The sequence below is a fragment of the Chloroflexota bacterium genome (assembly GCA_016887485.1).
In the GTDB taxonomy this organism is placed as follows: domain Bacteria; phylum Chloroflexota; class Anaerolineae; order Anaerolineales; family Anaerolineaceae; genus Brevifilum.
In genome coordinates this window covers 1,211,101-1,326,443 of the sequence record CP069394.1, presented here as the reverse complement: position 1 = coordinate 1,326,443, position 115,343 = coordinate 1,211,101, and the positions used below count along the sequence as shown (strand labels likewise).

Sequence of the window (115,343 nt, the reverse complement as noted above, 5' to 3'; positions counted from 1 at the left end):
TCGTTTGGAGATCAGCGATAAATTGTTTGGCATCCGGCTGTTCAACGATCTTTGGCCAGTAAACCGCAGCGGTATCAATGACCTGCCCAATGACCGTTTCGGATTCAGGGGTGCCATCCCGCAGGCGGCGCATGATGGTTTCAACTTCAGGCAATTCAGGCATTTTGAACTTTCTTTTGATGTCCTAATTGGTTAACCTTATCCATTCGCTAGGACGATGTCAACAGGCAGTCCCCAATTCATGAATTTCTGTACGCTTATAAGGTCGAAGCCTGCTTCCAGTAATATGAACTCGGTTGGGATGGGCCGGCAGTCTAGCGCCACGGGAAAGAGACGGTGACCAAGTTCATAGAGCCGGGTCATCAGGTTATGCGGTTCCCGAGAGAGGGAGACGACCACTATCCTTCCCTTATGCACCAGGGCCCGTCTGATTTCATTTAAAGTAGCGAGCATATCCTGGTGGGAGAATAATTCCAGGGTAAAAGCGCAGTAAGCGGCATCTATAGAGCTGGAGGGCAGGGGGATCTGATCTGCGTCACTTTCCACCAGAAGGCAGCGCCTTTGAGCGGTGGTCATTCGATCCTTTGATTTCTTGAGCATCTTAAAGGATAGGTCCAGGCCGATAACCTGCCCCCTGGCTTGCATCTGCCTGTCAATTTCAATCAAACCTGTCCCGGTTCCGCAGCCAACCTCCAGAACCGTTTCTCCGGGGTGGGGTGCCAGGGTTTCAATCCCTTTAAGGATCAGGGTTTGTTCGCTGGCAGTCAGCCAATCATAGAAGCGGCTCAGGCGATCATAATAACGCCGTGCCTGGGCTTTGGGTCGGTTAATGGGAAGCATATCACCTTCAGGCCATCCGAACGGTGATCTGTTCACCGAGGGTGGGGCCGATCACAACTTCTTCCCCTGTTTCGGCGATCAGCAGCCGCATGGTTTGGTCGTATGGTGTGCGGGAGACCAGTTTGATGACCACACCGGGCCGTAACCCACATTTCCCGAGATAGCGCAACACTTGAGGATCCTCATGCGGCACCCGTAGGATCTGGCCGCCCTGACCTATCTCAAGGCTGTTTAGGGACATCTGCTTGATACTGGGGATATCCAGGTTGGAATCCGGGATTGGGTCGCCGTGAGGATCAAACTCGGGATGTCCCAGCACGGCATCCATCCTTTCTTCCAGGAGAGGCGACATGGCATGTTCGAGGACTTCCGCTTCTGGATGGACCTCATCCCAGCTGTAGCCCAGTTTGGCCACTAGGAATTCTTCGAGCAGGCGGTGGCGGCGTAAGATCTTGAGGGCTGTTCGTTTGCCTTCATCGGTCAGACGGACGCCCTGATGTTTGATGTAGGTCAGATAGGGTGGGTCGGTGACCGACAGCTTTTGGAGCATGTTTGTGACGGAAGCAGGGGAGATTAACATCAGGTCGGCCAGCTCGCTGGTTGTCGCCATCCCGCCGTCACAGGTCAATTCATAAATCCGTTTTAAGTAATCCTGGATGTTAGGGCTTAATTCCTTCGGCATTGGTATCCTTTAAGTGTTGGGTAAACCAAGTTTTAGTTATACCTAAAATTAGTCTAGCACAACAGCATCCATTCGTCAACGTGGGATGTTAATGGAAAATTTCGGAAATTAAAAAATCCCATTTCAATTGAAATGGGATGGAATTTGTGGATTGTGTTGTTGGAGATAGTTATGCTGTTACGGGATCTTTGGCTGGTTCAGGCTGGGCCTCGTCAGGTACTTCACCCAGCTTGCGGATTGTGGGGAAAAACAGTGACCCTAGTCCAGCAGCAATTGTTAAGATGCCGCCTATTACGAACCAGAACTGATTGTTGGTTGCATCAGCAACGGGGCCGGCAATTGCCATGCCGAGGGGGCTGGCTAGAGCTGCGCCTGCCGTCAGGAGTGAGAAAACACGTCCCTGAATTTCCGGTTCTACCTGGGATTGCATGACGGCAAAGATGGGGCCATTGATCATGGGGTTGAGGAATGCAAAAACACCCATACCAACCATTGCCAGCCAATACATATCAGGTCCGGCGAGGCCGATGGCTGTGATGGCAAATCCGCTGATGATTAACCCGACCAAAGAGGTGATCAGCCGGTTCTTGAACCCACCCCAGGAGCTTAGAACAAGGCCTCCGAGAATCACTCCGACCCCCCAAACGGAATTGATGAGGCCGAGTTCAACCGCGCCTTTGTTAAAATGTTCCGTGACAACCAGGGGTAGCAAGGTGAAAGCAGGATTGATCAGGAAATTGATCAACATCGCCAGAAAGATGATTGCCATGAGGCTGGGCCAACTGACGACATATTGCCAGCCTTCTTTCAGGTCCTGCCAAAAGGAGGGCTTTTCGGCGGTCTTGCCGTTAGCATTTGACCCATTCCGAACCGGCTGAGGAATGGCGAAAAATAGCAAAGGGATGACAGCAATCGCTGCTGTGCTGACATCAACCATCAGGATCCCTTGGGTTGACATGACTTGGATCAGGAAGGCGCCCAGAGCGGGGCCCAGGATGTTTATCAAACCGTTCAGGGTTTCGTTTGCACCGGCAACCCGGGAAAGGTGCTTCTTGGGCACCATCAGGGAAGTGGAGGCTTTCATCGCAGCCCATTGGAATTGCCCGCAGGAGCTCCGGATGAACATTATCACATAAATATGCCAGATCTCAGCGATATCGAAGAAAAAGAGGGCAGCCAGGCCAAAAGTGAACAGGGCCGTAATGGAGTCAAAAATTATCATGACCCATTTCCGATTCCAGCGGTCAACAAAAGTGCCGGCCAGAGGACCAACAATGATATTGGGCAGCATGCTCATCAGGCTGGCGATGGCGAGGACGGTGGCTGAACCGGTTTGTTTAGTGAGATACCAGACGAAGGCAAAGCCAACAAGCTGTGATCCCAGCATTGAAAATGCCTGTCCGAACCAGATTGTAAAAAAACGAGTTTGCCATTTCTTAAGGCTTGATTGAGATTGGTTTTCGTTCATTGTTTTCCTTTATTTTAATCTTTATTATTATAGTCGTCATTTTTGTTCAATTATAGGCTAAGGGTTGTATTCCTGAAAGCTTATTAAGGATGAATAATATTTATTCCGTGGATGATTCTGTTGGCAGGGATTGGTTTTCGGTTTTACCCTGGGACTTGGGCAGCTTGAATTTGAGCCAGGCTGGAATGACTGCCAAGAGGCTGACCCAGGCTGTGATCCGGAAGGGCAGCAGGGGCGAGATATTCTGGTAGAGGTATCCGCCGAGGTAGGGGGCGGGCAGAGAGAATATGCCCAGGCTGGATTGGATCAGCCCAAAACCCGTCCCGCGAAGCTTTTTGGGGATTGCCTTACTGAGCAGGGATTGATAGGCTGGCTGCATGATCCCGCTTCCCAGACCAAAGACAACGAAAACAGCGACATAACCCCAGAAGGTTTCTGCCCGGATGAAGATCATCAAAGCGATGAAATGCATCACGAATCCCATAATGATGTTGAGGCGTTCACCTTTTTTGTCGGCCAACCATCCCGCGGGGATATTGACGATCATGCTGGCGATGCCGGTCAGTGAGGTCAGCAGGCCGATCTGGGTTGTGGTCAGGCCGCCCACTTCTTCAATGTAAATGGGGAAATAGGTGCCGGTCAGGCTGAAGGCGATATCGCGCACGCCGTCCGTGATAAGCAGCCAGGTGATCAGCCCGCCCGAGAGCAGGAGGGTTACCATCGAGCCGAGGTTATCCTTGAGTGAATCCAGTGATAATTTGCCCGGTGTGGTCTCTCGTTCCTTTTTAGAGGCTTTTCTTGCCATAACGATCCGCAGTACTGTGGCGCAGGTGTAGATCAGGCTGGCGATCAGCAGCATAAACTTGAAACTGAAGCGGTCGACCAGCCAGCCGCCGATCGGTGGACCAATTACGAGCACACTGAGGAAAATCGTTTGAGTGATGCCGTAGACTCTGGCACGGTTTTCTTCCGAGGATTCTTCAGCGATAAATGCGCCAAAGCTGGGACTAACGAGGGATGTGGTGATTGCATTCAGACTTTGACCGAGGAAAACCCACTGCCAGGTGGGCGCCCAGAGCAGGCCAAAATAGGAAATAATTCCAATAGAACTGCCAATGGCGATTGACCGCAAACGGCCCAGGGAATCAGATATCCAGCCGCCGAGGATTTGCAGGACGAGTGGGATGATCTGGAACAGGGTGAAGAACAGGCCGATCTGGGCAACAGACGCACCCAGTGATTTGAGATAGAGCGGAATGAAACTGCTGTACATCTGGGCGGCCACGTTCGCCAGAACCATGGCGATCAGGAATAGCCAGAGTAGGCTGCTTAATAAGGGTTGTTTTTTAGGACTTGATTCAGCGGTTGTCATAATGGATCTCTTTAGGAAATAACTAAAGTGTGCGTTATGGTGAAACTGGGCGCACTGAATAAACCCGGGGGATCAGGATTAATTAATTATTGAAATTGTTCGGTACTAAGAAGGGTTTTAGACTATTCCAGGAAAACCTCGATATGCTCGCCGTCATCTTCATCGAAGATATCCACAATTTGGCCGATCTCACCGGAATTCATCCAGGCGTTCAGGTCTTCCATATTTAGGCCTTCGATTTCAGGCGCAAATCTGGCGCCCATGCGCATGCCTGAATTGATTAGCGAGACTGGGAGGCTGACATTGACCCGCGCTTTACCCGAATCGGTATCTGTGATCAGAACACGCAGGTAGCGGGGCTTTTTGCCGCCTGTGCTTCCAGTTGGCGAAGGAGGACTGGACGGGGCAGAAGGTTCGCTGATTTCTTCCAGCGCTTCAATCAGACGGGCGCCTTCGGCAGCAGAAATTTTGCCTTCCTGAATCATCATTAAAATACGCATTCTTTCTTCTGATGAGGCCATGTCTATTCTCCTTTTTTGGATTCCACTTCGAGGCCGGAGAGCAATTGCTGGGCCTGGAGGGGAGATATTTTGCCTTGTTCGAGTTCGTCCAGGATTTTACGGCGGTCCTCAGGCGAGAGGGTGGGTTCTTCGTCCTTGCCAGGTTCGAAGCCCAACGTCCGGATTACTTCATACAAGCGGTTGCGCAGTGTGGGATAGGAGAGGTTAAGTTCCTCTTCCATTCGATTAAATCGTCCTTCACAGCGGACAAAGGTTAGAACGAAATTGATCTGTTCCTCATTAAGCGCTGAAAAGGGGCCTGAATTGGGTTGAAAATGGCCTTCGATAACGGAATCACACCTGGGGCAAAAGAAACGAGTGACCAGGATGTCCGAATTACAGATTGGGCATTTTTCAGGTAATTGCTGCACAGCGACCTCCTTACTTTCAGTTAAACTGGCGGCGAAATGATTTGGATGCTATAATGGATATTGAAAATAGTGAAGTGATCCTAAAGAAAATGGATCGCCGCTTTCATATTGTAACATATTCATAAATATTGTCAATATTGATATTGATAATATTTATTTTTTTACCCCTAATTATTTGAAAAATTAATATTTCGATTAGTAAAAGTCAATTTCTTTCCAGGTAACGACCTGGAAAATGGAGGATTTGCGAGTCCCTTTGTGATTTTTATGTGATATTGGCGTGACATATCTGTGACAATTTGTAAGGTTTTCAGTGACGAATCTCACGAATCGCGCCTGTATAATTATGAAGGTTTTTTTGAAGGTTAATTGCCCACTACAGTACATTATAGGAATGGAGATTGAACATGGTTAAGACAGTGAAAGTTGATTCAACCTGGAAGGGTGGCATGCGAATTGATGTGGCAGCCGGCGCACATACTTTGGTTGTTGACCAGCCAGCAGGCATGGGTGGCAAGGACGAAGGCGCCAATCCTCTGCAATATCAGCTGGTTTCTTTGGGCGGCTGCATCGGCACCATCGCTTTGATCGTTGCCAAACAGGAACGCATTGCCCTCAAGGCCTTGTCCGTTGCTGTTGAGGCTGATCTTGATACCGATTTCCTCATGGGCAAGACCACCGAAGGTCGTGCCGGTTTCACCGAAATTCGTGTCAATGCTACAATTGATGCTGATATGACTGATGAAGAGAAAAAAGCCTTCCTCGAACGAGTTGATGCTCGCTGCCCGATTTCCGACATTCTGGCCAACGAATCAAACGTTGTCATCAATGTTGCCTAGTCTGTCAAAAAAATGAACGATTAAAGCCACCTTTATGGTGGCTTTTTTGTTACCCAGAAACAGCTTTTAGTGATAACTGGAAGGTTTAGAGAATATGGGTATAATGAACAAAACTCACCAGGAGAAAATATGCCTCAATCCATCGTTGAATGTATACCTAATTTTTCTGAAGCTCGACGGCCGGAAGTTGTGGCTGCAATAATGGCTGCCATTAGCCAGGAATCTGGCGTCCGGGTGTTGGATCAGCATTCGGATATTGATCACAATCGGACTGTTATCACCTTTGTGGGCGGTCCGCAGGCTGTGGAGGAAGCCGCTTTCAAGGCGATTTCCAAAGCGGCTGAATTGATCAATTTAGACCACCATAAAGGGGAACACCCTCGCATCGGGGCAACGGACGTGGTGCCTTTTGTTCCGATTTCTGGTGTTTCCATGGTGGATTGTATTGAAATGGCGCGCCGGCTTGGTAAACGGGTCGGCGAGGAACTGGATATCCCGGTTTACCTTTATGAGGAAGCCGCTACCAGCCCTGAACGTACCAACCTTGAAAATATCCGTCGGGGGCAATATGAAGGATTAAAGGAAGATATCGGGGTTAACCCTGCCCGAAAACCTGATTTTGGACCGGAGAAATTATCCGGTGCAGGCGCGACCGTCATTGGTGCCCGGCAGCCTCTGATCGCTTTTAATGTCTATCTGACGACAGACGATGTTTCCATTGCCAATAAAATTGCGCGTGTCATCCGTAATTCTTCGGGTGGGCTGCGCTTTGTAAAATCCATGGGCGTCCTTGTAGAGGGCAGGGCTCAGGTGTCAATGAACCTGACGAACTTCCATAAGACTTCTATGGCGCGGGTGGTTGAGATGATCCGGCGTGAGGCGCAGCGCTATGGCGTTCAGGTGCATCACTCCGAGTTGGTCGGCCTGGTACCCAGCGAAGCGCTGGTGGATGCTGCCATTTGGTATATGCAGATGGACCAGTTTGAACCTGATCAGATCCTTGAATCCAAACTGTTTGAAAAGGGCGCACCCAGCCAGGATGAATCGCTGCCTGCGGACGCGGAACAGTTCCTGGATGCCTTGGCATCGGACGAACCAACCCCGGGTGGCGGTTCTGCCTCCGCTTATGGCGGGGCAATGGCGGCTTCACTGGTTGCTATGGTCGGCAGGCTGACCGTTGGTAAGAAGAAATATGCCGATGTTGAGAATGAGATTTGGCCGGTGATTGATGAGGCCAACAGCCTGAAAACGAAACTCCATGCAGCGGTGAAGGAAGATGGCGAAGCCTTTGATGACTATATGGCTGCCAGGCGCTTACCCAGGGACACTGAAGAACAAAAATCGGACCGGATCAAGGCGATCCAGGCCGCTTCCATTCATGCCGCCCAGGTACCGTTGCAGGTGACTCGGGATACCTTCGCCGTTCTCAAGCTGGCTGTCAAAGCGGCTTCGATTGGGAATGTCAATGCAATCTCCGATGCCGGCACAGCAGCTGCCTTTTGCCGGGCTGCCATCAAGGGTGCGGGACTGAACGTTCGGATTAATTTGCTGGGGCTCGAAAAAGAGACTCAGGCTGCCCGAATGCTTACCGAGTTGGAGAACATCGAGAAACAGGCGGAAAAATTTAGCGAGGAAATGGACACCATTTTAAATAACCGTGGTGGATTAGGGCTTTCCTGATAATGAAAATTAAATACCTGACGATCTTCTTGCTGATTCCAGTGTTGGCCGCGGCTTGTCAGTCGGGCACAATGCCGACAGTTGACCCAACTGCGACCATTGTACCTGAGGCGACGGCCACGGTTGGATTGGTGCCGACCATGACGCCGACTGCAACTCTGGAACCGACGCCAGCCTTCCCACCGGACCTGGCTTGCGGCGAGATCTTCTGTCAGGCTGCCTGGGCTGGGCTGCTCGAAAAGCCGATTGGACTGGAATACAATCAATTCATTGATTTGACCTATCCTTATGCCAGCACGGCAAATGGCCTTCTGGACCCGCATCATGGGGTGGAATTTGTGAATGAATTCGGAACCCCGGTTTTGGCGGCTCAGGATGGTGAAGTCGTGTTTGCAGGGTCGGATTACCCGGATGCGTTGGGACCGTATGCCGGTTTTTATGGCAATGTGGTCGTGATCAAGCACCCCGGCTTGTTTGAAGGCCGGGACCTGTTCACCTTGTATGGTCATATGTCTGAGATCATGGTGGAAGCAGGGCAGCTCGTCACCGTGGGCCAGCAGGTCGGCGCGGTAGGGATGACGGGGATCGCCACCGGCACTCACCTGCATTTTGAGGTCAGGCTGGATGAGAATGATTACTTCAAGACCACCAACCCCTCTCTGTGGTTTTCACCGGTTGACCGCGTCAATGGTGGTGAAGGCGCTGCTTTGGCGGGATTGGCTGTAAATACTTTAGATCAGCCGATTGACCAGCTCGTTATTACCCTGGAATTGTTGGATGCGGAAGGAAATCCTGTTCGGTGGTTTTACCCGGTGACGTATTACACCTATGGTGCCAACGCCAATCCGGTGACCGGGGAGAACTTTGGCATCTCGGATCTGCCATCTGGCAACTATAAATTGACTTATATTACCGGTGCATTGCATACTCAGTATTTCACCCTTGAACCGGGTTCGCTGGGGTTAGTTTTGCTGCCCTGGAATTAGCCAGACATTACCATAAGATCTTATTGCTTTAAAGGAGAAGTGCACATGAGTATCAAATCCGACCGTTGGATCCGTCGAATGGTGATGGAACAGAAAATGATTGAGCCGTTTGAAGAGGGGCAGGTCCGGGAGGGTGTGATCTCATATGGGACATCCTCTTATGGATATGATATTCGTGTTGCGAATGAATTTAAGATCTTTACCAATGTCTTTTCCGCTGTGGTGGACCCGAAGCACTTTGATCCACACTCCATGGTTGATTTTACCGGAGATGTCTGCATCATCCCGCCGAACTCCTTCGCTCTGGCTCGCACAGTGGAATATTTCCGCATCCCGCGCAGCGTCCTGACGATTTGTGTGGGGAAAAGCACTTATGCCCGCTGCGGGATCATCGTCAACGTAACCCCGTTTGAACCCGAATGGGAAGGCTACGTGACTCTGGAGATCTCAAACACCACGCCGCTGCCCGCGAAGATCTATTCCTTTGAGGGCATCGCGCAGGTCTTGTTCTTTGAATCGGACGAGGAATGCGAGATATCCTACGCGGATAAGAAGGGTAAATACCAGTTCCAGAAGACTATTGAACTGCCGAAGCTATAGGATCTGACTGTGAAAACAATCACCGTTGCATCACTCAACCCTGTAAAAGCCGCGGCTGTCCTGAGCGCTTTCCAACGCCTCTTCCCGGAGGAGACTTTCCAAGTTAACGCGGTGTCTGTGCCATCGGACGTATCGGATCAACCGATGTCTGATGTGGAAACCCGCCAGGGCGCAATAAACCGCGCCAGGCATGCCCGAGAGCTTACACCTAAGGCGGATTATTGGACGGGCGTGGAAGGGGGTTGCGAAATCCAGGAGGGTGATTTGGTGGCTTTTGCCTGGGTGGAGATCCTCAGCGATGAACGGGAAAGTAATGCCCGGACGGCATCTTTTCGATTACCGGACCGAGTACGCAAGTTGGTTGAAGATGGGATGGAACTGGGGGATGCTGATGACCTGGTCTTTGGCGAATCCAACTCCAAGCAGCAGAACGGTGCAGTGGGTCTGTTGACGGGTAATGTGGAGACCCGCACCTCACTTTATGAGCAGGCAGTGGTTTTAGCGTTGATTCCTTTTAAAAATTCAGAACTGTATTGATAATATTCTTTTTCTAAAGATCAAAACGATGTAAATAAACACCCCCGCACAGCGGGGGTGTAATTTCTCAGGTTAGGGTAAAACTGTAAATGGTTTAGTCCGAGCCGCGCCGGAGCAGGAGGATGATGAGCCCGAGGATGAAGCCGCCGGCGATCATCAGGAAAGCGTCCTGGCGTTCATTGCGGTCCTCAAGGAACACGAAGGCTTCAGTATTGCCCACCTTGGTGAAGGGCTTGTCACTGGAAATGTGATCGTAGGGCTCTACTAGGCTGGGTTCAATTTTCTTTGGTGCGGCGGGGACTTTAAGGTAATCCGAAAGGACCTCCAGCTTTTTCTCACTGATCCCGTTAACCGCCAACAGGTCTTTAAGTTTGGCGTAAGGGCGTCCAGCAACAATCTTTTCGGCCAGACTTTCGCCAACGCCATTGATCGCGACCAGCTCCGCCAATGATGCGGAATTGACATCCATTTTCTTTACACTTTTTCCAGCCATGTGTGTCTCCCGTTCTGATTGATCCTCTTATTTAGTATAACTTCATTGTGAAAGAATGACAAACGTTGTGAATTATGGACAAGGAATCAGACCCGTGCTATAAAAAAGAAAACATTACCGCTGAAATGAATGAGGAACCTTGGCTGAAAAGAACCGCTTTTGGGAAGAAAAAACGCTCTCAGAACTCACATTGGAAGAATGGGAAGCCTTATGCGACGGCTGTGGGAAATGCTGCCTGCATAAGATCGAGGATATTGACACCGGCGAGGTTTATTACACCAATGTAGCCTGCCGCCTGTTGGACCTGAAGACCTGCCGCTGCCAGGATTACGGCAATCGGTCCAGACTGGTGCCGGACTGCCTTCAACTCACAGCCGACCTGGCCCATGAGCTGAGTTGGCTGCCAGAAAGCTGCGCTTACCGACGATTGGCGGAAGGGCGGTCTTTGGCCTGGTGGCATCCGCTGAACTCTGGTGACCCGGACACGGTCCGCCAGGTCGGTGTTTCGGTCTGCGGCAAGGCCGTGGCCGAAGCGGAAGTGGATCTGGATGACCTGGAAGATATGGTCGTGGATTGGTTCGATTGACCCCCGCGGGAAGATCAAAAACACGTAGAAAAGGCTCTCGGAAAAGGGATTAAGGTATACTTAGACCATCCCTGATATTATTACAGTGGGTTGAAAAAAGGAAAGGTATGACACCAGAAACTGAAATGGATCAATCACAACATGATCTCATGATCGTTGTCGTTCAGGGTCAGGATGCCGATATGGCAATCCAATCTCTGACCGATGAGGGCATCAGCGTGACCCGCCTGCCCAGCGTTGGGGGATTTCTTGGCCGAAAGAATGCGACCCTGATGATCGATATCGAAACCGAACAATATGAAAAGGCCATTGATTTATTGAATAAGACCTGTCGTCAGCGGGTGGCTTTCATTGCTGTGCCGATGGAAAGTGCACCATTGCCGATGCCGGCTCCCACGCCGATCACGATTGGCGGCGCGAATGTATTTTCACTTGAAGTTGAACATTATGAGGAATTCTAGCGATGAAATTGATCATTGCCATTATTAAAGACGAAGATAACGATAGCGTTTCCCGCTCCCTGACGAAGGAAAACTTCAGGGTAACCTTTATTGCGTCCACCGGTGGTTTCCTGCGCAGCGGTCGTAGCACGCTCCTGATTGGCGTAGATGATGACAAGGTGGCGACAGCTTTGGATGTGATCCGCAAAAGCTGCAAGAAGCCCAACCAGACGGATGAAAAGCGGGCGACCATTTTCGTACTCAATGTGGATAAGTTCACCCAGCTCTAGGGCCAGGGTGGGGCGTTCTTCTTACACCTAAAAGTTCCTTTTATTAATTCAAAAGTTTGGATCAATTTGGATTATTCGATAAATCATAGATAATTAGAATAGGAGAAATGATGGATTTCGGTCTTGCTTTTAGTTATGTTTTCAAGGACCCGGACTGGTTTAAAAAGGTAGCCATTCCTGCCGTATGCAGCCTGATTCCTGTGGTTGGCCCCTTTGTCCTGATAGGTTGGGCAATGAAAGCCGCCAAGAATGTGATGGACGGAAATCTGGAAAATGCATTGCCTGAACTGGATTTCGGTGCTGATCTGGGCAAAGGTTTCATGGTGACGATCATTGGCCTCATTTATAGCTTGCCCATTGCGATTTTCGCTGGCATTTCCTCTGGTTTATTCTCTGCCGCTCCCAATTCGGAACAGGCAATGAGTGTGATTTTCTATATTCTCGGTGGTTGTTTTGGCCTGTTCGGCTTGCTCTTGGCTCTACTGATCATGTTCCTGAGTGCTGTTGGTATTGCCAATTACATTGCCAAGGGTGAATTCGGGGCTGCTTTCAAGTTCAAAGAGCTATTTGCCCTGCTGAAGAAATCTTTCGTCTCATGGTTATTGGTTGCCGTTGGTTACCTCCTTGCGATGGGCATCATTGCCCCATTGGGCGGTATCGTATGTGGTATCGGCGCAGTATTGACGGCCGCTTATGCAAACCTGATCGTGATGCACATGGTTGGTCAGGCATATAACGCCTCCAGGCCAGAGGTTTTTGAAGCGGTTTAACCTGATCTGGTTTTAATTACTCAAGTTGTAAAATAGAAAGAGCCACATAATCATGTGGCTCTTTTTTGATCTCTATTGATGGATTACTCTTGAAATTCCTGCACCTGATAGGTGAAAACCGTCAGGTGTTTTCGTTGCCAGAGGTTGGAACTTGCTCCCATCTTTTGGCAGAGGTGGGCCAGGAATTGCTCCGGCTGGGGAAGCTGATCCCAAACCTGGGGGAGGAAGGTGGCTTTGCGGAAGCCATCCTGCAGAACCACGCCATCCACGCCTGGCCGCAATTTCCTAAGCAGGTCATCTGCATCATCATAATCCAGCAGAACTTTGGGTGTCAGGATGGAGACTTCGATCTCGATCACCGGAAGCTCATCCGGCCGAACCTGGGGGAAGCGATAATCTTGCAACGCCGCTGCCATAGCATGTTCCTGCACGTCCTGTGCGAGGGGCTGATAGGCCTCCAGTGCACCTATGCACCCCCGCAGTTGTCCGGATTCGGTCAACGTGACGAATGATGCACCATCTGCTTGAAGCGCTTGGGGTAGGTCCTGTAAATTGAGTTCCGGCAGCGCTTTTCCCTGCACAGAAAGGGTCAGAGATTCTCTGGCGATTTCCAGAAGGCGTTTTTGTTCAGCTGAATCAAGGTGATCTGTCATAGCTTCTCCAATTTCCGCCATTGACGGTTGAAATAGAGCAATGGGTCTTTTCCATTCCCGGGGATAACTTTGGAGGCAACGACTTCGCCGATGAAAACCGTGGTATCGCCGATGTCAAAATCCTTGACGACCTTGCAATCAAGAAAAGCCGTGGCATTTTGGATCATCGGTGCACCGGTGGTCATTTCAAAGGTTTCCACGCCCTCAAAACGAGGTTTGCCGGTTTCTGTTTGTCCCGCAAAACGCCTGGCAAGGCCGATTTGGTGGATATCCAGAATACTGATGGCATATATCCCGCTTGCACGGACCATTTGTTGCGTCCGAGTATGGTGTCGCAGAGCGACCAATACTGTTGGTGGATCAAGGGCAAGGGAGTTGAAGCTATTGGCTGTCATACCATGAACTGCTTCACCATATTTGCTTGTCACAATTGCCACCCCGGTCAGCCATGAACGCATGGCTTCTTTTAAGTCTTCAGGTTTTATCATTTGAATTATTTTTTCATCTTTCATATAAATTTGTTATACTTTCTCGACCAGCAATCGTCAAGATACTTACGAGACTCTCATCTGATACAATAGCACTAGTATTGGTAAAAATTGTTTCCAATCTGTCAAAATTCGGAGAATTAAGGTAACATTTAATCCAATGAACATGTCCGATGACTTTGATCCCATTGAGCAGCAACAACCGGTGAATGATGAGCCGGAAAACGGGGAAGAACTGACGCAGGAACCCCCGAAGGAACGTCCGCGTCAGAAAAAACAAGCCGCAATCAAGCCCTTTACCTTTTGGCGGGGGATGCAGACGGCTTTGGCAGCCGCTTTTGTGGTGGCTACTTTATTCACCATCTGGACGCCGGGCAGCCTTGTGGAAGGCAGCCTGGAATCCCGAATGGCCCAGGCGCTGCAATCAGCTTCCGGGAATTATGAGAATCTGGCTGAAGCAACGGCGGAATCAGCCGTTGACAATGGGCCAAAAAACATCGGGATCGTGGCAGGGCACTATGGCTTTGATTCCGGCGCTGTCTGTTCCAATGGCACAACAGAAGCAGCCTCAAACCTGGAGATCGCCACATTGGTCCAGAAGAAACTGACCGATATGGGTTATACAGTCGATCTGTTGGAAGAGTTCGATGACAGGCTGGAAGGTTACCAGGCAGGCGTCCTCATCTCAATTCACCTGGACTCTTGTGAATATATCAACGATTTAGCGACTGGTTATAAAGTAGCTTCAGCTTTATCGGATCAGAATATGGCCACAAGCCAGAAACTCACCACATGCCTCTCGGAGCAATATGGTGAAGTGACCGCATTGGCCTATCATGCTGGTTCGGTGACGGATGACATGACGTATTATCATGCATTTACTGAGATTAACCCACAAACCCCCGCAGCGATTATCGAAGCTGGGTTTTTGAACATGGATTACCAGATGATTACAGAGAACCCGGAATTGATCGCCGATGGCATTGTTGCCGGCCTTCTTTGTTTTTTGAATAATTAATCGTTTTAGCTGGTTCGAGGTCGTTTATTATGACAAGCAGGCACGATCTCATATTATTGGAACAAGCCAAGTCGGCGCTGCGACGCGGGGACAGGATGCTCTCGCGGCGAATTGCCCAAAAATTAGTCAGGGAACACCCTGAGGATATTGAAGGCTGGCTGTTACTCGGTGGCTTATCCAGTCCAAAGGCCAGCCTGGCATATTTACGAAAAGCAGAAGAGATTGACCCATACGATCCCCGTGTGCGACAAGCACTGGCCTGGGCCAAAGGGCGCGTTATGGCTGAGGAAACTCAGCATGTTGACCTGGACCGGACGCGTGAGATCCGCTTATTCCAACCTTCCCCGACGCCCTCGTTCAAGGTGCCACCCCCAATCACCGTTCAGAAGCAAAGCCCGGTTTGGGTGGGCACGTTCGCCATAGTGTTGATGATTACCTTATTCTTCTTTGGCATGGATTTCCTGCCCAGCCGGATTGTTAAAGCTGCTGAGAATGCCGGACCGATCCGCCAGGAAGAATTTAACAAACCCAGCCTGACACCAACCGTCACGAATACCCCGACGCCAACCAGCACCCCGACTGCCACACCGACAGCCACACCGACGTCTACGCCAACCGCTACGCCTACACCAACCCTGGTGCCGACCCAGGCTCCTTATACCTATGCCATCCCTGATGTGGGGGATGATGAAAAATGGATTGATGTTGACCTCTCATCGCAGATGCTCTATGCCTATGAAGGCGATACCATTGTTCGCTCTTTCCTGGTATCGACCGGAACGTATCTGCATCCGACGCCTGCAGGTCAATATGCTGTCTGGATCAAGCTGCTTTATACAGATATGTCCGGGCCGGGCTATTACCTGCCGGATGTGCCTTACACAATGTATTTTTATCAGGGTTACGGTATTCATGGCACCTATTGGCACGATAATTTCGGCACGCCAATGAGTCATGGCTGCGTCAATATGCGCACTTCGGAAGCCGGCTGGCTTTATAACTGGGCGTATGTTGGAATCCTGGTGAATATTCATGACTAAATCCTCAAAATCACCTCTTAGTAAATCCATCAATCGTCGAGAGTTCCTGCAGTTTTGCGGGTTTGGTCTTGCTGGTTTGGCGCTGCCAGAGCCGGCGGTGCGGATGGTTGATAAAGCCACAGATGTCACCCAGCAACAATTGGGCCGGATCACCATCAACGGCCTCAAACTCTTTTCAGAGCCAAACTTTGGCGCGGAAGTCCTGGATGAAATGTATAAAGATATGCTCTGGAAGATCACCGGGACGACGATCGGCGGTGATGAGACCAATCCGAACCGGATCTGGTATGAGCTGGATGGCAAGGGCTATGCCTATTCCGGAAGGGTCCAGCCTGTGATGAATCAGTTCAACCCTGTCAGAACCTATGTCCCGGAGGGTGGCCGGTTAGGTGAAGTGACTGTGCCCTTTGTGGATGCCTATAACAGCATGGAAATTGGCCGCCAGATCAAATATCGCTTTTATTACGCTTCGACCTTCTGGGTGACGGATAGGATCGTGGATGAGGATGGTAAGGTCTGGTATCAACTCCTCGATGATAAGTTTTACCAGTCCTATTATGTCCCTGCCAGGACCATCCGCCTGGTCCCTGATGTGGAATTGACCGCTATCTCACCGGATTTAAGAGCGGATGAAAAATCGATTTTGGTGGATCTCAATAGCCAAATGCTGACGGCTTATGAGAAAGACCGGATCGTTTTTCAATCCCGGATTTCCAGTGGTGTGCGGTTATCCGAAGGTGGGTTTGCCACTCCTCGGGGGCTGTTCCATACCATGCGAAAGCGTCCCTGCCGGCACATGTCCAACCCGGCTAATGAATACGGCACAGGCTTTGACCTGCCCGGGGTCCCCTGGGTCAGCTATTTCACGGGGGATGGGATTGCCTTTCATGGCGCATATTGGCATAATAATTATGGGATCCCTTCCAGCCACGGCTGCATCAATATGGCGCCCCAGGCTGCGAAATGGATCTATCGCTGGACGCTGCCCACCGTGCCGCCGGATGAGTATGTTTATTCCGACGCTTTTGGCACGCGAGTAGTGATTCAGTAAGAATAGTCCCTTCAAATATTTATCAGCAATAGTGAATTAAAGTTAATCCGAATCTTATATCCAGGGCTTATACTCAACAATCAAAAAGTATGGTTTATTGTAGGAGGATGGATTGTTAAAGAAAGCCGTCTTTGAAGGACTGGTTTTTGATGAATGGGATCGCCCTGTCACGACCGCCCGGGTCGGGGATGAGCCCTGCTATATCGTGGATGATGATGGCTTCAAACGGCATATCCCTGCGGATGAGGTTGATCGCCAGGTTTGGCATTTCATGACATCTCAGATTGAAGGGAATGAGGGGACGATCTCGGAAAAAGCAGCGGAAATGATGGGTGAGGCGGATATCTTCACCAAGGCCGCCATCGAAAATCAATTGAAGAATATGGATGAACAATTTGATCAGATGGCGGAAATCGGGATTCCCGAAGAAAGCCGGGCCTATTTGGGGATGATGGGTTTCCGGATCATCATTTCAATTCATGGCGAGGTGTTGGAAGTCGTGCAGCCCGGCATGGTGGATGAATCCGGGGATGAATGATCCCGTTTGCGATAATTTTTCAAGTACAATGAAGCCATAACAGGAGAAAAAATGGTTTCAGATTTCATCGTCCACGTGGACGAATCGGATTTTGAATATGAAGTATTACAATATTCCACCCGAACTCCGGTTGTTGTGGATTTCTGGGCGGATTGGTGTATCCCTTGCCGCGTGCTGAGCCCCCGGCTGGAGCAACTGGCCCTGGAAGGGGAGGGGAGCTTCCGGCTGGCTAAAGTCAACGTGGAAGAAAGTGCTAATCTGGCCCGCCATTATAAGGTGCGCAACCTCCCGATGGTGAAGGCCTTTGTGGATGGGCATGTTGTGGCGGAATTTTCCGGCGTGGTGGCAGAAGACGGCCTGCGGGACTTCATCCGGCGGCTTGTCCCGGCCCCGGAAGACCTGATGTTCGCCAAGGGCAAGAACCTTCTGCTGTTGGCCGATTACGGCGAGGCGGAGGATGCCTTCCGCGAGTTCCTGGCCGTTCATCCGGATCACCCCGAGGCGAATTTGGGACTGATTCGCTCGCTTCTGTTCCAGGGGAAGGGCGTGGAAGCGGTGCACTTGCTGCGGCATTTTCCTGCCAGCCCGGTTTATGGCGCTGCGCAGCTGCTGAAACCGGTTGCGGAAGCTTACCAGAATGAGGACCTGAACCCTGCTGACGCCGATTCGCCGCTTGAGGCTGCCTTCCGGAATGGCATTCGGCTGGCAAAGAATGGCAAGATCCTGGCCGCGATGGATGGTTTCTTGGATATCCTGCGCAAGGATAAAACCTACCGCGATGGTCTGGTCAAGGACATTTTCGTGGGCTGGCTGACACTGATCGGGGAAGAACATCCCGAATCCCGCCAATATCGGCAGGACCTGTCGGCGGTGCTGTTCTAACATAAGCTGAGCCCGAAAACAGATCATTTAGAATCAAAAAGCTGACATGTTAATCCATGTCAGCTTTATTTATTTCCTCAGATAGAACCAAGCGCTCTTGAGCTAATAATCAATCACTTCTTTGATGAAGCTGCCATTGCGATATTCCATGAAGGCCGTTTCCAGCTCTTCCCGGGTGTTCATCACAATTGGTCCGCCCCAGGCAATTGGCTCATCCAGTTTATCTGAGCTGATGAACAGGAGGATGATATCCTCATTCAGGGATTCGACCGTAAGGCTATCACCGGGGGTCAGCTTGACCGCAGTCTTTTCGCTAACCAATTCACCTGCGATTTTCGCTTCACCCAGCAGGGTGAAGACCATGACGGATTTGTCCTCGTCGGTGTCGATCACCAATTTCTGGTGCAGTTCGAGACGGATATCGTAATAATTCAGGGGGAGATACTTTCCCGTATGCCCCTGGTGACCTTGATAATGGCCAGAGACCAGTCGCAGAATGCCGCCTTCGATTGGAATAGCCTCGATTTCATCGGCATGGATGCTGCGATATTCCGGGGGTGCCATTTTATGCTCCCTGGGCATGTTCAGCCAAAGCTGCACACCCAGCATCCTTTCCGAGGCGGGGAGCCGTTCTTCGTGCAGGATGCCGGAGCCTGCCGTCATCCACTGCACCTCACCATCCGAGATGGCATCTGAATTGCCGAGGCTGTCCTTGTGAACCATGTTGCCCCAAACGATCAGGCTGATCGTTTCGATGCCCCGGTGAGGATGAAGGGGGAAACCTGCGATGTATTCCTCAGGGTTGGTGCTATCAAAGGAGTCCAGCAGCAGGATGGGGTCAAATGCCAGGGCGGTCTGGTTCCCCAGGACACGCACCAGGCTGACGCCCGCGCCGTCCTGAGTCCGATAGCCGGTGATCCGTTCTTTGATTTTTCTTTCCATAGCGACCTTCCTTTTTCAACCGAATAAGAGGTGTTTTGTTCTACCAATAATTTGAAGTATCGAAAGCATGGCGTTTTCGATGATCTAATTATGCGCTAAATTAAGGGGAAAAGTAATGAAGAATGGGCCAAGGTAACGGATCGGACAATAATAACGCTATCCGAAAATCATTAATGCGGTAATAATGACTCTTAACAGGTTTGAAAACAGAAACAACTTTATTCTTCGATTATTACCCTCATCAGTGACCACGAAAAAGAATGTGATGGTCTCAATAGAAGCCAGGATAATCAATCCCCGTATTGTCATGAACAAAAACTCGTAAAAGTCTTCTATCATTGGATTACCTTGGAGGTAATTGAAAAGGGTCTGAGAGATTAAGGTTAACCCCAATATTATGACCCAATTCCTCTTTTGTTTAAAACCAATTATCCAAAGCAAAATCGCTTCAAGGGCCATGAAAATGCCCACCCGGATGGCAACCAGGATAACGGTCCGATATGGGTAATACCCTTCATAGACTTGTTGATTGGATAAATCTATTGTGTAAAGAGTCTCACCGAGTTGGCTCGGTTTTTCAAGTGTAAATTCGAAGGATGATTTTTCCGAGCTAACACTGAAGGTTAACTCAGCATCTTCTGAGAGTTCATCGAAGTAAAAGGTATTGTATCCCTCACAGAAGTATCTTGAAAAATATCCGCCTCGCTTCTCAGGCGTATTTGTTGTCATCCTCACTTTCGAAGGGGGAAAGGGTATGACGAAGGTCATAGTATAGTCGACAAAGTGTTTCATGTTATCGGCGACACCAAATGTCATTACCAGAATGCATGGCAATGAACAGAGAAACAGGATTGTGAAGATATAGGGCCATTTCTTCATTTCGTTCCTCCCATAGTTCAGGTTGTTGTCTGATCTTCATTCATGGATTTATTATCAATACTTCATCTTGCTTATCCTGCTCTTTTTTAAGAAAGAGAGGTATGACGATCAAATCAAATATGATCAAAATATAAATTGATAGGATTGTTACAAGAAACGCACCCTCTGCAGAAATACGGGCATTGGAATCGATAAAGAAGTTTAAGATAATCTGGGATATCGCAGTGATCCAGAGTAGTATTTTCCAACCTCTTGTGTGCTCTAAATCAACGGACCAGAGTATGAGAGCTTCTAGTAAGGAAATAAAGCCCACTCGGAAAGCTGCTATCAGAATTGACCGTATAGGCTCTCTTCCTTCTTTGATTTCACGTGTCTTAAGATTCAATGTGTAGAAGAAGTTCCCTGGCTTGCTTGGCGGTTCAATTGAAAATGTGAGGGCAGTTCCTCCACCCACGACCTGAATTTTTATTTCGTCATCGTTTGATAAATCTGAAAATCTATAAATTAAGTATCCTTCTAATACTCTCGTTGAATAAGATCCTTCACCTTCATTTCCTGAGCGCAGGCTATAGTACATATTCCGAGGATGATTATATACAATGATCTTCACTGTATAAGGTGATTCAAATAATGTGGCGTCGTGTTTCACCGTTACCACTATAAATAGTAGGAATCCTATGAGGATAGCTGCGATCACGAAAGGAATTTTCTTCAATTTATTCTCCCCGTCGTTCAGGGTGTTGTTTAAACTCCATTATATCAAAGGGGGAGTAGCGTAAACCGCCAATTCATTTTTTGGATCCAATTGAGTAAATAATGTCTTTTTACCCTTGCTTAATTCCTAATTATTACTTATAATAGCTTCCATTGAGTAATAATAAGTAATAATAAGGAGTAATATGGTTGAGAAATACTACACGGTGGAGCAGATTGCTGAGATCATCAACCTCCATCCAAAGACGATCCAGCGGTATATCCGCGAGGGGCGGCTGAATGCCCAAAAAGTCGGGAAAGCCTGGCGGGTGTCAGGCCATGACCTGAGTGTGTTCCTCGAAGAAGATCAGAACGGCACTTCGGTGACAGAAGCTACGCCAGGGCTGCAAGCGATTGTTGGGGCGGCCAGGAACGAGATCACTGTCTCGGCGGTGATTGATATCCCCGTCAAGAATTCCGCCGAAGCCGTTCAGGTTGTCAATTGGATGTCGGCATCTCTGAATTCCCAGTCGCCGGAATATGGATACAAATCTTTTTCATCCCAGTATATTGATCCGGAGAAGAAGATCCGCATCATGCTTTGGGGAAGTCCGGCTTTAGTTGAGCGCATATTACATTTTATTTCTGACATTGATTTGAATTAAGGGAGAAGACATGGCGAAGAATAGAAAGTCCACCCAAACACCGATTCCGATTTTTAAATCCGATGAGGGCCGTCAATTGATTCTGAGTTTCTACGATCAGTTGTTGGCACACTTCAATTTTGAATATCGAGAGCAATATATCGACACGCCTTTTGGCTCAACCTATATTCTGGAATCCGGTGCGGAAGGTCTACCGCCGCTCTTCCTCTTTCATGGGTCTTCCAGTAACAGCGCGGCCTGGTTTGCCGATATCGAGAAACTGGCTAAGGATTTCCATATCTATGCCGTGGACCTGATCGGGGATGCCGGCCACAGTGCGGAGACCCGTCTGGATATGAAGACGGAGGCCTATGCTGAGTGGGTCAGGGCGATATTTGACAGCCTGGGGATTGAGAATGCCTCAATCATGGGCAATTCACTGGGTGGCTGGATGGGCTTGAAATTCGCGTCGGTCTACCCTGAAAAGGTTGAAAAGCTGGTTCTATTGGCCCCCTCCGGCATAGCCCCTGTCCGGCTAGCTTTTATCCTTCAATTGATATTGTTCAGCTTGCGTGGGAGAAAAGGCGGGGAGGCAATTACCCGCATGGTGTATGGCGAGGACGAAATCCCCCAGGCCGTCCTAGACTATATTCAAGTTATCTCAGCTAACTATAGTCCTTACACCGGTGAAGTACCTGTTTTGAGTGATTCTGAGATGGCCAGGATAAATATGCCCCTGCTCTATATTGCGGGCGAGGATGACCAGCTGACGAATGTACCGAAGTGCGTAAAGCGGCTCAACCACTTATTGCCTCAATCCAAGGTTGTGGTGGTCGAAAACACCGGACATGTGATTTACAATGTCCTTGATTATGTAATCCCATTTTTGCAGGGATAGGCGAAAAACTTCGGAATGGATTATTCTGGGGTACCGGCCAGCACCAGGATTGAGACGCTCTCGATATGCCCGGTCTGGGGGAACTGATCGAAAGGTGTGATGGAGATCAGCTCGTAACCTTTTTGCAGGATCTTCTTGAGGTCACGGGCCAGAGTGGCGGGGTCACAGGAGATATAGGCGATCTGGCGGGGGAGGAGCTTGCCGAGGGCATCATGTACTTCGGGGGCCAGCCCTGACCGGGGTGGATCCATCACCAGGATATCCACGGGCCCTTCCAGGGCGGGGATGACTTCTTCCGCTTCGGCTTCGTAGAGCGCCACATTGTCAAATTCATCCAGATTCACAGCGAAGTCATGACAGGAGGAACCAGCGCTTTCCACGGCAGTTAATTGCCCCACACGGGGAGCCAAGAAGGCGCTGAACAAACCTGCGCCGGCATAAAGTTCCACGGCGTTAGGCTCGCTGGAGAAGTCCAGGTTATCCAGGACGTGCTGGATCATTTTCTCGGCAATGGGGGTGTTGACCTGGAAGAAGGAACGGGCTGAGACCTGGAAATTGCGGTCCAGCAGCGTGAACACCAGGTGATCTTCACCTGCCAGGACGGTCAGCCGGGAATCGGGTGGGGTGTAAACGGCCGAGACGGGGATATCTTCGCTGAACTCGGGCGGCTTGGGGTCTTCACCTTCCATAATCAGCATGATCTCTTCATAGGAATCCTGACGCATGCCCAGCCGGAAAACGCCCGATTCTTCACCGAGTTCGAGCTGCGGCCAGAGGGTTCCAATCCCATCCAGGGGGAGGTGGCATTCTGAGATCGGCAGCAGGTGTTCGCCATCTGCGGCGATGTACCCCAGTTCACCTTTCTGGCCAAGGTGGAACTGCACGTAATTGCGATAATTCCAGGGCGAAGGGGAGGGCACAATCGGCTGGAGGGGTGGATTCTCGATTTTAGCGATGCGCTGAAGCTGGTCAAGCATGACCGCCTGTTTGGCCTCCAGCTGCTTCGTATAGTCAAGATATTGATATTGGCAGCCGCCGCAGATCCCAAAATGTGGGCAGCGGGGGTCGATCCGGTCAGGAGAAGGTGTGACAATGCTCACCGCCCGCCCTTTGGCGAAGCGCTTCTTATCCTCCACGATCTCCACTGAGACCAGTTCACCTGGCAGGACAAAAGGCACGAAGACTGCGCGCCCATCGGGCAGGTGGCCCATACAATCGCCGCCATAGACCAGTTTTTCCATTGTCACTTGATAGGTCTCTGCCATGTTCATCAATCCTTACTGAAATTAGAATGCCCGGTCAACACGATTGGGCTGGCCGGGCATGGTTTCAACTGTGGTGGTCAGGCTACATTTCTTTTAGATAGGTCTCAAAGGCATCCAGCAGTTCGTCAATGTGGTGCATTTGGGTCTGGCCCATGTGAGCGATGCGGAAGGTCTTGTTCTTCAGATCGCCGTAACCATTGGCCATGCGCATATCCTTGGTCATCAGGTAGGCGTTGAAGTCGGCAAAATCGATCCCAGGCAGATTCTGGATGCAGGACACGGTCTTGGAGCGGTAGGCTTTGTCGGCCAGCGGCGGCATGCCGTGCTCTTCGGCCCATTTCTGCACCCGTTCGGCCATGGCGATGTGCCGGGCGTAGCGATTTTCCAAACCTTCTGCCATCATTTTGTTCAATTCGGCGTCCAAAGCCCAAATCAGTGAAATTGAAGGGGTCATGGGCGTGGAATTCTTAACGCGGTGTTTTTCCAACAGCAGCAGGTCGAAATACCAGCCGCGGTTGTCAACAGTTTCGGCTTTCTTGAGCGCACGGTCCGAAACGGCGGCAAAAGACATCCCTGGCGGCATGGCGAAGCATTTCTGGGAGGAGGTTAGCACGAAATCCAGTCCCCAGGCATCGGTTTCGACCTTGACGCCGCCCATGGAGGAAACGGCATCCACCAGGATCAGCGTGTCGGGGCTGATCTCATGGATAACCTGGGCGAGTTCTTTCAAGGGATTCTCGACACCGGTTGAGGTTTCATTGTGAACGATGGTGACCGCTTCGTAGTGTTTCTTCTTGAGGGCATCCGCCATTTGGTCGGGGAGGATCGCCTGGCCCCAGGTGGCTTCCAGGCGGTCGGCCTGTTTGCCATTGCTGACGGCAACTTTATACCAGCGTTCGGAAAAAGCGCCGTTGACGCATGAGAGGACATCTTTTTGGACCAGGTTGCGGATCCCGGCTTCCTGCATCCCAGAGCCGGTGGCTGGGGGTTGGAAGACACGTGTTTCTGTCAGAAAGACTTTTTTCAGTTTAGCTTCTGTCCCACGAAAGAATTCATCAAATTCCTTTGATCGGTGAGGGATCATAGGCTTGGCCTGGGCTTCGAGGACATCAGGATCGACATCAACTGGACCCGGAACAAACATACGAGACATAGATAGCTCCTTATGCTATGGGTGAGGTGGTTTCCAAAACTAGTTTAATCGTAACATGGGGCGTGTTGTCTGACAAGGATAATTATGCAACCCATTGGGGGTTTTTAAGTGAATGATCACATTTGTGTTGAATAAATTTCATCTCCATATTTCAAATCTGGATTGAAATTCAATAATGTATTTCCGAAATCTGCAATATCAATATAAATTTGTCCATATTTGACTTTTTTTACCCCTCATCATAAAGTTGTTTCCCATAGGTTTATAATTTTGTTAATGAGTGCTGGATTAATGCATTATTATCCTTCGATATCTGTAATACTCCAATCCCTTTTAGATTTTGAAGATAACTTATTTTTTATCAGCCTTTTCCCTTGATTTTTCTTTCTTCACACTGTATAATGCAGTGACTTGCGGGTGGTTAGCTCAGTTGGTTAGAGCGTCGCGTTGACATCGCGGAGGTCGTAGGTTCGAGCCCTATACCACCCACTGAATAAAAAAATGCAAAGACCGGGACGATTAACCGGTGCCCAACCAAAAGAGAGGGAAGGTCAGAGGCTGAAAGCCTTCCCAGGATTGAGCCGGTGAAAACCCCCCGGTGGCATGATCCGGAAAAGCGAAAGCTGAGTATGGTGATCGGTTCGCCCCGTTAGCAGCGCCAAGAGATGGCCCTGACCGTAAGGTCCAGGCTAATCTGGGTGGAACCGCGTGAGAATGCTCTCGCCCCAGTGGGCGAGGGTTTTTTGTTTAAAATCTGCTCAACACACTTCCGGCCGTCATTCGGAATGGCTGCCGCTCAAAAGAAATTATCCGAAGGAGGATAAGATGGCTGAAAATGAAAAGTACGAAGAATCAAAATTATATAAAGTTCGACACTCCGCAGCGCATGTTATGGCCCAGGCCGTTTTGGAAAAATTCCCCAAGGGCAAGGTCGCCATTGGCCCACCGATTGAGGATGGGTTCTATTATGACTTTGACCTGCCCCGGCCACTGACCCCCGAAGACCTCGAAGAGATCGAGGAGCGGATGCGTGAGATCATCAAAAATGACAGCCCCTTCGTCCGCGAAGAGGTGTCCGCTGACCAGGCTCGTGAGATCTTTGCCGACCAGCCCTATAAGCTGGAGCTGATTGAAGGGCTGGAAAAGGGCGGCGAGGATGAACACGGCAACCCGAGCGACGAACCTCAGATCATTTCGATCTATAAGGACGATACATTTGTTGATCTCTGCCGCGGCCCCCATTTGGAGAGCACCGGTAAAATCAACCCGAAGTCCATCAAATTGATGAATGTGGCCGGCGCTTATTGGCGCGGTGATGAGAAAAATCCCATGCTTCAGCGCATCTATGGCACGGCCTGGCTTTCACCGAAAGACTTGAAGCAATATCTCTGGCGGCTGGAAGAGGCCAAGAAACGTGACCACCGGAAGCTGGGGCGTGAGCTGGACCTCTATAGCGTCAGCGATGAAGTTGGTGCAGGGCTGATCCTCTGGCATCCGAAAGGGGCCATGATCCGCCATCTTGCCGAACGGTTCTGGGAAGATGAGCACCTGAGCCACGGTTATGACTTTGTCTACACGCCACATATCGGTAAGGCGCAGCTTTGGGAAACGAGCGGGCACCTGGGCTTCTATGCTGAGAATATGTATTCACCGATTGAGATTGAAAACCAGAAGTACTTCCTCAAGCCGATGAACTGCCCGTTCCACATCGAAATTTATAAATCCGGCATTCGCTCCTACCGTGACCTGCCATTGCGCTATGCGGAAAAGGGGACGGTTTATCGCTATGAACGCAGCGGCGTGATGCACGGCCTGATGCGGGTGCGCGGCTTTACACAGGATGACGCCCATCACTTCGTGGCACCAAGCCAGATGCCCGAGGAAATCGATTTCGTGCTTTCCTTCAGCTTGCACATTCTGCGTTCCTTTGGCTTTAATGACATCAAGGCTTATCTGAGCACCCGCCCCGAGAAATCGGTTGGTGATGTCAAGATGTGGGAAGATGCCCAGGAAGCTCTGGAAGCCTCGTTGAAACGCTCCGGCCTGCCTTATGACGTGGATGAGGGCGGCGGCGCATTCTATGGGCCCAAGATTGACCTCAAGATCAATGACGCACTGGGACGTGAATGGCAGCTCTCAACGATCCAGTTCGATTTCAACGAACCGGAACGTTTCGATATGTCCTATATTGACGAAGACGGTCAACCCCACCGACCCTACATGATCCACCGGGCCCTGATGGGCAGCGTTGAACGCTTCTTCGGTATCCTTATCGAGCATTACGGCGGCGCATTCCCGGTCTGGTTGTCACCTATTCAAGTGGAACTCATTCCGATCGCCGACCGGCATAATGACTTTGCCTATGAAGTCGCTACTGATCTTAAAAAGGCCGGATTGCGGGTTCATGTGGATGACCGCAGTGACCGGATGAACGCTAAGATCCGGGACGCCGAGAAGGAAAAAGTGCCCTTCATGCTCATCGTGGGCGACCGCGAGATGGAAGAAGGAAAGGTGGATGTCCGCCGCCGAAGCCGGGAACGGCTGGGCGCGATGGATGTCGCCGCTTTCAAAGCCCTGGCACTGGAAGATGTCGCCAATAAGGTGGAAGGCTAATTTTTAACGATTTTTACCACCAGGGAGATGCCTGTTGGGGCATCTCTCCGCTTGGATGACTTGTAAGAGAATCTAGGTGAAAAAGGCCTGGATTTGAGGGTGAATGGGCTGCTTTTCGGTGTTCACCGGTTGACGATTCACCCGCTGGTATGGTAAGATATAACTCGTTCCCAATTCGGGAATGCTATTTGTGTTAAGTAGACTGATCGTGTCAGAAGGAGAGAGTTCGCTATAAGTAACAAAGACGAATATCGAATCAATAAACAGATCCGTGCCACAAAAGTTCGCTTGATCGATGAGAATGGTGACAATGTTGGTGTTGTGAGTTTACGGGATGCCCTGACCAAGGCGGAAGCTGCAGAGCTTGACCTGGTTGAGGTGGCCCCAAACGCCGACCCACCTGTCGCAAGGATCATGAACTTTGGTAAGTTCCTTTATGAGAAAGAAAAGAAGGAACGTGAAGCACGGAAAGCGCAGACCAAGATTGAGATTAAAGAGATTCAACTGCGCCCAAAGACAACCGACCACCATAAGGGCTTTAAAGTACGAGATGCCCGCGGGTGGCTTCAACATGGGATGAAGGTTCGTGTCACGATCCGCTTCCGTGGCCGGGAGATCACTTACCCGGAACTTGCCCTGGAAGATCTGAGAGAGATTGCAGAGCAGTTGGCGGATGTATCGGACGTCGAACAGGCCCCCAAATTGGAAGGCCGAACCATGTTCATGATGCTCGCACCGAAAAAGTAACTGAACGATATTCTGACCGGAAGAACGATCAAATATTCAGTCAATCAAAAGCCCTACGGCCTTGCAAGCCTGTGCCGTAGGATTTTCTTGAGAGGAGTTTTATAAGATGCCACGCAAGCAAAAAGATGGCAAGTTCAAGATGAAGACCCATAAGGCGACTTCGAAACGATTCAAGATGACCGGTTCAGGCGTGATTATGCGCACCAAGATCGGTAAAGGACACCTTCGTCGTCGGACATCTGATCGAACTAAGATGATGTTTGAGAAGATGCTGCCGGTCAAGACCCGCAGTCTGAAGAAGAACGTCCGTCGTCTCGCACCTTATATGGGCAAAAAAGACTAAGTATTGTTGAACTAATTTTTATGGTTGCGGCTGTTGGGTGTACGCAACGGGTGGCTGGAAAGTCGCCGCCGACGCCCAGGGGTTCGCAAAGGAGTGATGAAAAATGGCACGTGTGAAAGGTGGCCCGTCTGGGTACAGGCGGCACAAAAAAATCTTAAAGCTCAACAAGGGCTATTACGGCACCAAGAGCAAGCTCTTCCGCCGGGCAAATGAGCAATACCTCAAGAGTCAATGGTATGCTTATCGCGACCGCCGGAATCGCAAACGGGACCTGCGCAAACTGTGGATTGCCCGTATCAATGCGGCAGCTCGTCTGAATGGCACAACCTACAGCAAGCTGATCCACGGCATGAGGGAAGCCAATATCAACCTCAATCGCAAGATGCTGGCTGACCTAGCTGTCCGGGAACCGGAAGCATTCTCTGCAGTCGTTGAAAAAGCGATTAAATAGAGACTTGACTGTTTGACTGAATATGAAAACTGCCTCTCATTGAGAGGCAGTTTTTTGTTAGTTCATTCTTGGGATGATGAATGCCGGTCAATTGGTCGGTTCGACATCCACCTGGGTTTCTTCTTCAACCTGGGTTTCTTCTCCAAAGGGATTGTCGAGATTTTGGCCTTCCTCAGTCTCGGTGTCCACATTGGTTTCATCCACAATGGGTAATTCCGGCAGGGTGAAGATCATCAGGCGGCTGTTGAGTGAATCTGCCACCCACACCCGGCCCTCAGGGTCCACAGCCAGGCCGCCAGCCACGCCGATCTCGGAGGCTGCAATGCCATAGGTGCCCCAGGTCCGCAGGAAGGTGCCGTCCCCGGTGAATTCGAGGACACGTCCCAGGATGGGATCGGAGACGTAGACGTTGTAGTCCTTATCCACCGTCAGGAAGGGTTTGTTATCCAACGAATCCCCGTACCAGCCTTCAATCTCCCATTCGATATTAGTTGAATAGGTGAGTGAATCGCCATCCGGGATCATCACCTGTATGCGGTCATTCCATGTATCGGCGATATAGACCCGTCCCTGATCGTCAACATCAATACCGACCGGTTCATCAAACTGGCCGACTTCCAGCCCGGCGCCGCCGAAGGAGGTCAGGGCGTTTCCATTACTATCGAAAATCACGACCCGCTTATTGCCGGTATCCGTGATGAAAACACGTCCTTCATCGTCCACAGCCACGCCGCGGGGGCCCCAGAAGGAATAGAGGGTTTCAGCTGCGCCGAAATCTCCCCACATGGTGATAAATTCGCCGTCAGCGGTGAATTTCTGGATTCGGTGGTTCCAGGTATCTGCTACATAAACAGAACCATCGGGGCCAACTGCAATGCCCCAGGGCTCACTAAAGGTCCCAGCGGGGGCTGCAATATTCAGGTTGAAATCGCTGGCGCCGAAGCTCCCCCAGGAATCGATCAGGTTGCCTTCCTGGTCAAGATGGAGGATCTGGTTGTTAGCGGAATCGGTCACATAGAAGGTGCCGTCTTCTGCAAAGGCGATGTCACGAGGGGTATCAAGGGCATAATCCGCATTGCCAGTGATGATCATGCCGGCATCCAGGGTGATCGTGCCCGCTTCATAGGGATCCACGGAGGGCTCCAGGGTGACCGGTGCTGCACCGTATTCCCAGATTTCCGAGACAACGTCCTTGCGGATATACATTCGGAAACCAGCGGAGGGCTGCCAGGTTTCGGGGGTCAGGGATGTACTGCCCTTTAGGGCGGCATATTCCGTATAATCCCTGTTCAGCCAGATCTGCCACAGTGCAGAACGCATTTGTGGGTCGGTGAAGGCATTCCAGACCCTTTTGACGGTCAGGTTGTAATAATCCTGCATCGGCCACCAAAGGCGGAAGTAATCATATTGAACGTAATTATCCTGGACAACGGCTTCAATCTTGCCGTAGTTATCCGAGCCGACCAGGATGATCGGGGCGTTACGCAAATCCTTGGTTGGCGTCTCGGCGTAATAGCGTTTATTGGGCCAGTCGCGGAAATACCACCAATAGGGATAGAGCAGGTCATTGTCATAGGCCACTTCGAGGTTCTTGCCGCCTGTCAGCCGGTTGCTGATCTCATCAATTTGGGCAAGGGCCTCCTTCGGGTCGGCTGTGGAATGGGCATAGACCAGATATTCCTCAGCGGTATTGTAGAGGATGAAGTTGGCCCGATAGGCAGTGCGGATGGTTATTATGGAAAGGATCCCGACGAATATGATCAGCCCCAGTTTAGCAAGCTGGTTGAACTTCCAGTCTTTCAGAAGGAAGCCCAAGCCTACAGCAGAGGCGATCATGCCAACGCTTGCCATCAGGAAGGTGCTGGTTGCCTGGAGTTCGGTCAGGGTGTTGCCCTGGAAGGGTGGCGTGGCGCCCAGCAGGCTGCCGAAGGTCTGGAAAAGGGTCAGGAGGAAGACCGTTCCTGCCAGCAGGACCAGCCAGCCGCGATAGCGTTTGAACTTGTCCCACTCGAAGGACTCCAGCAAGTGGCTGAAGCTCCAGCCTGAAGCCAGGATCATCGGCATGGTGATATGGGTAGTCAGCCAGGGCATTCTTTCGCCGGCAAAGCTGAAAGCGAGCAGGCTCATCACCGACCAATAGAGCAATAAAGCCAAAACGGGTGGTTTGCGTTCCTCACCCTCATTATCCACCAGGCGGGACTGTCTCTTTTCTTCTTTGGTTGGGAAAGGCTCTTCCGAAATGACCGGTTCTTCAACCTCGGTCTCAAATTCCAATGGCTCACTATCCGCCTCTTGGTCCTTTTTACCCTTCAACAGGGATTTGATGCTCAGAGAAGCGCCCATGATAGCGGCCATGATCGTTCCAAAGGCTGGCAGGAATTCATAGATTGGAATTTGAATCAGGGCGTAATAGTATTTAGGTTGTCCGCCTCTGGTGACGCCTTGTTGGGCCAGCCAGTAGCCCAGCGCGCCCATCAAGCCCTTGGCGAAGCCGACACCCTGGGTGAACAGGGTGGTATAGAACAAAATGAAAATAGCCCAGAAGATACCGGTGTTGATCAGCCAGATTTTCCCGTTCCACCAAATGCCGATTAACACAGAAATGATGAAGAGCGGCACCAGGAACATAAGGGCGTTGAGGATGCCGGGATTGGAATAGTCCAGCGGGTTGAGACCGATGATCGCCATCGGGAGGGCGGCCAGCAGCGGCAGTACGAAGGTCCCCTGCAGGATGAGCAGGTCAAATGTGCGCTCATCCCGGATACCCTTCCAACCGAGGCCTTTGACCAGGAAGATCCCCGCGCCAACCAGACTGACGATTGCCAGTACCCCAAACACGCCGATCTCAATTCGGGTTGTTAATGAGATCGCATTGAGCAAGACGCCAATGTCGCTGTCAGTGTCAGTGGTGTTGGAGAGGGCTGTGTATCCGAACCCAAAGGCTAGCAGGCCGAACACTATGGTGAGCCCAACTGCGATGATAAATAACAGCTTGAAGAGGTCCTTCTTCCAGGCTTTTGAGAGGAGCCTGATGACGAAAACCAGCGCCAGGAAGATCAGCAGTTCAGCGGTGAAGATGTAAGATGTCGCTTTATCGGTAAAATGCAGGGCGGTGATGATCGTGATGAAGATCAGCGTCCGCTTTTTCCCCAGTTCAAGGTATCGCAGGATGCCCCAAAGCAGCGCCATGCCCCAAAAGACGATATAAATCTCATTGCGGGTATAGCGGCTATAATATGAAATGTAGGGTGAAATAGTGAAGAGAAAACCGGCAATTAGACCACCCAGCCGGCCAATATAGCGCTTGAAGGCAAATATTGCAAACACCACCACCGCGATGCCAAAAACGGCATCCGGCACCCGCGCTGAAAAGTCACTGTCGCTAAAGAGCGTGTAGGATAGCGCGAGTAGATGGAATTGCAGCGGACCATGCGTCACTGGGTCATAAAGGTATCCGTTGCCCTGATAGAAGTCATAAGCGGGGACCACATGGTTCGTCTCGTCGTGGCTCATGGTCCTGTCACCCAGCATGATGAAGCGGCTGAGGACGGTGGTGATCAGGATCAGGGCAACGATCAGGTGGTAAATTGTGAAACGCGGCCAAAATGAGAAAACCGGCCGATCCAACCAGGCATTAATTTTCGTGTTTGAAGTCATCATATTTTTTTCTTCTGGTTTGGTGATTATTTCATTTAATATGGAATACGTATTTTCCCTTATGATTTTAGAACTATACTTTAATCTACAATTCCTGACAAGTCATCTCAATTGTATTATAATTGTGCGCTTTGAATTGGAATGAATAAGGTAGAATTTAGAACGAATGAAAAAACGAAATTTAAGTATTCTTTTAGCCATAATACTGCTGGCAACGGTCTCCGCCTGCCGGCAGCCAGACGCGGAAACCGAAGTTGTGGTGCCGGATGCCACTGAATTGCTTCAAACCGCCGTTTACCTGACCACGCAGGACGCTGCGCAGACGAAAACAGCCCTCCCAGCCCCAACCCTGACCCCGATTAGCAGTTGGACTCCGGAGCCGACCATTGACCGCACCCGGGGGGCCATCCAGACCCCAACCAGTGCAGCCGCCTGCAATCAGGCGGCAGCCGGACATCCCTTTGATATTACCATCCCGGATGACACGATCCTGGCACCGGGCGAGAATTTCTCGAAGACCTGGCGGCTGGAGAATGTCGGTACGTGTACCTGGTCCAGAGCCTACACGATTGTCTTTTTCTCCGGTAACAGCCTGAGCGCCTATCAGAGCCATGCGCTGGCGGATGAGGTGGCACCGGGACAGGCGATTGACGTGACTGTGGATATGGTGGCGCCCAACAAGGTCGGGAGCTATCAGAGTAACTGGATGATCAGTGATCCGGAAGGGCGTTTATTTGGGATTGGTCCGAATGGGGATGCGCCGTTTTGGGTTCGGATCGAGGTTTCCGATTTGGTGACCAGCACGCCGACCATTACCCCGACAACCACAGTCACACCTGTGGCTTATCAGGAGGGGAGCATCACCCTGCAGAACAGCGATCAGTTTGACCTGGATGCCGCTACGGTAAATCCGGGCAATGGGGCGATTGTTGACCTGAGTTATGCTTTTGGCGGTGAACCGCAATACCTGTTAACGGCAAAGAACGGGGCGGTCTGGGCCGTCTTTGGCTTGGAAGCGCCTGGCTTTGGCGATTGCAGCACGATGACCCTGACGGGTAATGCGATTGGATTTGAGGTTGTGCCAGAGGGGACTTATATCTGTTATCAGACCTCAGGCGACCTGTATGGCCGGCTCATGTTGGACAGTGCCAGCGGTGAAAGCCTGAACCTGGATTATTTGACCTGGTCCATTCCGTAAGCAAAAAAATGACAGGGAATCAAAATAGAGGTGTGAGTATCACACCTCTTTATAATTTAAGTTCTATTAGAACAAGCTGCGCATGATCAGCAGGAAGCCAAACATGGCCAGGGGGACTCCAACGACCGCGCCGACAATCGTCAATGAGACGACGATCCCGACGATGAGCAACACCAGGCCAAGGATCGCGCCAACCAGTCGACCTGTCAGTTTGATGATCCAGACCACCAGACGCCAAATCAGGTAGAAGGGATAGAGAAGCAGGGGAACGTGTTTTTTATCTTCAGTCATTTATACCTCCATTAACAATATACGGGGTTTTGGGTAAAAAGTTTCAACCACTGAAGGGCTTTAGGAAAAAGGTAGATGTAAATTAATGCTAATGAATTTCCCGAATTGGGATTAACACATTTTCGCATATCTGGTATAATAGCGGTCGCTCTGTTGTTAGAGCGACTATGGAGAGGTAGCATAGTCCGGCCTAATGCGCGCGCTTGGAGTGCGTGTGTACCGCGAGGTACCGTGGGTTCGAATCCCACCCTCTCCGCTCCATAAAGAAACCACCTGTAAATGCAGGTGGTTTTTTAGTTAAATATTGACGGACTACTCCGCGAGGTATTTCAGGATCGAAGCCCACCCTCTCCGCTCCATAAAGAAACCACCTGTGAATGCAGGTGGTTTTTTAGTTAAATATTGACGGACTACTCCGCGAGGTGTTTCAGGATCGAAGCCCACCCTCTCCGCTCCATAGAAAAACCACCTGCACCAGTAGGTGGTTTTTGGTTAAATATTGATGGACTACTCCGCGAGGTATTTCAGGTTCGAATCCCACCCTCTCCGCTCCATAGAAAAACCACTCGTTATTGTGGGTGGTTTTTTGTTTTGTAATTTTTATTGAAATGTTTTGTTACGGCCTTCGGCCGCCACCACGTCCACCCTGGCTGAGGCCGGCACCGGACTGGATGCTTTCCGCCACGATGGCGTCATAGGCAGTCTGGTCCATGTATTGCGGTTCGTAGATCTCACCGGTCTGCTGGGCCAGCACGGAGGTGAAAGCCCGCAGGTGGTTCTCTGAGCCAAACAGGAGGTTCTCATAGACCTGGCGGACATCCGCAGCGGTCACGATCTCCAGATTGGCCTGCAGGTCAAGGATATCAATTTCCTCGATGGCAGCGCCGACCTTGAGGGCATCAGCCTGGGATTTGCTGCCAAGGTCAACCAACTGGTCATAGAGGGCTTGCAGGTCAGGGTTGACGAAGACGCCAACGGGGGAGCTGATGGCTGGGTCTTCCAGGCCGTAAATATCCAGAAGGTTCTTGACCGCTTCGGTGTGGGTCTGTTCGCTGTTGGCGATGTTCTGGAAAACAGGCGTACCCCAGATTCCGTAGAGGGTGACGTAGACATCATGAGCCAGTTTTTCCTCTTCACGCATATACAGCAGACCTTCGACTTCAGCTTCGGTCAGCCCACTGGCATGCAGGGTGCTGGCGGCGGCGCTGGCGACGACCACGGTTGGATCGTCTTCGGTTGAGGGTTCAACACCTGCGACGGTTTCTGTGTCGGTGGCAGTGTCATCGTTAATTGCAAATGTCTCTTCAACGGCGACAGGTTCAGCGGAAACTGGTTTGCTGGTGGGGATGGCCGTGGAGCAGGCCGTCAAGGCAAGGCTGATCAGTGCGGCCAGGCCTAAAATTTTCAATGTGGTTGGCTTTTTGTTGTTCATCTTAACTCCTTGTTATTTCAGTAAATCCGCTTCAGCGGATGTTTTGTTTTATTCGTTCAAGCTGTAATTAGTATAAGGATGGGTTGTGAAGAAAATGTGTAGGAATTATGAAAAGGGGATGGAATTTGGATAATAATTATCCTGAATGTTTTCCATAGGTTGAAGTTTGTTATAATCTCTTGTGCGGGGTTTGATTATTTCTGGAAGCATCGGATTCTAGCGGGAAAATTTCAGATTCAAAAGGAGCCAGAGAACTCATGCCGTTCACACCCATTCACTTGGGAATTGCCGCTCCAGTCAAAGCTGTCTCGAATAAAAAATTTCACCTCATGATCTTCGCCTGGGCGCAGGTTGTGATGGATATCCAGCCGCTGATCGTGATCCTTACGCATCACGGACGTACCCACGGCATTACGCATACCTTTATAGGTGCGATTGTGCTGGGGCTGGTCGCAGCTGTCAGCGGTAGGTATCTGCTTGAACTGGCCGGGAAGATTGTGAACTGGAAGTATCTCAAGAGTGGGGTGCTTTCATGGAAGGTCGTGTTCATCAGTGCCTATTTCGGCACCCCCAGTCATGTTCTACTGGACGCGTTGATCTATCCGGATATGGACTTCTTTTGGCCTTTCATGGCAGGTAATCCCTTACGGATAGGTGTTTCATCCCTTGAAATGTATGGTTTTTGCCTGCTGAGCGGCTTAATAGGGAGCGTTCTATGGGTTATTCTGTTCATCATCCGTAAAAGAAAAATGCGCCAGGGAAAAACGCCTGACGCATCCTAAGTCCATTCGAGCCTCGGGGTTGAAATTAACTGCCGAGGCTTTCCTTTAAATTAATTCCCTGAATGGGGTCCACCTGGTCATTGATGATCATCCTGCCCAGAGCCGCGCCATACGCTACCAGCTTATCCATCTGTGTGGTGTCATCCATTTTTATTTCTTCCTGCAGATCAATCTGGAACCGACGGAAATCCAGTTCCTTGAAATGCGTCTCCACCAGATGCACTTGCTGGTCATAGGCGGATTGCAGGAAGATGTCGGTTGCTTTGCCGATCCAGTCCCAGGAATGAAACTTGGCAATTCTACGCCCGTCATAGGCATAAGGTGAGCGGCCGGTGCCGATGCTGATCAGGGTGGTCTCGCTCGGGTCCCAATTTAGGCATTCCTGCGCTTCATAGGCCGCCACATAACAGGGATTGCTGTAGGCACCCACGCCGCCATCAATGAAACGGTTTTCGACCACGGGGAAGTAGGTTGGCACCGTACAGGAAGCCCGGACGGCCTTGCTGACAGACCAATTTTTGTATTCTTCTTTCCAGGGTTTGATGAAACGGGTTCGGTTTTCCGCCAGGTCATAGGACGTGATCACCACATCAAGTGGTTTGGGGGCAACCCAGAATTCGGACATTTTCATCGAGCCGAAATGCTCTATCAGTGCATGGCTGAGCGGCCGGGCTGGGTAACGGTAACGGGTGAGGGGGAAGAACCATTTGCGCCAGGTGCTGGGGAATACAGATGATCCAATTTCCCGATAGAGGCGGGTCATTTGGCGCCCGGACAGTCCGGCGCCGATCCCTGCGGAGATGATCGAACCTGTGGACGTGCCGACAGCCAGACGGAAGATTTCATGCAGCGGTTTACGCAGGTAATCTTCCAACACGGCAAGTGCCTGCGTGACGATTGCACCCCGAAGTCCGCCGCCATCGATGGCTATGGCAACATTTTTACGAAAAGGAATCATGCTTGCTCCTGATTTTTCAACAGTTAAACCTTGCTGTAAATCATGTTGCAAGATGAGGGCCAACGGAATTATCTGGCAGTCCTGGCGAAGGCGGGGCTTGCGATTCAAATCCTGTTTTTTATATAATGAAGTTAATCGAAAGTAGAGATCCGAAAAAAATCCAATGTGATGAAATAAGAATATAGCCGAGATTTGGAGTGTTCCAGTTAGGAGGCAAAGATGAAAAAGGTTCCGAGAATTCTTGGGTTGATTATCGCATCCATTGTCGCAGGAATTTTTTTGGCATTTTCTGTTGGCGGCATTTTTGAAAACAATTCAAACCCATTCACGTTTGAGGATATAGGAATCGTTGCGTTAGCAATTCTTACGACGGTTAGTGCGATTTTCGCCTGGTTCAAAGTCAAGATCGGCGCGTGGATGATGTTGGTTTCGGGGCTGCTATTCGCGATTTTCGCTTTGTTAACGGCAGGTGGCAATCGCATCATCGCGATGATCCCTGCCGGGGGCGCATTGTTAAGTAGTTTGTTGTTGTTATGGGGGATGCAGCTGGAAAGGAAGGGCTGACTTGAAGAAATTTCTGATCGTGCTATTGGCTTGTTTGGCTTTTCTGCTCTTTCAAGCTTGTTTTTGCAATGACCTAATGAGGTTTATCACCGGGGTCTCACCGTTGGCGAGTGATTATACCGGGCAATGGCATAGTAAAGTTGCCTGCGAGGAAAATGAGGATGAACCTTATCGGTGGGGAGTGGACCTGAAAGAGGATGACAGCGGGGCGGTCACCGGGACGATCTACTTCCATGACTGCCCGGGCGGCGGTGCTGTGACCTACTCTGTGAAAGGGCAGCATGAGGAAGGGGTCACGCCTTTGGTATTGTTGGGCACACGGATTGACGGTCGGTATATCCTGTATATGAACTCGCCGGAAACTCAGGTATTCGAAATCATGAAAGGTGCAGCACCACAGCCAAATTTCACGGATTAAGAAAATGAATGATAGGAAATACTTTTTAGGCAATTTTCCTGGGAAAAAATAACAGAATTTGAATTCTGATCTTTTTAAATTGATACTTATTGATAGCTGAAGAATTGATCTGCTTTTTCATAAAAATGTTATGAACGCTTCGGTTATCTATGGTATAAAAGAAGTGAATTACATCATATGTGATTTTCCTTGGTGAAAATTCATAGAATTAAATTTTGCAGACCAACATGAAAGAGGGCGGTTTGCTTTTTTTTGCAAGAGAGCATAAGGAGCGTTAATGGCTGGATTAATCCAAATCCTGGGTGGGATGGCACTGTTTCTATATGGGATCAAGCTGCTGAGTTCCGGTATCGAGAAACTGGCTGGGGATCAGATTCAGGTTTGGCTGGAAAAAGTCACCAACAATCGATTTAAGAGCGCCCTCTTTGGTGCCATCGCTACTGCTCTTGTTCAGAGCAGTAGTTTGTTAATGGTCACAATGATTGGTTTGATTAACGCCAACCTAATGTCCGTTGAACAAGCCATCGGGGTGATGCTGGGTCAGGAAATTGGCACAACCATGACTGCCCAGCTCGTTTCTTTTAATGTCGGGGATTACCGCTTGGTTTTGGTCATTCTCGGTCTCGCTTTCATAGAGTTTTTCCCAAAACGAGACTGGAAAAAGTTTGGTGAGATTTTCATGGGGATGGGGATCATCTTCATTGGCATGGAAACAATGGCCAGTGCTTTGGACGCCCTGGTTGTCATTCCCTGGGTAGCGGATATCCTGCTGTTGATGGGAGAGTACACCTGGATTGGTATATTGTCCGGCGTTGTGCTAACTGCCGTCACTCAAAGCAGCTCTGCTGTTACAAGCCTGGTGATCGCGATGGGGCTAAGCCAGGTGATTACTCTGCAAGGCGCTATCGGGATCATCCTTGGCGCGAATATTGGCACCTGCATTACCGGATTATTAGCTTCTTTACGTTTGTCGCCCACCGCACGTCAGGCGTCACTTGCCCAAATTGTGATTAATATCGTCGGTGTTTTGGTCTTTCTCCCGTTCATAACACCGTTCACAGCCCTGGTGGAAGGTACCTCTCTGATTTTATCGAGGCAAATTGCGAATGCGCATACGATTTTCAATATCGTTGTCAGTGCTGTGATGTTCCCCTTTGTAAAGCCGATAGCGAAATTTGTTGAGAAGGTGTCACCGCTCAAGCCGGAACAAGAAAAGCAGAAGCTGACGACCTTTATTGATGAGGGGCAGCTGGCTGTTCCGTCTGTTGCCATCAATGAAGCATTAAAGGAATTGGTCCACCTGGGCAAAATTACGGCTGATATGGTTGAGAAAAGTTGCAAAGCTCTGCTTCAGAAGGATATGGATCTTGCTGATCAGGTGCTGAAATTAGAAGATTCTTTCGTTGATCCTGTAACTAATGAGCTTGATACCTTTGTGACCACTTTAATGCAATCTGACCTGAGCCATGCTCAACAGCGCAGAAGCTTTCAGGTCAAGAACCTGCTGACCGATATTGAGCGGGTTGGAGATATGGCGGAAGATATTGCTCAGTTTGCTCAGGATCGAGCATTGAATGAAGTCCCTTTTACTGATATTGCCATTCAGGATTTCGAGTCACTTTGGCATGATTCGCTCTCAACTTATCGAATGTCCTTGCAGGCGCTTGAGACAAAAGATCATGACCTGGCAAAAAAGGTGTGTGAGGTGGAGAGCGAATTTGACACCGCTTATTTGGTAGCCCGACAGCGTCATATTGACCGTTTGGAAATGGGAACTTGTAAGGCCAGAGCGGATGTGATGTTTACTGAGGTGTTGCGGTTGCTGGAGCGGATCAGTGACCATGCCGACAATATTGGAATCAGTGTATTAAGAAATAATCCAGCAAAACAAGTATGAAAATAGTATTTTACTAATGAGTAGGATAGTCCATCTATACAGATGTGAATGATGAAACAGCCATTCGCATCTGTATTTTATTTAATGAAATGGGGAGTGGAGAGGTTTCGGTTCGGGGAGATTATCAGGATACGAGCAGTCGATTTGTCTGAAATTAGGAAAATCTTATGCTTTTTTTTATGAGTACGGGGGAATGGGTGGTATAAATATGAAAATATTGAACCTTATTAACGCATCGAGGAGACTATGGAGAAACATAAACGAACTATCGTCTTATTCACACTTTTGATTATTTTGTTGGTGACAGGATGTGCAAAGGCTCAACAAGTAAAGACAGAAGGCGATCTACGATTTGTCAATGTTCATACGACGTACGAATCCATTGGAAATGGTTGGATGGCTGGTGAGACGTACATCGGGCTATTAAATGATAGTAAAGTCCAGGCTGATGGTTTATGGGAGTATTTAATCCAGCAAGACCCAGTTTTGGTAACCAAGGAAGGTAAGGAATATCCGGTGGATGTCGAAATTGGTGGCTTGTATAGCATCGCTTCGGACTACAAGATCCCTTTGGATGATTTTACAAGATTCCCACCAGGTTTCAAACTCTACGCTTTTGGCCAAAATGATACCTATATCAAATTAGAGTATCAATTTGCTGAGGCAGCGACGCCAATTGAGATCCTCTTTGCAGATGGTCATGAAGGGATTGATAGCGGTAGTTTCCATGTTTATACCAATATTGACTTGACTGATTCAACATATGAGGGTGGGGAGATGTATTATGGGAAACAACCCATAAAAACTATCAAACAGCTTAAGGGTGATTCGATTCCTATGCAGGATGATGCTCTCAAAGCTGAATTCACTGGGAAATGCATGACGGATAACTCCGGTCGCTTTTATGCGCAAGTTGAAGTTGAGAACACCGATAAGCTGGATGGGTATCTCCCTGAGAGTGAGTGGGCAATCAGCAGATACATGGATGGAAACGGCAATACCCATACATTGAAATTCTCCCCCTTGGGACAATTGATCTCCAGTATCGGCCCTGGCCAGACAATGACTTTATATTTTGAGCTTGAAGGTATTGTTGTTCTTTATCAGGGTTGGGATGGAGATGAATATTTCATTCTTGATTACAGCGATTGCAACTAAGTAGTATATCGTACATAGGAAACGAGCCTATAGTGTCTCCCTCACTATAAGCTCGTTTTTTACATTAATAACTGGACTTCGATTTAGGAACTTTCCTGGTCACTCAGCGCCTGTTCAGGGACGGTATATTCATTCAACTCCGTATCAATCATCTGAGGAATTTTGGTGTTGGGGCTTTCCTCCAGGTGATATTTCTTTACGACTTCTTTGGCGATATGTGAACCGCCATGCTCAGCCATTTTAATAAAGAAGTGACGGGCACGGCTCTTTGCTTTGAAATCTTCACCATCCAGAGCGTTAAGGTGTTTATCCAAGAAGCCCTGCTGCTCCAAAATGGTCCGAGAGGCATCGCGGGCATAGTTATCATCTATATCCAAAAGGCTCAGTAGGGCAGATTCGCCGTCCTCGTTAAATTTACCCAGCGCTCTGACGGCATTGCTGCGAACCACCCAGTCTTTGTCGCTGGCGGCTGCTTTGAGGTAGGGGATGGATTGGGGTAACCGCAGGAAGCTCAGGCTGCGGCAGGTCGCTGCACGGACTTCCCATTCTGGATCTGAGAGGTAGGTGTGGAAATATGGGAAGAGTAGATTCCCATATTCATGGGGAATGCTTTCTAGCAGCTTGATCTTGCCCCATTTATCCTCCGCATCCATTCGGTCACAGAACATCCGAATAAAATTTTTTTCGGGAAGGTCAATGGGCAGGTGGAAGAGATCGTTTGGGGTTTTCTTTTTCTTTGTCTTCTCAACCGTCTCTTCATCCGCTACGATGGATGGGAATTCATGGGCAGTCTTGTCCCAGGCGACTTCGCGTTTCCTAGCTTTATTGACGAAATACTGATATACAGCCCGGGTGAGCGCAGCGAAGTTGATCACATTGCCCCAGATGGATCGCGGAGCGGAGGTGACCGCCGGCCAGAAGCCATAAATTTTATTTACTGCCAATGCCCGGTTCAGCATACGCCAGACCATGAAGACGGTGGAAATCAGAACAAGGATATATAAGAAGGACGGATTCGGAATGAGCACCGGCATCGTTAAGCTTGAGTAATATTGGACGATCTGGTAAAACAGGAAATATAGAAAGATCAGATAGCCGAGGAAGTTGACCGGTGTTGAAATCAGGGCCTTGCGATCCTGCAGCAGGTCCCATTTGACGCCCAGAGAACCTTTCCAACCAAGATTGGCCCAGCCCTGCAGGACGATGCCAATATTCCAGCGGGTCTTCTGTTTGACGGCATGTTTGAAATCCGTCGGGAAGAGCGCACGGGTGGCAACCCATTCGGTTGGGTCTTTCTCGGTGGGGTGTTCTTCTGAAGGAGGGACTCGGATATTGACAAAGGCTGCTTTCATCCCTTGCAGGTTCATCCGCAAACCGAGTTGGTAGTCTTCGGTGAGTGTGTTGGGTGAAAAGATCTCCTGGGTGGAAATGGCCAGTTGCTGGAAGGCTCGTTTGGTGAAGCCTGTGCCCACACCAGCGGAAGGCACGAAGCCATCATTCAATTCACGCACCCGCAGGATCTTGGTGTGATTCTCGGCAAATTCATCCGCATAAGTCCAATGGGTCACTTTATTTAACGGCAGTGGCAGCGGGAAGACCGGGATCTGGACCATGTCCTTGCGAGGCATTAGGTAGTTATAGACCAGCAGGGAATAGGGATGGATGACATCCTCGGAGTCATGCATCAGGATGATATCGAAATATGAAGATGTCCTGGTTTCGTAATCCAGGATCGCATTGAAAACATGGTTAAGGTTGGCGGCTTTGTTGGTTGGCCCGGGGTCCGGCGTGATGACCTTATGGACACGGTCGTTGACTCGGGCGACCTTATCGACCTCACGTTGGGTCTCGGGATCGTTGGGATAGGTGCCAACGAAAATGTCGTAGTTGTTATAGTGAATAGTTTGGCAGGCATTGGTGAGAGTCTTCGCAATTACGTCCGATTCGTGCCAGGCAGCGATAAAAATGGCGATGCGCTGTTGTTCCCGAGCTTTCAGGCGTTCAATGGTCAGGGGCTTGATATCCTTGCGGTTGATAAATCGGCGGATCTTCCAGGCGATGTGTGTGAAATCAATATAGAGGTCCATCACACCGCTGATAGTGAAGACGACGCCAACAAACACGGCCAGGAAGTGCATTGGTTGGTATAGAGATACCATCAAATTAACCATGAAATTTAGAATTGCATCCATAACTCACCGTAATGTAAAGGGTATTGGCCAAATGAGCAGTATGGGGAGAAATTAACCCACCCGGCTATCCACAAAAAAGAGGCAAATAAATGCCCCCGAATTAATCACATTGAAATCTTACCAATTGTGAGTTTAAGATGAGGGTAAGAGATATGAGAACAATAATAGCGACACGTTTACGCGTGTCGCCATAGTTTAATGGATTGAATATTAAAATGTCGCTTGGAAATAAACTTTGAGTTTACTGGTCTGGGTCCGAATCGGATTGAAATTCGAGGATGTCTCCTGGTTGGCAATCAAGCGTCTGGCAAATCGCTTCCAGTGTTGAAAACCGAACGGCTTTGGCTTTTCCGGTTTTCAGAACCGACAAATTGCCTATGGTGATCCCCACAGATTCCGCCAGCTCAGTCAGGCTCATCTTGCGTTTGGCAAGCATAACATCAAGGTTGATAATAATCGGCATGGTCTCTCTCCTTAGATCGTCAGGTTGACTTCTTCTTCGAACTCCGAGGCCTTTTCGATCAGCGAGGCCAGTAAGCCGAAGATGTTACTGACCAGAAAAGCGATTCCCATACCCAAAACGGCATAGAGGTTGGTAATGGATCCCGGCACCTGGCTTTCGGTGTAGATCACCAAACCCAGCAGGGGGGCGATCATCAGGAGGAAACAAATCGCCATGATTCGGAGTAGACGGACTGATTTTCTTGTGAAGGGTTTTCCCTGAGATATCTCTATCAAGACCGGAAAGGCGAGAAAGCAGGCGATCAGGAAGAGGAGAACAATGCTTTCGAGAAGGAGCAAGACGGGGAGCCGCATATAAGCGAGGTATTGGTAGCTTTCATAGTTGGCGACATCATGACTGATCACAATCAGGAAATAGGACGCAAGGAGTGTTATGGCCACCACGACCACCATTCCGAGCAGCATGATGTTTGCTCTCCAACGCAAAGGATTCTTTTTGGTTTGATGCTTTGGCATTATAAGCCTCCATTGTTAGGTTGATTATGGGGATAGTTTACCAAGTATTATACTGAAAGTCAATAAAAACTTATCGAAGAACAGTAAAAAGTAGTTGATATACAACAATATTTTTGGAAACAATCAATTTGATGCAATATGTACTGATGAATTGGACAAACATCAATTTTGTGAATATGGGATATCCAGAGAATTGAAAATTAGAGCGCTGTTACTGTAAAATAATTAATACATCATTAGAGAATTGCTGACCTAAATTCTTTTGGGAGGGATTGATGAGCCACGATGTGTTTGTGAGTTTTTCCAGCAAGGATAAAACAGTCGCGGATTTCATCGTTGCTTCACTGGAGGGTGCGGGGATTCGATGCTGGTATGCGCCTCGCGATATTCGACCTGGGGGAGATTGGGCAAAAGAAATTGTTGCCGCCATTAAGGAGGGCTCGGTATTTTTATTGATATTTTCGGGAAATGCCAACCGCTCCCAACGGGTGCTGGACGAGCTCAACCTGGCAATTAGCAGGGAGGCAGTCATTCTCCCGTTCAGAATCGAGAACCTCGATCCGGTTGGGGCCATGCAGCTTCACCTTTCGGCCAGGCATTGGCTGGATGCCTTTGATCCCTCTTGGCAGCATTACACCGATAGGCTTGTCAAAGCAATTTCGGCAGTGTTAGAAGGTAACGAAAATGAACTGAAGGATATTTTTAGACCTGCCAAACGCCAATCAGCCAGGAAGAAAAAGGGCAAGAACCTGGGCGTGGTGATTGCCGCCGCTCTGGTGGTGATTATCGGCGTTGCGGCAGTTCTGTTTGGCCCAGGGTTGTGGAAGTCACTTCAAGGTGGCGAGGTAGTGGAGTCGCCAACGATGACAGCGGAAGTGGCGGAGGCGCCAACTGAGACCGCCCAGGTGGTTGAGACGGTCACACCGACGACATCCGGACCGGCTATTGGGTCGGCCGATAACCCGATCGTAATGATGTATCTCTCACCTGAAGAGGCTGAATTTGCGGATATTGACGCAGCTTCTGAAGAAATTGAGAACCTGTTTCATCAGGAATATGAGGACCTGACGATTAAGTTGCTGCCGACCTACAATATGGATAGCATCAGGGACGCGATGTGCAATGGGGATGCTCATGTAGGGATATTGGATTCTTTTACCTATTTAGAGATCACCCAGGAAGCCTGTCCAGTAGAAGCAGGATTGGTTTGGTCAGCCTATGAAGATATCAAATGGGGTGGGGAGTTCCTAATACGCGCTTCCGATACCAGTATCCAGGAGCTTGCTGATATCGAAGGGAAAACACTTTGCATCCCGGATTATTCCAGCACCAGTGGCTGGGTTATTCCATCCCTTGAAATTAAGGCTGCCCTTGGCGATCCGGAAGTTGTTTTTCGTGAGATCATTGAAGCTGGGGGCCATAATGAAGTACCCTTGGCCGTATATCGAGGGGATTGTGATGTGGGTACGGCTTATTACGATGTCCGAGAAGGCATGACTGATTATCCATATATTATGGATGATGTGATTATCCTGGCGAGGACGACTTTTGTCCCTCAGCCGAATATCACTTTTTCCAATGAATTGGATCCAGCTTTGGTTGACCAGTTGGAGACCTTCTTCATTTCGCTTTCTACAGATAATGCCAGCCTGGCGCTCATTTCCGGGTATCTTGATACCTATGTGACGCAGAAAATGGTTGAGATCAATGACTATTATTATGCTGACCTGCGGGACTTGTTTGAGCGTGCCGGGGAGGATCCAGCGGATTATTAATTCTCCGCTTTCATCAGCCGGTCAAAGACATCTTCTGCTTGATCGAGCAGCGCTTTCGGTGCCTCGTTTGCGTCTACAGAATAAGGTTTCGGCTGCCTGATCTGCTCTGCCTTGCTGGTCAGGGATCTGCTGTCGTTCAGGTTTATTATCTCCGCTAGTTTCTTCAGCCCCTTTTGAGGGTTCTCACAAAACGCATCAAAAGATAAGAATCTCACCTGATCACCTGCCTGATCCAATAGATATTGATAAGCTTCAGTCCAATATGTCAGCCAAAAAGTGAGTGTATTGGGATCGAGGTTTTTCCCCTTTGAATACCAGCCATTGAAATCCACGGGGCGTAGATTGTCACCAAAATCAAAGTGACCCGTGTCTTCCATATATTTACTTGCGAAGGGATCTTCCTGATGGATTACCAGGAAATTTCGGTGCTGCTTCAGCAGGGAGGATGCTTGCTGGAGGGGTGAGCGGAATAAGATCAGGATGGTGGCATCAGAAAAGGCCTGGCTCAGGTAGCTGATCCGGGCAATGTTGAGATTGTTCTTCGACACATAACGGGCATTGCTGCCATTTCCCTTGAGATGGATGATTTTTCGCATATGCTCCCGGAAAAAAGCCTCAAAATCGGGGTAATTGAGAGCTTTCCAGGGGACAACTCGGTCTTTCTTGTAATGCGACGGCCAGAACTCCTTCCAAATGATCTCTTCGAAGGATTCGGGGCTGTCTTCGTTTACCAGGACACCATCCCCGTGAACCCGCTCAGTGAGCATGCTTGACTTTCGGAAGTGATGGGAGAGGCGGTTCCAAAAGATCGGGGTGAAGAGGAAGGGCATATCCCGATAGGCGTGAGAGGCAAATTCACCTGTCTCCACACAGAGCTTCAAGAGCAGCGTCGTCCCTGCCCGGGGGAGGGCGGTGATGAAAACAGGTCGCTCAGTGGAAATACCAGCGAGCTGTTTCTTGTGGAGGCTGCTCTCCATATTGGATAAGGGTAAGCGCGGATACCAGGGCGTGAATGCCAGATTATGCAGAAGCTGTTCGGTTTTTGTGTGTTGTTCTGAATATTCTTTCACCATGAATCCTGTAACGATCTACCAATAGGTTTTAATAAACCAATAGAGACCTTTTATTCTTCGTCATCCGGTTCTGGCTCGGGTTCCTGGGATTGTCTATTCTTCCCGAACAATCTCTTGATTGGGTACCAGAGCAGACCAAAAATGGTGCCAGCAACCCCTGCAATCACGGCGATGATTGCGCCGATCGCGGATAGACCGATGCCAGGGCCGATATAGGCAAAGGGCAACTTTCGTAGGCTAAAAACAGCCAGAAGGAAGGCCGGGATTTTCAACCACTGTTTTGACCGCTTCATACGATTTTTTCCTTTACTAAAAAGTTAACCGATATCAGTCCATTTTTGCGAATAATCAATCAAGGAGCAGCTTGGGTTTCACACCGCCTGGTTAATTGATTGAAAAACTCTTCTGTGAACGACTGGGGCAGCCGTTGGACATCCGAGATCCAGCCGGCGGTGCCATTGCCTACAAGATTGATATATTCCCAAACGATCTGGCCATACCCATCTACTTCAAAGGCCCGGCCACTCCGTGTTTCCGTGATCAACAGGTTCCCATTGGGAAGCCATTGGTGATTGCCCATTGTGGCAGTATAGAAAGGATTATCCTCGTCGCCAGTGTAATAGACGGTGCGTTCTCCATCCGCCAATGACTCGATGATGATTTTGCTTTGATTATCAGGATTATGTGGATCGTAGGCATTGTTGTCGAAGATGGAGATGGTGTTGCCATCAATAAAGTCGGGGTCATGCTGCCGGATGAATCCACCTGTGATCACCTGGGTGACTTTGAGGTCCTCTTCTCGGAAGATGAGGATTGTGTTTCTGTTTCGCAGAGATATCATAATATCCCCGGCAGAGAAAACGCCTTCTTCCATCGTGCTGGGAAAGGGCTCCACATCGTTCAGGTGCAAGGGGTCTTTAGTGATACTGACAGTATCCTTGATATCTCCTGATAGGTAAAGGAGGCCCATAAGGTCATTTTGTTGGAGCAGGTCGAAAATGGAAATTTCCTTGAGAATTTCGCCATCCAACGAAACCTTAAGGACAGTTGGCTCATAAAATGGCGGTTCGAGCCCAGGGAAATCAGGCAGGGTTTCTTCGTGATAAACTATTCCTGGCACCCACAATATATCATGTTCATCTCGATAGATGGTATGGTGGGTTTGATAGGGCAGTCGCCAGATGACATTGCCGCAAACATCCAGCCTGACCATTCCAAGGTTAGTAAAATTAAAGATCAAATCACCGTTTTCTATTAATATTGCACCATGAATGAGGACTCCCGGACGTGATTTTGGATAAAATGGATCAGTCTCTGATAAATGGGTTGCGTTTGGCCAGAGGTCGAACCAATCAATTTCCCACTCATGAACACTTTGACCATCCATATCAATGACACGGGCAGAAAGCTGTTTGTCTTCAATGATTGATGTGACCAACGTAAGGCCATTATAGGCTAGACTCTCATTATAAACAGGAATGAAAGTTGTGTATTCGGTTTTGCCATATACTTTCTTTTCCCACGATTCAACGAATAATTCATTATAAGTTTTTGCTGCATTGGTTAGCAGTGAAAAGGGGAACCACTCCATTGGGAAGGCGATGAAGCCATAGAGCAATGAAATAATACACAGAGAAACAACAAAAACATATTTCGGCAGCTCTTTTATGCGGTTTGACTTATCAGGTGATGTTTTCATAAAACCTCAAAGATATGATAACAAAGAGGTAGATAATTAGGTTCACAATAAACACTTGTACTTCATAATAAAGTACATGACTAAAAAATTCAATATTTACCTCGGGAAAGTGTAATTAACACGCTACTAAATAAAAGAAAGAGAGACACAGGTCAAGGATTATTTGGTCAGGCTGAAAGTTGTATAATGGGTATATAAACAGAGGAGGAGGTCCCATGCCAAAGACAAAATTAGGTAAATGGTCAGTTTGGTTGATTCCTGTGATGTTTGTGCTCTTCTACCTTGGGCCGTCACTCTCGACCACCTTGTATGAGGGGGTGTCAGCGGGGAATACCCTGTTTCAGGATATCGGCAATCGGCCCTTGTTAGCTCTTGCGATGTTGGCAGGGTTTGGCGCGGGTGTTACGGCCTTTGTGACCGGTTTGGTCGGCATTCTCAAACAGAAAGAACGCGCCCTGCTGGTATATGGCTCCACCATAATCGGTGCTGCTCTCATCGTCTTCCTGATTCTCGAAATCGCTTTTCCCCATTAGCCGCTAGCAGCGCAATTTTGGGTTATTTGATGCTGCCATGATGTGTGCCTGAAAGACAGGTTGTCTTTCAGGCGCTTTTTGGGTAAGCGCACCTGAAAAAATTATTGGCTCAGGCCTTCGGAAATATCTGGGACAGCCTCCTCGGAAAAACTCAATGGATAAATCAATTCGCAGGGCGGGAAAGTGAGATCCTCGGCAGCGATATGCAGAATATCTAAATGGAGGTTGTCTCCTTCCGCGATCCAGCTGCACTCGGGGATATCATAGACAACCACCAGGCTGAAGGTAAAGGATTCATACTGCGGCGGCGTGCATTCGGCACAATATGAAAAGGAACTGGACAGGGGCCAGGATTCGCCAGGTTGGATCGCCCTGATTTTATTCCAGCCAAACGCCGTATCATTGGGCGGCTCAATTTCACCGTAATACCATTGCTTGTAATAGAAAACCCGAATGGGTTGGGAACCCGGATTTAGGATTTCGTGGGTGTAATTACAGTTGATATTCCCGTCTTCGTTGTAGACCACTTCTTCAAAATCGCTCAGAGTGATGGCAACATTTTCTATCGCGTCACATTTACCAATGGTCCATTGCGCGGTTGGCTCTGAGGTGGGGGAGATATGGTGGATGGTCTGCGATCTGGAAGTGAGAACGGAGGGGAGCGAACAGGCGAGTGACACAAGGAGTATAAGGATTATGAACAAGTCAACCCAAACCCGCGGCATGCGATTGTGCATTTTCCACCTCTCTGAGAATAACCCTTAATAAAATTATAGTGCAATATGCTATTCAAGAAATTGACAATACTTCCCAAATTAACCATTTCAATTTTTATAATTATCCGTTTGAAATTTAACAGACTTGACAAATAATATATCGTATGCTAATATATCGGTATACGATATATTGTAAGGCGATATAAAAAGGAGTTTATTATGGGCGCTGTCCGGGTAACGAAATTTCGGTGGTTTTGGGCCTGGCAAGATGATAAACAAGAAGCCTGGTTGGAGGAGATGTCGCAGGAGGGTCTGCATCTGAGAGACTTCAAACCGTTTGGGCGTTATGTATTCGAAGTTGGGGAGCCGCGAGGATTTGCCTATAGGATGGATTTTGATCAGTCTTCGGGTAAAGACAGAGATTACTATAATCTTCTTGAAGATGCTGGCTGGGATCACGTCATTGGGATTATGGGATGGCAATATTGGCGCAAGGAGACAGTTGATGGCAGGACAACAGAATTATTCACCGATGCCGAATCAAAGATAAGTAAATATAAACGATTTCTCGCCAGTCTGTCCGTGCCAACTCCGACCTTTGTAGTTGTGTTGGGCATGTTCAAGCGTTTCCCTGGCAGGCATCCGCAATGGGTGGTTATTTCCACAATTTCCCTTTATGTTTTGTATTTTATTTTTCTCGCCATAAATTTCTTGAAAGTTTCTCAGCGTATTCGGGAGCTTAGGCAGAAGCGAATTATCTAGTTTTGGAGCTAATTTGAATGTAGGCGGATATATTATGAGCATTGACAATAACATTGAGAAGTATATGCCTTTGAGCGAAAGCACCTATTATATTTTATTGATCCTTTTAGAGCCCCTGCACGGCTATGGCGTGATGCAAAAAGTTGAGGCATTGACGGGCGGGCAGGTTGTGATTGGGCCGGGGACTCTTTATGGCGCATTTTCAACATTGGAGAAAGAAGAATTAATTATGGTGGACCATGTTGAGACCAGGAGAAAATATTATAAAATCACAGAAAAGGGGAAAAAGGTCCTATATTGTCAGTTTGTGCGGTTGGAAATGATGACGGAGAATGGGAGAGAATTATTGGAAGGAAGTAGTGGGGCAGGCATAAGTTAAAAAGGGGAGGTTAATTAAATACAAATATGAGCGTGGGGAGGCTCGAACTCCCTAACAATGGCGGAAAAGGCATAACCAGGGTATGAAATTTGTTAAGAATCTTAAAGGTCAGGTCACTTTCACTCATTGGGTGAAATTAAACCACAAATAAGGATCACATATAAAAATTAATCTCCTACTCTTTTCTCGGATGAAAGGCCTTTTTTTATTTTTCTATTTCTCACTGATGTGTTTTATGTTTGAAGAAAATCACGACAATAACTATTTCATGTTTATTATGAAAACAACAGCTGTAATAAAATTTATTGAGTTACATAAAATGTGAATTATCATTCCTGTTAGGACACTTTTCTTTTTCGCCACAAAGATCAGAGGTAAAAAACCTACAGTTCTTGAAATAATCATCCACGGCGTAAAAAAATGATATGTTGCAAACAGGAAGCTATGAATTAATGCAGCATATCTCCCCTTTATCCTGGGTAGTAAATATCCACGAAAGTATAACTCTTCTACTATAGGGCCAATAAGTACAACAAATATTAAATATAGAAAATAAGTTACTACGAGTTTCGCTCTGGAGAAATTCCCATCAAGACCGCTTTCGAGATCAGGAATCCAGAATAATAGATTTGTCTTCAAGAAAACTTCCACTGGTTTCAGTAGAGCCATTAAGCCACCAATTGCACCAAAAGCAATCAACGCCCAGATAAGGTGTTGCCACCAAGGGGTCATTTTGTTTAAATCAATTATTCCCTTTAATGTATAATGGCCAGTTTTTTTCTTTCCTTGATACAACAAGTATCCGAGTTCGGTAGGAACGAGGATAAACATGACAGCCAAAACCAGGGCAAAGATCGCTGGATATCCAAAATTATTTACAGTAGGACGTATCAGGAAACAAAAGACACTAATCAATATGCCAGGCATTAAGTGAAAAAATATTGATTGTCCATTTGAGTGCTTTTCCATCTGTTTTTGATTCATTAATCTCCTACCTAATCATTTTTCCTTTAGTTTCCAATCTGATTTGATTCTAGGTGAATTTAATTAATCTGTCTTCTATCCAAAGATCAGTCAAGGGGGTTGACATTTATTTTGCGAATACTATGAACAAGATGATCTTTATGCCAAATAATTTGACAATATTTTCTTGACGATAAAATCACATGTATGTTTACATTTCCGTGCTGCACGATCGAAGATTGATCGCTAAATAATTAAAAGGGTAAATATGAACAACGAATTTTTCGAATGTGATTAATAAAAGGAAAACAGTTTGTAGCAATAGATTTTTTCCATATCTGATCCTATTCGGAGATCCCGAAGGTTTTCAAATGTTTATCCTTCATTATTGGTTAATAATACAAACTAGCGACCTGATCCCTTAATTTGTTCCAATCTTTATGATAGTCCAACAGGGATTGAGACTATAAATAGCATTCCCGGTGCGATTCGAACGCGCAACCGACAGATTTAATGACGGTAAAGGTTTTGTCTATACCATATTCGATATCATTATTTGCATATGTTGGATTTTCTGATCAAGCTGCTTTACAAACCTGGTATCTCTCCTAACCATCCTTGTTTATGAAACATCAAGGATGTGAGAGATTAAAAGCCGAGATCCAACATAAGGTTTCCTATTCTAATCATTTAATCTTGAATGTTACGAAAATAGGTTATCGTGAATCCAATTGCAATCACGCCTAATAATACCCAAGAACCCACCAAGCCAATATAGACATTGATCGGGAAAATAAGACCAGCCAGGTACTGAGCAATGGATTGACCAATCACAAAAAAGCCAACCAAAACACATAAGATCAAAAATGGAGCAGCCAGCACCACTCCCAGAGGTTTATGCTTAAGTGAATATATACCAATCAGAATGAAGGCTGGTGAGATAATCGCAGAGTCAAATCCGTGGGTGAACATGGTTGTATAAGGCCCAAGCGTCTCAGGTACTGAACCAGAAAATAATGCTGGTAGCAATTCACTCATCCAAATAAATAGTGTGCCAAAACCCGCGATAATCAAGATTATGCCTATTCCTTTATAAGGGAAACCTGGTTTGATTCTTTTATCGACAAGTTGAAGATTGATGGACGATATCACAGTAATTGTGGCAAAAAAACTGGTGGAAAGTAATGCTGTGTAGCCTAGAAAGAGATCGGAAAAAGCAGCGGAAAAGGTCATGGAAGCACCACAGTACAAAAAGGGCAATAAAGCACCAAGTAATAAAATCCCACCTTTTATAGACCCTTTAAGGTAGGCAATATATGCAATGACTAACAATGGAATTGCAAATAATAACATGACGGCATTTGTACCCCTGAAACCAGCTGCTGCGAGAAGTGAATCATATTTATAAATGCCGCGACCGTCCATTTGAATGGTTTGACCATGGACATTCGTAAAAGAATAAACAAAACCATCGTTGGCTGTGATTAAGCCAACGATTGCCAAAATAGCTGACAAGATAACTATGATTGGCACTAGCCATGTCAGAGAAATGCTCTTTTTCATTGTGGACTCCTTGTCCTTTTCTAAAAAAATCAATAATTAAAAAGTGTTTTCGTTGGTCCTAAACACATCAGTGCGCTTTCATCACTCATGAAATGGATATCTGCTGGGTTACGCCCTTCAAGAAAAAAGAAAATTGGTATTTCCTATTGGTAATTAAAAGTATTAAGCAGTTTTTCTATAACTCTGCTAGTCTTTTCACTGTAATAATGATTAGGTTCAGGTCTCTTATCTTGTTTAATACACCATGTAATCCGGCCTGATCAATAGTTGGGATGGTGAGAAGTACTTCGCCATTCTCTAAGTTTCTAACAGACCAGCCTTCAAAGTAATGAGTCCAGGAAGTATCAAGGTGGTCTTTCACCTGTATCATGTAAGCTGATCTTCCACTTTCAATGATTTCATTTGCTGAGTTTATTGTCATTTTGGATTCCTAAATATGATTAATTATTTAACTTAATTATTTAGTTGCCTTTGTACTTCCGGACAAGAGAAATTAATAGCGCTGTAAAAGTTAATCCAACAGCACCAACAGTGAAAATTATCTGGAAGTAAATCGAGCCAAAAACAAATTGGCTACCCTGGGAGATTGCGAGCAAGCTCATCACGATGGTACCGATGTTGAGCAAGATAGAGAGTAGATACATAATGATTTCAATAGTTTTCATTTCCTTTATTCCTTATTAACTTGATTTGTTTTTATATCTGTTTACCTCAACGACCACGCTGGTTGAGGAAGGAGGAGATATCTACGTTGAAAGCCAGCTCTTCAGTATAGAAGTAAGCCCAAGGTTTGCCTTGATCAAGCCACATCGCTGATCCTACAGAAATGAAATCAGTCTGATTTTGCTCACTTTTATCATTACGACAGATCCAGAGAATTTTGGGACTGTCCTCGCCAATATCTCGATAACGCATGGCTTCAATAGAATCAATCAAACCCGTCTCAGGATTGAACCGAACTATCAAAGTTTCTTCATTGTCTTCAAAAGGCACATAGAGCAATGCAGTGTTTTCATCTACAGGTTCCCAATGGGTATTGAGATCGGTTATCCATACGGATGGAAACCAAATCGCTTCAGCCCAAAGGGCAAGATTCGCACCTTGATTCATCTTTTCTTCGTTGTAATTGTTTGCCATAGGGCTTTCGAAAAAGCTCTCAGAGTCAATATATCCCTCATCAATTTTCAAAAGGGGGATCCCAAAAAGAGTTGCTTCAAAATAATGCCGATAATCTTTTCCGGTATTGTGCACAAAAACATAACGGGCCGGGATGGGAATATTCAGGAATGGTTTCATAGTTGCCCGACCTTGAATAACCACAGTTTCAATAACTGGAATCTCATCACCATATAGCGTCCGATAGAAACGATCTACTGGTTCAGGCAGACCTTCCGGGAGAACGATAGAGCCGATGTCCTGTTGCTTTTCTGGATAGACAGGGAATGATTTCGGCTTGATTTGCAAACCCAAAAAGCCGATAACACCAATCCCAAGGATGACACAAGCAGTAATAATTATTATTTTTCGAAGTAATAACATATGAATATTCCTTAAAGGTAATAGGGTATCTGAAAGAATCAATTATTCTTGGGTGGAGATTGAACGGAATAAATATCGCGGTTGATTTTGTACATCATATCCAACTCGCCTCGAAATTCGTGCAATCCCAAATTAGTCATTCCAATCTTTTTCATGACACGCATGGAGGCTTTGTTCTGGGGATTCACCATGCCATAAATCGCTCTAATGTCTGTTGAAGTAAACGCAGCTTTGATCACTGCTTTTCCAATTTCAGTTGCATAGCCTTGGCCCCAATAGGGCACACCGAACTGCCATTCAAGTTCGGGCTGTTTTGGAAGGTAAGGATTCAATCCGGTAAAGCCAATTAATATATTGTCTTTTTTTAGAATACATGCTCCATGGAATACTTCAAGAGTCCGAAAATCTTTGTTGAGCATCAGTTGGATATAATCTTTAGCTCGTTCCTTAGTCCAAGGCGAATCGCCAGTGTAGGTATGAACACGACTATCTGACATAATTTGCCATAGATCTGAAGCATCGTCAGATTTCCATTGGCGGATCCAAAAACGATCTGTTTGAAGGTAGAGAAAGCACATTTTCGATCTCACTTAATTGGTCAATGATTGAGCTTGTTAAAAACCGTAATAGATGATATCGTCACGGTCAGTCAAAGCGTTTGCCGCTCAAGATAAATCAATCATATATATTAGAAGGCTTGTTTGGAACTATCTTTAGATAAGGTTGTGCGTTTGAATGAGAGATATCGCAATTACCCCCAATTTCAAATTATTCAAAACAATTATCGGAGGGGTTATTCTCCCAAGAGGCCTATGGCTTTTGATTTGACTATTGCTTGAGTCCGGTTTTCCACTTGAAGCTTTCCTAAAAGGTTGTGAACATGAAATTTGATTGTCCCTTCCGATAGCGTGAGTTCTTCTGCTATTCGCCGGTTGGAATAACCCAGGGCGAGGAGGTTGAGGACTTCCATTTCACGTTCAGTAATTGTTTCGGGTGAATCTGCAATTGAGTAGTGAGAATCCTTGTTTTCTCCAAATTCGTTGAGAAGATTTTTCGCATAGGCGCGATATTTGGGGTTTATGTCCTCAATTGTCGAAGATAATAATTCATAGGCGGGCTTGCCTGTTATAAGAATTATTCTTTTATACCCACCCGGTTCCGCAATTTGAAGGCACCTTTCTAGACAGTCAATCGACTCTTTGACTTTATTTAATTCGAAATAAATGGTCGCTTGCAAAAATAGTATCTCGACCAATGAATTCAGCTGGCCAATCTTTGTTGCATTTTCTTCCAACCAATTTAAGTAAGTTAGGCAACTGTAATACCTGTTGATTTTCCTATCGAATTTCGTTTGATTTATCCAAACACGGATTAACATGATCAGGCGCATTTCCAGACAATCATCAATCAGCGGTAGTTCTTCATCACTTGGTGGAAGTGCTGAAACCAAACCTGTAGACCATTCATTAATCAACTCCCAATCATCGTTAGCCAACCAGATTTGAACTTGTGTTACCTCAACGAGTGTATGAACAAAAGGAGTCATTATCCGGTTCTTCCGTTCACGATCAGCTTTCTCTATTGCCTGTAAACTACCCCTTTGGTCATTCTGGGCAAGTCGAATCTGAGCTAAACTGGTGTATGCCGTAGCAATAATATTGTGACTAGGCCACCAATGGGTATGAGAGATTGCCCGATTTGCATACAATAAAGCAAGATCAAGCTGGTTTTGTTCAAGATATATGAAACTCAGGAACGATTCCCCTCTCGATAAATTCCCTTGTTCGTTAATCCCGTGAGTAGAAGCAATTCCCAATGCGGTTGTCAGGATCTCTTTCGCCTGATTAAGATTTCCAACCATTCGATTTGTAAATGCTAAATCAGTCCAGATATCACGAAGGAAAACTCCCGCTAAACTCGCTATGTTGTTGGCCTTCGTGAAGGTCTCTAATGCATCTTTTAATTGCCCCAAATTCCGCTTGGCCCATCCCTCGACCCATAGTAAAACAGCCTGTTCCTTTAATTTCATTTGAGGATATTCGATCAGGGCTTGTTGGGTGAAAGTCAATGCTTCCTCAGGGCTATTCATGCAAACAGCCTTTAAGCCTCTAAGAATGGCAACCATAGACCGAACCATAATGGCATCTTCTTCTTGAGATGGCTTGGATGAAAGTAGTTCTTCTGCTTTATCCAGATATGGGTCAATTTGTTCAATCATGCCAGCTTGGGAATAAATTTCCGCCACCTGCTCACAGAGTAGCGGATTCTGGAAGATGACTTCTTGTGGAAGGTCCTTGATCCAGTCAAGGAGTGTTGCCATCTGTCCATTATCGAGCATTTCGATAAAATGGTGGGTGATCAAACGAGTGGCGTTTGCCCAATCCTTAGCTGCCAAAGCATGGTTAATTGATTCTTCCACCCACCCATTCATTTCAAACCACCTTGATGCTCGGGAATGAAGAATGGGGATTATTCCAGGAGACTTTTGTTTTAGGCGAGAACGTAAAAGGTCTGCAAAAAGGTGATGATATCGGTACCAGATACGGTCGTCATCTAACGGCACGATGAATAAATTTGACAGTTCGAGGTCAACAAGTTTGCAATGCTCTTTAGGCCACGAATTTGATGATGCGACTGTTTGCGGATCATTATCTTGATGCTGTGGGTCGATTTCAAGGATATAACGGCATAATGAATCGCACAGCTGGCCCAGTATCGAAGTTTGTAAGAGGAATTCTTGGACTTCAGTAGTTTGATTGTTCAAGGCTTCCTCTGCAAGGTAGTCCATAATATATCTATGACTACCAGAGAATTTTTCAATAAACTGGTTGACATCAGTACGGTCTTGCAAGGAAATTGCCGCCATCTGCAAACCTGCGATCCAGCCTTCTGTTCTATTTTCAAGTAACTGAATTTGTTGGGGTGTTAACATGAGATCAAAAATAGAATTTAAGAACTCTGTCGTTTCCAAAGAGGTGAACTGCAAATGACTTGCTCTGATTTCAGTTAATTGGTTAAGAGCTCTGAGACGTGCTAAGGGCAGTGGTGGATCGGAGCGTGTAGCGATCACAATATGAACATTGGGTGGTATATGCTCAAGAAGAAAAGTTATTCCTTCATGGATAGCCTGGTTGCTAATAAATTGATAATCGTCCAGAACGAGGAGGATTGATTTCGGCAGCTCTTCCAAATCGTTTATCAACATAGACAAGGGTGTGGTTGCGAGAATGGGTTGATTTGATTGAAGAAGAGTTTGCGTTTCTGAGCTAAATTCCGGGATGTTCTTCATTAAGGCTGCTGTCAAGTAAGTTAGAAAACGTGTTGGGTCATTATCTCCCGGATCCAAAGATAACCAACAGAAAGCCCAGGGATGAGATTGGGTATTGCGGGTACTGATCCATTCAGAAATTAATGTTGTTTTCCCATAGCCGGCAGGAGCGCTGATTATGGTAAGTGCACCCTGTGTGCCTCGATCCATTTTATCCATTAAGCCCTGTCTGGAGACAATTTTCGCACGTGGATGGGGTACATAGAGTTTTGTCTTGAGAATAGGCTGTTTTGCCGATTGTTTCAGGGGGAGCTGCGCCGGCTCCTCAGTGCTTTTATCTTGTTTCCCTATTGCATTGGGTCGGATCTCTTGAAGTAAGGCAACTGTTGCTTCTTCCGGAGTGAATCCAACATCATTTTGCAGCAAGTTAGAGAATTCTTCGAACTGGTTTATTGCAGCACCACGATAACCTGCCTGAATATTTGCCTTAATTAGCATTCGTTGTGCATTTTCGTTTAAGGGATCCAAGCTGACCCACTGATGGGCTATTTGGATCGCTTTCTCCCATTCACTAAGCGAAGTATAAGCAGCACTAAGTTTCTCTAAATTGGATGCTAAAGTCAGTTGAAAATTGACTCGTTGGATATTCTGCCACTGATCAAATTCAGGGCATTCTCGTAAATTCAATCCTTCCAGAAAATCCCCACGATAATGGGCAATAGCTATCTCAAGATTATTGATACACTCTGGGCAGGAGGCGATTTTGGTATGTAGATGTGAAATCACGGATTCCGATAAAGTCTGGAAAGTATTGACATCCTGCAAAATGAGCGAGTTGGGATCAATGCCTATACTTTCAGTAGAGCTTAGCAAGGCGTTATAGCCTATTGATTGGTTAATTGAGAAAAGCGCTCTTCGAAAATTTGCCTGTGCGTGAGTTTGATCAGAATTAGGCCAAAAAAGGGTTGCCAGTTTTTCTCGTGATAGGGGGGAAGTAGATAGACTTATGAAAGCGAGGAGTGCAGTGGCTTTCCGAGTTTCCATGTGAACGGCACTGGTATTACGTTTGATTATTGGTGGCCCTAGCCAGAAGAACTCTAAATCGGTCATAATTCAATTATCTTGATTTGATATAAATGTTTACTTAACGACGGTATCTTTGTCTATCTCAAGAAGATAGGACGAAGACTGTTCACGGAAAAAATATAAAAACCCCCAATAAACAAACATCTTATGGCTCTATTCAAATTACTTCAATATTTAGAATAATCCAATTATACAACCGATAATAAATCTCATTGGAGTCGGGCAGCCTAAAAAATGTCCATAAAATACCTGTAGATCATCCTGTTTTTATGTTTTGTAACGATTTTTTAACGGAAACAAATTAGGAACATGTTATTAATATATTATGAAGTAAATGGCGTAATCCCAGGTGGTTGTGGATTGTCCAAATTAGAAATGAGTTTTGGAGAATAGAAAATTGACAGAAACTGCCGAGTTGTTTTCAGGAGTAGAAACGGATCGGTTGGCTCACAGGTTGGGATTTCAGCAAGAAGGCATGCGCCATGAATATTTCAAACTCAATAACATTTTCTTTGAGCATATTTTTTAGATTGCTTCAATCAAACTGGCAAGAAGGAAGTCGTATATAAGTCAAAGATACTGGGACGATAACGCATTATTTTCTGGGGTTGCCCTATGGTGGAATTTAAATTTTGTGACAAAGTGAATTGAAAAAATATTTTGAAGAACCGTTGATTTACTGAGGAATAATGGTCTTGGGAGCAGAAGTGATGAACAAAAGAAAAGTTATTTCATGGAAAAGATTAACATTTACGCTAGTTGCGGTCCTAGTTGTATTGGCAATTGGTTTATATGCCTTATCAGTTGTGTTTGTTAAAGGGGCGTTTGAGCATCGAGTGGAAAAATTTGCTAATACTCCGGAAGAGCTTGGATTAAGCGCTGAGACCGTTGAATTGACAAGTCGCGATGGGATTGAATTAGAGGGTTGGTGGATACCGCAAGAGGAAATGAAGGGAATAATCATCTTATTACATGGGATGGATGGTATGGATGCTTCTATTCTGCTGCCGCAGGCTATTTTTCTAAATGATGCCGGGTATTCGGTTTTTGTTCTGGATATGCGGGCGCACGGACGGAGTGGCGGAGAAAGGATCGGCCTGGCCTTTGAAGAGCCCCAAGACGTTGAAGCAGTATTGGATTGGATCCTTTCCGATCCAACCCTGGCTGATGAACCTGTCATTTTATTAGGACTGTCAATGGGTGGCGCTACGGCCATCCGTACTGCCGCGTATCGCCCAGATGTGGATGCGGTTATCAGTGTGAGTGCTTTTTCTTCTATTGATAAAATGGTGGGTGGCGGGATGCGCATGATGGGCTTTCCTGAGGTTGGCATAAAAATCTTTGAGCCTTTTATGAAAGTCGGTATTATGACGGTGTATGGGGTTTGGCCGGTAAACGAATCTCCATTGGCGGATTTACCAAAAATTGAAAATCGCCCAGTATTTGTTATGCATGGAACTTTGGACAGCCAAATTCCTGTAGAAAACGCATATTGGTTACAAGAAGTGGCTGGCGATAACGTGACCTTTTCCTTTATTGAAGGTGCTGATCACCTTATCTTTGCGGAGGATGGCATGGGAAATTCATTGGAAGATCAAATTTATCGAGAACAGATATTAGGCTTCCTTGAAGAAGTAGAATTACCATAACCGATTGTGGATACTAATGGCAGCATGTCCCAAAGACAAAAGCGGAGGACCATTAATGGATATTGAGATAAAAAAGTTAATCCCTGACCTTGCAGCAGAATATGTACAATTTTTTACTGCTACACCACATGATAATTATGTAGATGAACATAAATGCTATTGTGTATGTTGGTGCAACGATGATTGTCAGGGTAAAGATTTTTCAACAGCGGAGAAAAGAAGTCAATGGGCCCTACAATATATTAGGGATAATAATATTCAAGGATATCTTGCTTATAGTGATGATGCCATCGTGGGATGGTGTAATGCCAATACGAAATCAGATTGCTTGAAATGTGCAGGTTGGCGAAGATTGATGAGTCATGTGCCTTTGGAGGAGCCTGGCAGGGGTATAAAGGTGAAGTCCATATTCTGCTTCATGATTGCGCCGGAGATGAAACGCCAGGGCATTGCTACGCTTCTATTGGAGCGTGTGTGTAAGGATGCAGAAGATGATGGCTTTGACTTTGTGGAGGCTTATCCATACAAAGAAGCCAGCTATCAATCTTCGGATTTCGGTGGTTATTTTGAGATGTACGAGAAAAGGGGATTCACTGTGTCAGCAGAAACTGAACATGGGCTTATCATGAGAAAACAACTCAAACGAGTTAATAAATAAAACACAGGTTGACAAATTTCACTACCTTCTGTGTTTTATCTCTCTTCTAAATTATCTAGTTGGGCATGTAAGAATCAAACAGGAGCTGTCTAAATAGGCAGCCCCTGTTTTTGGATTAAAGGTGTTTATTAGGCTTGATCCTCAATGGTTGTCAATTGATGATGTCCCTGTTCAATTTTCATAACTGCTGGGATTAAGAATCCCGTGATGCCCATCAGAACACAAAGTAAACCACCGATAAAAAACCATGTTTGAATTCCAAACTTATCTGATGTAGCGCCTGCTATCATCAATCCAATGGGTGACATTGCTCCGCAAACACTGGTCAAGAGAGAAATTACCCGGGCCTGCATTTCTGGATTGACGGTGGTCTGGATCACTGCAAATAATGGGCCATTTGTGATTGGATGCATAAAACCTACAAGCAGAGTGCCGAAAACTGCGATATAAATCAATGATGATGGCGCAAAAGCAAGTATCAACGCACCAACCCCCATGCCAATTACACCCATCATCGAAGTGATGATTTTCTTCTTAAACCCACCCCATGTGCTCAGAAGAAACCCTCCCAAAAGCATCCCAATACCCATCGCTGATTCTAGCCAGCTGAGGTGGATGGCATTACCTCTGAAATATTCCTTGACCATCAAAGGTAAAAGTGAAAAAGCGGGGATTATTGTGAAATTTAAGATTACCGACATTAAACCAACTATCAATAATCCCTGGAAACCTAATAAATAACGAAGACCAGTCTTGAAATCTTGCCAAATTGTTGTTTGTGTTCTAGATTTGATTTCTCCGCTTTCAATGGATTCAGGTTGAGGTATTGAAATGAAACATAAAGGGAGAATTGCAATTATTGCGGTGATCACATCAATTGCAAGGATGTTTTGTAGTGACATTGCTGAAATAAGCAACGCACCCATCGGGGCGGAGATGATATTCATGCCGCCAGTCATCATTTGATTGATTCCCTGGATGCGCGTCAAGCTCTCCACTGGAACCATAAGTGAAGTTGAAGTACTCATCGCAAATCCATGGAAGCAACCAGCCACGGATCGAATAAACAGTACACCGTATATATGCCAGATTGTCGCTAAATCTATTGCGAACAACACCGCCAGAGTGATTGTGGCGAGCGCTATTACACTATCCGCAATGATCATAATCCAGCGGCGGTTCAAGCGATCTACCATAGTGCCGATGAATGGGCCGAGGATCACACTAGGTAAAATGCCAATCAATTGAGCTGTTGCCAACACTGTTGCTGAACTGGTTTGTATGGTTAGATACCAGATAAGTGCAAATTGCACCAATTGACTACCTAAAATTGATAATGCTTGACCTCCCCAGATCGTAAAAAATTTTGTTTTCCATTTTTTTCCATCATTAATTGAGAATTGCTTTGCCATATTTGTTTCCTTAAATTTAAAGAGAATGTTTTCTTATATATATTAGAGAGCTGCGCAATTTATCTCGCCTATCAAAAGATATATTGCGGGGATAGTTTAATTTGTCATCTGGGGGAGTAACATAGATAAAGAAGAATGAGAAAAAGGTAAAGGGCTGATCTCTGGGTCCGAGTGGTTAAGCCTTTGATTGTCGAAACAGTAGATAACCTGATTATGTGGGAAGTTATAAAAGCGAAAATCGAAAAGTGGGAATTTTTATGTTTTTTAGTTTGACCGAATTTCCCAGGAAACTATTACCTGGAGTTTTCACTTTCCGATTTTGTTGAAAATATCTGTGAGAAAGACTAACTCTATCCATATCCTTTGATAGTAGACGAGAGGCTATTAGGGAGGATATGCTTTGAATTATGGGAGCAGCCCTGAAAATACCCAAAGGATGTACAAGCTCTAGTGCTTTTGTACTTAGAAACGGTCATTCATTTTATTCAAGAGATGTCTAATGATGACTTTACCATCATAAAGAGCTCTATGAAAACCACTCAACCCGTCTATAAGAAAGGGTTTGTGCTGACCTTGGTCTAGTACAGCGGAGCACGACATGAGAGTGGGCCAGAGAAATGAGAAATGGCATCGGAGGTAAAGAGTAACCTGGTTACTGGCTGAAAAATAAATAAATAATGGTTCCAGACTCTTTTGTGTGGTTGACAACTCTATGGACAATATACTTATTTCAGTATTTCGCAATTGTGGATACTCACTTTTTGAAAATAATTATTCAACCGTTCTTGGTTATCCGCTGGGCCCCCAAATTGTGAAATTCATTACCATATAAAACGATAGGTATAATCAGATGCCCTAGGTGAGGGGCATAGCATAATTGGCTGTTCTTAAAGGTTTTCACTTCAATGTGATACTAAATTTGGAATATCTACACTAATACTAAAAAGTGATTGAAATCACTAGAATTAGTTTTTTAATAAATTAATATAACAATGAATAGGTGGAAAATTTCATGAATAGACAAAAAATCGAGAAAGTTCTGATATTCTTTGGATTATTGGCCATTTTCTTTTACGCCACACATACAGTACTTGGAAACATCTTGTGGAATGAATACAATCCAATAACCACAGATATCAGTGCTTTAACTGCTGTAGGCGCGCCTAATGCTGGATTGCTTAACGTTTTTACGGCTATTTATGGCTTTTGTAGTATATTTTTTGTAGCGGGTATGTTAATAAGAGCATTTAGAAAATATAACAAGTTGATAAAATCCGGTTACCTCGTGCTAATGTTTATGGAGGTAGTATCACTGGTAGGGTACAAATTGTTTCCACTGACAAGCGACAAGACAGTTATGACATTTCAAAACAAGATGCACATAGTAGTTACTGTGATTGTTGTTATTTCTACAATAGTATTTTCCTTCTTGGTTGCTACTGGCTATAAAAAAGAGGAAACGACAAAAAAGTTTGGTAAATACCTTTTTGTGATGGCTGTATTGGTTACCATTTTTGGGTTGTTCAACCCAATAGCAATGGGTATGGGGTTAGATGTGATGGGATTTACGGAACGACTCGTTGTGTACACAATACAGTTTCTGCTATTTTCAATAGCAATATTTGAGTCCTTTACTAAATAAAATACCTAAATTTTGCATTGCAATCCATAAATTCCAATAACAGCAGATCTATCCAACAATCTCTCTGGAGGAACCGTTGACACTTATTAATGTGGAAAAATATTTACAAAAATTCTACAGATTTCCTCCTTCTCGTCGATTTCTATCACGAACGCGGTCACTAATGATAAGCGATAGAATTGAATTGAGGAAATATTAATCGGCTTGAGTATGCCGTTTGCCATTACATCTTAATCCTGAGGAGATGAGAATAGCTGCATCTTTGAATCTTGGACCAATTCTGAAATACTGTCAGAACACCGCCAATTTCATGGCGAATAAGGCATAAAATAATTGTTGCCAGGATTGGAGTACACCATGATCCTGCGGCGATTCAAGCTGTTTACTAGAGAGCTAATCAATAGGTTGAAGATCAAGGTGGGTAAAGATCAATCAGTTGATCTGTCGCTAGTTTCTTTGCAAAATTGTTTTGAATAGTCAGATATCCGATAAGAACAAATTACATTAATTGGCTTTCGTAAATAGAAAATCCAATTCTTTCTAGGTTATGCAGAAGCAGACTATAGAAGATTTACTATAGCTTTATGAAAATTTTTAACACACATCATTTTGAATATAAAAATTATTTCTTGATCATTCGGAACTTTCGAGTAATTAATTTCACTAAACCAAAATTTAAAAACTTGGACATTTTTATCGAAAGGTTAAGGTAGTGACTCGGAAAAGAGGAGAAGACAAGAAATTTATTTACTAGTTTGCCGGACTTGGGTTGGATTTCACATGATTTAAAACCAGAGCGAAGTTCGAATTTAATCAACTTAAAAAAAGGAATTGATCCATAAACAGCAAATATTTTTGTTGGTATGCTTTTTGGGGAAGTACTCAGTCATCGACTCACATAATTAACCTCTTATCATTTTTGGTAGGATCTACCATTTCTAGAAATAACAAACCCTATCCCTATCTTTTGATAGTCGACGACAAGCCCTCCCGAAGGATATGATGGGGAAAGTGGTAGAGGCCCATGATAATGCTAAGGGAATGCTGCTCGTAAAATTAATTAAAAAACTATTATAAGGATTAAAAAGAAAGATGATTAAGAGACAGATTTATTTCGTTGCATTACTTATTTTCCTACCGATGCTATCAATCGGGTGTTCTAAACAATTGCAGATTTTTATTTCCTCACCGGAAGAAATAGCTACTCGCTATATCCAAGAGAATCGCGAAGATGGTTTTACGGTCACAATAGACTCTGTGAAATCTATTCAAACCATCGAACATAATGATGCAGCGCTGATCTTGGTTCAATATGATGGCGAACGCCAGGGAGTTGGTCAAGAGAAATGCGAAGTGGTGCTTGAGGTCAAACATAATTCAATTGCAGGCTGGAAAATTAATAACGGTGCTGGACTCTGCCATGAAATTAACAACTCAGAGAATCCTGCGCCCATAACCGTGGTCAGCAGCTGGGGCTATTCATCACTATTTGGGGATCGGTACTCCACCGTCTTTGGCTATGTGTGCGATCCACAGATTGTTAAGGTCGCTGTCATGTGGGATGATGGCCAGGAGCAGGCGGTTGAGGTGTATATGAGCACTTATTTCATTGTGCGCAATGGCGAATCTCACATGACGACGATTACAGCCTATGACGCCCAGGGAGAAATTGTATTCACTGAAGATCTCGTGCTGGAATTACCGGAAGGAAACTAGATTACGCCCCTCTACAGAAATTTTCCTATCTATAAGGTACCAATGGCTATGGTTAGATGGTACGAATTACATTTCATAAATTTGTTGGATAGATAAAAGGCAATTAAAGAATGAATATAAAAAATGAAGCAAGTTTACACAAATCAAAAAAAGGAAAAAGAATGATACTTAAAATTTTTGGAATAATGGCTGCTGGGGTTGCTGTTTTCTTATTTATTGGAGCAATTCTTCACTCCACATATTTCAGAACAAAAAAAGAAGATATTCAGCCCTATGGCCAATTAGTCAATGTGGAAGATGGAAAGATGCATGTTTATTCTATGGGGTCAGGCGAACAGACAATTGTTTTTCTACCGGGATTAGGTTTATCACTTCCGTCTGCCGACTCTTCTCCCCTCATGCGAAAACTCAGTACCAAGTATACGGTGGTTTGTATAGAGTATTTTGGAATGGGTTTTAGTACCGAGACTTCAAAACCCCGAACCACTGAAAACTACGTTGAAGAAATTAGGGAAGCCCTAAAACAAGCCGGTTTTGAGCCGCCGTATGTATTAATGCCACATTCAATATCTGGTGTTTATAGTGAGTATTATGCATCAAAATACCCGGATGAAGTGAAAGCAATTATTTCTCTGGATAGTACGTCAACTGCACATTATGCAGAAATGCCAGCTTTTGTGAAATCGATACTTCCCGTTGCAAAAATCCAGCAGGTATTAGGAATCCCTTCAATTCTCGGGCCATTAATAATTAACAAACAGGATCTGCTTGCTAATGGATATACAGAAAAAGAAATTCAAGACTCGCTTATCTTTGCGGGTTTCACAATGAATGCTACTACTTTTGAGCAAATTGCAAATTCAGCAGAGTTTATTAAAGAAACCATGGAAATGCCTTTTCCTGAAAATATACCATATCTGAAGTTGATCTCTAGACAGACATTTGAGACATCCAATCCGCAACTTAGGCAGATGAATATGACCCCACAAGAATACCAATATGATCATCTCGCGCGGATTGGTGAACAAGCAGAATACAAAATTATTAATGGTAACCACTTTATATACATTCAAAATGCAGACCTTATTGTCGAACTTACTAATGCATTTTTGCTTGCAAATAGTACAAATGAATAGTCAAAACTGTTAACCGGCTACTGGAAAAGAAATTTATAAAAAGTGGATCATAATGCTGTAAATGACCAGGCTTAAAATCTTAATGATTTAAGCCGAAGAAACGATAAATTAAAGGTCAGGAAATAACCATAATTGAATCGTAACGAATTTCTAATAAAAAAATAATGAAAGCTGTGACTTGTTATGTGGAAAACTTTTACTGGCATTGGAATAAGTTTGGTTGTCATTTTTGGCGTGTTGCTGGCTTTAAGTCCAGGGAAACTTGAACAATACGTTGATGATTCTGGGAATCCACTTCCAAATAGCCTTTCAGAAAAGGTCTTTGTTACGATCAATGGTGTCAGGCAAGGGATGTTTATCCAAAGTATGGATACATCCAATCCTGTATTGTTATACCTTCATGGCGGTATGCCGGATTATTTCCTGACCAATAAATACCCTACGGGATTAGAAGACCTTTTCACTGTCGTCTGGTGGGAACAACGCGGGTCTGGCATATCGTATAGTCCTGATATCCCCCGTGAGACAATGACAATGGATCAACTTGTCGCAGATACCCTTTCCGTGACAAATTACTTGCGAGAGCGCTTCGGTCAAGAAAAGATCTACATCATGGGTCATTCGGGTGGAACATTTATCGGGATTCAGGCAGCAGCAGAAGCACCCGAACTATACCATGCCTATTTGGGGGAGGCACAGATGTCATACCAGCTAGCGTCAGAAAAACTGGCTTATGATTACATGCTTGAACAATTTATTGAAAATGGGAACGCTCAAATGGTGGAAAAACTTGAAGTAAATCCAGTTTCAATGACAGGCGGTACACCAGCTGGGTACATTAAAATTCGGGATCAAGCTATGCATTCGCTTGGGATAGGTACGATGCATGAAATGGATTCTGTTATAACAGGTATATTTTTGCCTTCCCTTTTTATTCCGGAATACACCCTGATGGAGAAGATAAATTTGTGGCGAGGCAAGTCTCAAGCGGGTGTGAGTGTTGTTTGGGATCAAATGTTAATCACTGATTTGTCCTCGTTAGTGCCTGAATTGGCCATACCTGTTTACTTCTTTCATGGGATTTATGACTATACATGTTCTTATTCATTGGCGAAGGATTATTTTGAAAAACTTCAGGCTCCGGTGAAGGGATTCTATACTTTTGAGTATTCTGCACACAGTCCTATGTTCGAAGAACCATCATTGTTTCAACGAATTATGGCTGAGGATGTTTTGGAAGGTGTGATTTACCATGCTGACGATAAATAATAACCATAAAGAATAATTACTGATGAAGAATGCGCTAGAAAATTTAGAGAAAAAAGAAAACGATATTTTTGGATTTGTTTGATTTTTCTTTGTTGTTTATTGCTAGCACTTATAACAACGGTTTATGGATAAATAACGAGGGTAGTCAACTCGCGGATTTGGTTAGTTTGCTCAATTTTCTCATGGTGCTAGGGGTTGAGGAGACAGTCTTAACGATTTTTGCCTTGGAACTAGCCCATGTGGTAAAGAAGCAGTTGTAATTGTGCGCTGAGCTTGCGTTCGTGAAACAAAGTAATAATTTTGAAAGGTGGTCCTTCAATGCTCAAAAGAAAGAAATATTCTGGTGTTACTCTTATCTTAAGTCTCCTTTTGGTATCAATCCTTAGTCCGTGGAGTCCTCGGCAGGTACATGCGGTTGGAGAATTCGTAGATATCGACAATTATTTAGCCTCTGCTATGCAGCGTTACAATATACCTGGTATGGCTGTGGCGATTACACAGGGCGACAATATATCTTTCAGTAAAGGTTATGGCACTGCTGGATCTGGACGGAATGTGACGCCAGACACACCATTTTACATCGGTTCACAAAGCAAATCTTTCACGGCTCTGGCGATTATGCAGTTGGTGGAGCAAGGTAAACTTGATTTGGATACACCGGTTCAGACTTACCTGCCATGGTTCAGAGTAGCTGATTCTCAGGCTTCACAACAGATAACAATACGTCATTTGCTGCAACATACCAGTGGGCTGTCCGAATCAAGTTATGTTTCAACTCTGCCGCCGGAAGCAACGCTTGAAATGCTGGTTCGTGATTTGTCTCGAGCAGAACTTTCCACTCCTGTAGGGACTAAAATGCAATATTTCAATCCGGGTTACAGCACCTTGGGGCTAATAGTCGAAACTGTATCAGGGAAATCTTATGGCGACTATCTACGTGATAATATCTTTACCCCATTAAAGATGACGAGTACCTTTACCGATCCAATTTCTGCGAAAGCAGCAGGTCTCGCGCAGGGCTTTTCACAAGTTTTTATGTTAGCTATACCCCTTGATCAACCTTTTATTCATTACGATTTACCTGCAGGTTACATCATATCATCCGCCAATGATATGGCTCGGTACTTGATGGCTTTAGTGAATGGCGGTGAGTTGGAGAGTGTCCGCGTTCTCAACCCTGAAAACGTCGAAATGATTTTCACCCCTAACACAGCCATACAGAGCACATATGGCTTTGGTTGGTTTATTTCGGAGGTTGCGGGGGAAACAAAAATTTTCCATGGCGGGGATACGGAACGATTCCACACAAGTGTATTGATATTGCCTGAAAGTAATAAATGTTTTGTCATGCTGATTAATGGGAATCACTTGCTCAAAGATTTTAACGAATACGACTCGATGTTTAAGGGATTGTCAGCAATCCTAACTGATAACCCTATTCCAAAGGCGAGTTTGTCTTCTGTTTTGATCGGGTGGGGATTATTCCTACTATGGATACTCGTCCTGGTACTAGCAATACGCAAATTTGTGTTGCTTCCAAAAAGTTGGGCTAAGATGAGGGCATTGGATACACGGCACCGCTGGATGAGTATTCTTTCACATATCTTGTCGATTTCAATTACCCTCTTAGTCGTGGTTGTCATTGCTCCCGCCTTTCTAAATCGTGGATTTAGTTGGAGATGGTTCGTAGGATTTCTGCCAGATATTGCTATCATCGTTGGAACGCTTGTATTGGACGATTTATTACAATTATTAATGAAAATTTGGATAATGGCAAAGCTTAAAATGACGAGACTCACTAATTAATAAACTAACACAATCACTGCCTCATTAGTAAATTTTTAATTCGTTGGAGGAGAAAAAATTATAATAAATGACTTGTTTCGAGATTTAGGAGACGGTTTGGATATATGCCATTCAAACCCGGATAATGTTAGACGATTAGTCACTTATGGTGTCCGAATGTAGATTTCTAGATCAGGTTCACCCCTAATGTAGGAGGTTGTCATGCCTTTCATCAAGCAGGGAGACAATAGAAAGTTAGCGGTGGCCATAGGCTTTTGGTCAGCCCTATTGGTCGCAGTTCTGAATATCTGGTTTTATATAGCTTATGGTCTCTATCAATCTATCCAGTTATCACCCTGGCGTGGCTTGACAGATTATGTATCCTCATATCAACCCTTACCGTTGCTTGCTTGGGTCATTCCTTGTTTCTTATTAGCCCCAATTTTCCTGATCATGATCAGCTGCTTGCATATATGGACAGGAGCAGAGAAAATTATGTGGAGTTTTTTAGCAGTTGTATTCGCTGTTATCTACACAACTCTCATGAGTGTAAACTACTATATTCAGATGACAGTTGTTCAGTATAACCTGAGCAATGGAAAACCGGATGGCCTATCCCTGTGGTTGTATGCGTATCCTTACCCGCGCTCTTTTCCGGGTGCCTTCGAAGGTGTTGCGTATGGCTTTATGTGTGTATCCTTTCTATTTGCAGCTCAGATATTTACAAAAGAAAAACTTCGGCGATGGGTCCATTGGATGTTTGTAGGAACGGGTATTACCGGATTGGTCGTCTTTATCGATCCTCTCTTCCGTCTACCCATTGCTTTTCTAATGGTGGATGGAATCGCTGGTAGTATTTTCCTAACCCTTGCTCCGATTCTTCTAGCCGTTATGTTCCGACGCGACATTTACCAATTCCGAAAAGTGGTCAGCCAAACTGAAATTGAGTTGGATCAATCGAGTTTTGGAAGAGGGTAGATTCATATAATGGATACCATTGGGAAATATCAAAAGGTGCCGTTTTCCAAAATCCGGGAATTGGTCATTGATGTTGTTGAGCAAGGGTTATTAAAACATCATGTAAAGGTGTTACTAGAACTGGACGTCACCCTAGCGCGAGAGTATTTGCGCGTCTATAAAGAAAAACAGGGTGTGAGCCTTTCCTTTACTGGTTGGATGGCGAAGTGCATTGCCCAGGCAGTCAGCGAGAACCCACAAGTTCACGCTCTCAGACACGGTCATACCTCAATGATCCTGTTTAAGGATGTGGATATCCTAATCACTGTGCAAAAGACCATCAACGGGGAAGAAATCCCGCTTCCTTTTGTTGTGCGAAAAGCAAACGAGAAATCTGTTGAACAGATTAACAGCGAAATCCGTTCTGCCCAGTCACAGTCCGTGGCAAAAGGGGCTATCATGCTAGGATCCAACCCCTGGTTTGCTAGGTCATATCTCTGGATACCAAAATTCCTCCGCAGCGCACTTGGCCGTCTGATTACCCATGATCCATTCTATATCAAGAAAAAAACAGGAACAGTTGGGATCAGCGCGGTTGGTATGATGGGAAACTTTAACGGGTGGGTGATCCCTATCAGCCCCCAACCGCTCTATTTTTCTTTAGGTGGGATTGTACGGAAACCAGGTGTGATTGACGAAAAGATTTTGATCCGGGAATACCTATATTTGTCTTTTGTGTTTGACCATGATGTCGTGGATGGTGCTCCCATCACTCATTTTGCTACTTGCCTGACCTCATTGGTGGAATCAGGGTATGGTTTATTTACATCCACTTAGCGCTTTATTCCTAGTAGCCCACCGGAGGCATTAAAAAAATGGCAATAATGAAATTTAAACTCGCGACAGAGGGCTTAAAAGGTATACCCAGAGTCTGAAAAGAGTAGAAATTCCCTTCGTATGGACAATTTTCATGTCCATTCTGTCCATAAATTGCAGGGTTTCCATGCTAACTGCACCCAAAACTTTCACTGAAACCCTCATTAATCAATTTGCCCCCTATATATACGCTCAATAAAAGAAAAACCCCCTTATTTAGGGGAAATTTCCAATGAGCGTGGGGAGGCTCGAACTCCCAACCAATGGCTTAAAAGGCCACTGCTCTACCATTGAGCTACACGCCCATAATCAGGTCATTATTGTAGCACGCGAGGCACTCAGCGTCAATATTGGGGGCTGGTTTAATTCATGATTTAAGTTTCGTAACCCATCCGCACAAGGTAGGGGCCGAAGAGCTTTTCACATCGGGCCAGATGCTCCTCGGTGAAGGCTTCTTTGTGGCGTCCGATCCGGCCCTTGAAGAAGTGATTGCCTTCTTTTTGAGCGGCGCCTTTGGGACGGCTTTTTTCAATTGCTTCGGTGATGCCTTCGTTGATTTCGTCCAGCTGCAGAAATGCCAGCAGGCGTTCGACCTGGCTGTCATAATCCATTAGCAGGTCTTCATAGCGGAAGATATGGGGGGCTGCGATGTCCACCCAGATTTCCCAATCCCGCATATAGCCGTGCATGAAATCAATGGCCTTGTCGATGGTGTCGAGGTGGCTGAAGGCATTGGGGTGACCGGCGTCTTTTCGCCGTTTGCCATATTCATACGCCGAGAGCAGCGCATCTCGTGGGTCACGGTAGATGAAGGCGGGTCGGATCACGCCAGCCCGAATGAGCTGCTTGCCCAACGGGTAGGGGGCGAAGTGGATTTTGATCGTGAAGGACCTGCCCAACAGGTAGGGGAGCATCAACAGCATGGTCTTCCTCAATGTGAAGTTGTCAATATTGTGATTGACTTCTGTGAGGACCGTTTTCAGAGGATATTTCTCCCGATATTCCCTGATATTCCCTCGTCCAGCCGCCAGCCAGATATCCAGCGTGAGGTTATAGAACCACGCACTGCCCGCCCGAGGCATCCCCGCTGAAAGGATAATCTCGGTCTTGCCCTTACCAGTCATTATTGGATTCGTAGCCTAACTCGATCAACAGATCGCCAGTGACGTCTTTGAAGATCTGGATATGTTCGTCGGAGAAGTGGTTGTGCCAGCCGCCGGTTTTTCCCTTACGGAAAGTTGGAGATTTTTCGGGTTGGATGGCATCGAGGATAGTCTCAACGGCTGTCTCCCGGCCCATTTGGATTGGAACGTGTTTGGCTTCGAGGAAATCCAACAGGCGTTCCAATTGAGGGCAGGGATCGTTGACCAGATCCTCAAAACGGAAGGATAGCATGCCGGGATTGCTCAGCCAGCCAAGGATGCGGTCATATTGCACCTTGATGCTGGGGAGAAATTCCAGGCCAGGCACCTCTCGTCCCCTGATGGCCGTTTTGATACAATCATCCATGCTAACGCTGGCGTAGTAGTCATGCTGGGCATGCTGTTTATGAATATCAACGGCGTAGAAGATACTGGAGATGAGTTGATCCCGGGGGTCGCGATAGATAAAAAGTGGGACGACTTGTGGGTTTTGTTCAAAGAAGTCCACAAATTCAGGCTGATAGCTCAGATAGCCCCATTCGATGATACCGGGTTTTAATTTTGAGAGATCATGCATTATCTCCGGCAAGCTGCGCTGGCGTCCCTCGGCTGTAATCATTCTCACCGGAGCCTGCTCCAGATGCCGATAGGGGGCAATTTTCATCACGCCATAAAGGATTTGCAATAATAAATGTGACCCCGATTTTTGGAAGGCGTTGCCAAATATGGGAGGCACGTCTTTGAAGGATAGCCGCTTCCACCGATTGGCGGATTCCAGGCTGTGCTTCCAAATGCGGAGTTGATCCTTACTTGAATTGATAATGTCTTGTTCTCTCATAAGTCTGATTTCACCCTGATTATTAAATATGGATTTAGATTCTGCTCCATTATCATAATATATTTTTGTTAAGAGGGGGAATATATTTCGTGGAATATTCATCAAGACAATTTCTTCAGGAAGTTATTTACCCTTTAGAGTGGATATTCTCTCTAATGTCGAATAGAATTATGAAGAGACTCGGAGATAACAAACCTAGAAGTCATTAATGAATTTGGCGGCGTTGGAAAACATTGACGTTGTTGAAAGGAGCAGGAATGACAGTATTGACCCCATTGGGACAGAGTGAATTTGAAGCGAAGGTGTTACTGGCGGAAAAGCCGGTGTTGGTGGAATTTGGCGCGCCATGGTGCGGACCGTGCCGACTGCTGGAGCCTGTATTGGAAGAACTGGCCGCAGAATACGGTGACCGGGTGGACTTTTACACTGTGGATGTGGATCAATCCTCCGAGTTGGTGATGCAGCATTCCGTGATGGGGGTGCCAACCGTGATGCTCTTCAAGGAGGGCAAGCTTCTGGAGCGGATGACCGGTTTTCGGCCGCGCAAAGCTGTTGAGAAGTTATTCCTGGCAAAACTTTAAGGTATTCATATTTAGGAAGGATGAAGGTAAATGGATAAAGCCCAGAAAAAGACCCGCCAGGCATTTGGTACCTGGAAAAGCCCCATCACACCTGAACTGATCGGTGCAGCCATCCGGCTGAGCGATGTGCAATGGGATACGGATGGCCAGACTCTTTTGTGGCTTGAGGGCCGCTCCGGGAAGGGTGTCCTGGCTGCGCAGCCTTTGGGTGAAGCGCCCTATGACCTTTCCGGCGATGTGAATGTACGCGGCGGGGTAGGTTATGGCGGCGGTGAGTTCACTGTTCAAGATGGACTGGTGATCTTTACCGGCAGCGACGGGCGGCTTTATCGGCGAAACCTGGGCAAGGGCTTTCCCCGGCCCATCACTCCCGCCTTTGGCGGCGTGGCCAGCCCGGTGATTTCACCGGATGGTGAAAAGGTCGTCTTCGTCCACACTTATGAAGGAAAGGATGTCCTTGGCATTGTGGATGTGGAGGGCAATACCTGGCCGAAAAAGCTGGCTTTCGGCGCGGATTTCTATATGCAGCCCTTGTGGCACCTCTCCGGGAAACAGTTAGCCTGGGTGGAGTGGGATCTTCCCAATATGCCCTGGGATGGCACCAGATTGATGATGGCGGAACTTGCGGAGGATGTCTTGACTGTGACACAATTGGCAGGCGACGAAGAAACGCCAATTCTCCAACCCGCCTTTTCGCCCGATGGTCGCTTTCTCAGCTATCTTCAAAATGAGGGTGAATGGGACCAACTTGTACTACGGGATTTGGAAACGGGTGTAGTAAAGACCTTGGTGAAAGACGCCTCTCTGCTGGCACCGGCCTGGGTTCAGGGGGTGGTGGTGCAGGGGTGGATGCCTGACAGCCGGAGGATCGTCTTCCTTCAAGGTGATTCAGGCAAGACCCTGTTGAAGCAGGTCGATATCCAATCTGGTGAGATAGAGGATTTGGCGTTACCGGGATACACCTCTCTGGGGCAGCCTCATGTCAGTTCGGAGGGCAGGATTGCCCTTCTGGCCAGTTCCCCTCAGGCATCAACCCGAGTAATTAGCATTATGGATGGTGCTTTGACGATCCATAAACGAAGCACGGATGAATCTATTCCGGAAGTTGACCTGCCAGAGCCCTATGAAATCCAGTGGACCAGCAGCGATGGTGAGACGGTCTATGGCATTTATTCACCGCCGGCCAATGGGCGCTATGAGGGCATCGGGCTGCCGCCTGCGGTTATCTATATCCATGGTGGGCCGACCAGCGCGGTCGGCATTGGCTACCATCTGGATGCGGCCTTTTTCACCAGCCGCGGCTTTGGCTATCTGGAAGTGAATTACCGCGGCAGCACAGGCTATGGCCGGACTTATCAGGAGGCTCTCAAAGACAATTGGGGGTCAGTGGATGTGCTGGATGCCGTAGAAGGTGCTCAGGCCTTGGTTCACCAAGGATTGGCAGATCTTAATAAACTGATCATCAAAGGTGGCAGCGCAGGCGGCTATACGGTGCTGAATGCGCTGATCCATCATCCAGGTTTATTCAAGGCCGGGATTTGTTCCTATGGCGTCAGCAACCTCTTCACGCTGGCGATGGATACCCATAAATTCGAGGAACGTTACACCGATTCTCTGGTGGGTGCACTGCCGGAAGCCGCTGAGAAGTACCGTGCGTGGTCGCCGGTTTTCCATGCCAGTCAGATCAGGGATTCGGTGATCGTCTTTCAGGGTGAAGACGATAAGGTGGTCCCACCCAGCCAATCCGAGGAAATCGTAAACGCCCTTCGGGCGAACGGCGTGACCTATGAATATCATTTATATCCAGGTGAGGGGCACGGATTCCGCAAGTCAGAAACACTCAAAGCCTTCTATAAGGCCATTGACCGATTCCTGCTACAGAATGTGATCTACGGTTGATAAAAATGACCGGGAATGGACTAAATGCCATTCCCGGTTTTTCATAAAAAAAGAGCAAGTAACTTCAGAATTCCTATGGTGAAGGTTCAGGGGGATTGTTATCCGGTTCTACATGAACATAGGCCCGGTCAATCTCAGGCATGGATTCCAGCGCTTCAATCACGCGGTCATTGATATCGTGAACCTCGTCCAGGGTTTTATCACCGGGTAGGTTGATGTGCATATCCACGATCAACTTGGGCCCGACATAATCGCTCATCATGTGGTGGACATTTTCGACGCCGGGGACATTCCTGGCTTTTTCAATAATTTTCTCACGCAATTCTTTGTCAGCTCCGGCGCCGGTCAGATAGGCCAGGTTTTCTTTGCCGGCATCAAAAGCTGCCCGGAAGATCCATAGGGCCACCAGCACACCAGCGATCGGGTCCAGCAACGGTCCGATCCAGTTGGAGCCGAGAATGCCGATGAAAGCGGCTATTGAAGTCAGAACATCACTGAGATGGTCCTTGGCGGTGGCGCGCAGAGTGGGGCTTTCGACTTCTTTGGATATCTTAGTAATGATGAAGAACATCGCAGCTTTGACCGCTGCACTTGCCAGCAGGATGATCATTGGCAGATCTATCTCGATCACCTCACCACCGGCAAGGAACCGGGCAATGGATGAGCGCAGGGCTTCATAGCCTGCCAGGGTCATCATTACTGCAACCACAAGACCCACTAATGGTTCAAAGCGGGAATGTCCCTGGGGGTGAGTAATGTCTGGAGGTTGAAGGGCAACCCAGAGACCCACGACCATAGCCAGCGAGTAGATTACGTCGGAAACGGAATTTGCTGTGTCAGCATAAAGGGCGACACTGCCTGTGAAGTAAGAGGCGAGGCCTTTCGCCACCGCTAACAGGACGTTGCCTGCCAGGGTGATGATGAGGGCTGTTCGATATGCTTTTGTTCTACCCGGATTGGGTTCATAATCCCGGATCCACTGCATTGTATTCTCCAATAGTTGATGTTGAAATCTTTTGTTACTGCTTTATTCCCTTGAGGGTATTAATTGTATCGCAGATTTTGTTCTATTGACCATACGCTCATTAAATAAACATCCTCTTAATTCATTACGAACCTCCTCAGAACAATGAAAATGGTTGATAGGAAAAAACTGATATGCAGAAAAACGCATATATTGATATAATGCGGGTACTGAAAGAAGGATATTGACTTGATGAAAACTATTGACGCCATTACACAGGAGATCGTTGCTGAGTTTGCACAGTTCGACTCGGTGGATGAAAAATATGTCCATTTATTCACGCTGGGAGATTCCCTGCCGCCGATGGACCCTTCATTAAAGAATGAGGTCAACCGAGTGCAGGGTTGCCAATCCAAACTTTGGTTCCAACTGCAGTGGAAGGATGACCATTTCCATCTTCAAGCAGATTCGGATTCATCGGTGATCAAAGCGATTTCAGCGCTCTTGGTGCGTGTGGTGGAAAATATCCCACCAGGGGAACTTCAGGATCTGAATTTGGAATTCATCGATGAATTGAAGATCTGGAAGCTGGCCTCTGAGCGGAATAATGGCCTGGTGGCGATGCTGGAACATCTCAAGCGTCAGGCCGCTGAGCTGCAGAGCAAAAAGGCTGCACATGGCTAAACTAAGTTACCGGATGCTTCAAATTGGTGGTGCGCCAGCCGGACTTCTTGGCCTGGATGAGGTCTTTGCAGACCTATTTGCAGAGGGCTGCGACCCTGAGTTGCCCGAGACGAAAGAACGCCTCCTCAAAACAGTCCGGCAGCATAATTTTATTGCCAAACCGGCCCGTGAAGAGTATAAAAGCGTTCTGAGTCGAGAATATCTCCGTTATTACGAACATCGCACCCAGGGGCAGGACGTGAAGCCGAAGAACTATGGCGTCTGGCAAGGAATTCCGCGTGAACAAATTCCATGGTTCCCCACTGTCTCGGCTGCTTTATGCAATGGATGTGGGAAATGTATTGAGGTCTGTCCGAAGGATGTCTTCGTTATGACGGATGCGAATGTGGTTGAGGTTGTGGAGCCCTTTGCCTGCATTGTCGGCTGTTGTTTCTGCAAAAGTGCCTGTGATCCACAGGCGATCCTGATGCCGGAGAAGTCCATGCTCGATCATTACCGTCACGGTCAGCGTCACGCAACCTAATCTACACAAACGACCTGGAAATATAAAAAACAATGATCCATCCCGCCAGAGAAACCTGGCGGTTTTGCTAATTATTGCATGAGTTTCATCCTAAAGTCGGAAAATTCCTATGAAATGTCTTGATTAATCGACAGGAAATACACTATAACTTAACGTAGGAAGGAACCACTTTGATGATTTATTCTGAAACATATTGGCAGGAACAGATCCATCGGATCTTGCCCGACATTGAGATTGGGGAGGTTGATCTATTTCATGAAGGGCTGGTTAATGACGTATTGATCGTCAACCGCAAATGGGTGATCCGCTTCACCAAAACGGATTATGGCAAGGAGATGATGGCACTGGAGGCGCGCTTGATGCGTTTCTTGAATCCAATGATCTCCATGAACTTGCCGTTTCCTGTGGAGCACGAAGATGGCATGCTGGTCTATGATTTGCTGGATGGAGATGATTTCCTGCGGCATGACTGGCAAAATGTGAGTGAAGCCCAGCAAGTTGAGATAGCAAAACAGCTCGGAACATTCTTAAAGGAACTGAATGAGGCCCCGATCCAGAATCCCGGTTGGGATATTCCCCTGACCCTGGCCCCTGTGACCCGGGAGACCTGGCTGGATATTTATGACCGGGTGCAGGAAAAAGTCTGCCCGGTTCTTTTACCCCATCAGGTGGAGTGGCTGTCGAATTTGTTCGGTCCGGCACTGGACCAGAAGGACTTCTTTGATTTTGAGCCCGCGATGATCCATGGCGATCTGGGCCCTTATCACCTGCTTTTTGACCGCGAAGCGCAACACGTCAATGGGGTGATTGACTTTGCCATGGCCGGCATTGGTGACCCAGCCGCAGACCTGGGCAGCCTGATCAGTTATTATGGTGAAACTCTGATCAGCAAGCTGCGACCGTTTTATCCCCGCTATGATGCTCTTATTCAACGGGCCAGGTTTTACGCTGAAGCGGCGGAAGTGCATTGGGTGCTGTTGGGGGTTGAATCCGGCGAGACCTATTGGTTCACTTCTCACTTGGGCGAAGCCAAGGATATCATGCGCTGAAAACAGCAGGATGAATAGATAATATGTAAAATAAAATAGGCGTTGATCAGTCAACGCCTTTTATAATTCTAAATTTGATCAAGTAATTTGATTAAATTTCACCCTTCGTCTTCTTGATCATAGCCTGCTTCAAATCCCAAAGATTCCTGGAGACGGACACATGGTAGGTGTGGGGGTTCATGATTCGCAGAACACCGGGATCCAGCGCTTCAATATCTTTTTCCCGCATGGCCCGCATCTCAGCGATCTCTGGATGATCAACAACCAATTTTCCCTCCTGAATGACTGGGATCAGCAGTTTCTCAATTTGAGAGATATCCGCGGCCGCCAGTGTCCGGCGTTTGGTCGCCAGGGTGGGGTGGCAGAGCTCAAGCGGGGATTGAATGCGGATGTCCTCATCATAAAGGGATATCAGGTCCGCCGTCGCTTTGCCGCGGGCGTCATAGATCCGCCAGGCCCGCTTATTGCCGGGGTTGAGGGTCTTGTCGATGTTCTCGGATATCTTGAGAGTGGGTGTCCATTCCTGGCCCTGCTGGATGGCAACCAGTTTATAGACCCCATCCAGAGCTGAATCGCCGCCTGAGGTGATCAGCTTGGTGCCCACGCCGTAGGCCAGGCGCTTTATGAGACTGTCCGGGTCCACGCCATAACGAGTGGCTTCCTCCTGCACCTGGGTGATGATCTGCCAGATGACCATCTCATCGAGGTCGTTGGAGAGCACGATGGAGACGTCCGGGAAGCCGGCATCGTTCAGCATCTTGGCAGCTTTGATGGAGATATGGGCAAGATCGCCTGAATCCAGCCGGATGCCAACCGGACGGTGCCCATTCTTTTTGAGCTTCTCAAAGACCTTGATGGCATTTGGGACACCGGAACCGAGGGTATCGATGGAATCGACCAGCAAGAGGCAGTCATCCGGGTATAGATCGGCATAGGCTTCAAACGCTGCCAGTTCGCCTTGTCCCAGTGCCAGGAAGACCTGTACATAGCTGTGGGCGTGCGTGCCTTTGGGTGAGAAACCGAGGATGTGGGATGCGCCGACATTAGATGAGAAATCCGCTCCACCGATCAGCGCGGCTCGGGTGCCCTGGATGGCACCGAGACCTTGCGCCCGTCTTAACCCAAATTCCATCAAGAGTTGCCCTTGGGCGCTGTGTTTGATTCGGGCGGCTTTGGTTGCTACCAGGGTTTGATAGTTGACAATGTTGAGGAGACCGGTTTCGATGATCTGCCCGACAGCTAAAGGGCCCTCAACTACATGGATTGGCACATTGGGATGCACCACCCGGCCTTCCTGCATGGCATAGAGGTTGATGGCCAGGGAGGAAAAATCATCCTTCAGCCATTTGAGGAAATCCTGTTCAAAGAGCGGCTTCCCTGAGCTGCTTTTCTGTTGGCTGAGGAATTGGATCTCTTCCTCTCCGAAGCTCGCTTCATCTAACCAATCGGTTAGGGTTTCCAGCCCGGCATTGACGCAGTAACCGGCCTTATGGATGCCGTAATTGGGGGTGCTGCGGAAGAAATGATCGAATTGGGCATTGATCTCATGCAATCCAAGCTTGAAATAAAGCTGGGACATGGTCAGTTGATATTGGTCGGTGAAGAGGATGCCGCTGGCTGTCTTTAATTCGGAGGGTTTCATAGAGAATGTCCTTTGATATTACTAAATTAGAATTCGTGGTTTGTGCTTATTCTCGGCTTCAAGAATCCGTTGAGTAAAGCGGAATTTGAATCGGATTTGTTGATGATCGTAATAATAATAAATTATTAAATTTTTGCAGTGGTCACTCAGCGCCGAGGGCTGGGATGCCAAAAATGAGGATCAGCCCGTTATCCATGCCCAGACCGATCAGGTTACCATAAGGTGAGAAATCCAGGCTGACCGGTTGACCGAGGAAATTTCCAGCCAGGGGATAGATAACAACGGAGAGAGTCTCTTGCTCCGTAACTCCCCAGAGGGACAGGTTATCTTCTGAGACATAGGCGAGAATTGAGTTGGTTGGGTTGAAAGCGAGTTGATAGCCCGTGCCATTGTTCTCATCAGTGATTGCTATCGAGTCCAGAATGAATTGATTTCTGGTGAGGGGATAAACCCAAACCTGTTCGCCTGCAACAGCCAGATAAATATCATCGGTTGATAGGGTAAGGTCCGTGAAGGGGCCGTTCTCCAAGAACTGTGAAGGGGTGAAATCTGTCCGGTTGAAGGCAACTGCATCTACCTGATTACCTGCGGTGAGGAACCAGCTCCCATCCATGTTTTGGGCAACTCCAGTGATTTGGAAGGGGTTTTGACTTTCAGGATTCAACAGCCGGATCCGGAAAGAGTCATCCACCTGCCAGAGGCTGGAGGTGCAATCATCGCTGCCTGCAATGAGCTGACGGCCATCCGAAGAAAAAGCCAGGGCGGTAACCGCGGCCTGATGACTTGAGGGCAGATCGGTGTGGCTGCCATTATTGAGGTCAAAAATTCGGATGCCACCGTTTGCCAGGCCTGCAGTCAGAAGACTGCCATCCCGGGAGAAGACTAAAGAACTGGCATTGCCATCCAGCACGCCAAGCAGCTGGCCGTTGCTGATGCTATAGACCCGAATCCAGCCATCGCTGTAACTTGCGGCCAGGATCGTACCATCCGGTGAGAAGACCATATCGGTCAATTCACCAGGCGTTTGGTCAATGAAGTTGATCAGCTCGCCATCCTGGGTTGCGCGTTTCTCAATAATGCCATCTGGACGAAGTCCAAAGAAGAACTCGCTGCCGGACGAAAAAGTGACATTGGTGTAGGTCACGTCAATCGTCCAGAGCACAGTAGTATCCGTGGTGCTTCTGAATTCGGTCAGGCCATCATTACGTGAGATCAGAACCATCACATCATCCGGGGTCAGGGCGATCAATCCGATAGGGGGGATAGGCTGGCTGGAATCGCAGGACCAGGAGATCACGCCGCTGCTGTTTTGGCAGCTTGCGGGTGCCTGCGTGCAGGGATCGGGGATACTCTTGGGATAATTATCCAAAAGGAAGTCGTATTCGTCTGAGAGGATCTCCCAGGACAGGATGGATTGGCCGTTATTGATCAGAATAAAGGTGCCGTCACTGGATGGGACAACTTGTGCTCCATAAGTCTCAAAAGTATTCCAGAATCCGGGCGAAATGGATGATGGCATGTCCAAAAGGTCGCTTTCTTCTGTATAAGAAAGCGATTGCAGCAGGAGATCAGGCTGGTTATAGATCACGCCGGCCAGGTCCAGTTCCGCACTTAGATAAGCTGCCAGGCCCTGTTGGAGCGTCAAGTTGACGGAGACGTACCAGGTTGTGGTATCCCAGCGGATTAAATGGATCTGTTCTGCGGATTGGGCCATCAGCAACAGGCTGTCACTTTTTGGTGAGAACGCTAACTGGATATCCTTATTAAGAAAATCCTCCGGCTGATCGAAATTAAGCCGGTTCAGTAAAGTCATATCCGCTTTGGAAACGATATCAATCACACCTTCTTGCTGTCCGAAGGCGATGTACTGGTTATCCGCTGAAAATGCGATCATGCTGACAGGATAGGGAGTCAGGATCTGGACGATCTGCGCGTAGGAGATGCTGTCATAGAGCGTTGCACCCAGGTCGTTACCCACGGCCAGAATCTGACCATCTGCAGAGATAGCAATGGTATTGGCCCGGGGATTTCCCCAGACCGCGAGGGGGACCACTTGAGCGGCGTTATCGGGTGTGATCTTGCCTGCCAGTTCGAGCAGGGACATGTTGGTCAGGGTGAGATCATCCCATTGGGTGACCGTCACCGGCCCGCCCTGAGTGGGCGCGCTGGTCGCGGTGGCCTGTGCGGCAGGGGATGTGGCTGTTGGGAATTGGGTTGGCTGGGGAGTGGCCGTGGCTTGGCCGGGGGTGAAGGGTGTGGCGGTGAGGCTGGGGGCTTCGGGGGTCTTTTGGCAGCCGGAGATCACCAGGGTGGTCATGATTAATACTGCAAGTAAAAACCTGATCTTTGACCGAAACACTGCTCACCTCTTATCCGATTCCGCTGATATAACCACCGGTTCCTCTATGGTGCCGGTGTAATTCGTCCCATCCGGGAAGATAACCTTCACCAGAGAGCTGTCCTTATAGATGGATAATCCCTGCCAGTGGACCTTGAGTGGGTTTGCGAAGGGGAAGTGGCCCCATAGGATCACACGGTTTGGCGAGAGGATCCGAATCCCAGCCAGTTCCAACAACAGCCCCAGGGGGGCCAGCCCGGCAATGGCGTTCCGGTTTCCCGCCGGTAATCCATCACTCTTATTATAAAACGGAAAGAAGCCATCATGATGAGCCAGCCCGGCTGTGATCGTCGTCATCAAATGGGTGAAGAGATCAGCGGCAAGCTCTGTTTGTCCGGAGTGGAGCAATCCCTCAATGAGGAGGGTATTCCAGAGCACATTGATTCGAACCGTGAGTGCTGGCGGCAGCTCGTGGCGGCCTTTCCAGGTTTCAGCCAGGCCAAAAAAGCGCTCATTTTCAACCATTAATGCAGGGTTCGCAATAATGCTCTCGATCATTTCCGGTGTGGCGGATTGGGTGAGTAAGGGTAATAAGCAGGAAATATCCGGCTGGGAGAAATCCGCTGTCTCCAGAACGAAACGGTCCTCCGGCTGCAGTCCTTCAAAGGTGATGGACTGGATGGATTGATAGAGTTGGTGGCTGGTCAGATGGGCCTTTCCCAACACCCAGCGTAAATCTCTAGATTTGATGACTTCCTCAATGGGGTTGCCCTGGGGATCAGTTCCTTTCAGGCGAATGATGCAAGCCCGGGTATGTTCATCAGCGGCAAACAAGTGTAACTGCAGCCGCTGCGGCTTGAGGAAGGCTTTGCTAATAGTCAGTTCCTTCTGGACCCGACCCGGGTAGAAAAGTTCACGGTCGGGGGTTAGACCTGATTCGATATCCCTATAGATGAAGGAATTATTACGCTCATCCCAGCACTGGTGTATATGGTGAGTGATTTGATTTGCCAGGGATTGATATTTACCTGCGGCAGCCTCCTCACCAATCAACGATGCGATCCGAGCCAGCGCTGTCACTTCCATCAACAGCATCGCCAATAAGGCAGGACTTTTCGCTGTGCGGATATCGAGGCCGTGCCCGGTATCTTCCCAGATGTCAAAGTTGAACACACCGGTATCCATTTGCAGCTGGCGGGTATCCTCCCAGGCGAAATTCTCCACTGGCAGCCAGGGTTCAATAGATTTGCAAAGGGCAGGGAAGGTCCGGCTGAGACGGTCGCTGTTCCCGTCAATTTCAAAGGCTTTCAATGCCAGGCTGGCCAGCAGCGGGCATTCGTGAAAAGGCCGGCTGAAGGCAAAGGAGTTCCCCTCGGAATAAATGGAGCCGTCCTCTTTTTGACGGGTGAGGAAGGTGGCCAGGATGGTTGAGAGCTGGTCTGGTCTGGTGGGTAGCAGAACCTGCTTTAAATGTAGCGTTTCAAGCAGTGAGAGATCATCCCTGCGTGTCTGTTGGGTGATGCTGTTTGGCGCGTCATCCGGCAGGCGGGAGCGCAGGAAAAAGGGAGACTGTTGATTTTCAGGCTGGCCGATCCAATGGCGCTGGGCTTCGGTCTGGGCCAGTGTGAACGTGGAATCCCAATCCGGGTTTCCGGTTTGTACCAGGATGGTCCTTGCAGCATGGAACTTGGCATGCTTTTGGACCGTTTCTTGCCAGGGTGAGGCAGCGACCTTACGAGCCGCGTCGAGAGACGCTTCACGGGTTTCTTTGGTTGCCAGCGCCCAGGTCAGCTTGCGTGATTGGCCGGCTGTCAGGTGGATGGGGATGGACAGGGCGGGATAGGGGCTGCTGACCGCTGAGGGGCCGCCCGTCATGAACAGTACTGGGGAGAGATCCTTGGTGTGCCCCGAGATGATCTGATTGATCCCTTCCCGGTCCGGGTAAGCTGCGGTTCCCTGCGGCATGGAGACCAGGATGACGGCCAGATCCAGGGTGAGGGAGAGTAAGGTCTCGCTGGTGTTGGTAAAGGTGACGCTCCCTACGGTGACATCTTCCGCCGGGATGTGGGCCTGAAAAGTCAATTGACAGTTCTCGTCCGGTGAAGATTGAACCGTGATCGAATCCGGTAGATATTGGGTGACGGCGGGGGGGCGGAAGAAAGTGGATGCTTGATGGTAGTGCTTGTTCCCAATGGTGATTACGGGAAAAAGACACATTGACCGGCAGCGCAATCCATAAGTGGTATGCAAGCAGAAGGGATAGACCTCATTTTGAGGCATTTGGAGCTCCCAAACCTGATCGTTTTCCGGTTGGAAAGGCGTAAAAGCCCCATCAGAAGCAAGGATGAAGGCTTTTGGGCCGATGGAAAAAACAGGTTGAGCGTCCATATCTTCAATTTTACCAATGAAACACTCCGGAAAACTGGCTCCTTTTGTGAAAATCGTGACGAATTTGCCATTCGGGGATTAAAGGGGATTTGTGCTAGAATAATGCCATGATGGAAGAAAATGAACCTAATAATGAAAACGAAATGGAACCCACCTCGGACACTTCGTCGGCTTCTGAGGAGGAGATAACCAAGGAAATCCCGGTTATGGCGAATGATAACAGACCTGAACCTGAAGAGAACCTGCCCCAGGAAAATCAAGGCGATGACTCTGCTGAAATGGAAAATCCCGTTGAAGGCTCGGAATGGGTAAGCGAATCAGAAGCTTTCCCTGAATCGGAAGACCAGCACTCCATTGATCTTAATGGAAATGCCCCTGTCCCGCCACATCACCCCACGGGCGATCCCGAACAAACAGGCGGCTGGTGGGGAGATGTTCCCTTCACGCCGATTGAAATGCTGGACGAGGAAGACACCCAACCGATTAAGACAGTTCCCTCTGATGACCAGGCGACTCGTGTGATGCCTTCCGAGACGCATGTGGACCCCAATAGTGTAACACGGGCGATCCCAACTGAGGGTGAGGGCGAAACAGGGGCTGCTGCTGACGCTGAGACCCAGGTGATGCCGGTTTCAAATGTTCGACGGCGTCCCAGTGATGATATTCCCACGGTACCGCCTCCCAATATGCCCTCAGGCTGGATACCCCGCGACCCCAATTTGCCGCATGCTGTCAGCGAAGTGGACGATCAGGCTACCCGGGTGACCCCGGCTGCCTATACCGCTCCTCAACGGTCAGCGGATGGAACCACCGGTCAGCGCCGTCCGGCAGGTGAGCGGGGGCGGAGACCTTCGGAACTGAAACGGCCGGTCCGCAATAATGGAAAGAAAAAGGGCAAAGGCTGCTGGACAAAGGTGTTACTGGCTTTTATCTTTTTTATCATCCTGGCCATTTTGGTGGCCGGTTCAATTGGCATTTACCAGTATTTCCGGATTTCCTCTTCTCTGCCGGATGTCGGTGAACTGCGCGATCGGGCGGCTCAATTTGAGACCACCCGGATTTTGGATCGGAATGGGAATATTCTCTACGAGATCATTGACCCCAACGCTGGCCGCCGGACCTATGTCTCACTGGACGATATTTCACCCTTTCTGATTGCGGCGACCATTGCCACTGAGGATAAGGACTTTTATACCAACCCCGGCTTTGACCTGTGGGCGATGTTGCGGGCCCTTTGGCAGAACTATACGGCTGGGGAGATTGAATCGGGCGCCTCCACGATCACCCAACAACTCGCCCGGGCATTGCTGCTGGATCCATCAGAACGTTATGAGCAGTCCTACCGGCGGAAAGCCCGTGAGATCGTGCTGGCATACAAAATTACCCAGGAATATTCCAAGGAAGAAATCCTTGAACTTTATTTGAATGAGAATTTTTATCTCAATATGTCTTATGGGGTAGAAGCTGCTTCCGAGACCTATTTCAACACTTCAGCCAAGAACCTGAACTTGTGGCAGGCTTCTTTCCTGGCGGGGCTGCCCCAGGGGCCGTCCATTTATGATATTTATACCAACCGGGAGGCCACGCTCTACCGTCAGCGTTCCGTATTGGTGCTGATGTATGAACTGAGCTCCGAACGGGATTGCATTGATGTCGGGATGGGGATGCCGCCGGTTTGCGTAACATATGAGGACGCAACCCAGGCTGCCCTGGACCTGACGAATTATGATTTCCCTGACGCGACCTTTAACATGGCCTACCCGCACTGGGTGGTTTATGTGCGCAATCTGCTTGAACAACAATATGATCCACAGACCATCTATCGCAGCGGCTTCACCGTTTACACAACGCTGGACCCGGATCTGCAGGATGAGGCTGAGCGGATCGTCTCGGAACAGGTGGCAGCGCTGGCGGATAACAATGCTTCCAACGGCGCACTGATTGCAATTGAACCGAATACTGGTGAGATTCTGGCGATGGTGGGCTCTGAGGACTTTTATAATGAAGATATTGACGGCCAGGTGAATATGGTGCTGAGCCAAACCCGCCAACCCGGTTCTGCCATCAAACCGCTGACCTATGTGGCGGCATTTGAGAAGGGGTGGACGGCTTCGACACTGATTTGGGACGTCCCCTCGGAATTTGCGCCGTCCGATCCTTATGACACTAGCCCGGCTTATGAACCGGTCAACTATGACGGCAAGTTCCACGGTCCGGTCACTGTTCGATCAGCTTTGGCGAATTCTTATAACATCCCCGCAGTTAAAGCACTGCAATATGTCGGGATCTATGATGACGAAGCGAAACCAGGCGCAGATGGGTTGATCGCATTTGCAGAGCGTCTGGGGATCACCAGCCTGACCCGGTCGGATTACGGGTTGGCGCTGACCCTCGGTGGCGGCGAAGTGAGCCTGTATGAGCTGACTTCGGCTTATGCGACCTTCGCCAATGAAGGCCGGCGGGTGCCTGCCGTGGCAATCACCAAAATTGTGGACCATTCCGGCAATGTAATCTTTGAATACGAACCGCCTGCGGGTGACCAGGTCGTCCGGGCGGAACATGCCTATCTGATCTCGTCGATCCTTTCAGATACAGCCGCCCGCATCCCTATGTTTGGGACCAATCCGGTCATCAACCTGGATTTCACCGCTGCGGTGAAAACGGGTACAACCAATGATTTCCGCGATAACTGGACCGTGGGCTACACGCCCGATCTGGTGGTCGGCGTTTGGGTGGGCAACACGGATTACACCCCGATGACCAACACCTCGGGGTTGAGCGGTGCTGGGCCAATTTGGGCTCAATTTATGACAGAAGCGATAGATCAGCTTAAGGGTGGGAATCCCTCATCCTTAGGTCGCCCGGCTGGGATTGTGGATCGCGTGATCTGTGCTGTCTCCGGGGCGGAACCCTCATCCTGGTGCCCGCAACAGAAGAGTGAGATCTTTGCCTCAGATCAGCTGCCCAAACCAAGTGCGGAAGATCTCTGGAAGAAGATCAACTTGGATACCTGGACAGGTCTGGAGGCCTCCGAAGCCTGTTCGGAGTATACGGCCATGCAGTTTGTGATCAACGTGGAAGATGAATGGGCACAGGAATGGTTGAAGAACAATTCGGCAGGCCAGGCCTGGGCGGAGGATATGGGCTTTACGGATCCCCTATACTTCCTGCCGGAGCGCGCCTGTAAATCCAGCGATCCGCGGCCGACGATCAACCTGACGAATATCACAGACGGACAGACAATTTCGTCCAGCCCGTTGGAGATTAAAGGGATCATCACAGCCACAGACAATTTTGATTTCTATCGGATTGACTGGGGCCGAGGGGCGGAACCGACCAAGTGGAACACTTTGGTGAAGAAGACCAATAACAAGGTTGATTCGATTAAGACGCTCTATGAATGGGATTTGAGTGAACTGGAGCCGGGAATCGTCACTATTCGGGTTCTGATGCGCAGCACCGAAGGGACCTATGCCGAGAAGCGGTATTCATTGAATATCCAGGTGCCCACGCCCACGCCGACCGTGACGCCTACGCCTACAGAGACTCAGACCCCCACCATCACACCGACTGAGACGCTGGTGCCATCAAGTACACCGACCACAACGCCAACTAACACGGTGACGCCGACGCCTACCGTCACACCGACGCCAACGGTAACACCAACGGCAACCAGTACGTGACGAGGATTTTAGAATAATGCCAGTTGTGAGGATTGGAATTCCGGCGGGTCTGCCATAAGCTGCTCCCGGAACAGTTCCCGTGAGAGCAGCGGATTTGCCTCAAGATCCCGCACCAAACGATATTTCATCAACGTAAACCCGTGATTCAGTTTTGCTTTTAGAACTGGATCACGTTCTTCTTTATAGGCCAGCAGGTTGGCGCGGCTGCCTGGGATCAGGAGAATGCGAGTTTTCGCTTCGTTTTGGGGGTTGGCGAGGTGCTTTTCCACGATGGCTGAGGCCAGGATCACAAAACTATAGGAGGCTATTGGTGAGCCGGATTCATGCCAGGTCAGGATGTCATTGTTGTGGACTTCATACCCCAGTGTTTCCCCGATCCGAGTCAGGGACGCGGTCATCTCGGCGATGTCAACTTTCCGGACAGCTGGCTGGTCGGATTCCCGCAGCTGCCAGGTGTGGGAATCGGGGTCAATCAGGTCCGCATAGGATTCGAGGCAGTTCAGCAGGTCATCGTGATTGGGGGTGAATATCCCCGGCAAAGCCTCATAGGCTGCTTGTTTTACTTCATTGGAGGTTGTCTTGCCACGCTGGATCAGATGCCGGACGACGATTTGTTCCAGGCGATCAATCAGGGGTGGCTCCGTCTCACCCGGGTTGGTCAGCCACCAGACGCCGGTGTCAAGCGATGCCGTGCCGCCGCCAACACGCTGCAGGAAATCCCGCTGTTCGAATAGAGATTCGAGAAAGCGTTCCGTTTCGGAGGCGAACTGGTTTTCTTTATCCTGGAAGATTTCAACAGCCAGGGCGTTTTGGTTGGCCAGTTCCGCTACGGTCGCTTCAAAGATAAGGTCAAAATGGGCAGGCTCACCTTTTTGCTGCAGATAATTTGTGATGATTTCTTTGGCGCGGGTCAGCATTTGGGTGGGGCGGATATTCCCAGACAGGCCCTCCTCACGTTGGAACTGACATTGGGCGATCTCGTCATCGGGTGAGTAGGCAAAGGTGGAAAGGGCCCCGCCAACAGCGCCTGCTGCGAGCAAGGCGGCTAAAAGGAGTAAAGGCTCCACTTCGGCGACCAGGCCCAGGATTTTGGCGGGCGGCTGGATTAGTTCATTCAGGAGGGAGAAGATCGCGCGGAGGGCATTGGTATGCCAGTTCCAGTCATAGCGCTGGCGGGCGAGTACTTGACGAATGGGATCGACAGCGCTCTGCCCCCAAATCCAGCCGGTCCACAGCGCTGAGAGGGTCCAAAAGGCCTGGTTGGGGCGCGGGATGGCGGTGATCATCGCCGGGATCTTGCCTGCTTCCGGCATGGGATCGAGTTCCTTGAGCCGTCCTTCAAACAGGACAAGGGCTGGGTGATCAGGTGGGGTTCCGGTCCAGGATTCCATTGGGATTGGATCTGCCAGCACCTTCCAGGTTTGAATGGCGTCTTCCATCGCCTTCCAGAGGTTCTTTTCCTGATAGACAGGTGGTACGGTGAGCTGGCGGGGGCGTTCACGCGGCGTGGGGTAGGCCCAGAGGGTATTCCCCTGATCCGCCGCAGATAAGATCAGCGCAATCAGCAAGTCTCGACGGCGCGGGGTTTGTTCAAGGCCATCCAATTTGTTGATGATGGTTTGCAGGACGATCAGCGGCCGGATGGGGTAGCTGGTGAGTGCGGTCTTAACTTGGGGCCGTAAGGGATCATCGCTGCCGGTGATCCGATTGAGGGCGCGAGCCTGGTGCAATTGGGCGGGGGGGAGTTCGTCCAGGCTGTTGAGCGCAGTGATATCAACAAGCTGCTCTCCTTTAGCACCGCAGTTTGGGCAGTTCACCAAAGCAGCATAGGGGCGCTGATCTTCTTTCTTCCAGAGGAAAGCGTCGGCTTCAATCAGGGTGCCGCAATCCGTACAGTGGACTTGGTAGAGGCTGCGGATATAGGGCTCCATGCGGTCATCGCCTTTTTCGGCGATGGCAAGATCCTGCAGGGCGGCCACCATCTCTTCTTTTTGGGGTGCACTTGCCAGGATGCGAATCAGAAAGGCGTGGATCGGGTTATTGGCGGTGACCAGCACGGGGTATCCCGCCTGGACAAGTTCGATTGGGATGAGAGGGTTGAATCCAAAGGGATCGAGGACAAAATCGCCTAATGAAAGGTTGTTGCTTGCCCAACGGGTGACCATTCCCCGAGGAATAGGCGGCAAAAAGCGACCGAGGGGGAGTTCGGGGGGTGCGCTATCTCCGGAAATGTAGGGGATGTTCATCGAGCTGTCCTTTCAGGGCAGAGCGTTCGATGAAGCGGCGATCTGACACTCTAATGAATGGAACCTGACCCTTAGGGTTGTTTCAAGATGATGACCTGGTAGGGCTTAAGATCCAAATGATTTTCAAAAAGACCGTTGCTGCCAAAAATCGCCTGCCATTGACCCTCAGGGAGGTCTGCCTGGACTTCACGGCTGTTGAAGTTGAGCACGACCACCAACCGATCATCACCGAGTGTGCGTTCGAAAACCAGGTGTGTATGCGGGTCGGTTGTCAGCGCTTCGAAGTCACCACGTTGGAGGGCGGGTTCGGATTTGCGGAGGGCAGCGAGACTCTTGAAGAAGAGCAGCAGCGATTCCGGTTGAGCGGCCTGGTTGACAACATTACGTTCCTGGTAGTTCTGGTTCACCGGCAGCCAGGGTTTGGCCTCGGAGAAACCAGCGTTTTTTCCACCCGTCCACTGCATAGGCGCCCGGCAGCCATCCCGGCCTTTATGGAGCGGCCAGAAGGTTTTGCCAATCGGATCGAGCACATCGGATTTCTTGCGGACTGGGATATCCCGCATACCGATTTCTTCACCATAATATATGAAGGGGGTTCCCTTGATAGTGAGTAACATCGCCAGGGCAACCTTGGCCCGCCGGTCATCTTCGCCGAAGCAATAGCGGCTGGCGGCCCGGATCATGTCATGGTTGCTGAGGAAGTTGTTGGGCCAGGCATTTTCTTCAAGCGCGGCATACCACTTCTGAGCGGAATCGAGGAAGCGTTTGGGATGCCAGCGGTTTTCAGCGAATTCAAAGTTGAAGGCGGCATGGAGTTTATCTTTGCCGCAGTAAGTAGCTGTATGGGCGGTATCGGACAGGAAAGTCTCACCGACTACGTAACCGCCAGTGTGGTCATCGAGAATGGCTCGGATTTCACCTAACAGGGGGTACATTTCCGGCTGTGAGGCATCATGGATGTGTTGTTGGCGGTCAAAGGTCCGGATACCGAGTTTGGGCGGATTATCGCGGAAGGCAGCATCTTTGAAATACGCATTGAAAACATCCAGCCGGAAACCGTCCACGCCTTTGCCAAGCCAGAAGCGGAAAACATCCAGCATCGCCTGGTGGACATTGGGGTTGCGCCAGTTCAGGTCCGGTTGTTCCTTGTAAAACATGTGGTAATAATATTGGCCCATCTCGGGGTCATATTCCCAGCCGGAACCGCCGAAGATGGCAGCCCAGTTGTTTGGCGGCTCACCATCCGACTTTGGATAGAGCCAAAGGTACCAGTCGTGATAGGGGTTTTCTTCGGATTCCTTGGAGGCGATGAACCAGGGGTGTTGGTCAGAGGTATGATTGAGGACCAGGTCCATAATGATATGGATATCCCGCTTTTTGGCTTCCCGGACAAGTTTCTCGAAATCTTCCATGGTACCAAATTTGGGATCAATGCCCGTGTAGTCTGCCACGTCATAGCCAAAGTCGACATCAGGTGAGGGATAGATGGGGGAGAGCCAGATGGCATCCACGCCCAAATCCTGAAGGTAATCCAGTTTATTGGTAATACCGGGCAGATCACCGATGCCATCGTTATTGCTATCTGCGAAAGAGCGGGGATAGATTTGATAGATGATGCCATCCCGCCACCAAAGATACTCATTTTTCATGTCGGACCCCTTACATCTGATAAATTGAAATAATGTGAGTGTTATTGCATTAAGAATACCATAAGCCTGATCCAATTTGGGCGGAATATTTACGATGTGGATGATTTTATATTTTCTCCCCATCTTTCCACCTACACACCCAATGTCTTGCACCCCCCTTTACTTTGTGCTAAAATCACAGGTGAGTTATTAAGCTTAGGCTTATGTTTTATACCCTTTCGTCGAAAAGTGGGTGTCCCCCACTTTTCTGTGTATCATGCAAGAATATTTGATGGAGTAAGTAGCAACATGAAGAGTGAATTCGCACTGGCATTTAATGAGGTAGTGGAAGATCGACAGCTTTCCAAGGAAGTGATCCTGGAGGCGCTCGAGTCTGCTCTTGTCTCTGCCTATCGTAGGGCGGTTAATGCCTCTAATGCCCAACTGGTTGAAGCAAAGGTCGATATGGATTCAGGTCAGATCGAGATCTTTGCTGAAAAAGAGGTCGTAGAAGACGTTCAGGACGAACGAACTGAAGTTCTCCTGAGCGAAGCTCGTGAAGTTGATCCTGATGCCGAATTAGGCGATATGGTGGTTGTAGAAACCACGCCTGACGATTTTGGCCGTGTTGCCGCGCAAACGGCTCGCCAGGTGATCCAGCAGCGAATTCGTGAAGCTGAACGTGAGATCCAATTTGATTTTTTTGAGAAGCAAGTTGGCGAGATCGTCAGCGGTGTCGTTCAAGCCGTCAGTGGCCGAGGCGCAACCATTGGCCTCGATAAGAAGGCCGAAGGGCTGATGCTTCGTAAAGACATGATCCCACGAGAACGTCTCCGTGTGCATGATCGGATTCGATCTTTGATCTATGACGTGAAGGAAACTAGCCGTGGCCCGCAGATCTTCCTTTCTCGGGCGCACCGCAATTTCTTGCGGCGGCTGTTGGAAAATGAAGTCCCTGAGATCTACCACGGTGTGGTTGAGATCCGTTCAATTGCCCGCGAGCCCGGCCAAAGGGCCAAGGTTGCCGTCTCGGCAACGCAGCAGGGCATTGACCCAGTGGGCGCCTGTGTGGGTGTCCGTGGCGTGCGCATCCAGGCCATTGTGCGTGAACTGAATGACGAAAAGATTGATGTGATTGAATGGAGCAACGACACCGCTGCTTTCATCTCCAAGGCCATTAGCCCGGCCCGTGTTTTGGGCGTTTATCTGATGGAGTCCAGTGAAGATGGCAGCACAGCGACGGTTGTTGTACCTGAAGATCAACTTTCATTGGCAATTGGCCGAGATGGACAGAATGCCCGCCTGGCAGCTAAGTTGACTGGCTGGCGGATTGACATCAAGAGCCTGGCGGAAGCCGCCGGTGAATCGATGCATAAATTGGAGAGGGATCCCCGTTATGCTGAGATGTTAGATCGGGAAGGCGAATCAATGGAGAAACTTACAGTCCTTCTGGAAAAGAAGGCTGAAGGGCGTCCATTGCCGCCTGAAGATTATGACTTCATGGCTGCTTTTGTTGACCGGGTGGAACGCCGGGTTGAGAAGAAGCGCCGGGAAGAGGATCTGGAAGAAAAACGTCGGTACGAAGAGGCGTATGCTTCTGTGCCGCCGTTGACCTTTGATATTGATATTCTGGATGTTGATCTTAAGGAACATGTCCTTTATATCCTCCAGGAAGCCGGAATTGATACTCTGGGTGATCTGGTTTTGCAAATGCGTCTGGATAGTGACAAGATCCTCGCTATGAATGGCATTGGTCCAAAATCTTTTGAAGAGGTCAAGACACTGACCGATGCTTTGCGGATCACGCCGGAAGAGGCTGCCGCTCTTGCCGAAGCTGCTGCTGAGGCGGAAGCCGAGGCCCAGGCCCAGGCTGACTCTGAAGCTGTTGAAGCTCAGGAGCTGGCTGAAGAAGCCGTTGGTGAAGCGGAAGCTGAACCTGTTGCTGAAGGTGCAGCGGCCGAAGAGGTTGCTGTAGCCACACCGGAAGAGTTTGAAGAAGAAGCCATCGCTGAATTGGAAGTTGAAGCGGTTGAAGAACCGAAGGTTGAAGAGGCTGTTGCTGAACCTGAACCTGAGAAGCCTGTAGCGAAGAAAGCGCTTGCAAAGGAGCCAGAGGAAAAAGAAGAGGAAGATGAATTTGATAAACTCTTCTCCTATGATGCCCGCAAGTATGGCTATTATGAAGATGAAAAACCCAGATTTGTTGAAGAGGATTCTTCCTCAGATAAATCAGGTACGAAGAAGAAAAAGAGCAAGAAGAAACGTCGGCCCAATATCGATGAACAGGATGGATGGGAAGACTGGTAGACAAGTTATGAGAAGCGATTAGATGGTCAAGAAAACCAAACGTCGCAGCAAGCATGTGCCGCAGCGGACTTGTGTCGGCTGTCGGGAGATCTTGCCGAAGCGTTCCTTGATCAGGATTGTGAGAAGTCCGGAGGGTGTTCAGGTTGACCCCACCGGAAAAGCGCATGGCCGTGGAGCCTATCTTCACGACCAACGATCCTGCTGGGTGCGCGGCGTAAAAAGCAGTCTTGGCCATGCACTCAAAGCTGAGCTCACCGAACAGGAAAAGCAAGCGCTTCTGGCGTATATGCAGGAGCACATTCCTGAGGATGAGCCGGCGATGAAGGGGGCAGAGGATTTGTCAGGATGAGTTAAGATCATCTGGTCGCTCCCGAGCAGTTCAATATTCAAAACGGCTTTGAGATATCTCAGAGATTTCTCAAGGTAGGGGAAAACATGGAGGTGTTGTGTGAGCGATAGTGATATTAAACAAGTCATCCTGCCTTTTAGTATCAGTGTACGGGATTTAGCCGAAAAATTAGAGGCCAGCCCCATTCAGGTCATCAAAGTCTTGATGGCCAATGGTGTTATGGCCAGCATTAACCAGACTGTAGACTTTGATACAGCGGCGGTTGTGGCCAGCGAATTGGGTTTTGATCCCGAATTGGAACAGGTCGTCGAAGAAACCAAAGAGGACGAAGGTGAAATTCCCCTTTGGCGGCGGATGATCGCTGATGAAAAAGAAAAAGATCTGAAACCCCGCCCACCTGTTATCTCCATGCTGGGTCATGTGGATCATGGTAAGACCTCACTATTGGATGCAATCCGAGAGACGAATGTCGCCGGTGGGGAAGAGGGTGGGATCACCCAACATATCGGCGCCTACCAGATTGACCATAAAGGGCGCAAAATCACCTTCCTGGACACCCCCGGTCATGCCGCTTTCACATCCATGCGGGCCCGCGGTGCGCAAGGTGCTGATATTGTGATTTTGGTGGTCGCTGCGGATGACGGTGTGATGCCGCAAACCCGTGAAGCTGCCAGCCATGCCAAAGCTGCTCAAGTGCCGATCATCGTGGCGCTGAACAAGATGGACCTCTCCAGTGCGAATCCTGAATTGGTCAAACGCCAGCTTTCCGAGATCGAATTGGTCCCGGATGACTGGGATGGCGACACGATTGTGGTGCCTGTCTCGGCCAAGAAGAAGCAAGGGCTGGATGACCTGATGGAAGCGATTCTGTTAGTGGCGGAGAACAACAAAATTGAAGCCAATCCCACCGGTAAAGTCCTGGGGACTGTGGTTGAAGCTGAACTCGATAAGACCCGCGGTGTCATGGCAACCCTGTTGCTTCAAAATGGTACGATTAAAGTAGGTGACACCATCCTGGCTGGAAAAGCCTTTGGACGGATCAAGGCCATGTTCGATTATCGCGGTGAAAGGATCAAGCAAGCTGCTCCTTCCACGCCTATCGTTGTGATGGGTTTGAACGATGTACCGGCTGCCGGTGACCTTTTCCGCAAGGTGGCTTCTGAGAAGGACGCACGAGCCATCGTTGCTGATATTGAGGCCAGTGAACAGACCCACTCCGTTGCCCGGAAAGCCACTCTTGAAGACCTCTTTGAGCAATTGCAGGCTGGCGAGGAACAGGAATTGCGCTTGATTGTGAAAGCGGACGTCCAGGGCTCGTTGGAACCGATTGTCAATTCTTTGAATGAAATTAGTGACAAGGCGCAGGATGTCTCGATTAAAATTCTGCACGCTGAAACCGGTAATATTTCCGAAAGTGATGTTATGCTGGCGACAGCCTCGGATGCCATCGTGGTTGGCTTTGCTGTTGAAGCGGATAACGCTGCTGAACGACTGGCGGAAAAAGAGCGCGTCTCAATCCGGTTATATACGATTATTTACCGGCTTACCGAAGATATTGAAAAAGCTATCAAAGGTATGCTTGAACCTGAAATGGTTGAAAAGGTTGTCGGCAAGGCGAAGGTTTTGCAGATCTTCAAGGTCTCAAAATTCAGTATGGCTGCCGGCTGCCGGGTGATTGACGGCGAAATTCGCCGGAATGGTAAGATCAGAGTGATCCGCAACAGTGAAGCGATCTTTGAAGGTGAAATTGGGTCGCTCAAACGTGGTAAAGATGATGTCCGTGAAGTCCGGGATGGCTTTGAATGCGGCATAACAATGAAGCAATTCCACGAGTTTGAAGAGGGTGATCTGCTCGAATGTTATGTCATTGAGGAGCAGAAGTTCTAGTAAAGGATTTGAATCATGCCTTCAGGTATTAGATTACAGAGAATTCAGGACCAGATTCGGCAAGTGATGACCTTGTTGCTGGAAACCAAGGTGAGTGATCCCCGGGTTCAAGGCGCATATATTACGGACATCTCTGTTGATCGTGAGTTGGACTTTGCCAATATATATGTTTCCTCGCTGGTTGGCGAGGAACAGGCCGCTGAAATATTGGATGGTCTGCGCAGTGCAGCAGGTTATTTACGGTATGAACTGGGCCGGGTGGTCAAGTTGCGTGTGATGCCGAAGCTGCGTTTCTATTGGGATGACACACCTGAAAAAGCTGACCGGATCGAGTCGCTTTTGGCAGAAATCAAGGCGGAACGATTATCGAATACGAAAGAAGCGGCAGAAATTGAAGAACCTGATAACGAGGAAATGAATGACGAAGGAAATCAATCTTAAGATTAAAGAGAAAATTGCTGCAAGTAACCGAATTTTGATTGTCTCCCATGTCCGTCCAGACGCGGATGCAGCCGGATCGGTGCTTGGCATCGGGTTAGCCCTTCAACAGGCAGGCAAAGACGTTCAGATGGTCCTGCAGGATGGCGCTGATAAATTTAAGTATTTGCCCGGAAGTGAACAGATTGTCCGCAAGGCGGATGGTTCATTCGATATGATCGTGGTGGTGGATTGTTCAGATCCCGCCCGGGTTGGGGATGCCCTCAATGGGTATGGCAGCCCGGACCTGGTTGTGGATCATCACAAGACCAACCTCAATTTTGGGACTTACAACGTGGTTGAGCCCGACCAGGCTGCCACGGCTGCGATCCTTTACGACCATATCCCGGATTGGGGTTTGGCATTTAATGCAGATGTTGCCAGCAGTCTCCTTTCGGGACTTGTGGGCGATACGATTGGTTTCCGTACTTCAAATGTCGATTCTTCCGTTATGCGCAGGGCCGCGGCTTTGATGGACCTAGGCGCGGATTTGACCTACATCTATCGTGAAGAGTTGGTGTTAAAATCTTATAAGGCAGTCCGATATTGGGGTGCTGGGTTGAACCGGCTGGAGTATGAAGATGGTCTGGTTTTCACCTCTCTGACCCTTGCTGATCGTGAAAAAATCGGGTATGCTGGAAATGATGATGCCGATCTGGTAAATGTGTTGTCTGCGGTCCGTGAAGCCGAGATTGCACTCATTTTCATCGAACAAGAGCATAATCAGGTAAAAGTCAGTTGGCGGGCCAAGCCCGGTTTGGACGTTTCAGGAATCGCATTTAGCTTTGGCGGTGGTGGTCATGCGGCCGCAGCCGGTGCAGATATTGACGGCGATCTCAATGAAATTATGGCGCGTGTGATCGATCAAACACGTGAATTATTAGTAAGTTCAAGATAATAATAAGGAGAACACCCAAATATCTCAGGGGAGTGTGGAATAATTATGAGTGAACAAGAATTTGATGTAAAGAATGCTGTCTCAGGGGTACTGGTTATTGATAAACCGATTGGTATGACCTCGCACGATGTTGTGCAAGTTGTTCGGCGAGGAACTGGCATCCGAAGAGCAGGCCACACAGGCACCTTAGATCCACGCGCCTCAGGCGTTTTGGTAGTTCTGGTTGGTCCCGCTGTCCGGCTGAGCGAATATGTCTCGGCTTCGGATAAACGGTACCAGGCTATCATCCGGTTAGGCGAGAGTACGGATACATATGACTCCGAAGGTGAAATCACCCGGCGAGGTCCCGTGAACTTTACTCAGGAACAGATTGAGGAAGCCCTAACCCAGTTCGAAGGCACCGTTGAACAGGTGCCACCCGCCTATTCCGCCAAGAAAATTAACGGCCGCAAGGCTTATGAGATGGCGCGGAATGGCGAGGAAGTGGAGCTGGAGCCCCGGGAAATTGATGTGTATCATTTGGAACTGCTGGAATGGGATTCGCCCGAGGCCATTGTGGATGTCTACTGTTCCTCCGGGACTTATGTCCGATCATTGGCAAATGACCTTGGTGAGGTTTTGGGCTGCGGCGGTCATCTGGTTGGGCTGCGCCGAACCAAGAGCGGCGAGTTTGCCCTGCGGGATGCCGTTCAGCTTCGTAAACTCCAGGAAGCCTTTGAAAATGGCGATTGGTACAAGTACCTGATTCCTGCTGCAGAAGCACTATCCGACTGGCCCTCACGAGAACTGACCTTTGAAGAAGTGGACCTGATCCGTCACGGTCACCGTGTTCCAGTTGAGGAAGCGCCGGAAAATCCGGATAATTGGGTGCGTGCGGTGAGCCAGCAAGGTGAGTTGGTGGCATTGCTTGAATATGTTCCTGAAGACAAGGAATGGCAGCCGCGAAAGGTGTTTTTCTCCTGATACTTTCAGGATAATTAGTACAATAAACGCCCTTTCTTCATTTATTTGACGAAGGGCGCTTTTTCTAAGTTGGAAAATTATTATGCCGGGCACTGAAAAATCGACATTGAATCTTACTCGTTTTGACAATTTACCTGTACTGCCGTACGATAAATCAGTTGTGACGATTGGCAATTTTGACGGAGTCCATCGAGGACATCAATTTATCATCAATGAAATCGGCCAAAAGAGCTTTTCCAACGAGATGCCCTCTATTGTGATCACTTTCTTCCCCAACCCCGCGGATTTCTTTGGCCGGACCCAGGAGCCTTATTACCTGACGACCCCGGAGGAAAAAACGAGCTTAATCAAAGCAATGGGCGTGGACGAGGTGATCACTTTTCAGTTTGATCGAGAATTTGCCAGCCTCTCACCGGAGGATTTTCTGCAAACGCTGAAGGAAAAACTGGGATTGCAGGTCCTAATCGTGGGGAACAATTTTGCATTGGGCAAGAATCGGGTTGGAACCATCCCTGTGTTTGAACAAATTGGTGAGGAGATCGGGTTTACTGTGGAAGCGCTGAATCCTGTGGAACTGGGCGGGGGTGAAATTTCGTCCACCCGCATCCGCCAGGCTCTGGATGAAGGCGATATGCGAAGTGCAATGGAAATGCTGGGTCGTCCGTATTCCGTGAACGGCCCGGTGACAAGCGGCTCCGACCGTGGTTCTCGGATTGGGCTGCCGACCGCCAATCTCGACCATTGGCCGCGTAAAAAACTGCCTGCCATCGGGGTTTATGCCACCCAGCCGATCTTCCATGGCAAGACTTATTATGGGATCACAAACGTTGGCCTCAGGCCGACTTTTGAGTACCAGGAGAAGCCTAACATTGAGACGCATATCCTGGATTTTGATGGTAACATCTATGGGGAGCACTTAGAACTAAAATTCATTGAAAAGATCAGAGATGAGCAGAAATTCTCTGGCGTAGAGACTTTTCTCGCTCAAATAGAACGCGATAAAGCCACGGCCCGAAGGATATTCAGCCATGACCAAACCTAGACGGATCTATTTACTCAGCCCCCGAGACCTCAGCCCTGAAACCATAGCTGTCGCTTTTGCCAAGACCTCCCGCTCACCGGAAGCATTTGACGTGATCGCGGCTGAATTGACCGATGCCCGCGCTGCCAAGTTCCATGAGAAATGGGTTGTGGGTTATGGGCACGCCTCTGTGGCGGAGCACGCCGTTTTACATCTGGCCCTGGAAAATGTCTCGCGTTTGGCTATAGAGACCATCGAAGGTAACCGCCTGGCCTCCTATACAGAAAAATCGACCCGCTACCAGCAATGGGATGTGGATGCTTTTTATTTCCCCGAAGAATTGAAAGGGCAGCCCCTGGAGGAGAAATTTAGCCAGACCTGCCATAACCTTTTTGAGACTTACCAGCTATGTATCTCACGGGTGCAGGATTGGCTGCGAAAAACCACTCCTCAGAGCCCGGAGGAGAGCGATGTCACTTATGAGCGTCGGATCAAACCGGCTTCGGTAGATATCTGCCGGTTTTTGCTGCCAGCGGCCTCTCTTGCGAATGTCGGCGTGACGATCAATGCGCGCTCCCTGGAATATGCCATCTGTAAAATGCTCAGCTCTCCACTGGACGAGGTTCGGCAGATCGGAGAGTGGGTGCTGAAGGTCGGTAAGGCAGAGGCCCCGACCCTGATTAAGTATGCGGGCTGTAACGCCTATTTGATTAAGACAACGGAAAAGATGTCCCTGCAAGCGGAAAAAGTGCAGCCGGTTCCCAGTTGTGACTTCACCCTGGTGGATTACGATGATGATGGTGAAGAGAAGATCCTGGCTGCCATTCTGTTCCGATTCTCACCAGAGGCTTCCTTTGAAGCCTGCCAGTCTTACATTCGTCAATTGGATAACTCCGGGCGGCAGGCGTTGGTTCAGGAACTGATGGCTGAGCGGGGGCCCTTTGACCAGCCTATACGGGAATTTGAGTATGCCCAGATGACCTTTGAAGCGGTGATGGATCAGGGCGCCTATTTTGAGTTTAAACGGCACCGCATGATGACCCAGACGGTGCAGCCTCTGACGGCATTACTGGGCTACGCTGTGCCGAGAGGGATTATCGAAGCCGGTTGTGAAGTGGCATATCGTGAAGCGATGGATCAGGCAGAATCCCTTTACAATGAATTATGGGCCTTCAATACGGATCTGGCCGGTTACATTATCCCCAATGGATTCAATCGGCGGGTGCTGTTCACGCTGAACATGCGAGAAGCCTTCACCCTTTGCCGGTTGAGGGCTGCAGAGAATGCCCATTTCTCCATCCGGCGGGTGGCGTTGAAGATGATCGAGGCGATTTCGGGCATTTATCCCAGCCTGGCATCTTTCATGACCATTCCCGACGGCGTGGCCTGGCAAGACATTGACAAGGATTATTTCTAGGCACTTCGTAAAGAGTTCTGAAATGATCCCATGTGTGAGGAATTTCCCACCCAATATGATTAAATTTGAAATTATGGAGTGTTTATGTTTATTCTAGCGATCCTCTCCTTTTTAGGTGCCTGGATCATGATGGGTAACAGTGAACGGGAACCGAGTTGGCGAGTTTCACTGGTTCAGGGGGCAATCGTCTGGGCGGCATATACGGTCATCAGCACGGAATTGTTGAGTTGGTTCCATGCGATCAATAAGCTGGCATTGTCCATCGTCTGGGGGCTGCCAATCCTGGCCGGGCTTATCTGGATTTGGCTAAGGTTGAAAGGCCGAAGGATATTACGGCTGCCGGTTGTCTATCACCGAGATACCTGGTTCGGTTTCGTTTTGGATGCACTCTTGATCATGGTTTTGGTGGTCACCGCCGTGGTTGCCTTCACCGCGCCGCCGAATGCCAATGAAACGATGAACACCCCAATGAGCAGGGTGGCGCATTGGGCCCAAAATCAGAGCATGGAGCATTACGCCACCGAGAATGAAGCGCAGAACAGTGCCGCACCGGGGGCTGAGATCATCCAGCTGAACTTCTATATCCTCTCAGGTTCAGACCGAATAGCCAATATGGTGGCCTGGGTGGCGTATGTGGGCTCGATTGCCGCGGCTGCCAGCCTGGCAGATGTCGTTGGAGCAAGCATCAGAGGGCGTCGATTTGCTGCAATCTTTGGGGCGACTTTACCTGTGGCGATCATGCAGGCGACCAGCGCAACAAACACTATGCTGCTGACTTTCTGGACTCTGAGTGCTATTTTCATGCTGTTGTATTACCTGCGGAAGGTTCAGAAACCTAAAATCCTGGTGCTGTCCGCCATGGCGGGAGCGCTCGCTGTGCTGACCAGTGCCGTGGCTCTGGTTTTCCTTCTGCCCTTTGCGCTTTATGCCATTGTGGCCTTATGGCAGCGATTGGGATTGGGACGGATGCTGCTTTGGGTTTTGGCGGCCTTAGCCATTCTGGCAATAATCAATGGGGGGTATCTCATGCGGAATCAGCTGGATTATGGCCAGATCTACCAGCCTCAGGCCCTTGCAGGGCAGGTCAATGAAATCCGTAATTGGCAGGTGTTTGTATCCAATATCAACCGAAATCTCGCTTTACACGCTGTTCTACCCGGTATTAATGCCGAGAGTTGGATGGGTAGCTATCTCGAAGAGCTGCATGAAGACCTGGACCTCGCGATCAATGATCCCCGCACGACGGTGGATGGCGAGTTCTATATCCCTGACAACAACACCTCTGAGCAGCCGAGTGGCAACCCCTTACATTTAATGATCTTTGTCTTGAGTTTGGTGGCCGTGGTGGGAATCGTCATATTCGGTAAAGAAAAACCAAACGTCCTGATTTATGCCGCATTGCTCATCGTGTCCATGTTGTTGTATTGTCTTGTTTTCAAATGGTCACCCACAGGCGGGCGCACGCAGCTAACATACTTTTTCATGTTTGGCCCTGTGGCGGCGGTTTTCCTGGATAAATTGGAGAAGTACCAGGTGGAAGGGATCCTCGCTGCTATCTTACTCATTTTCGCCATTCCCTGGATCTTCTAGACGCGGGCACCGCCCTTGGTGGTTTTTCCTGCGTATTATGATGAGGGGATCGTAGCAACCGGGCAGACCTATTGATATTTTGACTTATTCCTCCTGGTGGCAGATTAGTCCTTCGGGGAAATGAACCTCAACTGCCCTTGACAACTCAGCCAGCTTGCCTATAATTGGGGACAACAATCTCATAAAGACAGACGTTGATGAGGAAGAGTAGGCAGTTTCACGGTGTCACAGAGAGCAGCAGAAGGTGAGAAGCTGTACACACGGGAATGTTGAATGGGCCTCGGAGTTTTTGAAGCGAAAGGCAACCATTAGCTTCAAACGGACACACCGCCGTTATCAGGGTGAATGGTATACGCAGTTGCAATCTGCCGTACCTGAGTAATGAGTGAGGCTGGCCTTTTCCCCGTTGCACACCAACGGGTTTTTTGATTAAAGGGTTGCCTAAACTGGGTGGCACCACGGACTAAACGTTCGTCCCATATCTGGGATGAGCGTTTTTTGTTTTCCGGTCCCATTACTCTGGCAATTGTCCAATCATTAGAAAACCTGGAGGTAATGCAATGTCTAACGAACAATATAAATATCTTTTGAATGATACTGATATCCCCAAGTATTGGTACAACATCAATGCGGACCTGCCGGTGCCACCCGCACCGGTCCTCAACCCGCAGACGCTGGAACCGATCACGCCGGAATTCCTCAATGTGCTGTTCCCGATGTCCCTGATCATGCAGGAGGTCAGCACTGACCGGTACATTGACATCCCAGAGGAAGTCCGGGAGATCTATAAGCTCTGGCGGCCAACACCGTTGATCCGAGCTCGCAGGCTGGAGAAATTCCTGGATACGCCTGCCCATATTTATTTCAAGAATGAAGGGGCATCCATCTCTGGCAGTCATAAATGCAATACCGCTGTTGCTCAGGCCTATTTCAATAAGCTGGATGGCACCAAAGCACTAACCACGGAGACCGGCGCTGGTCAGTGGGGATCGGCACTATCCATGGCAGCGAAATTCTTTGACATGGATCTGGAAGTGTATATGGTGAAGGTTTCTTTTGATCAGAAGCCTTATCGCCGGATCATCATGCAGACCTATGGTGCGGAGGTGTATGCCAGCCCGACCGATCGCACGGATTATGGACGCAGGCTTTTGGCAGAAGATCCTAATAATCCTGGCTCGCTGGGCATTGCCATCTCGGAGGCGGTGGAAGTTGCCGTCAAATCGGAGGGCAGAAAGAAGTACAGCCTTGGTTCTGTATTGAATCATGTCCTTCTGCATCAATCGGTGATTGGGCAGGAAGCGCTCAAGCAGATGGACCTGGCTGGTGAATATCCTGACGTGGTGATCGGCTGCGTAGGCGGCGGCTCCAATTTTGGTGGGATTGCTTTCCCGTTCCTGCATGAGAACCTGAAGGGTGGCAAGAACACCCGCTTGTTGGCCGTGGAACCGGAAGCTACCCCGACATTGACCAAGGGCATTTATGCGTTCGACTATGGCGACACCGCCAAGATGGCACCCGTGGTTAAGATGTACACCCTGGGGCATGATTTCGTCCCGGCATCGATCCACGCTGGGGGGCTGCGCTATCACGGGATGTCACCTCAAATTTGCGCCCTCTATGACGCAGGGTACATTGAGGCTATTGCCGTGCCGCAGATGCCAACCTTTGAGGCCGCCAGTATCTTTGCCCAGACGGAAGGTATCATCCCGGCGCCTGAATCAGCTCATGCCATCCGCGCGGCAATCGATGAAGCGCTGGATGCGAAGGCCAAAGGCGAAAAGCGGGTGATCCTTTTTAATCTTTCCGGGCATGGCTTGCTGGATATGGCGTCCTATGACGCCTATAACCAGGGTCGCCTCAAAGAAGATGGCTATGAGATAACCAAAGATGATATCCGCCAAAGGTTGCCTGAGATAAATCTGGCATACTAACCTGATAATCAACCTTTCTCTTCTCTCTGATTCCCAACCGTTCTTTAAGGTTGGGAATCAACTTTTTAAGATTAAGCCGCAGAAAGCCGATAAGGCATCAATGTTATAATAAGTTTGTCTTTATTAAAAAAATGTGATGGTTCAGATTTCGATCACATTTTCGGAAAAGCCTTCAAAGGAGGATATTGTGACTGTTCATCTTTATCTATCTCTGATGCCTGAGGCTTTAATTGCTTCGATGTTGTCCCCGGAAGAATTCGGTGCTTATTACGCCGTGGGGACCGAGAAGAAATCAAGCGGTCAGGCTATATTTTTTGAGATAGACCCCAAATTCAGAAGTAAGTATTTTAGGATCCCGGAAGGGATTGCACGCTGTATCCCGCATGAGGATGGTTCGGCTAAGTCCTCAATTTACATCTCGGTGTATCGGGTGTTGGAGCATATTGATAACAGCGTTATGGGGCAGCTTTACCTCACAACGCAGGATGGCCGGACCCTTGGTCTGGAATCAACGGATGTGATCCCAGAGATGGAAAGTGGATTGCATTTGTATAAAGAGATTGCGCCAGTTTCTCCTCTGGTTGCCAGCCGCTTGAACCCTCTGGATTTTTATGATCTGATCGTGAAGAATCCAACCTCACTGGTGACCCTCCCGGCGATTGCCTTTACCGAGTTACGGCTTGGCGAATTGGCAGAAGATCCCGAGATGGGTGAAGTGGGTGACCTGCCATATAAGAACATGGACCATCTGCGAGGCGTCTTGAAAGACCTGAAGACAAAACCCGTAGCGACAAAGATGGTAGATCGGGCCAGCTCTTCTCAGATCGCATATCGCACAGTGAAAAACGGCTTCTTTGTTGGTAACGGCCAGAAACTGCTTTATTATCCGATGCCAGAAAAAGAAACCCTGCGCGAGAATAATTACCGCTGGTGGCGATCAGCAAATATGTAAATTATGGATGATGCCCTATGTGGCATCGTTTACTGGAAAGTTTTTATTAGGAGTAAATAATGGAAAAAACTTGGCTTTATATCAGTATCATCGCGAGCGTCATTTCAATTGGCGTGGCGGTATTTCTTTATTTTTGGGTCAAACGGCAGGATCCCGGGACCGAAAAGGCCCAGGAAGTGGCCTCATGGATTCGTGAAGGGGCGCAAACCTACCTCAAGCGACTTTATTTTGCTCTGTCGATTGTTGCCATTATTTTAGGCTTCATCATCGCCATCGTGTTCAGCTTTGACCTGGTGGATGTTGCTGCAGGGCAAGCGACCATTCAACCCATGAATGGTATTCGGATGGCAATAGCCTTTATTTCCGGGGCCGTTTGTTCTGCAATTGCCGGCTATATGGGAATGGGCATCGCAGTTGAAGCGAATGTCCGTACGGCAACGGCTGCAAACGAGTCCCTCAACAAAGCTTTCAAGCTCTCCTTCTATGCCGGTTCCGTGATGGGCCTGGCGATGGTTGGCCTGGCTGTCCTCGGCATGACGGTGATTTACATGCTGACAGGTTCAGCTGAAACGGTCCTTGGCTTCAGCTTTGGCGCTTCTGCCCTGGCGCTGCTGGCGAAAGCCGGTGGCGGTATTTATACCAAGACAGCTGATATTGCAGCTGACTTGGTGGGTAAGGTCGAAGTCGGGATTCCTGAAGACGATCCCCGCAATCCGGCAGTGGTTGCCGACAACGTCGGTGATAACGTCGGTGATGTTGCAGGTATGGGCGCAGATATTTTTGACTCCTATGTCGCTTCGACGGTAGCCGTTATGCTTTTGGCTGCGGCCTCATCAACAATGGATGTGAAGTATGTCGTACTCCCGCTGATCCTGTGTACTTTAGGTATTGCAGCCTCATTGATTGGCATTCAGTTTGTGCGGGTGGGGAAGAATGGGAAGCCCGGCCCAGCCTTGAACTTTGGTACAGTTTTAACTACTGTGATCTTTGCAGGGATGGTTGCCCTGTTAGTGGTGTTGAGTGATATTAATATTGGCATTCTGTGGGCCACATTGACCGGCTTGGTGACAGGGGTGGTCATTGGCTTTACCTCTGATTACTTCACTTCGGAAGACCGCAAGCCTGTCTACGAGACAGCGCGAGTTTCCGGTTCAGGTGCCGCTATCAACATCATTACCGGGTTCAGCTATGGCCTGATCAGCATTGTCCCCTCTGTGATTGGGATTGCCGTTGCCACGCTTCTTTCTTATTACCTGGCGGAAGCAACTGGCCTGCCTGGCATTTACGGAATTGGGATCAGCGCGGTGGGTATGCTCGCCATCAGCGGTATGATTGTCTCCGCAGATGCATATGGTCCGATTGTGGATAATGCCCGCGGTATTGCGGAAATGGCTGGGATGGATAGCCATGTGATCACAACCACCGACACGCTGGACGCAGCTGGCAACACAGCCAAGGCGATCACCAAGGGCTTCAGCATCAGTGCGGCCGCGCTGACCGTGTTGGCACTTTTCGCTGCTTATACAGAGGTTGTGACGGCCAGTGGGACGGAGATCAGTCTCAGCCTCAAGGACCCGATCGTTGTGGCCGGGGTGTTCCTGGGTGCCATGACACCGCCTTTATTCTCAGCGCTGACTATGCTTTCCGTCACGCATAACGCCTTTGACATGATTGAGGAGATTCGCCGCCAGTTCAGGGAGGACCCCGGCATTCTTAAAGGTACTTCAAAACCGGATTATGCCACTTGTGTTGGTTTGGCGGCGCAAGGTGCTCTAACATCTCTGGTTATGCCAGCTTTCCTGGCGGTCGGTCTGCCTTTATTAATTGGCTTCCTGCTTGGGCCGAACGCTTTGGGCGGTTTCCTGGGTGGTTCAATCTTCACCGGTGTGATCTTCGCTTTGTTGATGGCTAATTCCGGCGGTCTTTGGGATAATGCCAAGAAGTTCATTGAAACCGGTCAGTTCGGTGGCCCTGGTTCCGATGCGCACAAGGCCGGCGTAGTTGGCGATACAGTCGGTGATCCCTTCAAAGATACGGCTGGTCCTTCTCTGAATACACTGATCACGGTTATGTCGCTGGTTTCCTCGCTCTTTGCTCCATTAATTGCAGCGTTCCACTTATTCTAGAAATCAAGAGATAATAAAAGACGCCCCTGATGGGGCGTCTTACTTTTTAAGTCTTGTTTCTTAGATCGGAACAGTGAAGTGGAAGGTGGAGCCTTCACCGGGTGTGCTCTCGAACCACATTGTGCCACCCATCATCTCTGTTAGACTCTTGGAAATCCGGAGGCCTAAACCCGTGCCGGAGATCTTGAGGATTTTCTCATTTGTCCCTCTGAAGAACTTATTGAAGAGGTGGGGCTGATCCTCATAATCAATGCCATAGCCGGTGTCCTGCACGGTGATGTGGACCACTTCCGCGGCGCCTTTGGGGTCCCAATCGTTGAAGGTATGTTCGGCGGAAATCGTGATCGTTCCTTCTTCTGGTGTGTACTTGATGGCATTAGAAATCAGGTTGGCAAGGATTTGGATCATACGCTGCCGGTCACACCAAACCTGGGGCAGATCCTCCGGGTAATTCTGAATAACCTTCTGGGATTTACCTCTGAGCTGCTGCCCATAGGATTGCAGGACTTCATTAATCATGTCAATGACATCAGAAGTGTCAAAAACAAAGCGAAGGGATTTTGATTCGATTTGGGATTGATCGGCGAGATCCGTGATGAAGGTACTCATCCGGCGGACATTGTGAGAAATGGTCTTGAGGAAATCTTCCTGTTCGGGGTTCACATCGCCAACCATACCTTTGGCAAGGATATCCGCGTGGCCTTTGATGGCCGTCAGCGGGTTCTTGAGCTCATGGGAAATGAAGCTGATGAATTCGTTCTTGGCATTGATGGCATGATTCAGGTCTTCATAAAGGATGGCGTTCCGCAAGGCAATCATGGCGTGGTTATTCAACCCCAAGAGGAAGTCCAAATCCTGTTCTTTGAAGGTGTTGGCGTCTTCAAGGTGAAGGATCAGGAGAGAATAGAGATCATCATCCAGTTTGGAGGTTATCATCAAATGGGCCTGATATTTTCCTTCAAGGCCTAATTGATCGGAAAGTGCGTCCGGGTCTTCAAAGATGATTTGATAGGGATCTTCCAGTTCATCGGAGAACCAGGGAAAAGCACTCAATTCGAACAGGTTGTATGGTTTACATTGATCCGAACCGGGAAGCCTCTGCCAGATATCATCAATCTCATGGTAATACGTATCCACCAGCATAATACTGCCGGATTGCACCTTCGTATAGGTTAAAGCTGAGGACAGTGTGGTCTGAAGAGCCGTACTGAGTTCCCGGCTGGTATGAAGATCTTTATCGATCTTCTGCATGATGGTGAGTTCGTCAATTCGCTGTTCCAGCGCTTGATCGGCTTTTGCATACTTACTGGCATTATTCAGGGCAATTGCTGCCTGAGCGGCGAAACCCTCCAGGATTTCCACATCAATATTCGTGAAGGGTAACCCGTTTTCCTTATTGAAGACTTCAAGAATGCCAAAGGCTTCATCTTGAACGATCAATGGGACAGATAGGATATTGCTAACGTTCAATGACGCCGGATCGATATCATCCCATTTCATTATTCTTTCAAGTATATTTTCATTACAAATGATGGAGTGACGTTCTGCGTAGGCCGTCCCTGCGATCCCTTGATTAACTGGGATGCCTCGACCGACGAGATGGGTCCAGGGTGCGCCTCTTGTGATTCGGATAATTAATATATCTTTTGCATCGTTGGCAATTAATATTGCCCCGGATTCTGCATGCAGAATTTCTAAAGCGCTGTCAATGATCCTCTCAAAAACCAAGTCCATATTTAATGTACTTGTTAATTGCTGGCTGACGTCATTCAATCGTTGAAGATGATGCATTTTTTCGCGTAAGGAGTCCATCAAGTCCGATTTGATGATGGCCGTTGTGACCAGGGTCGCAATGGGCTCGGTCAGGTTCATAATCATCTGGTTGAAGTCATTGTGAGGCGAATGTTTTCCAAGGCTTAGGACGCCCAGATGGTTTTCATCCTGAATGAGGGGGATGAGGAGCCATTGTTCTGTCTCGTGCTTGACCAAGAAGGATGAGGTAGTTGAGATACCGTCCTTTTCGGGATATTCGTCTCCTAACGTGCTGGGATTCGTCGTGGATATCAGAATTTGACCATCCTGATATAAGAAAACGCGTTGATGGCCTAATGGGTCAGGTTGTTTCAAGATCAAAGACAGGCTGTCAATTGGAATTACTTGTTGAATATGATCAAAACTGGCGGCCAGGAGCTGATCTAGATCGGACACACTGTTCACAGTCAGAGCGAATTTGTTGAGAATCTCCATCTCCAGCAACCTTTGCTGGAGGGATGCGATCGTGTCAATTCGCTCAAGGACTAAGGCAAATTGTGAGGCGAGAGACTTGATCAGTTTGATATCTTCATCGGTATAGGGCTTATTTTTCTTTTGACTTATGGCTTCGATCCAACCCAATAAACCAAAATTACCCCATATGGGGATATTGAGATGGGAATAGAGCGAGGAGAATCCCGCCTGTTTTTTCTCGATGTTTTTGGTCTCCTGCAGACCAGCTTGCAAGAAAAGATGAGATTTGGATTCTATCAGGATAGCAGGAATGGGGGCTTCTTTAGGCAAAGCCGGAGATTCCACTTTATTTGCTCCCGGAAGAGAATACTCAAGGAAGCCGCCTTCAGCTTGGTCATAGAGGAAAATATTGATCCGGTCAGCGTTGATAATATCCCAGGTTGCATCTCCCATGAGTGTCAGTGCATCTCGTCGGGTGCTTATAGAGGTAAAGACCGTGGCAAATTCCATGGCCTTTTTCAAGTGGTCGTCGGAAGTTGTTTCATCATCTTTTAGGAGCTTGTTAACTTCTTTTCTGATGGGGTCGAGGAGCAAAACAACCACCACAGCCAGACTGCCAATAATTAAGGGATTGTCTGGTTGAATATTGACCAATAAAACTCGGTTGAGGGCATAAACAATTCCGGTATATGCCAATCCAAAGAAAATGATTATCAAAATGAAAAGCAGGATCCTAAATGCTTTTTTATTAATTTTCTCTGTTCTGAACTTCCTGGTTATCTGGATCACTGTGGCAGGAAGGATAATGAGTGGGAATAAAAAGAGTGGATTGATGGGTGGAAATGTATGGTTGATCCAATTGACAATCCATTGGATGGTTAATGGCGTGAGTGAAACGAATAAGGCGATAATGAAGTTTTCTGAATGGCGAGTTACAAGAGGGGATTTGCCTTTAATGCGGTCAAAAAAGACGACAATCCCAAGGATGATACCGCTAATGATGGACGAAATGATAAGATATGAGATAATGGCCAGGTAATGTCTGCCTTGAGCTATTGGGGAAGTCATCTGATGAATACCATAGGATGCCAGGAGCATGGGGGGGATGAAACCAATTAAGGTTAGTCCTCTGCTTGGTTTGTCCCATTTCCTCTCTTTAGGAAGGGACAGGGCCATTTGAAGCACAGACCCCACTGCCATCCCCATTGCAACGAAGAGGATCACGTTAAAATGGTGAACTGTAAAAAAGTCAAAGAACGCGACATATATCAAAGATAGGCTGGTTGCCAGGGTGGTCTCGAGTGCGGATATTGGTCGATTGAGTTGATCGGTGAAGGACCAGAGGCCCAAGAGAAGGCAGGCAGTGCTTGCAAGAATGGGAATAAAAAAGTAGAAAATTGATTCTGCTAATGTAAAATGGGAAAGGGTGATTTCGATATCTCTGATCTGCCCATTTTCTTGAATGCCTAAGACGAAAATATCTCCTTGTTCGGCCGAGGATAGCAGATCACGCAATGTCGTGGATTTTGTCAGGGTGATCCCATTCACTGAGATAAGTATTGAGCCGTGGGCGAGTTTTTCATCCTGCAGAGCCCATTTATTATGTTTGAAGATATTTACGACTGGAATATGGTTGTTGTTGACATCAAAGAAACCACCCGGGAAAGGCCGTTGAACCCAAAAAACGGTTTGAACAGTGACCGTGATCAAAGTGAAGACTGCAATTGCCAAATAAATGGCAAGTAATAGGTTCAAAGCGAGTTTGTTTTTGGAAAAAGAAGCTTTCATATTTTAGAATTAGATTAATTTAGCGGAAAGAAAATTTAATAAATAATATTAATGAAAATTCAAAATTCTAACCTGTTTCTAAGGCTATAATATCACAACCAAGTTTAAAAATCAGATAGTTATATGAAGGCAAGGTTCAAGAGGTGAAGGATGGTCAGGGATTACGGCGCGGGACTTACGATTGACGAATTAATTGGGATGAAGGCTGGCGATATTGTTTCTCTTGCCCTGCCCAATGAAAGGGTATTTGCGCGGGTGAACGCCGCTGCCATGATCCTTGTCAATCATGATTATGCGGGATACCATTTGATGGAACTTTGGGGGAGTGGGGAGACGATCTGGATGGGCGTGGATCAATATGATGTGATCCAGGTTCTGCCATCCGGTCAGATCATGCCACAGAAAGGTTGATCTACCGATTACGGGAGACCAGGGGGAGAAGCTCTGCTCTGAATTCCTGGGGAAAACCGGACAGGCTGTCGTTGACCAACCGTTTGATCTCGGTTGAATCGGTGACGGTGAGGATTTGTTTGAGAAAATAGCTGGTCTCTGTAGGAGAGACTTCCGCCAGTGCCCTAAGCAGGTGCGCCAGCTCCCGAGAGGTTTCCGTCTGGGGGGCGTGGACAAAGGGGCTGATGAGCCGGAAAAGGGCGGGCAGGTTCTGGAACTGGGGATCACGTAATCCCTCCGCCAACCCCAGGAAACCGACACCGACTTTTTCCAGGTCATCCGATTCCAGGAAGGTCATCAGGAAATCTTCCCATACAGCGGGGAAGTCCTTTTGCAGTTGGCGGGTGCCATTGGAAAACAACTTGGGAAAAAGGCTCAGATCAAGATCCGGGGTGAGCCATTGGTTCAGCCGATCCAGAATGGGTTGGGGATCGGTGAGGGGGTATAGCCCAAGCAGTGTGATGGCCACCAATTTGGTTTCATAATAGGAATCATGCCAGAGTTCATCCGCCAGGGGCAGGGCGGGTTCCGGTTTTGTTTTCACCACCCGCTCAAGGTCC

At 48.2% G+C, this 115,343-nt stretch carries 102 protein-coding genes, 3 tRNA genes and 1 other annotated feature (2 of these 106 only partly in view); of the genes, 60 read left to right on the top strand and 45 right to left on the bottom strand.

What is annotated here, in order from left to right; genetic code table 11:
- From mutM to JR338_05995, 7 genes are all read right to left on the bottom strand, one after another.
- Positions 1-163, bottom strand: the beginning of a protein-coding gene (gene mutM, locus JR338_06025; GenBank protein QRN84291.1) for a bifunctional DNA-formamidopyrimidine glycosylase/DNA-(apurinic or apyrimidinic site) lyase. 686 nt of this gene lie to the left of the window's left edge; only the first 163 of its 849 coding nucleotides appear in the window; its start codon is at positions 161-163; the stop codon falls past the left edge of the window.
- 35 nt (positions 164-198) lie between these two features.
- Complete coding sequence (locus JR338_06020; GenBank protein QRN84290.1) at positions 199-840, bottom strand: methyltransferase domain-containing protein; 642 nt, start codon at positions 838-840, stop codon at positions 199-201.
- Between the two features lie 7 nt (positions 841-847).
- Entirely contained in the window at positions 848-1,522 is a 675-nt protein-coding gene (locus JR338_06015; protein QRN84289.1) for a metal-dependent transcriptional regulator, read from the bottom strand.
- A 169-nt stretch (positions 1,523-1,691) separates the two neighbouring features.
- Positions 1,692-2,990 carry an MFS transporter gene (locus tag JR338_06010; GenBank protein QRN84288.1) on the bottom strand — a complete coding sequence of 433 codons (1,299 nt, stop codon included), beginning with the start codon at positions 2,988-2,990 and terminating at the stop codon, positions 1,692-1,694.
- A gap of 100 nt (positions 2,991-3,090) precedes the next feature.
- Positions 3,091-4,362, bottom strand: coding sequence for an MFS transporter (locus tag JR338_06005; protein ID QRN84287.1), 1,272 nt, complete (start codon positions 4,360-4,362; stop codon positions 3,091-3,093).
- A gap of 122 nt (positions 4,363-4,484) precedes the next feature.
- Positions 4,485-4,883: a hypothetical protein gene (locus tag JR338_06000; protein ID QRN84286.1), complete on the bottom strand. Its 399-nt coding sequence runs from the start codon at positions 4,881-4,883 to the stop codon at positions 4,485-4,487.
- 2 nt (positions 4,884-4,885) lie between these two features.
- Complete coding sequence (locus JR338_05995; protein ID QRN84285.1) at positions 4,886-5,293, bottom strand: DUF2089 domain-containing protein; 408 nt, start codon at positions 5,291-5,293, stop codon at positions 4,886-4,888.
- Between the two features lie 407 nt (positions 5,294-5,700).
- Between JR338_05995 and JR338_05990 the strand changes: the two genes are divergently transcribed.
- The 5 genes from JR338_05990 to yjjX all read left to right on the top strand — a co-directional run bounded on the left by JR338_05990 (position 5,701) and on the right by yjjX (position 9,935).
- Positions 5,701-6,132, top strand: a complete 432-nt coding sequence (locus tag JR338_05990; GenBank protein ID QRN84284.1) for an OsmC family protein — start codon at positions 5,701-5,703, stop codon at positions 6,130-6,132.
- Between the two features lie 129 nt (positions 6,133-6,261).
- Entirely contained in the window at positions 6,262-7,812 is a 1,551-nt protein-coding gene (gene ftcD, locus JR338_05985; GenBank protein ID QRN84283.1) for a glutamate formimidoyltransferase, read from the top strand.
- 2 nt (positions 7,813-7,814) lie between these two features.
- Complete coding sequence (locus JR338_05980; protein ID QRN84282.1) at positions 7,815-8,798, top strand: M23 family metallopeptidase; 984 nt, start codon at positions 7,815-7,817, stop codon at positions 8,796-8,798.
- Positions 8,799-8,843: 45 nt separating this feature from the next.
- A complete protein-coding gene (locus JR338_05975) occupies positions 8,844-9,398 on the top strand; it encodes a dCTP deaminase (GenBank protein ID QRN84281.1) in 555 nt (184 codons plus the stop codon).
- Positions 9,399-9,401: 3 nt separating this feature from the next.
- The gene (gene yjjX / locus JR338_05970) at positions 9,402-9,935 is read left to right on the top strand and encodes an inosine/xanthosine triphosphatase (protein ID QRN84373.1); all 534 of its coding nucleotides are present in this window, start codon (positions 9,402-9,404) and stop codon (positions 9,933-9,935) included.
- A 94-nt stretch (positions 9,936-10,029) separates the two neighbouring features.
- Here yjjX and JR338_05965 read toward each other — a convergent pair whose 3' ends face one another.
- Positions 10,030-10,428, bottom strand: a complete 399-nt coding sequence (locus JR338_05965; protein ID QRN84280.1) for a helix-hairpin-helix domain-containing protein — start codon at positions 10,426-10,428, stop codon at positions 10,030-10,032.
- A 139-nt stretch (positions 10,429-10,567) separates the two neighbouring features.
- Between JR338_05965 and JR338_05960 the strand changes: the two genes are divergently transcribed.
- The 4 genes from JR338_05960 to JR338_05945 all read left to right on the top strand — a co-directional run bounded on the left by JR338_05960 (position 10,568) and on the right by JR338_05945 (position 12,514).
- The gene (locus tag JR338_05960) at positions 10,568-11,014 is read left to right on the top strand and encodes a YcgN family cysteine cluster protein (protein QRN84279.1); all 447 of its coding nucleotides are present in this window, start codon (positions 10,568-10,570) and stop codon (positions 11,012-11,014) included.
- Between the two features lie 107 nt (positions 11,015-11,121).
- Positions 11,122-11,475 carry a cyclic-di-AMP receptor gene (locus JR338_05955; GenBank protein QRN84278.1) on the top strand — a complete coding sequence of 118 codons (354 nt, stop codon included), beginning with the start codon at positions 11,122-11,124 and terminating at the stop codon, positions 11,473-11,475.
- Between the two features lie 2 nt (positions 11,476-11,477).
- Entirely contained in the window at positions 11,478-11,744 is a 267-nt protein-coding gene (locus tag JR338_05950) for a cyclic-di-AMP receptor (GenBank protein ID QRN84277.1), read from the top strand.
- A gap of 110 nt (positions 11,745-11,854) precedes the next feature.
- On the top strand, positions 11,855-12,514 hold the full coding sequence (locus JR338_05945) for a DUF4013 domain-containing protein (protein QRN84276.1): 660 nt from the start codon (positions 11,855-11,857) through the stop codon (positions 12,512-12,514).
- Between the two features lie 83 nt (positions 12,515-12,597).
- Here the strand turns inward: JR338_05945 and amrA are convergent, their stop codons facing one another.
- Positions 12,598-13,167: an AmmeMemoRadiSam system protein A gene (amrA, locus tag JR338_05940; GenBank protein QRN84275.1), complete on the bottom strand. Its 570-nt coding sequence runs from the start codon at positions 13,165-13,167 to the stop codon at positions 12,598-12,600.
- Complete coding sequence (locus tag JR338_05935; GenBank protein ID QRN84274.1) at positions 13,164-13,655, bottom strand: flavin reductase; 492 nt, start codon at positions 13,653-13,655, stop codon at positions 13,164-13,166. The genes amrA and JR338_05935 overlap by 4 nt, the downstream gene beginning before the upstream one ends.
- Before the next feature lie 166 nt (positions 13,656-13,821).
- Between JR338_05935 and JR338_05930 the strand changes: the two genes are divergently transcribed.
- The 5 genes from JR338_05930 to JR338_05910 all read left to right on the top strand — a co-directional run bounded on the left by JR338_05930 (position 13,822) and on the right by JR338_05910 (position 18,184).
- Positions 13,822-14,673 (top strand): N-acetylmuramoyl-L-alanine amidase, encoded by an 852-nt coding sequence (locus JR338_05930; protein ID QRN84273.1) that lies wholly within the window; start codon positions 13,822-13,824, stop codon positions 14,671-14,673.
- 29 nt (positions 14,674-14,702) lie between these two features.
- The gene (locus tag JR338_05925) at positions 14,703-15,713 is read left to right on the top strand and encodes a L,D-transpeptidase family protein (protein ID QRN84272.1); all 1,011 of its coding nucleotides are present in this window, start codon (positions 14,703-14,705) and stop codon (positions 15,711-15,713) included.
- Positions 15,706-16,764 (top strand): L,D-transpeptidase, encoded by a 1,059-nt coding sequence (locus JR338_05920; GenBank protein QRN84271.1) that lies wholly within the window; start codon positions 15,706-15,708, stop codon positions 16,762-16,764. Before JR338_05925 ends, JR338_05920 begins: the two co-directional genes overlap by 8 nt.
- Before the next feature lie 112 nt (positions 16,765-16,876).
- Complete coding sequence (locus JR338_05915; GenBank protein ID QRN84270.1) at positions 16,877-17,302, top strand: hypothetical protein; 426 nt, start codon at positions 16,877-16,879, stop codon at positions 17,300-17,302.
- Between the two features lie 51 nt (positions 17,303-17,353).
- On the top strand, positions 17,354-18,184 hold the full coding sequence (locus tag JR338_05910) for a tetratricopeptide repeat protein (GenBank protein QRN84269.1): 831 nt from the start codon (positions 17,354-17,356) through the stop codon (positions 18,182-18,184).
- A 102-nt stretch (positions 18,185-18,286) separates the two neighbouring features.
- On the opposite strand, the gene JR338_05905 is transcribed toward JR338_05910, so the two are convergent.
- The 3 genes from JR338_05905 to JR338_05895 all read right to left on the bottom strand — a co-directional run bounded on the left by JR338_05905 (position 18,287) and on the right by JR338_05895 (position 20,720).
- A complete protein-coding gene (locus JR338_05905; GenBank protein ID QRN84268.1) occupies positions 18,287-19,126 on the bottom strand; it encodes a pirin family protein in 840 nt (279 codons plus the stop codon).
- 156 nt (positions 19,127-19,282) lie between these two features.
- On the bottom strand, positions 19,283-20,005 hold the full coding sequence (locus JR338_05900; GenBank protein QRN84267.1) for a hypothetical protein: 723 nt from the start codon (positions 20,003-20,005) through the stop codon (positions 19,283-19,285).
- Positions 20,006-20,045: 40 nt separating this feature from the next.
- On the bottom strand, positions 20,046-20,720 hold the full coding sequence (locus JR338_05895) for a hypothetical protein (protein ID QRN84266.1): 675 nt from the start codon (positions 20,718-20,720) through the stop codon (positions 20,046-20,048).
- A gap of 184 nt (positions 20,721-20,904) precedes the next feature.
- Between JR338_05895 and JR338_05890 the strand changes: the two genes are divergently transcribed.
- On the top strand, positions 20,905-21,363 hold the full coding sequence (locus JR338_05890; GenBank protein QRN84265.1) for a helix-turn-helix domain-containing protein: 459 nt from the start codon (positions 20,905-20,907) through the stop codon (positions 21,361-21,363).
- Positions 21,364-21,373: 10 nt separating this feature from the next.
- On the top strand, positions 21,374-22,240 hold the full coding sequence (locus tag JR338_05885) for an alpha/beta hydrolase (protein QRN84264.1): 867 nt from the start codon (positions 21,374-21,376) through the stop codon (positions 22,238-22,240).
- Between the two features lie 20 nt (positions 22,241-22,260).
- Here JR338_05885 and JR338_05880 read toward each other — a convergent pair whose 3' ends face one another.
- Entirely contained in the window at positions 22,261-23,505 is a 1,245-nt protein-coding gene (locus JR338_05880) for a class I SAM-dependent RNA methyltransferase (protein ID QRN84263.1), read from the bottom strand.
- A gap of 82 nt (positions 23,506-23,587) precedes the next feature.
- Complete coding sequence (locus tag JR338_05875) at positions 23,588-24,658, bottom strand: alanine--glyoxylate aminotransferase family protein (protein QRN84262.1); 1,071 nt, start codon at positions 24,656-24,658, stop codon at positions 23,588-23,590.
- A gap of 415 nt (positions 24,659-25,073) precedes the next feature.
- On the opposite strand from JR338_05875, the gene JR338_05870 reads away from it, so the two are divergent.
- The 5 genes from JR338_05870 (at position 25,074) to rplT (ending at position 28,812) form a co-directional block, all read left to right on the top strand.
- Positions 25,074-25,147 (top strand) — tRNA-Val (locus JR338_05870).
- Between the two features lie 225 nt (positions 25,148-25,372).
- Positions 25,373-27,271 carry a threonine--tRNA ligase gene (locus tag JR338_05865; protein ID QRN84261.1) on the top strand — a complete coding sequence of 633 codons (1,899 nt, stop codon included), beginning with the start codon at positions 25,373-25,375 and terminating at the stop codon, positions 27,269-27,271.
- Between the two features lie 231 nt (positions 27,272-27,502).
- Positions 27,503-28,018: a translation initiation factor IF-3 gene (locus tag JR338_05860; protein ID QRN84372.1), complete on the top strand. Its 516-nt coding sequence runs from the start codon at positions 27,503-27,505 to the stop codon at positions 28,016-28,018.
- Between the two features lie 106 nt (positions 28,019-28,124).
- A complete protein-coding gene (locus tag JR338_05855) occupies positions 28,125-28,361 on the top strand; it encodes a 50S ribosomal protein L35 (GenBank protein ID QRN84260.1) in 237 nt (78 codons plus the stop codon).
- Positions 28,362-28,464: 103 nt separating this feature from the next.
- Positions 28,465-28,812: a 50S ribosomal protein L20 gene (rplT, locus tag JR338_05850; GenBank protein ID QRN84259.1), complete on the top strand. Its 348-nt coding sequence runs from the start codon at positions 28,465-28,467 to the stop codon at positions 28,810-28,812.
- Positions 28,813-28,899: 87 nt separating this feature from the next.
- Here rplT and JR338_05845 read toward each other — a convergent pair whose 3' ends face one another.
- Positions 28,900-32,472: a glycosyltransferase family 39 protein gene (locus JR338_05845; protein QRN84258.1), complete on the bottom strand. Its 3,573-nt coding sequence runs from the start codon at positions 32,470-32,472 to the stop codon at positions 28,900-28,902.
- A 163-nt stretch (positions 32,473-32,635) separates the two neighbouring features.
- On the opposite strand from JR338_05845, the gene JR338_05840 reads away from it, so the two are divergent.
- Positions 32,636-33,667 carry a hypothetical protein gene (locus JR338_05840; GenBank protein QRN84257.1) on the top strand — a complete coding sequence of 344 codons (1,032 nt, stop codon included), beginning with the start codon at positions 32,636-32,638 and terminating at the stop codon, positions 33,665-33,667.
- A gap of 66 nt (positions 33,668-33,733) precedes the next feature.
- On the opposite strand, the gene JR338_05835 is transcribed toward JR338_05840, so the two are convergent.
- Complete coding sequence (locus JR338_05835; protein QRN84256.1) at positions 33,734-33,958, bottom strand: hypothetical protein; 225 nt, start codon at positions 33,956-33,958, stop codon at positions 33,734-33,736.
- A gap of 169 nt (positions 33,959-34,127) precedes the next feature.
- On the opposite strand from JR338_05835, the gene JR338_05830 reads away from it, so the two are divergent.
- Positions 34,128-34,214: transfer RNA gene (locus JR338_05830), tRNA-Ser, on the top strand.
- 360 nt (positions 34,215-34,574) lie between these two features.
- Here JR338_05830 and JR338_05825 read toward each other — a convergent pair.
- Positions 34,575-35,390, bottom strand: coding sequence for a DUF2202 domain-containing protein (locus JR338_05825; GenBank protein QRN84255.1), 816 nt, complete (start codon positions 35,388-35,390; stop codon positions 34,575-34,577).
- A gap of 257 nt (positions 35,391-35,647) precedes the next feature.
- Here JR338_05825 and JR338_05820 point away from each other — a divergent pair, with 257 nt between their 5' ends.
- Positions 35,648-36,172, top strand: coding sequence for a DUF4184 family protein (locus tag JR338_05820; GenBank protein ID QRN84254.1), 525 nt, complete (start codon positions 35,648-35,650; stop codon positions 36,170-36,172).
- A gap of 25 nt (positions 36,173-36,197) precedes the next feature.
- Here the strand turns inward: JR338_05820 and JR338_05815 are convergent, their stop codons facing one another.
- Complete coding sequence (locus tag JR338_05815; GenBank protein ID QRN84253.1) at positions 36,198-37,130, bottom strand: patatin-like phospholipase family protein; 933 nt, start codon at positions 37,128-37,130, stop codon at positions 36,198-36,200.
- A 219-nt stretch (positions 37,131-37,349) separates the two neighbouring features.
- On the opposite strand from JR338_05815, the gene JR338_05810 reads away from it, so the two are divergent.
- The 4 genes from JR338_05810 (at position 37,350) to JR338_05795 (ending at position 41,167) form a co-directional block, all read left to right on the top strand.
- Positions 37,350-37,694, top strand: coding sequence for a hypothetical protein (locus tag JR338_05810; protein QRN84252.1), 345 nt, complete (start codon positions 37,350-37,352; stop codon positions 37,692-37,694).
- A 1-nt stretch (position 37,695) separates the two neighbouring features.
- Positions 37,696-38,112: a hypothetical protein gene (locus JR338_05805; protein ID QRN84251.1), complete on the top strand. Its 417-nt coding sequence runs from the start codon at positions 37,696-37,698 to the stop codon at positions 38,110-38,112.
- Between the two features lie 277 nt (positions 38,113-38,389).
- Positions 38,390-40,009: a Na/Pi cotransporter family protein gene (locus tag JR338_05800; protein QRN84250.1), complete on the top strand. Its 1,620-nt coding sequence runs from the start codon at positions 38,390-38,392 to the stop codon at positions 40,007-40,009.
- 246 nt (positions 40,010-40,255) lie between these two features.
- Positions 40,256-41,167 carry a hypothetical protein gene (locus tag JR338_05795; protein ID QRN84249.1) on the top strand — a complete coding sequence of 304 codons (912 nt, stop codon included), beginning with the start codon at positions 40,256-40,258 and terminating at the stop codon, positions 41,165-41,167.
- 83 nt (positions 41,168-41,250) lie between these two features.
- On the opposite strand, the gene nrfB is transcribed toward JR338_05795, so the two are convergent.
- The 3 genes from nrfB to JR338_05780 form a co-directional block, all read right to left on the bottom strand.
- Entirely contained in the window at positions 41,251-43,326 is a 2,076-nt protein-coding gene (gene nrfB, locus JR338_05790; GenBank protein ID QRN84248.1) for a phage adsorption protein NrfB, read from the bottom strand.
- 274 nt (positions 43,327-43,600) lie between these two features.
- A complete protein-coding gene (locus JR338_05785; GenBank protein ID QRN84247.1) occupies positions 43,601-43,822 on the bottom strand; it encodes a helix-turn-helix transcriptional regulator in 222 nt (73 codons plus the stop codon).
- Between the two features lie 11 nt (positions 43,823-43,833).
- Entirely contained in the window at positions 43,834-44,286 is a 453-nt protein-coding gene (locus tag JR338_05780) for a DUF2975 domain-containing protein (GenBank protein QRN84246.1), read from the bottom strand.
- Positions 44,287-44,612: 326 nt separating this feature from the next.
- Between JR338_05780 and JR338_05775 the strand changes: the two genes are divergently transcribed.
- Positions 44,613-46,112, top strand: coding sequence for a PhnD/SsuA/transferrin family substrate-binding protein (locus JR338_05775; protein ID QRN84245.1), 1,500 nt, complete (start codon positions 44,613-44,615; stop codon positions 46,110-46,112).
- Here JR338_05775 and JR338_05770 read toward each other — a convergent pair.
- The 3 genes from JR338_05770 to JR338_05760 form a co-directional block, all read right to left on the bottom strand.
- The gene (locus JR338_05770) at positions 46,109-47,185 is read right to left on the bottom strand and encodes a sulfotransferase (protein QRN84244.1); all 1,077 of its coding nucleotides are present in this window, start codon (positions 47,183-47,185) and stop codon (positions 46,109-46,111) included. The genes JR338_05775 and JR338_05770 overlap by 4 nt on opposite strands.
- A gap of 50 nt (positions 47,186-47,235) precedes the next feature.
- Positions 47,236-47,457: a hypothetical protein gene (locus JR338_05765; GenBank protein QRN84371.1), complete on the bottom strand. Its 222-nt coding sequence runs from the start codon at positions 47,455-47,457 to the stop codon at positions 47,236-47,238.
- A gap of 80 nt (positions 47,458-47,537) precedes the next feature.
- The gene (locus JR338_05760) at positions 47,538-48,884 is read right to left on the bottom strand and encodes a hypothetical protein (GenBank protein QRN84243.1); all 1,347 of its coding nucleotides are present in this window, start codon (positions 48,882-48,884) and stop codon (positions 47,538-47,540) included.
- A gap of 215 nt (positions 48,885-49,099) precedes the next feature.
- On the opposite strand from JR338_05760, the gene JR338_05755 reads away from it, so the two are divergent.
- Entirely contained in the window at positions 49,100-49,417 is a 318-nt protein-coding gene (locus JR338_05755) for a hypothetical protein (GenBank protein ID QRN84242.1), read from the top strand.
- A 101-nt stretch (positions 49,418-49,518) separates the two neighbouring features.
- On the opposite strand, the gene JR338_05750 is transcribed toward JR338_05755, so the two are convergent.
- Positions 49,519-50,154: a hypothetical protein gene (locus JR338_05750; GenBank protein ID QRN84241.1), complete on the bottom strand. Its 636-nt coding sequence runs from the start codon at positions 50,152-50,154 to the stop codon at positions 49,519-49,521.
- Between the two features lie 198 nt (positions 50,155-50,352).
- Between JR338_05750 and JR338_05745 the strand changes: the two genes are divergently transcribed.
- Positions 50,353-50,895, top strand: a complete 543-nt coding sequence (locus JR338_05745; protein ID QRN84240.1) for a DUF2812 domain-containing protein — start codon at positions 50,353-50,355, stop codon at positions 50,893-50,895.
- Between the two features lie 40 nt (positions 50,896-50,935).
- Positions 50,936-51,274 carry a PadR family transcriptional regulator gene (locus JR338_05740; GenBank protein QRN84370.1) on the top strand — a complete coding sequence of 113 codons (339 nt, stop codon included), beginning with the start codon at positions 50,936-50,938 and terminating at the stop codon, positions 51,272-51,274.
- A 261-nt stretch (positions 51,275-51,535) separates the two neighbouring features.
- Here JR338_05740 and JR338_05735 read toward each other — a convergent pair whose 3' ends face one another.
- The 7 genes from JR338_05735 to JR338_05705 form a co-directional block, all read right to left on the bottom strand.
- A complete protein-coding gene (locus tag JR338_05735; protein QRN84239.1) occupies positions 51,536-52,258 on the bottom strand; it encodes a CPBP family intramembrane metalloprotease in 723 nt (240 codons plus the stop codon).
- Between the two features lie 669 nt (positions 52,259-52,927).
- The gene (locus tag JR338_05730; GenBank protein QRN84238.1) at positions 52,928-53,800 is read right to left on the bottom strand and encodes a hypothetical protein; all 873 of its coding nucleotides are present in this window, start codon (positions 53,798-53,800) and stop codon (positions 52,928-52,930) included.
- A 175-nt stretch (positions 53,801-53,975) separates the two neighbouring features.
- Positions 53,976-54,221 (bottom strand): hypothetical protein, encoded by a 246-nt coding sequence (locus JR338_05725; protein ID QRN84237.1) that lies wholly within the window; start codon positions 54,219-54,221, stop codon positions 53,976-53,978.
- A gap of 40 nt (positions 54,222-54,261) precedes the next feature.
- Complete coding sequence (locus tag JR338_05720) at positions 54,262-54,465, bottom strand: hypothetical protein (protein QRN84236.1); 204 nt, start codon at positions 54,463-54,465, stop codon at positions 54,262-54,264.
- 46 nt (positions 54,466-54,511) lie between these two features.
- Positions 54,512-55,339: a hypothetical protein gene (locus JR338_05715; GenBank protein QRN84235.1), complete on the bottom strand. Its 828-nt coding sequence runs from the start codon at positions 55,337-55,339 to the stop codon at positions 54,512-54,514.
- 38 nt (positions 55,340-55,377) lie between these two features.
- Entirely contained in the window at positions 55,378-55,917 is a 540-nt protein-coding gene (locus JR338_05710) for a GNAT family N-acetyltransferase (protein QRN84234.1), read from the bottom strand.
- A gap of 215 nt (positions 55,918-56,132) precedes the next feature.
- Complete coding sequence (locus JR338_05705) at positions 56,133-59,717, bottom strand: hypothetical protein (protein ID QRN84233.1); 3,585 nt, start codon at positions 59,715-59,717, stop codon at positions 56,133-56,135.
- A 671-nt stretch (positions 59,718-60,388) separates the two neighbouring features.
- Here JR338_05705 and JR338_05700 point away from each other — a divergent pair.
- Together JR338_05700 and JR338_05695 are read left to right on the top strand one after the other, a co-directional pair.
- Positions 60,389-61,342: an alpha/beta fold hydrolase gene (locus JR338_05700; protein QRN84232.1), complete on the top strand. Its 954-nt coding sequence runs from the start codon at positions 60,389-60,391 to the stop codon at positions 61,340-61,342.
- 55 nt (positions 61,343-61,397) lie between these two features.
- Entirely contained in the window at positions 61,398-62,000 is a 603-nt protein-coding gene (locus tag JR338_05695; GenBank protein ID QRN84369.1) for a GNAT family N-acetyltransferase, read from the top strand.
- 128 nt (positions 62,001-62,128) lie between these two features.
- Here the strand turns inward: JR338_05695 and JR338_05690 are convergent, their stop codons facing one another.
- Positions 62,129-63,412 carry an MFS transporter gene (locus tag JR338_05690; protein ID QRN84231.1) on the bottom strand — a complete coding sequence of 428 codons (1,284 nt, stop codon included), beginning with the start codon at positions 63,410-63,412 and terminating at the stop codon, positions 62,129-62,131.
- 1,042 nt (positions 63,413-64,454) lie between these two features.
- Here JR338_05690 and JR338_05685 point away from each other — a divergent pair.
- From JR338_05685 to JR338_05655, 7 genes are all read left to right on the top strand, one after another.
- The gene (locus JR338_05685) at positions 64,455-65,054 is read left to right on the top strand and encodes a DUF998 domain-containing protein (protein QRN84368.1); all 600 of its coding nucleotides are present in this window, start codon (positions 64,455-64,457) and stop codon (positions 65,052-65,054) included.
- A gap of 1,092 nt (positions 65,055-66,146) precedes the next feature.
- Positions 66,147-66,770: a hypothetical protein gene (locus JR338_05680; GenBank protein ID QRN84230.1), complete on the top strand. Its 624-nt coding sequence runs from the start codon at positions 66,147-66,149 to the stop codon at positions 66,768-66,770.
- Between the two features lie 110 nt (positions 66,771-66,880).
- Positions 66,881-67,906, top strand: coding sequence for an alpha/beta hydrolase (locus tag JR338_05675; protein ID QRN84229.1), 1,026 nt, complete (start codon positions 66,881-66,883; stop codon positions 67,904-67,906).
- A gap of 183 nt (positions 67,907-68,089) precedes the next feature.
- Positions 68,090-69,175 carry an alpha/beta hydrolase gene (locus tag JR338_05670; protein ID QRN84228.1) on the top strand — a complete coding sequence of 362 codons (1,086 nt, stop codon included), beginning with the start codon at positions 68,090-68,092 and terminating at the stop codon, positions 69,173-69,175.
- Between the two features lie 318 nt (positions 69,176-69,493).
- Positions 69,494-70,981, top strand: a complete 1,488-nt coding sequence (locus JR338_05665) for a beta-lactamase family protein (GenBank protein QRN84227.1) — start codon at positions 69,494-69,496, stop codon at positions 70,979-70,981.
- A 201-nt stretch (positions 70,982-71,182) separates the two neighbouring features.
- On the top strand, positions 71,183-71,938 hold the full coding sequence (locus JR338_05660) for a hypothetical protein (protein ID QRN84226.1): 756 nt from the start codon (positions 71,183-71,185) through the stop codon (positions 71,936-71,938).
- A gap of 9 nt (positions 71,939-71,947) precedes the next feature.
- A complete protein-coding gene (locus JR338_05655; protein ID QRN84225.1) occupies positions 71,948-72,754 on the top strand; it encodes a 2-oxo acid dehydrogenase subunit E2 in 807 nt (268 codons plus the stop codon).
- 272 nt (positions 72,755-73,026) lie between these two features.
- On the opposite strand, the gene JR338_05650 is transcribed toward JR338_05655, so the two are convergent.
- From JR338_05650 to JR338_05640, 3 genes are all read right to left on the bottom strand, one after another.
- Positions 73,027-73,098: transfer RNA gene (locus JR338_05650), tRNA-Lys, on the bottom strand.
- A gap of 69 nt (positions 73,099-73,167) precedes the next feature.
- Entirely contained in the window at positions 73,168-73,917 is a 750-nt protein-coding gene (locus JR338_05645) for a sulfotransferase domain-containing protein (GenBank protein QRN84224.1), read from the bottom strand.
- Positions 73,907-74,773 carry a sulfotransferase domain-containing protein gene (locus tag JR338_05640; GenBank protein ID QRN84223.1) on the bottom strand — a complete coding sequence of 289 codons (867 nt, stop codon included), beginning with the start codon at positions 74,771-74,773 and terminating at the stop codon, positions 73,907-73,909. The genes JR338_05645 and JR338_05640 overlap by 11 nt, the downstream gene beginning before the upstream one ends.
- 257 nt (positions 74,774-75,030) lie before the next feature.
- Here JR338_05640 and trxA point away from each other — a divergent pair, with 257 nt between their 5' ends.
- The gene (gene trxA, locus JR338_05635) at positions 75,031-75,354 is read left to right on the top strand and encodes a thioredoxin (GenBank protein ID QRN84222.1); all 324 of its coding nucleotides are present in this window, start codon (positions 75,031-75,033) and stop codon (positions 75,352-75,354) included.
- 30 nt (positions 75,355-75,384) lie between these two features.
- The gene (locus JR338_05630; protein ID QRN84221.1) at positions 75,385-77,253 is read left to right on the top strand and encodes a S9 family peptidase; all 1,869 of its coding nucleotides are present in this window, start codon (positions 75,385-75,387) and stop codon (positions 77,251-77,253) included.
- A 73-nt stretch (positions 77,254-77,326) separates the two neighbouring features.
- Here the strand turns inward: JR338_05630 and JR338_05625 are convergent, their stop codons facing one another.
- Positions 77,327-78,238: a cation transporter gene (locus JR338_05625; protein QRN84220.1), complete on the bottom strand. Its 912-nt coding sequence runs from the start codon at positions 78,236-78,238 to the stop codon at positions 77,327-77,329.
- 231 nt (positions 78,239-78,469) lie between these two features.
- Here JR338_05625 and JR338_05620 point away from each other — a divergent pair, with 231 nt between their 5' ends.
- The 3 genes from JR338_05620 (at position 78,470) to JR338_05610 (ending at position 80,473) form a co-directional block, all read left to right on the top strand.
- Entirely contained in the window at positions 78,470-78,901 is a 432-nt protein-coding gene (locus JR338_05620) for a SufE family protein (protein ID QRN84219.1), read from the top strand.
- On the top strand, positions 78,894-79,424 hold the full coding sequence (locus JR338_05615) for a 4Fe-4S binding protein (protein ID QRN84218.1): 531 nt from the start codon (positions 78,894-78,896) through the stop codon (positions 79,422-79,424). Before JR338_05620 ends, JR338_05615 begins: the two co-directional genes overlap by 8 nt.
- Positions 79,425-79,597: 173 nt before the next feature.
- A complete protein-coding gene (locus JR338_05610; GenBank protein ID QRN84217.1) occupies positions 79,598-80,473 on the top strand; it encodes an aminoglycoside phosphotransferase family protein in 876 nt (291 codons plus the stop codon).
- Positions 80,474-80,564: 91 nt separating this feature from the next.
- Here the strand turns inward: JR338_05610 and JR338_05605 are convergent, their stop codons facing one another.
- From JR338_05605 to JR338_05595, 3 genes are all read right to left on the bottom strand, one after another.
- Positions 80,565-82,115 carry a nicotinate phosphoribosyltransferase gene (locus tag JR338_05605; protein ID QRN84216.1) on the bottom strand — a complete coding sequence of 517 codons (1,551 nt, stop codon included), beginning with the start codon at positions 82,113-82,115 and terminating at the stop codon, positions 80,565-80,567.
- Positions 82,116-82,257: 142 nt separating this feature from the next.
- Positions 82,258-84,432 carry a hypothetical protein gene (locus JR338_05600; protein ID QRN84215.1) on the bottom strand — a complete coding sequence of 725 codons (2,175 nt, stop codon included), beginning with the start codon at positions 84,430-84,432 and terminating at the stop codon, positions 82,258-82,260.
- A gap of 45 nt (positions 84,433-84,477) precedes the next feature.
- Positions 84,478-86,841, bottom strand: coding sequence for a hypothetical protein (locus JR338_05595; GenBank protein ID QRN84214.1), 2,364 nt, complete (start codon positions 86,839-86,841; stop codon positions 84,478-84,480).
- 107 nt (positions 86,842-86,948) lie between these two features.
- Here JR338_05595 and JR338_05590 point away from each other — a divergent pair, with 107 nt between their 5' ends.
- Positions 86,949-90,524 (top strand): transglycosylase domain-containing protein, encoded by a 3,576-nt coding sequence (locus JR338_05590; protein QRN84213.1) that lies wholly within the window; start codon positions 86,949-86,951, stop codon positions 90,522-90,524.
- An 8-nt stretch (positions 90,525-90,532) separates the two neighbouring features.
- Here JR338_05590 and JR338_05585 read toward each other — a convergent pair whose 3' ends face one another.
- Positions 90,533-92,770, bottom strand: coding sequence for a hypothetical protein (locus tag JR338_05585; GenBank protein ID QRN84212.1), 2,238 nt, complete (start codon positions 92,768-92,770; stop codon positions 90,533-90,535).
- A 71-nt stretch (positions 92,771-92,841) separates the two neighbouring features.
- Complete coding sequence (locus JR338_05580) at positions 92,842-94,419, bottom strand: alpha-glucosidase (GenBank protein QRN84211.1); 1,578 nt, start codon at positions 94,417-94,419, stop codon at positions 92,842-92,844.
- A gap of 288 nt (positions 94,420-94,707) precedes the next feature.
- Here JR338_05580 and nusA point away from each other — a divergent pair, with 288 nt between their 5' ends.
- The 12 genes from nusA (at position 94,708) to JR338_05520 (ending at position 110,319) form a co-directional block, all read left to right on the top strand.
- Positions 94,708-96,705 (top strand): transcription termination/antitermination protein NusA, encoded by a 1,998-nt coding sequence (gene nusA, locus JR338_05575; protein ID QRN84210.1) that lies wholly within the window; start codon positions 94,708-94,710, stop codon positions 96,703-96,705.
- 22 nt (positions 96,706-96,727) lie between these two features.
- A complete protein-coding gene (locus tag JR338_05570; GenBank protein QRN84209.1) occupies positions 96,728-97,054 on the top strand; it encodes a YlxR family protein in 327 nt (108 codons plus the stop codon).
- Between the two features lie 99 nt (positions 97,055-97,153).
- Positions 97,154-98,941, top strand: a complete 1,788-nt coding sequence (gene infB, locus JR338_05565; protein QRN84208.1) for a translation initiation factor IF-2 — start codon at positions 97,154-97,156, stop codon at positions 98,939-98,941.
- A gap of 15 nt (positions 98,942-98,956) precedes the next feature.
- Positions 98,957-99,382 (top strand): 30S ribosome-binding factor RbfA, encoded by a 426-nt coding sequence (gene rbfA / locus JR338_05560; GenBank protein ID QRN84207.1) that lies wholly within the window; start codon positions 98,957-98,959, stop codon positions 99,380-99,382.
- Positions 99,360-100,316 carry a DHH family phosphoesterase gene (locus JR338_05555; GenBank protein QRN84206.1) on the top strand — a complete coding sequence of 319 codons (957 nt, stop codon included), beginning with the start codon at positions 99,360-99,362 and terminating at the stop codon, positions 100,314-100,316. The genes rbfA and JR338_05555 overlap by 23 nt, the downstream gene beginning before the upstream one ends.
- 45 nt (positions 100,317-100,361) lie before the next feature.
- The gene (gene truB, locus JR338_05550) at positions 100,362-101,279 is read left to right on the top strand and encodes a tRNA pseudouridine(55) synthase TruB (protein QRN84205.1); all 918 of its coding nucleotides are present in this window, start codon (positions 100,362-100,364) and stop codon (positions 101,277-101,279) included.
- Between the two features lie 82 nt (positions 101,280-101,361).
- Positions 101,362-102,321, top strand: coding sequence for a bifunctional riboflavin kinase/FAD synthetase (locus tag JR338_05545; GenBank protein QRN84204.1), 960 nt, complete (start codon positions 101,362-101,364; stop codon positions 102,319-102,321).
- Positions 102,308-103,717 carry an FAD-dependent thymidylate synthase gene (locus tag JR338_05540; GenBank protein ID QRN84203.1) on the top strand — a complete coding sequence of 470 codons (1,410 nt, stop codon included), beginning with the start codon at positions 102,308-102,310 and terminating at the stop codon, positions 103,715-103,717. The genes JR338_05545 and JR338_05540 overlap by 14 nt, the downstream gene beginning before the upstream one ends.
- A gap of 84 nt (positions 103,718-103,801) precedes the next feature.
- Positions 103,802-105,307 (top strand): hypothetical protein, encoded by a 1,506-nt coding sequence (locus tag JR338_05535; protein ID QRN84202.1) that lies wholly within the window; start codon positions 103,802-103,804, stop codon positions 105,305-105,307.
- Positions 105,308-105,492: 185 nt separating this feature from the next.
- Positions 105,493-105,789 (top strand) — a binding site (T-box leader).
- 78 nt (positions 105,790-105,867) lie between these two features.
- Positions 105,868-107,241 (top strand): TrpB-like pyridoxal phosphate-dependent enzyme, encoded by a 1,374-nt coding sequence (locus tag JR338_05530; GenBank protein QRN84201.1) that lies wholly within the window; start codon positions 105,868-105,870, stop codon positions 107,239-107,241.
- A 187-nt stretch (positions 107,242-107,428) separates the two neighbouring features.
- A complete protein-coding gene (locus JR338_05525; GenBank protein QRN84200.1) occupies positions 107,429-108,193 on the top strand; it encodes a hypothetical protein in 765 nt (254 codons plus the stop codon).
- Positions 108,194-108,252: 59 nt separating this feature from the next.
- Positions 108,253-110,319, top strand: coding sequence for a sodium-translocating pyrophosphatase (locus tag JR338_05520; protein QRN84199.1), 2,067 nt, complete (start codon positions 108,253-108,255; stop codon positions 110,317-110,319).
- A 60-nt stretch (positions 110,320-110,379) separates the two neighbouring features.
- On the opposite strand, the gene JR338_05515 is transcribed toward JR338_05520, so the two are convergent.
- Positions 110,380-114,333, bottom strand: coding sequence for a GAF domain-containing protein (locus JR338_05515; protein QRN84198.1), 3,954 nt, complete (start codon positions 114,331-114,333; stop codon positions 110,380-110,382).
- A gap of 150 nt (positions 114,334-114,483) precedes the next feature.
- Here JR338_05515 and JR338_05510 point away from each other — a divergent pair, with 150 nt between their 5' ends.
- Positions 114,484-114,744 carry a hypothetical protein gene (locus JR338_05510; protein QRN84197.1) on the top strand — a complete coding sequence of 87 codons (261 nt, stop codon included), beginning with the start codon at positions 114,484-114,486 and terminating at the stop codon, positions 114,742-114,744.
- A gap of 1 nt (position 114,745) precedes the next feature.
- Here the strand turns inward: JR338_05510 and JR338_05505 are convergent, their stop codons facing one another.
- Positions 114,746-115,343, bottom strand: the 3' portion of a protein-coding gene (locus JR338_05505; protein QRN84196.1) for a DNA alkylation repair protein. 206 nt of this gene lie beyond the right edge of the window; only the last 598 of its 804 coding nucleotides appear in the window; its start codon lies off the right edge, out of view; its stop codon occupies positions 114,746-114,748.

What these genes read in the sequence shown, in the direction of transcription:
- JR338_05710 (QRN84234.1), bottom strand. Translation starts at nt 55,917, where the DNA reads ATGTGCTTTCTCTACCTTCAAACAGATCGTTTTTGGATCCGCCAATGG.
- JR338_05660 (QRN84226.1), top strand. Translation starts at nt 71,183, where the DNA reads ATGCCTTTCATCAAGCAGGGAGACAATAGAAAGTTAGCGGTGGCCATA.
- JR338_05845 (QRN84258.1), bottom strand. Translation starts at nt 32,472, where the DNA reads ATGATGACTTCAAACACGAAAATTAATGCCTGGTTGGATCGGCCGGTT.
- JR338_05755 (QRN84242.1), top strand. Translation starts at nt 49,100, where the DNA reads ATGCCAAAGACAAAATTAGGTAAATGGTCAGTTTGGTTGATTCCTGTG.
- JR338_05780 (QRN84246.1), bottom strand. Translation starts at nt 44,286, where the DNA reads ATGCTGCTCGGAATGGTGGTCGTGGTGGCCATAACACTCCTTGCGTCC.
- JR338_05590 (QRN84213.1), top strand. Translation starts at nt 86,949, where the DNA reads ATGATGGAAGAAAATGAACCTAATAATGAAAACGAAATGGAACCCACC.
- JR338_05975 (QRN84281.1), top strand. Translation starts at nt 8,844, where the DNA reads ATGAGTATCAAATCCGACCGTTGGATCCGTCGAATGGTGATGGAACAG.
- JR338_05535 (QRN84202.1), top strand. Translation starts at nt 103,802, where the DNA reads ATGTTTATTCTAGCGATCCTCTCCTTTTTAGGTGCCTGGATCATGATG.
- JR338_05725 (QRN84237.1), bottom strand. Translation starts at nt 54,221, where the DNA reads ATGACAATAAACTCAGCAAATGAAATCATTGAAAGTGGAAGATCAGCT.
- JR338_05885 (QRN84264.1), top strand. Translation starts at nt 21,374, where the DNA reads ATGGCGAAGAATAGAAAGTCCACCCAAACACCGATTCCGATTTTTAAA.
- JR338_05775 (QRN84245.1), top strand. Translation starts at nt 44,613, where the DNA reads ATGAGCCACGATGTGTTTGTGAGTTTTTCCAGCAAGGATAAAACAGTC.
- JR338_06010 (QRN84288.1), bottom strand. Translation starts at nt 2,990, where the DNA reads ATGAACGAAAACCAATCTCAATCAAGCCTTAAGAAATGGCAAACTCGT.
- JR338_05930 (QRN84273.1), top strand. Translation starts at nt 13,822, where the DNA reads ATGTCCGATGACTTTGATCCCATTGAGCAGCAACAACCGGTGAATGAT.
- JR338_05670 (QRN84228.1), top strand. Translation starts at nt 68,090, where the DNA reads ATGTGGAAAACTTTTACTGGCATTGGAATAAGTTTGGTTGTCATTTTT.
- JR338_06020 (QRN84290.1), bottom strand. Translation starts at nt 840, where the DNA reads ATGCTTCCCATTAACCGACCCAAAGCCCAGGCACGGCGTTATTATGAT.
- JR338_05680 (QRN84230.1), top strand. Translation starts at nt 66,147, where the DNA reads ATGATTAAGAGACAGATTTATTTCGTTGCATTACTTATTTTCCTACCG.
- JR338_05655 (QRN84225.1), top strand. Translation starts at nt 71,948, where the DNA reads ATGGATACCATTGGGAAATATCAAAAGGTGCCGTTTTCCAAAATCCGG.
- JR338_05825 (QRN84255.1), bottom strand. Translation starts at nt 35,390, where the DNA reads ATGAACAACAAAAAGCCAACCACATTGAAAATTTTAGGCCTGGCCGCA.
- JR338_05570 (QRN84209.1), top strand. Translation starts at nt 96,728, where the DNA reads ATGGTCAAGAAAACCAAACGTCGCAGCAAGCATGTGCCGCAGCGGACT.
- JR338_05840 (QRN84257.1), top strand. Translation starts at nt 32,636, where the DNA reads ATGAAAAAACGAAATTTAAGTATTCTTTTAGCCATAATACTGCTGGCA.
- JR338_05865 (QRN84261.1), top strand. Translation starts at nt 25,373, where the DNA reads ATGCTCTCGCCCCAGTGGGCGAGGGTTTTTTGTTTAAAATCTGCTCAA.
- rbfA (QRN84207.1), top strand. Translation starts at nt 98,957, where the DNA reads ATGCCTTCAGGTATTAGATTACAGAGAATTCAGGACCAGATTCGGCAA.
- amrA (QRN84275.1), bottom strand. Translation starts at nt 13,167, where the DNA reads ATGACAGATCACCTTGATTCAGCTGAACAAAAACGCCTTCTGGAAATC.
- JR338_05665 (QRN84227.1), top strand. Translation starts at nt 69,494, where the DNA reads ATGCTCAAAAGAAAGAAATATTCTGGTGTTACTCTTATCTTAAGTCTC.
- JR338_05750 (QRN84241.1), bottom strand. Translation starts at nt 50,154, where the DNA reads ATGCACAATCGCATGCCGCGGGTTTGGGTTGACTTGTTCATAATCCTT.
- JR338_05875 (QRN84262.1), bottom strand. Translation starts at nt 24,658, where the DNA reads ATGTCTCGTATGTTTGTTCCGGGTCCAGTTGATGTCGATCCTGATGTC.
- JR338_05630 (QRN84221.1), top strand. Translation starts at nt 75,385, where the DNA reads ATGGATAAAGCCCAGAAAAAGACCCGCCAGGCATTTGGTACCTGGAAA.
- JR338_05770 (QRN84244.1), bottom strand. Translation starts at nt 47,185, where the DNA reads ATGGTGAAAGAATATTCAGAACAACACACAAAAACCGAACAGCTTCTG.
- JR338_05820 (QRN84254.1), top strand. Translation starts at nt 35,648, where the DNA reads ATGCCGTTCACACCCATTCACTTGGGAATTGCCGCTCCAGTCAAAGCT.
- JR338_05810 (QRN84252.1), top strand. Translation starts at nt 37,350, where the DNA reads ATGAAAAAGGTTCCGAGAATTCTTGGGTTGATTATCGCATCCATTGTC.
- JR338_05730 (QRN84238.1), bottom strand. Translation starts at nt 53,800, where the DNA reads ATGAAAAAGAGCATTTCTCTGACATGGCTAGTGCCAATCATAGTTATC.
- JR338_05625 (QRN84220.1), bottom strand. Translation starts at nt 78,238, where the DNA reads ATGCAGTGGATCCGGGATTATGAACCCAATCCGGGTAGAACAAAAGCA.
- JR338_05920 (QRN84271.1), top strand. Translation starts at nt 15,706, where the DNA reads ATGACTAAATCCTCAAAATCACCTCTTAGTAAATCCATCAATCGTCGA.
- JR338_05585 (QRN84212.1), bottom strand. Translation starts at nt 92,770, where the DNA reads ATGAACATCCCCTACATTTCCGGAGATAGCGCACCCCCCGAACTCCCC.
- JR338_05530 (QRN84201.1), top strand. Translation starts at nt 105,868, where the DNA reads ATGTCTAACGAACAATATAAATATCTTTTGAATGATACTGATATCCCC.
- JR338_05890 (QRN84265.1), top strand. Translation starts at nt 20,905, where the DNA reads ATGGTTGAGAAATACTACACGGTGGAGCAGATTGCTGAGATCATCAAC.
- JR338_05735 (QRN84239.1), bottom strand. Translation starts at nt 52,258, where the DNA reads ATGAATCAAAAACAGATGGAAAAGCACTCAAATGGACAATCAATATTT.
- JR338_05955 (QRN84278.1), top strand. Translation starts at nt 11,122, where the DNA reads ATGACACCAGAAACTGAAATGGATCAATCACAACATGATCTCATGATC.
- JR338_05540 (QRN84203.1), top strand. Translation starts at nt 102,308, where the DNA reads ATGACCAAACCTAGACGGATCTATTTACTCAGCCCCCGAGACCTCAGC.
- JR338_05610 (QRN84217.1), top strand. Translation starts at nt 79,598, where the DNA reads ATGATTTATTCTGAAACATATTGGCAGGAACAGATCCATCGGATCTTG.
- JR338_05640 (QRN84223.1), bottom strand. Translation starts at nt 74,773, where the DNA reads ATGAGAGAACAAGACATTATCAATTCAAGTAAGGATCAACTCCGCATT.
- JR338_05925 (QRN84272.1), top strand. Translation starts at nt 14,703, where the DNA reads ATGACAAGCAGGCACGATCTCATATTATTGGAACAAGCCAAGTCGGCG.
- JR338_05745 (QRN84240.1), top strand. Translation starts at nt 50,353, where the DNA reads ATGGGCGCTGTCCGGGTAACGAAATTTCGGTGGTTTTGGGCCTGGCAA.
- JR338_05935 (QRN84274.1), bottom strand. Translation starts at nt 13,655, where the DNA reads ATGATAAAACCTGAAGACTTAAAAGAAGCCATGCGTTCATGGCTGACC.
- JR338_05905 (QRN84268.1), bottom strand. Translation starts at nt 19,126, where the DNA reads ATGGAAAGAAAAATCAAAGAACGGATCACCGGCTATCGGACTCAGGAC.
- JR338_06005 (QRN84287.1), bottom strand. Translation starts at nt 4,362, where the DNA reads ATGACAACCGCTGAATCAAGTCCTAAAAAACAACCCTTATTAAGCAGC.
- JR338_05945 (QRN84276.1), top strand. Translation starts at nt 11,855, where the DNA reads ATGGATTTCGGTCTTGCTTTTAGTTATGTTTTCAAGGACCCGGACTGG.
- JR338_05555 (QRN84206.1), top strand. Translation starts at nt 99,360, where the DNA reads ATGACGAAGGAAATCAATCTTAAGATTAAAGAGAAAATTGCTGCAAGT.
- JR338_05965 (QRN84280.1), bottom strand. Translation starts at nt 10,428, where the DNA reads ATGGCTGGAAAAAGTGTAAAGAAAATGGATGTCAATTCCGCATCATTG.
- JR338_05855 (QRN84260.1), top strand. Translation starts at nt 28,125, where the DNA reads ATGCCACGCAAGCAAAAAGATGGCAAGTTCAAGATGAAGACCCATAAG.
- JR338_05695 (QRN84369.1), top strand. Translation starts at nt 61,398, where the DNA reads ATGGATATTGAGATAAAAAAGTTAATCCCTGACCTTGCAGCAGAATAT.
- JR338_05690 (QRN84231.1), bottom strand. Translation starts at nt 63,412, where the DNA reads ATGGCAAAGCAATTCTCAATTAATGATGGAAAAAAATGGAAAACAAAA.
- JR338_05520 (QRN84199.1), top strand. Translation starts at nt 108,253, where the DNA reads ATGGAAAAAACTTGGCTTTATATCAGTATCATCGCGAGCGTCATTTCA.
- JR338_05515 (QRN84198.1), bottom strand. Translation starts at nt 114,333, where the DNA reads ATGAAAGCTTCTTTTTCCAAAAACAAACTCGCTTTGAACCTATTACTT.
- JR338_05795 (QRN84249.1), top strand. Translation starts at nt 40,256, where the DNA reads ATGGAGAAACATAAACGAACTATCGTCTTATTCACACTTTTGATTATT.
- trxA (QRN84222.1), top strand. Translation starts at nt 75,031, where the DNA reads ATGACAGTATTGACCCCATTGGGACAGAGTGAATTTGAAGCGAAGGTG.
- JR338_05950 (QRN84277.1), top strand. Translation starts at nt 11,478, where the DNA reads ATGAAATTGATCATTGCCATTATTAAAGACGAAGATAACGATAGCGTT.
- JR338_05800 (QRN84250.1), top strand. Translation starts at nt 38,390, where the DNA reads ATGGCTGGATTAATCCAAATCCTGGGTGGGATGGCACTGTTTCTATAT.
- JR338_05760 (QRN84243.1), bottom strand. Translation starts at nt 48,884, where the DNA reads ATGAAAACATCACCTGATAAGTCAAACCGCATAAAAGAGCTGCCGAAA.
- ftcD (QRN84283.1), top strand. Translation starts at nt 6,262, where the DNA reads ATGCCTCAATCCATCGTTGAATGTATACCTAATTTTTCTGAAGCTCGA.
- JR338_05620 (QRN84219.1), top strand. Translation starts at nt 78,470, where the DNA reads ATGAAAACTATTGACGCCATTACACAGGAGATCGTTGCTGAGTTTGCA.
- nrfB (QRN84248.1), bottom strand. Translation starts at nt 43,326, where the DNA reads ATGGTATCTCTATACCAACCAATGCACTTCCTGGCCGTGTTTGTTGGC.
- JR338_05545 (QRN84204.1), top strand. Translation starts at nt 101,362, where the DNA reads ATGCCGGGCACTGAAAAATCGACATTGAATCTTACTCGTTTTGACAAT.
- truB (QRN84205.1), top strand. Translation starts at nt 100,362, where the DNA reads ATGAGTGAACAAGAATTTGATGTAAAGAATGCTGTCTCAGGGGTACTG.
- JR338_05910 (QRN84269.1), top strand. Translation starts at nt 17,354, where the DNA reads ATGGTTTCAGATTTCATCGTCCACGTGGACGAATCGGATTTTGAATAT.
- JR338_06015 (QRN84289.1), bottom strand. Translation starts at nt 1,522, where the DNA reads ATGCCGAAGGAATTAAGCCCTAACATCCAGGATTACTTAAAACGGATT.
- JR338_05675 (QRN84229.1), top strand. Translation starts at nt 66,881, where the DNA reads ATGAATATAAAAAATGAAGCAAGTTTACACAAATCAAAAAAAGGAAAA.
- JR338_05705 (QRN84233.1), bottom strand. Translation starts at nt 59,717, where the DNA reads ATGACCGATTTAGAGTTCTTCTGGCTAGGGCCACCAATAATCAAACGT.
- JR338_05580 (QRN84211.1), bottom strand. Translation starts at nt 94,419, where the DNA reads ATGAAAAATGAGTATCTTTGGTGGCGGGATGGCATCATCTATCAAATC.
- JR338_05645 (QRN84224.1), bottom strand. Translation starts at nt 73,917, where the DNA reads ATGACTGGTAAGGGCAAGACCGAGATTATCCTTTCAGCGGGGATGCCT.
- JR338_05615 (QRN84218.1), top strand. Translation starts at nt 78,894, where the DNA reads ATGGCTAAACTAAGTTACCGGATGCTTCAAATTGGTGGTGCGCCAGCC.
- JR338_06000 (QRN84286.1), bottom strand. Translation starts at nt 4,883, where the DNA reads ATGGCCTCATCAGAAGAAAGAATGCGTATTTTAATGATGATTCAGGAA.
- JR338_05605 (QRN84216.1), bottom strand. Translation starts at nt 82,115, where the DNA reads ATGAAACCCTCCGAATTAAAGACAGCCAGCGGCATCCTCTTCACCGAC.
- JR338_05835 (QRN84256.1), bottom strand. Translation starts at nt 33,958, where the DNA reads ATGACTGAAGATAAAAAACACGTTCCCCTGCTTCTCTATCCCTTCTAC.
- JR338_05980 (QRN84282.1), top strand. Translation starts at nt 7,815, where the DNA reads ATGAAAATTAAATACCTGACGATCTTCTTGCTGATTCCAGTGTTGGCC.
- JR338_05715 (QRN84235.1), bottom strand. Translation starts at nt 55,339, where the DNA reads ATGTTATTACTTCGAAAAATAATAATTATTACTGCTTGTGTCATCCTT.
- JR338_05510 (QRN84197.1), top strand. Translation starts at nt 114,484, where the DNA reads ATGGTCAGGGATTACGGCGCGGGACTTACGATTGACGAATTAATTGGG.
- JR338_05900 (QRN84267.1), bottom strand. Translation starts at nt 20,005, where the DNA reads ATGAAGAAATGGCCCTATATCTTCACAATCCTGTTTCTCTGTTCATTG.
- JR338_05720 (QRN84236.1), bottom strand. Translation starts at nt 54,465, where the DNA reads ATGAAAACTATTGAAATCATTATGTATCTACTCTCTATCTTGCTCAAC.
- JR338_05990 (QRN84284.1), top strand. Translation starts at nt 5,701, where the DNA reads ATGGTTAAGACAGTGAAAGTTGATTCAACCTGGAAGGGTGGCATGCGA.
- JR338_05595 (QRN84214.1), bottom strand. Translation starts at nt 86,841, where the DNA reads ATGGACGCTCAACCTGTTTTTTCCATCGGCCCAAAAGCCTTCATCCTT.
- JR338_05880 (QRN84263.1), bottom strand. Translation starts at nt 23,505, where the DNA reads ATGGCAGAGACCTATCAAGTGACAATGGAAAAACTGGTCTATGGCGGC.
- JR338_05785 (QRN84247.1), bottom strand. Translation starts at nt 43,822, where the DNA reads ATGCCGATTATTATCAACCTTGATGTTATGCTTGCCAAACGCAAGATG.
- JR338_05600 (QRN84215.1), bottom strand. Translation starts at nt 84,432, where the DNA reads ATGACCACCCTGGTGATCTCCGGCTGCCAAAAGACCCCCGAAGCCCCC.
- rplT (QRN84259.1), top strand. Translation starts at nt 28,465, where the DNA reads ATGGCACGTGTGAAAGGTGGCCCGTCTGGGTACAGGCGGCACAAAAAA.
- JR338_05815 (QRN84253.1), bottom strand. Translation starts at nt 37,130, where the DNA reads ATGATTCCTTTTCGTAAAAATGTTGCCATAGCCATCGATGGCGGCGGA.
- nusA (QRN84210.1), top strand. Translation starts at nt 94,708, where the DNA reads ATGAAGAGTGAATTCGCACTGGCATTTAATGAGGTAGTGGAAGATCGA.